General features: G+C 72.6%; 83 protein-coding genes and 1 pseudogene (1 of these 84 cut by a window edge). 46 read left to right on the top strand and 38 right to left on the bottom strand.

Annotation, left to right across the window (positions count from 1 at the left end):
* From HCK04_RS13425 to tkt, 7 genes and pseudogenes are all read right to left on the bottom strand, one after another.
* Window positions 1-758 (bottom strand): annotated as a pseudogene (locus tag HCK04_RS13425) (hypothetical protein); the annotation flags it as partial.
* 812 nt (window positions 759-1,570) lie between these two features.
* Window positions 1,571-2,350 carry a 6-phosphogluconolactonase gene (gene pgl, locus HCK04_RS13420; protein WP_142647481.1) on the bottom strand — a complete coding sequence of 260 codons (780 nt, stop codon included), beginning with the start codon at window positions 2,348-2,350 and terminating at the stop codon, window positions 1,571-1,573.
* Entirely contained in the window at window positions 2,347-3,270 is a 924-nt protein-coding gene (locus HCK04_RS13415; RefSeq protein ID WP_260617242.1) for a glucose-6-phosphate dehydrogenase assembly protein OpcA, read from the bottom strand. The genes pgl and HCK04_RS13415 overlap by 4 nt, the downstream gene beginning before the upstream one ends.
* 46 nt (window positions 3,271-3,316) lie before the next feature.
* The gene (gene zwf / locus HCK04_RS13410; RefSeq protein ID WP_205830170.1) at window positions 3,317-5,011 is read right to left on the bottom strand and encodes a glucose-6-phosphate dehydrogenase; all 1,695 of its coding nucleotides are present in this window, start codon (window positions 5,009-5,011) and stop codon (window positions 3,317-3,319) included.
* A 46-nt stretch (window positions 5,012-5,057) separates the two neighbouring features.
* A complete protein-coding gene (locus HCK04_RS13405) occupies window positions 5,058-6,683 on the bottom strand; it encodes a glucose-6-phosphate isomerase (protein WP_142647480.1) in 1,626 nt (541 codons plus the stop codon).
* Between the two features lie 7 nt (window positions 6,684-6,690).
* The gene (gene tal, locus HCK04_RS13400; RefSeq protein WP_142647479.1) at window positions 6,691-7,794 is read right to left on the bottom strand and encodes a transaldolase; all 1,104 of its coding nucleotides are present in this window, start codon (window positions 7,792-7,794) and stop codon (window positions 6,691-6,693) included.
* Between the two features lie 10 nt (window positions 7,795-7,804).
* Window positions 7,805-9,913 carry a transketolase gene (gene tkt / locus HCK04_RS13395; protein ID WP_142647518.1) on the bottom strand — a complete coding sequence of 703 codons (2,109 nt, stop codon included), beginning with the start codon at window positions 9,911-9,913 and terminating at the stop codon, window positions 7,805-7,807.
* Window positions 9,914-10,166: 253 nt separating this feature from the next.
* On the opposite strand from tkt, the gene HCK04_RS13390 reads away from it, so the two are divergent.
* From HCK04_RS13390 to HCK04_RS13380, 3 genes are all read left to right on the top strand, one after another.
* Window positions 10,167-11,111, top strand: a complete 945-nt coding sequence (locus HCK04_RS13390) for a heme o synthase (protein WP_142647517.1) — start codon at window positions 10,167-10,169, stop codon at window positions 11,109-11,111.
* A 94-nt stretch (window positions 11,112-11,205) separates the two neighbouring features.
* Entirely contained in the window at window positions 11,206-12,417 is a 1,212-nt protein-coding gene (locus HCK04_RS13385) for a sensor histidine kinase (RefSeq protein ID WP_168065894.1), read from the top strand.
* A complete protein-coding gene (locus HCK04_RS13380) occupies window positions 12,414-13,088 on the top strand; it encodes a response regulator transcription factor (protein ID WP_142647477.1) in 675 nt (224 codons plus the stop codon). Before HCK04_RS13385 ends, HCK04_RS13380 begins: the two co-directional genes overlap by 4 nt.
* Here the strand turns inward: HCK04_RS13380 and HCK04_RS13375 are convergent.
* The 3 genes from HCK04_RS13375 to HCK04_RS13365 form a co-directional block, all read right to left on the bottom strand.
* On the bottom strand, window positions 13,055-15,151 hold the full coding sequence (locus HCK04_RS13375; protein ID WP_142647476.1) for an MMPL family transporter: 2,097 nt from the start codon (window positions 15,149-15,151) through the stop codon (window positions 13,055-13,057). The genes HCK04_RS13380 and HCK04_RS13375 overlap by 34 nt on opposite strands.
* 185 nt (window positions 15,152-15,336) lie before the next feature.
* Entirely contained in the window at window positions 15,337-16,338 is a 1,002-nt protein-coding gene (locus HCK04_RS13370) for an NAD(P)-dependent alcohol dehydrogenase (protein ID WP_142647475.1), read from the bottom strand.
* A gap of 228 nt (window positions 16,339-16,566) precedes the next feature.
* On the bottom strand, window positions 16,567-17,952 hold the full coding sequence (locus tag HCK04_RS13365; protein ID WP_205830168.1) for a N,N-dimethylformamidase beta subunit family domain-containing protein: 1,386 nt from the start codon (window positions 17,950-17,952) through the stop codon (window positions 16,567-16,569).
* A 304-nt stretch (window positions 17,953-18,256) separates the two neighbouring features.
* On the opposite strand from HCK04_RS13365, the gene HCK04_RS13360 reads away from it, so the two are divergent.
* Together HCK04_RS13360 and HCK04_RS13355 are read left to right on the top strand one after the other, a co-directional pair.
* Window positions 18,257-19,786: a PrsW family intramembrane metalloprotease gene (locus HCK04_RS13360; protein WP_142647474.1), complete on the top strand. Its 1,530-nt coding sequence runs from the start codon at window positions 18,257-18,259 to the stop codon at window positions 19,784-19,786.
* Window positions 19,787-19,998: 212 nt separating this feature from the next.
* Window positions 19,999-21,084 (top strand): lytic polysaccharide monooxygenase, encoded by a 1,086-nt coding sequence (locus tag HCK04_RS13355; protein ID WP_142647473.1) that lies wholly within the window; start codon window positions 19,999-20,001, stop codon window positions 21,082-21,084.
* 460 nt (window positions 21,085-21,544) lie between these two features.
* Here the strand turns inward: HCK04_RS13355 and HCK04_RS13350 are convergent, their stop codons facing one another.
* Both HCK04_RS13350 and HCK04_RS13345 read right to left on the bottom strand, forming a co-directional pair.
* Window positions 21,545-22,243, bottom strand: a complete 699-nt coding sequence (locus tag HCK04_RS13350; protein ID WP_142647472.1) for an ElyC/SanA/YdcF family protein — start codon at window positions 22,241-22,243, stop codon at window positions 21,545-21,547.
* 3 nt (window positions 22,244-22,246) lie between these two features.
* A complete protein-coding gene (locus tag HCK04_RS13345; RefSeq protein ID WP_142647471.1) occupies window positions 22,247-23,254 on the bottom strand; it encodes a COX15/CtaA family protein in 1,008 nt (335 codons plus the stop codon).
* A 95-nt stretch (window positions 23,255-23,349) separates the two neighbouring features.
* Here HCK04_RS13345 and HCK04_RS13340 point away from each other — a divergent pair, with 95 nt between their 5' ends.
* Window positions 23,350-24,126: a GntR family transcriptional regulator gene (locus tag HCK04_RS13340; RefSeq protein ID WP_260617241.1), complete on the top strand. Its 777-nt coding sequence runs from the start codon at window positions 23,350-23,352 to the stop codon at window positions 24,124-24,126.
* A gap of 78 nt (window positions 24,127-24,204) precedes the next feature.
* Here the strand turns inward: HCK04_RS13340 and HCK04_RS13335 are convergent, their stop codons facing one another.
* From HCK04_RS13335 to HCK04_RS13325, 3 genes are all read right to left on the bottom strand, one after another.
* A complete protein-coding gene (locus HCK04_RS13335) occupies window positions 24,205-25,116 on the bottom strand; it encodes an EamA family transporter (RefSeq protein WP_142647470.1) in 912 nt (303 codons plus the stop codon).
* 168 nt (window positions 25,117-25,284) lie between these two features.
* On the bottom strand, window positions 25,285-26,001 hold the full coding sequence (locus HCK04_RS13330) for an ABC transporter permease (RefSeq protein WP_142647514.1): 717 nt from the start codon (window positions 25,999-26,001) through the stop codon (window positions 25,285-25,287).
* Window positions 26,002-26,057: 56 nt separating this feature from the next.
* Window positions 26,058-27,014, bottom strand: a complete 957-nt coding sequence (locus HCK04_RS13325) for an ABC transporter ATP-binding protein (protein ID WP_142647469.1) — start codon at window positions 27,012-27,014, stop codon at window positions 26,058-26,060.
* Window positions 27,015-27,351: 337 nt separating this feature from the next.
* On the opposite strand from HCK04_RS13325, the gene HCK04_RS13320 reads away from it, so the two are divergent.
* The 11 genes from HCK04_RS13320 (at window position 27,352) to HCK04_RS42265 (ending at window position 37,900) form a co-directional block, all read left to right on the top strand.
* Window positions 27,352-28,119, top strand: coding sequence for a MarR family transcriptional regulator (locus HCK04_RS13320; protein ID WP_142647513.1), 768 nt, complete (start codon window positions 27,352-27,354; stop codon window positions 28,117-28,119).
* A complete protein-coding gene (gene sufB / locus HCK04_RS13315) occupies window positions 28,092-29,528 on the top strand; it encodes a Fe-S cluster assembly protein SufB (RefSeq protein WP_312845737.1) in 1,437 nt (478 codons plus the stop codon). Before HCK04_RS13320 ends, sufB begins: the two co-directional genes overlap by 28 nt.
* Window positions 29,528-30,652, top strand: coding sequence for a Fe-S cluster assembly protein SufD (sufD, locus tag HCK04_RS13310; protein ID WP_142647467.1), 1,125 nt, complete (start codon window positions 29,528-29,530; stop codon window positions 30,650-30,652). Before sufB ends, sufD begins: the two co-directional genes overlap by 1 nt.
* Window positions 30,649-30,978, top strand: a complete 330-nt coding sequence (locus tag HCK04_RS13305) for a non-heme iron oxygenase ferredoxin subunit (protein ID WP_142647466.1) — start codon at window positions 30,649-30,651, stop codon at window positions 30,976-30,978. The genes sufD and HCK04_RS13305 overlap by 4 nt, the downstream gene beginning before the upstream one ends.
* A gap of 6 nt (window positions 30,979-30,984) precedes the next feature.
* A complete protein-coding gene (gene sufC, locus HCK04_RS13300) occupies window positions 30,985-31,794 on the top strand; it encodes a Fe-S cluster assembly ATPase SufC (protein ID WP_142647465.1) in 810 nt (269 codons plus the stop codon).
* A complete protein-coding gene (locus tag HCK04_RS13295) occupies window positions 31,794-33,056 on the top strand; it encodes a cysteine desulfurase (RefSeq protein WP_142647464.1) in 1,263 nt (420 codons plus the stop codon). Before sufC ends, HCK04_RS13295 begins: the two co-directional genes overlap by 1 nt.
* Before the next feature lie 3 nt (window positions 33,057-33,059).
* Entirely contained in the window at window positions 33,060-33,497 is a 438-nt protein-coding gene (sufU, locus tag HCK04_RS13290) for a Fe-S cluster assembly sulfur transfer protein SufU (RefSeq protein ID WP_139573119.1), read from the top strand.
* A gap of 100 nt (window positions 33,498-33,597) precedes the next feature.
* Window positions 33,598-33,954 carry a metal-sulfur cluster assembly factor gene (locus tag HCK04_RS13285; RefSeq protein WP_221889912.1) on the top strand — a complete coding sequence of 119 codons (357 nt, stop codon included), beginning with the start codon at window positions 33,598-33,600 and terminating at the stop codon, window positions 33,952-33,954.
* Between the two features lie 792 nt (window positions 33,955-34,746).
* Window positions 34,747-36,405, top strand: a complete 1,659-nt coding sequence (locus tag HCK04_RS13280; protein ID WP_142647512.1) for a DEAD/DEAH box helicase — start codon at window positions 34,747-34,749, stop codon at window positions 36,403-36,405.
* Window positions 36,406-36,986: 581 nt separating this feature from the next.
* Window positions 36,987-37,496: an SDR family oxidoreductase gene (locus tag HCK04_RS42270; RefSeq protein ID WP_240971355.1), complete on the top strand. Its 510-nt coding sequence runs from the start codon at window positions 36,987-36,989 to the stop codon at window positions 37,494-37,496.
* A complete protein-coding gene (locus tag HCK04_RS42265; RefSeq protein WP_346776134.1) occupies window positions 37,493-37,900 on the top strand; it encodes an alpha/beta hydrolase in 408 nt (135 codons plus the stop codon). Before HCK04_RS42270 ends, HCK04_RS42265 begins: the two co-directional genes overlap by 4 nt.
* Here the strand turns inward: HCK04_RS42265 and HCK04_RS13270 are convergent.
* From HCK04_RS13270 to HCK04_RS13260, 3 genes are all read right to left on the bottom strand, one after another.
* Window positions 37,863-38,822, bottom strand: coding sequence for a carbohydrate ABC transporter permease (locus HCK04_RS13270; protein ID WP_142647462.1), 960 nt, complete (start codon window positions 38,820-38,822; stop codon window positions 37,863-37,865). The genes HCK04_RS42265 and HCK04_RS13270 overlap by 38 nt on opposite strands.
* Window positions 38,822-39,736 (bottom strand): sugar ABC transporter permease, encoded by a 915-nt coding sequence (locus HCK04_RS13265; RefSeq protein ID WP_142647461.1) that lies wholly within the window; start codon window positions 39,734-39,736, stop codon window positions 38,822-38,824. Before HCK04_RS13265 ends, HCK04_RS13270 begins: the two co-directional genes overlap by 1 nt.
* Window positions 39,737-39,876: 140 nt before the next feature.
* Window positions 39,877-40,929, bottom strand: a complete 1,053-nt coding sequence (locus HCK04_RS13260; RefSeq protein ID WP_260617244.1) for an extracellular solute-binding protein — start codon at window positions 40,927-40,929, stop codon at window positions 39,877-39,879.
* A gap of 12 nt (window positions 40,930-40,941) precedes the next feature.
* Between HCK04_RS13260 and HCK04_RS44165 the strand changes: the two genes are divergently transcribed.
* From HCK04_RS44165 to HCK04_RS13220, 9 genes are all read left to right on the top strand, one after another.
* Entirely contained in the window at window positions 40,942-41,160 is a 219-nt protein-coding gene (locus HCK04_RS44165) for a hypothetical protein (protein ID WP_260617245.1), read from the top strand.
* A gap of 303 nt (window positions 41,161-41,463) precedes the next feature.
* Complete coding sequence (locus HCK04_RS13255; RefSeq protein WP_142647459.1) at window positions 41,464-42,429, top strand: acetylxylan esterase; 966 nt, start codon at window positions 41,464-41,466, stop codon at window positions 42,427-42,429.
* Between the two features lie 130 nt (window positions 42,430-42,559).
* On the top strand, window positions 42,560-42,823 hold the full coding sequence (locus tag HCK04_RS13250) for a phosphoribosyl-ATP diphosphatase (protein ID WP_030507281.1): 264 nt from the start codon (window positions 42,560-42,562) through the stop codon (window positions 42,821-42,823).
* 62 nt (window positions 42,824-42,885) lie between these two features.
* The gene (hisG, locus tag HCK04_RS13245) at window positions 42,886-43,731 is read left to right on the top strand and encodes an ATP phosphoribosyltransferase (protein ID WP_142647458.1); all 846 of its coding nucleotides are present in this window, start codon (window positions 42,886-42,888) and stop codon (window positions 43,729-43,731) included.
* An 87-nt stretch (window positions 43,732-43,818) separates the two neighbouring features.
* Complete coding sequence (locus HCK04_RS13240) at window positions 43,819-44,385, top strand: hypothetical protein (RefSeq protein WP_142647457.1); 567 nt, start codon at window positions 43,819-43,821, stop codon at window positions 44,383-44,385.
* Between the two features lie 122 nt (window positions 44,386-44,507).
* Window positions 44,508-45,392, top strand: a complete 885-nt coding sequence (locus tag HCK04_RS13235) for an ABC transporter ATP-binding protein (protein WP_142647456.1) — start codon at window positions 44,508-44,510, stop codon at window positions 45,390-45,392.
* Window positions 45,393-45,394: 2 nt separating this feature from the next.
* Entirely contained in the window at window positions 45,395-46,132 is a 738-nt protein-coding gene (locus HCK04_RS13230; protein WP_142647455.1) for an ABC transporter permease, read from the top strand.
* A gap of 224 nt (window positions 46,133-46,356) precedes the next feature.
* Complete coding sequence (locus HCK04_RS13225) at window positions 46,357-47,523, top strand: sensor histidine kinase (protein ID WP_142647454.1); 1,167 nt, start codon at window positions 46,357-46,359, stop codon at window positions 47,521-47,523.
* A complete protein-coding gene (locus HCK04_RS13220; protein WP_142647453.1) occupies window positions 47,520-48,125 on the top strand; it encodes a response regulator transcription factor in 606 nt (201 codons plus the stop codon). The genes HCK04_RS13225 and HCK04_RS13220 overlap by 4 nt, the downstream gene beginning before the upstream one ends.
* 155 nt (window positions 48,126-48,280) lie before the next feature.
* Here the strand turns inward: HCK04_RS13220 and HCK04_RS13215 are convergent, their stop codons facing one another.
* The gene (locus HCK04_RS13215) at window positions 48,281-49,774 is read right to left on the bottom strand and encodes an EAL domain-containing protein (RefSeq protein WP_260617240.1); all 1,494 of its coding nucleotides are present in this window, start codon (window positions 49,772-49,774) and stop codon (window positions 48,281-48,283) included.
* 117 nt (window positions 49,775-49,891) lie between these two features.
* On the opposite strand from HCK04_RS13215, the gene HCK04_RS13210 reads away from it, so the two are divergent.
* From HCK04_RS13210 to HCK04_RS13190, 5 genes are all read left to right on the top strand, one after another.
* Window positions 49,892-50,722 (top strand): acVLRF1 family peptidyl-tRNA hydrolase, encoded by an 831-nt coding sequence (locus HCK04_RS13210; protein ID WP_168065892.1) that lies wholly within the window; start codon window positions 49,892-49,894, stop codon window positions 50,720-50,722.
* Window positions 50,723-50,870: 148 nt separating this feature from the next.
* Window positions 50,871-52,469: an ABC-F family ATP-binding cassette domain-containing protein gene (locus HCK04_RS13205; protein ID WP_142647510.1), complete on the top strand. Its 1,599-nt coding sequence runs from the start codon at window positions 50,871-50,873 to the stop codon at window positions 52,467-52,469.
* 115 nt (window positions 52,470-52,584) lie between these two features.
* Window positions 52,585-52,800 carry a helix-turn-helix domain-containing protein gene (locus tag HCK04_RS13200; RefSeq protein ID WP_030507271.1) on the top strand — a complete coding sequence of 72 codons (216 nt, stop codon included), beginning with the start codon at window positions 52,585-52,587 and terminating at the stop codon, window positions 52,798-52,800.
* Window positions 52,801-53,000: 200 nt separating this feature from the next.
* Window positions 53,001-53,855 carry an enoyl-CoA hydratase/isomerase family protein gene (locus HCK04_RS13195; RefSeq protein ID WP_142647452.1) on the top strand — a complete coding sequence of 285 codons (855 nt, stop codon included), beginning with the start codon at window positions 53,001-53,003 and terminating at the stop codon, window positions 53,853-53,855.
* A 222-nt stretch (window positions 53,856-54,077) separates the two neighbouring features.
* The gene (locus tag HCK04_RS13190; protein WP_142647451.1) at window positions 54,078-55,964 is read left to right on the top strand and encodes an ABC transporter ATP-binding protein; all 1,887 of its coding nucleotides are present in this window, start codon (window positions 54,078-54,080) and stop codon (window positions 55,962-55,964) included.
* Between the two features lie 158 nt (window positions 55,965-56,122).
* Here the strand turns inward: HCK04_RS13190 and HCK04_RS13185 are convergent, their stop codons facing one another.
* A complete protein-coding gene (locus HCK04_RS13185; RefSeq protein WP_142647450.1) occupies window positions 56,123-57,001 on the bottom strand; it encodes a sulfotransferase in 879 nt (292 codons plus the stop codon).
* A 31-nt stretch (window positions 57,002-57,032) separates the two neighbouring features.
* Here HCK04_RS13185 and HCK04_RS13180 point away from each other — a divergent pair, with 31 nt between their 5' ends.
* The 3 genes from HCK04_RS13180 to HCK04_RS44160 are packed head-to-tail and all read left to right on the top strand — an operon-like array spanning window position 57,033 to window position 59,384.
* The gene (locus HCK04_RS13180; RefSeq protein ID WP_142647449.1) at window positions 57,033-57,995 is read left to right on the top strand and encodes an LD-carboxypeptidase; all 963 of its coding nucleotides are present in this window, start codon (window positions 57,033-57,035) and stop codon (window positions 57,993-57,995) included.
* A 44-nt stretch (window positions 57,996-58,039) separates the two neighbouring features.
* The gene (locus HCK04_RS13175) at window positions 58,040-58,945 is read left to right on the top strand and encodes a hypothetical protein (RefSeq protein WP_240971354.1); all 906 of its coding nucleotides are present in this window, start codon (window positions 58,040-58,042) and stop codon (window positions 58,943-58,945) included.
* A gap of 25 nt (window positions 58,946-58,970) precedes the next feature.
* Window positions 58,971-59,384, top strand: coding sequence for a GNAT family N-acetyltransferase (locus tag HCK04_RS44160; RefSeq protein ID WP_168065890.1), 414 nt, complete (start codon window positions 58,971-58,973; stop codon window positions 59,382-59,384).
* On the opposite strand, the gene HCK04_RS13165 is transcribed toward HCK04_RS44160, so the two are convergent.
* Together HCK04_RS13165 and HCK04_RS13160 are read right to left on the bottom strand one after the other, a co-directional pair.
* Window positions 59,366-61,138 carry a glycoside hydrolase family 15 protein gene (locus HCK04_RS13165; protein WP_142647447.1) on the bottom strand — a complete coding sequence of 591 codons (1,773 nt, stop codon included), beginning with the start codon at window positions 61,136-61,138 and terminating at the stop codon, window positions 59,366-59,368. The genes HCK04_RS44160 and HCK04_RS13165 overlap by 19 nt on opposite strands.
* A gap of 74 nt (window positions 61,139-61,212) precedes the next feature.
* Window positions 61,213-61,851: a hypothetical protein gene (locus HCK04_RS13160; protein ID WP_142647446.1), complete on the bottom strand. Its 639-nt coding sequence runs from the start codon at window positions 61,849-61,851 to the stop codon at window positions 61,213-61,215.
* A 64-nt stretch (window positions 61,852-61,915) separates the two neighbouring features.
* Here HCK04_RS13160 and HCK04_RS13155 point away from each other — a divergent pair, with 64 nt between their 5' ends.
* On the top strand, window positions 61,916-63,397 hold the full coding sequence (locus HCK04_RS13155; RefSeq protein WP_142647445.1) for a PLP-dependent aminotransferase family protein: 1,482 nt from the start codon (window positions 61,916-61,918) through the stop codon (window positions 63,395-63,397).
* Window positions 63,398-63,426: 29 nt separating this feature from the next.
* On the opposite strand, the gene HCK04_RS13150 is transcribed toward HCK04_RS13155, so the two are convergent.
* The gene (locus HCK04_RS13150) at window positions 63,427-64,983 is read right to left on the bottom strand and encodes an oligopeptide:H+ symporter (protein ID WP_142647444.1); all 1,557 of its coding nucleotides are present in this window, start codon (window positions 64,981-64,983) and stop codon (window positions 63,427-63,429) included.
* 179 nt (window positions 64,984-65,162) lie between these two features.
* Between HCK04_RS13150 and HCK04_RS13145 the strand changes: the two genes are divergently transcribed.
* The 4 genes from HCK04_RS13145 to HCK04_RS13130 all read left to right on the top strand — a co-directional run bounded on the left by HCK04_RS13145 (window position 65,163) and on the right by HCK04_RS13130 (window position 70,289).
* On the top strand, window positions 65,163-67,007 hold the full coding sequence (locus HCK04_RS13145; protein WP_142647443.1) for an AMP-dependent synthetase/ligase: 1,845 nt from the start codon (window positions 65,163-65,165) through the stop codon (window positions 67,005-67,007).
* 397 nt (window positions 67,008-67,404) lie between these two features.
* Entirely contained in the window at window positions 67,405-68,316 is a 912-nt protein-coding gene (locus HCK04_RS13140; protein ID WP_142647442.1) for a hypothetical protein, read from the top strand.
* A gap of 168 nt (window positions 68,317-68,484) precedes the next feature.
* Window positions 68,485-69,441, top strand: a complete 957-nt coding sequence (locus tag HCK04_RS13135) for a hypothetical protein (RefSeq protein ID WP_142647441.1) — start codon at window positions 68,485-68,487, stop codon at window positions 69,439-69,441.
* A 191-nt stretch (window positions 69,442-69,632) separates the two neighbouring features.
* Window positions 69,633-70,289, top strand: coding sequence for a response regulator transcription factor (locus HCK04_RS13130; RefSeq protein WP_142647440.1), 657 nt, complete (start codon window positions 69,633-69,635; stop codon window positions 70,287-70,289).
* On the opposite strand, the gene HCK04_RS13125 is transcribed toward HCK04_RS13130, so the two are convergent.
* From HCK04_RS13125 to HCK04_RS13085, 9 genes are all read right to left on the bottom strand, one after another.
* Window positions 70,191-72,116, bottom strand: coding sequence for an ABC transporter ATP-binding protein (locus tag HCK04_RS13125; protein ID WP_260617236.1), 1,926 nt, complete (start codon window positions 72,114-72,116; stop codon window positions 70,191-70,193). The two genes, HCK04_RS13130 and HCK04_RS13125, sit on opposite strands and share 99 nt — an antisense overlap.
* Entirely contained in the window at window positions 72,113-73,981 is a 1,869-nt protein-coding gene (locus tag HCK04_RS13120) for an ABC transporter ATP-binding protein (protein ID WP_142647439.1), read from the bottom strand. Before HCK04_RS13120 ends, HCK04_RS13125 begins: the two co-directional genes overlap by 4 nt.
* 122 nt (window positions 73,982-74,103) lie before the next feature.
* Complete coding sequence (locus tag HCK04_RS13115; RefSeq protein ID WP_240971353.1) at window positions 74,104-74,250, bottom strand: SapB/AmfS family lanthipeptide; 147 nt, start codon at window positions 74,248-74,250, stop codon at window positions 74,104-74,106.
* Window positions 74,251-74,319: 69 nt separating this feature from the next.
* Window positions 74,320-74,469 (bottom strand): SapB/AmfS family lanthipeptide, encoded by a 150-nt coding sequence (locus HCK04_RS13110; RefSeq protein ID WP_142647438.1) that lies wholly within the window; start codon window positions 74,467-74,469, stop codon window positions 74,320-74,322.
* Complete coding sequence (lanKC, locus tag HCK04_RS13105) at window positions 74,466-77,084, bottom strand: class III lanthionine synthetase LanKC (RefSeq protein ID WP_142647437.1); 2,619 nt, start codon at window positions 77,082-77,084, stop codon at window positions 74,466-74,468. The genes HCK04_RS13110 and lanKC overlap by 4 nt, the downstream gene beginning before the upstream one ends.
* Before the next feature lie 546 nt (window positions 77,085-77,630).
* Window positions 77,631-78,344, bottom strand: a complete 714-nt coding sequence (locus HCK04_RS13100; RefSeq protein WP_260617243.1) for a histidine kinase — start codon at window positions 78,342-78,344, stop codon at window positions 77,631-77,633.
* Between the two features lie 250 nt (window positions 78,345-78,594).
* The gene (locus tag HCK04_RS13095; protein ID WP_260617234.1) at window positions 78,595-79,905 is read right to left on the bottom strand and encodes an NAD(P)/FAD-dependent oxidoreductase; all 1,311 of its coding nucleotides are present in this window, start codon (window positions 79,903-79,905) and stop codon (window positions 78,595-78,597) included.
* The gene (locus tag HCK04_RS13090; RefSeq protein ID WP_260617233.1) at window positions 79,902-80,492 is read right to left on the bottom strand and encodes an isoprenylcysteine carboxylmethyltransferase family protein; all 591 of its coding nucleotides are present in this window, start codon (window positions 80,490-80,492) and stop codon (window positions 79,902-79,904) included. Before HCK04_RS13090 ends, HCK04_RS13095 begins: the two co-directional genes overlap by 4 nt.
* A 9-nt stretch (window positions 80,493-80,501) precedes the next feature.
* Window positions 80,502-81,569, bottom strand: coding sequence for a 3-oxoacyl-[acyl-carrier-protein] synthase III C-terminal domain-containing protein (locus tag HCK04_RS13085; RefSeq protein WP_142647435.1), 1,068 nt, complete (start codon window positions 81,567-81,569; stop codon window positions 80,502-80,504).
* A gap of 115 nt (window positions 81,570-81,684) precedes the next feature.
* Here HCK04_RS13085 and HCK04_RS13080 point away from each other — a divergent pair, with 115 nt between their 5' ends.
* Window positions 81,685-82,851 (top strand): UbiA family prenyltransferase, encoded by a 1,167-nt coding sequence (locus HCK04_RS13080; protein WP_312845735.1) that lies wholly within the window; start codon window positions 81,685-81,687, stop codon window positions 82,849-82,851.
* 123 nt (window positions 82,852-82,974) lie between these two features.
* Here HCK04_RS13080 and HCK04_RS13075 read toward each other — a convergent pair whose 3' ends face one another.
* The gene (locus HCK04_RS13075) at window positions 82,975-84,132 is read right to left on the bottom strand and encodes an MFS transporter (protein ID WP_260617232.1); all 1,158 of its coding nucleotides are present in this window, start codon (window positions 84,130-84,132) and stop codon (window positions 82,975-82,977) included.
* A 75-nt stretch (window positions 84,133-84,207) separates the two neighbouring features.
* Between HCK04_RS13075 and HCK04_RS13070 the strand changes: the two genes are divergently transcribed.
* Complete coding sequence (locus tag HCK04_RS13070; protein WP_142647434.1) at window positions 84,208-84,951, top strand: helix-turn-helix transcriptional regulator; 744 nt, start codon at window positions 84,208-84,210, stop codon at window positions 84,949-84,951.
* An 89-nt stretch (window positions 84,952-85,040) separates the two neighbouring features.
* Here the strand turns inward: HCK04_RS13070 and HCK04_RS13065 are convergent, their stop codons facing one another.
* Genes HCK04_RS13065 through HCK04_RS13055 form a run of 3 tightly spaced genes read right to left on the bottom strand, consistent with a single transcriptional unit; the run spans window position 85,041 to window position 86,952 of the window.
* A complete protein-coding gene (locus tag HCK04_RS13065; RefSeq protein WP_221889909.1) occupies window positions 85,041-85,652 on the bottom strand; it encodes a methyltransferase domain-containing protein in 612 nt (203 codons plus the stop codon).
* On the bottom strand, window positions 85,649-86,311 hold the full coding sequence (locus tag HCK04_RS13060) for a TIGR04282 family arsenosugar biosynthesis glycosyltransferase (protein WP_221889908.1): 663 nt from the start codon (window positions 86,309-86,311) through the stop codon (window positions 85,649-85,651). The genes HCK04_RS13065 and HCK04_RS13060 overlap by 4 nt, the downstream gene beginning before the upstream one ends.
* Window positions 86,308-86,952: a glycosyltransferase family 2 protein gene (locus HCK04_RS13055; protein WP_185948966.1), complete on the bottom strand. Its 645-nt coding sequence runs from the start codon at window positions 86,950-86,952 to the stop codon at window positions 86,308-86,310. The genes HCK04_RS13060 and HCK04_RS13055 overlap by 4 nt, the downstream gene beginning before the upstream one ends.
* Before the next feature lie 104 nt (window positions 86,953-87,056).
* On the opposite strand from HCK04_RS13055, the gene HCK04_RS13050 reads away from it, so the two are divergent.
* A complete protein-coding gene (locus tag HCK04_RS13050) occupies window positions 87,057-88,406 on the top strand; it encodes a hypothetical protein (protein WP_142647433.1) in 1,350 nt (449 codons plus the stop codon).
* Between the two features lies 1 nt (window position 88,407).
* On the opposite strand, the gene HCK04_RS13045 is transcribed toward HCK04_RS13050, so the two are convergent.
* The gene (locus tag HCK04_RS13045; RefSeq protein ID WP_142647432.1) at window positions 88,408-89,427 is read right to left on the bottom strand and encodes an NAD-dependent epimerase/dehydratase family protein; all 1,020 of its coding nucleotides are present in this window, start codon (window positions 89,425-89,427) and stop codon (window positions 88,408-88,410) included.
* Window positions 89,428-89,581: 154 nt separating this feature from the next.
* Between HCK04_RS13045 and HCK04_RS13040 the strand changes: the two genes are divergently transcribed.
* From HCK04_RS13040 to HCK04_RS13030, 3 genes are all read left to right on the top strand, one after another.
* A complete protein-coding gene (locus HCK04_RS13040) occupies window positions 89,582-90,775 on the top strand; it encodes a cellulose binding domain-containing protein (RefSeq protein WP_168065888.1) in 1,194 nt (397 codons plus the stop codon).
* Window positions 90,776-90,994: 219 nt separating this feature from the next.
* Complete coding sequence (locus HCK04_RS13035) at window positions 90,995-92,140, top strand: cellulose binding domain-containing protein (RefSeq protein ID WP_142647430.1); 1,146 nt, start codon at window positions 90,995-90,997, stop codon at window positions 92,138-92,140.
* A 99-nt stretch (window positions 92,141-92,239) separates the two neighbouring features.
* Window positions 92,240-93,583 carry a cytochrome P450 gene (locus HCK04_RS13030; RefSeq protein WP_142647429.1) on the top strand — a complete coding sequence of 448 codons (1,344 nt, stop codon included), beginning with the start codon at window positions 92,240-92,242 and terminating at the stop codon, window positions 93,581-93,583.
* On the opposite strand, the gene HCK04_RS13025 is transcribed toward HCK04_RS13030, so the two are convergent.
* Window positions 93,571-94,725 (bottom strand): RtcB family protein, encoded by a 1,155-nt coding sequence (locus tag HCK04_RS13025; protein WP_142647428.1) that lies wholly within the window; start codon window positions 94,723-94,725, stop codon window positions 93,571-93,573. The genes HCK04_RS13030 and HCK04_RS13025 overlap by 13 nt on opposite strands.
* A 117-nt stretch (window positions 94,726-94,842) precedes the next feature.
* Here HCK04_RS13025 and HCK04_RS13020 point away from each other — a divergent pair, with 117 nt between their 5' ends.
* Window positions 94,843-95,912, top strand: partial view of a phosphotransferase gene (locus HCK04_RS13020; protein WP_205830165.1) — the 5' portion only. It continues 61 nt past the right edge of the window; the window shows 1,070 of its 1,131 coding nt (coding positions 1-1,070); the start codon lies at window positions 94,843-94,845; its stop codon lies off the right edge, out of view.

The raw sequence follows: 95,912 nt of genomic DNA, 5'->3' as shown, positions 1-95,912 counted from the left end.
GTAGGGAGGCGCGGCAGTTCCGCCCCCAACGTGAGCAGGCGGCCCGCACCCCCCACCGTCATCCCCCCACTCGTGCGCAGCCAGCACCGGGTGGAGGCATGCCCATGCTGCCTGGCCTGCCCCGCACGATGCACCCGCCCCACCCGGTCGGCCAGGGCGCTGGTGATCCGGTCGCGGGCGAACAGCAACTCCTCCGCCTCGGCCAGGCACATGTCCACGTCATCGGGAAGCGGGGTCAGCGCCAGCTCTTGGGCCACCTCACGAACCGACCCCACCACCACCCACGACGACCGCACACGACGCTGGTCACGACCACGATCACGACCACCCACACCGCCGGAAGCACCCGCACCCGGGCCCGTCGCGCTAGCAGCGTCCGGGCCAGTGGTATCTGCGCCGTCGTCGGCAGCTCCACGCTCGGCGTTCGCGTCAGCGCCGTCCGTGTCAGCACCGCTCATGCCAGCGGCATTCGCACCGGTGGCAGCCCCGCTCGCGGCGTTCGCGCCGTCGTTATCTGCGCTGTCGGTATCGGTGCCTGGGACGTCCATGCCCGGGGCGTCCGCGCTTGCGGCGCGGGGCGCGTCGGCGGGCTGCCGGGGCCCAAAGTTGATGATCGGGAAGGGCGCGCGGGCGGACGAACCGTCGGACGACCACAGTGGGGAATTGGCGATCAGGCGATCCCACCAGCCGTCGCTCCAGTCGCTATCGACGTTGTTCGAACGACGAAGGTGCTCAGGATCGATGTCGGACAGATCCATCGCACTCTCCTAGCTTGATTCGAAATACTGTTTGAATTATCTCCTGGTCGTGTCACTCTTAGCAACCGGGCGACGCCTACCAGTTGGGGTTACAGGCTTGCGGCGCAAGCGGGCAGGGGAGAGCCCGACCGCGATGGGGACAGGAGCAGAGCAGGCCGGAGGCGCAGGGAGAAGCAGGGGGATGCGCAGGGAGAAGCAGGGGAGATCCCGGGCGTGATGAGGGCTGGGAGCAGAGCGCGCGGGAGACACAGGGAGAGAAGCAGGGAGAGATCAGGGGATGAGGATGGGGCACCAGCCGCAGGCCACCAGGTGCGGGCCACCAGGTGCGGGCCACCGGCCGCGGACCACCGGCTGCGGACCACCGGCCGAGGCAGAGAGCCGGCGCGTGTCTCGCCCTGGCGCAATTGCTAGATGCGGCATGGAATAGGGCCCGTGGCTCCGGCCCACGCCGGCTACGGCTCGTACCACATGATCGGGGTTTGAGGGCGGCGGCGCGGCTCGGGAGACCGAACGACCGGGAGATGGCCGTGGCCGGGGAGACGGCGCGGCGGGGAGATGGCAATGGACGGGGAGATGGCAATGGACGGGGAGATGGAACGACCGGGAGACGGCAACGGCAAGAGAGACGGAGCGGCCGGGAGATGGAACGAGCGGGATGGCTATGGCAGGAGAGACGGCGCGGCGGGGAGATGGCCGTGGCCGGGGAGACGGAACGACCGGGAGATGGCTACGGCAAGAGAGACGGTGCAGCCGGGAGATGGAAACGGCCGGGCGCGGGCATCATGCCCGCGCCCGGCCGTCCTGCCGTGAGCTCAGGGGGAGGCGATCCGCCCCAGCGATGGCGGGATCTTGTGCGCGGCGGCACGGTCGAGCAGGAACAGCGTGCGCTGCCGCCCGCGCGCGCCGGCGGCCGGCACCTGGAACGGTCCGGCGTCGGACAGCGCCATCCTGACCGCCTGGGCCTTTTCCTCGCCCGCCGCGACGACCCAGATCTCCCTGGCGGCCCGCAGGGCGGGGAACGTCAGCGACACCCGGGTGGGCGGCGGCTTGGGCGAGCCGTGCACGGCCACGACCGGCCGCTCCTCCTCGTAGACGGCCGGCTGGCCGGGGAACAGCGAGGCCACGTGGCCGTCGGGCCCCATGCCGAGGAGCAGCACGTCGAACGAGGGCACCGGCCCGTGGTCCTCCGGCCTGGCCGCCTTGGCCAGCTCGACCGCGTACGCGTCGGCGGCCTCCTCGGCGGTCATCCCCGAGTCGGGGCCGGGCATCGGGTGCACCCGGGCCGGGTCGACGTCGACGTGGTCGAGCAGGGCCTGACGCGCCCCGGTCTCGTTGCGCTCGGGGTGACCGGTCGGCAGGAACCGCTCGTCGCCCCACCAGATGTCCAGTGCCCGCCAGTCGATGGCGTCGCGCGCCGCTGTGCCCGCGAGGGCGGCCAGCGTCGCGATGCCCACGGTGCCGCCGGTCAGCACCAGGTGCGCCGAACCGCGGGCCGCCTGCGTGTCCACCAGCCGCGTGATGAGACGGGCGGCCACGGCCTGGGCCAGCAGTTCGGCGTCACGGTGGACGATGACGGTGGGAACGCCGGTCACGACCGTCCCTGCCCCTTCATCTCCGCAAGCCGGCGGATCGCGGCGGCGTAGATCTCGTCGGGGTCGAGCCGGCGCAGCTCCTCGGCGAGCAGTTCCGAGGCCGGCCTGCGGGCCAGGGCGACCCGCCGGTCGGGGTGGCCGGGCCGTGACAGAGTGGCGAGCCTGGCATCGGTCCTGCTCACCGTCAGCTCGCCGCCGCTCGCGATCGACAGCCGTACGCCCGTCAGGCCGGGGCCGCCGGACTCGGCGACCTCGATCGGCGCCTCCAGGCGGTCGCACAGCCAGGCGGCCAGCAGCGGCGCACTGGGGTTGCCCGGCGCGGCCTCCACCACACCACCGGTGACCTTCCCGACGGGCTGGTCGAAGGCGGCGGCCAGCAGGCTGCGCCACGGCGTGAGCCGGGTCCAGGCCAGGTCGGTGTCGCCGGGGACGTAGCTGGCGGCCCGCGAGGAGATCGCGGCGACCGCGTCCGGGGCCGACCTGGCGTCCAGGATCCGGCGGCTGCCGAGATGCCCGACCGGGTCCTTGGCGGGGATCTCCGGGCAGTCGCCCGGCCACCACACCACCACCGGCGTGTCGGTGAGCAGCAGCGGCGTGATCACCGAGTCGGCGTGCTCGGTCAGCTCGCCGTACAGGCGCAGCAGCACGACCTCGCCCGGCGCCGACTCGCCCACGCGGATCTCCGCGTCCAGCCGGTTGGGCTCGGCCGGGTCGCGGTTGATCACCATCAGGATGCGCGAGGGGTGCTCGCGCGCCGCCTCGGTGGCCGCGCGCAGGGCGTCGTACTGCCCCGCCTCGTCCACCACCACGACGAGGGTGAGCACCATGCCGACGGCGGGCGCGCCCATCTGGTGCCGCAGGCGGGTCAGCGTCGAAGAGATCTTCGACGCGGTCGTCTCGGTCAGGTTGAAGGTCGTCACACCGCTCTCCGCTCACTCCACCCCGGACACGGCGCGCTGACAGCGCTCACAGCCGCCTCCAGGCGCGTCCGTCCCTGGCCAGCATCGCGTCGGCCGAGGCGGGACCCCAGGAGCCGGACGCGTACCCCTCGGGCCTGCCCTGGGTGGCCCAGAACTCCTCGATCGGGTCCAGGATCTGCCAGGACAGCTCCACCTCCCGCTGGTGCGGGAACAGCGGCGGGTCGCCGATGAGCACGTCGAGCAGCAGCCGCTCGTACGCCTCGGGGGAGGACTCCATGAACGACTCGCCGTAGGCGAAGTCCATGTTGACGTCCCTGACCTCCATGGCCGTGCCCGGCACCTTGGAGCCGAAGCGCACGGTGATGCCCTCGTCCGGCTGGACACGGATGACCAGCGCGTTGTGCCCGAGGATCTCGGTGTCGTCCTTGCTGAACGGCAGGTGCGGCGCCTTCTGGAAGACGACGGCCACCTCGGTCATGCGGCGGCTGAGCCGCTTGCCCGTACGCAGGTAGAACGGCACCCCGGCCCACCGGCGGTTGGCCACCTCCAGCTTCACCGCGGCGTACGTCTCGGTGGTGGAGTCGGGGGAGATGCCCTGCTCCTCCAGGTAGCCGACGACGGGCTCGCCGCCCTGCCAGCCCCGGACGTACTGGCCGCGGGCGGTGCCGGTGGCCAGGTCGGCGGGCAGCTTGACGGCCCGCAGCACCTTCTCCTTCTCCCGGCGCAGCGCGTCGGCGTCGAAGGACGTGGGGTCCTCCATCGCGACCAGCGCGAGGAGCTGGAGCAGGTGGTTCTGGATCACGTCACGGGCCGCGCCGATGCCGTCGTAGTAGCCGGCCCGGCCGCCGATGCCGATGTCCTCGGCCATCGTGATCTGCACGTGGTCGACGTAGCCGCGGTTCCAGATCGGCTCGTACAGCGTGTTGGCGAAGCGGAGCGCCAGGATGTTCTGGACGGTCTCCTTGCCGAGGTAGTGGTCGATCCGGAAGACCGAGCTCTCGGGGAACACCGCGCTGGTGATCGCGTTGAGCTCCTGGGCGCTCTTCAGGTCGTGCCCGAACGGCTTCTCGATGACGACCCGGCGCCAGGAGCCCTCGGGGCCCCTGGCCAGGTTCGTCCGCTTGAGCTGCTCGATCACGAGCGGGAAGAACTTCGGCGGGACCGAGAGGTAGAAGGCGTAGTTGCCGCCGGTGCCCCGGGTCTCGTCGATCTCCTTCAGCATCATGGCGAGGACGTCGAAGGCGCCCTCGTCGCCGAACTCACCGGGGCAGAAGTGGATGCCCTCGCTGAGCTGTTTCCAGACCTCCTCGCGGAACGGCGTCCGCGCGTGCTCCTTGACCGCCTCGTACGTGACCTGGGCGAAGTCCTCGTGTGCCCAGTCGCGGCGGGCGAAACCGACCAGGGAGAAGCCCGGGGGCAGCAGCCCCCGGTTCCCCAGGTCGTAGATCGCCGGCAGCAGCTTGCGCTTGGCGAGGTCGCCGGTGACCCCGAACAGCACGAGCACGCACGGCCCGGCCACCCTGGGCAGGCGCCGGTCGCGCGGGTCGCGCAGCGGGTTGGCGGCCGCGGTCAGCTCGGTGGTCCCGGTCGTGGCGGCCTGAGCGGCGGCCAGAACCGCACGCTCAGCGCTCGTCAGATCGTCCGCCGCCTGCCGCACTGCCTCTGGTACTGCACCGCTGGGCGCCTCCGGGGCCTGACGGGCGTCGTCGGCGGGGGCCTGCGGCTCCTGTTGCTCCGTCATGTGTCCTCCCTGCGGACGGGCCCTTCGCCTGTAACGCATCGCATGGTCAGAGCTCCTCGGCCACGGAGAGCAGGTGCCTGACCCCGGCGACGCGGTCGGTGAGGTGCAGGCGCACGGCCGGCCTGCCCCGGGATGTCAGGGCGCCCAGGTCGCCCAGCGCCTGGGCGAGCTGCAGCCTGCCCAGCGTGTAGGGCTTGCCGGGGACCTCGATGTCGTCGGTCACCGCACCGGTGATCTGCAGGAACACGCCCGACGCCGGACCGCCCTTGTGGTACTGCCCGGTGGAGTGCAGGAAGCGCGGGCCCCAGCCGAACGTGACCGCGTGGTCGGTGCGGTAGTCGAGCAGCGCCCGCAGCGTCGCGACGTCGGCGCTCGCCCAGGTGTCGGTCATCTCCTCGAAGGACGCCTCGCCGACGACCGCCGCGTCGAACGCGGCCTCGCGGTCGAGGTACGCCATGATCGCCAGGTAGCCGCGCTCGGGGATCGCGCGCAGCAGCCAGGTGAGGACGTCGGCCAGGTTCTTCAGGTCGCCCGGCACGTCGCCGTACACCTCGACCGGGCCGTCGGTGAGCACCGGGGTGCCGGTCGGCAGCGGGCCGTCCCCTGCCTCCTGCAGGATCCGGGTGGTGTTCTCCTTCGACTCGGCGACGTTCGGCTGGTCGAACGGGTTGATCCCGAGCACCCGGCCCGCGATCGCCGTGGCGTACTCCCAGACGAGGAACTGCGCGCCCAGCGGGCCGTCGACGGTCGTGCCGCTGTCGGGCCCGATGGTGACGAGGAACTGGTCGTCCGCCTCGGCGGCCTCGGCGCCGACGACGGGCAGGATGCCCTTGCCCTCCTTGCCGGTCGACTCGGCGATGAGCTGCTCGATCCAGTCGGGCAGGCCGGTGATGTCGGACGGCGCGTCGCGCAGGATCAGCTTGTCGCGGCCCTGCAGCGCGTTCGCGCCGAGCAGCGCGCCGAGGTCCAGGCCCGGGTTGCCCTCGTCCTGGGCCAGCAGCGGCCTCACCGCGGCGGCGTCGTCGAGCAGCTTGGCCACGTCGGCGCCCGCCAGGGCGCTCGGGACCAGGCCGAACGCGGTGAGCGCGCTGTAGCGGCCGCCCACGTTCGGGTCGGCGAGCACGACCGGATATCCGGCCTCGATGGCCGTGCGCTCCAGCGGGGAGCCGGGGTCGGTGACGACCACGATCCGCTCGGCCGGGTCGATCCCCGCGTCGCGGAACGCCTGCTCGTAGATGCGCCGGTGGCTGTCGGTCTCGATCGTGCCGCCGCTCTTGCTCGCCACCACCACGATCGTGCGGTCGAGCCGGTCGGCGAGCGCGCGCCGCACCTGGTGCGGGTCGGTCGTGTCGAGGACGGTCAGCGGCACGTCCTCGGTGGCGCAGATCACCTCGGGGGCGAGGGAGGAGCCGCCCATGCCGGCGAGCACCACGTGGTCAAGGCCCTGGGAGCGGGCCCGCTCCACCAGCTCGGCGATCTCCGGCAGCAGCTCCCGGCTGGTCTCGGGCAGGTCGAGCCAGCCCAGCCGGATGGCGGCTTCGGGCTGCGCCTGCGGGCCCCAGAGGGTGGAGTCGCCGGCGGAGAGGGCCGCGGGCACGCCCTCGGCCACGAGCTTGCCCTTGACCGCTTGGACGGCGTCCGCCTCGTCGCCGAGGGTCACCTCGATTGTCATCTGTAGCTCAGGCCTTCCGCAGCTCGCCGTCGACGGTTTCGAGCAGCTCGTTCCAGGACGTCTCGAACTTCTCGACGCCCTCCTCCTCCAGCACGCGGACGACGTCGTCGTAGTCGATGCCGGCCTGCTTGAGCGAGGCCATGACGTCCCACGCCTGCTGGTAGAAGGGGCGGATCGTGTCGCCCGAGATCCGGCCGTGGTCGGCCGCGGCGTCCAGGGTCTTCTCCGGCATGGTGTTGACGACCCCGGCCGTGACGAGCTGCTCCACGTACAGGGTGTCGGGGTAGTCGGGGTTCTTCACGCCGGTGGAGGCCCACAGCGGGCGCTGCGGGTGCGCGCCGGCCGCGCGCAGCGCCTGCCAGCGCGGCGAGTTCATGATCTCCTCGTACGCGGCGTACGCCAGGCGGGCGTTGGCCACGCCGGCCTTGCCCTTCAGCCCGGCGGCCTCCGGCGTGCCGATCTTGTCGAGGCGCTTGTCGATCTCGGTGTCGACGCGGCTGACGAAGAACGACGCGACCGACTCGATCGTGGCGAGGTTGAGGCCGTTGGCCTTCGCCTTCTCCAGCCCGCTCAGCCAGGCGTCCATCACCTGGCGGTAGCGCTCCAGCGAGAAGATCAGCGTGACGTTGACGCTGATGCCCTCGGAGATGGCCTGGGTGATCGCCGGCAGGCCCTCGACGGTCGCCGGGATCTTGATGTGCACGTTGGGCCGGTCGACCAGCCACCACAGCGCGCGTGCCTCGGCGATCGTCGCCTCGGTCTTGCGGGCCAGGCGCGGGTCCACCTCGATCGACACGCGCCCGTCGACGCCGCGGGTGGCGTCGAAGACCGGCCGCAGCACGTCGGCCGCCCAGCGGATGTCGAACGTGGTGATCGCCCGCACGGCCTCCTCGACCGTCACGCCGCGGGTGGCGAGGTCGCGCAGCTGCGCGTCGTAGGCGTCGCCCTTGCTCAGCGCGGAGGCGAAGATCGTGGGGTTGGAGGTGACCCCCGTCACGTTCTTGTCGCGGATCAGGGCGGCGAGGTTGCCGGAGCGCAGCCGCTCCCGGCTGATGTCGTCGAGCCAGATGGAGACTCCGGCGTCCGTCAGCCGCTTCAGATTCTCATTCATCCTTCGTCCCTCAGTTTCCGGTCGTCTCGCCCTTGTCGGCGCCCGTCTTGGCCAGGCTGGCCTTGGCGGCGGCGACGACCCGGTCGGCGGTGAGGCCGAACTGCTCGTAAATCGTCTTGTACGGCGCGGACGCGCCGAAGTGCTCGAGCCCCAGGACCTCGCCCGCATCTCCCACGAACTCGCGCCAGCCCAAGGAGATTCCCGCCTCGACCGCGACCCGGGCCTTGACGGCGGGCGGCAGCACGGTCTGCTTGTAGGCGGAGTCCTGCTCCCGGAACCACTCCACGCACGGCATCGAGACCACGCGGGTCGGAATGCCCTGGGACTCCAGGATCGTGCGGGCCTCGACGGCGAGCTGGACCTCGCTGCCGGTGCCGATGATCACGACCTCCGGCTGGCCGTTGGAGGCGTCCTGCAGGACGTAGCCGCCCCGCGCGACGGCGTCCGGGTCCGTGCCGTCGAGGGTGGGGACGTTCTGCCGGGTCAGGGCGAGGCCCGCCGGGCGGTCGTTGTGCTCGAGGACGGCCTTCCACGCGGCCGCCGTCTCGTTGGCGTCGGCCGGGCGGACGACGTCGAGGCCGGGGATCGCGCGCAGCGCCCACAGGTGCTCGATCGGCTGGTGGGTCGGGCCGTCCTCGCCGAGACCGATCGAGTCGTGCGTCCAGACGTAGGTCACCGGCAGCTTCATCAGCGCGGCGAGCCGCACCGACGGGCGCATGTAGTCGCTGAACACCAGGAAGGTGCCGCCGTAGGGGCGGGTGCCGTTGTGCAGCGCGATGCCGTTCAGGATCGCGCCCATGCCGTGCTCGCGGATGCCGAAGTGCAGCGTGCGGCCGTACCGGTTGCCGGGGAACTCCTTGGTCTGGTACTCGTCCGGGATGAAGGACGGCTCGCCCTTCATCGTGGTGTTGTTGGACTCGGCGAGGTCGGCCGAGCCGCCCCACAGCTCCGGCAGCACCGGTGCGAGCGCGTTCAGCACCTCGCCGGACGCCTTGCGCGTGGCGACCTGCGAGCCGATCTCGAACGACGGCAGCGCCTTGTCCCAGCCCTCCGGCAGCTCGCGCTTGGAGATCCGGTCGAACAGCTCCGCCCGCTCGGGGTTGGCCTCGCGCCAGCTCTGGTAGCCCTTGTCCCACTCGGCGCGCAGGGCCCGGCCGCGCTGGACGACCTCACGAGCGTGGCCGAGCACCTCGTCGGGAACGTCGAAGCTCTTTTCGGGGTCCATGCCGAGGACGCGCTTGGTCGCGGCGACCTCGTCGGCGCCCAGGGCCGAGCCGTGGATCTTGCCGGTGTTCTGCTTGTTCGGCGCCGGCCAGCCGATGATCGTGCGGAGCTTGATGAACGTCGGCCGGTCGGTCTCGGCACGGGCCGCCTCGAGCGCGGCGTACAGCTCCTGGACGTCCTCGACGTACTCGCCCGTCTTGGTCCAGTCGACCTCCAGGACGTGCCAGCCGTACGCCTCGTAGCGCTTGGCGATGTCCTCGGACAGGGCGATCTGGGTGTCGTCCTCGATGGAGATGTGGTTGGAGTCGAAGACCACGGCCAGGTTGCCGAGCTTCTGGTGACCCGCGAGGGCGCTGACCTCGTGGCTGATGCCCTCCTCGAGGTCGCCCTCGGAGGCGAAGCACCAGATCATGTGGTCGAACGGCGAGGCGCCGGGCGCGGCGTCCGGGTCGAACAGGCCGCGCTCGCGGCGGGCCGCCATGGCCATGCCGACCGCGTTGCCGATGCCCTGGCCGAGCGGACCGGTCGTGGTCTCCACGCCGGCCGTGTGGCCGTACTCGGGGTGGCCCGGGGTGAGGCTGCCCCACTGCCGGAGCGCCTTGAGGTCGTCCAGGGTCAGGCCGTAGCCGGACAGGTAGAGCTGAATGTAGAGCGTCAGGCTCGAATGCCCGCAGGAAAGGACGAACCTGTCTCGTCCGACCCACTTGGGATCCGAGGGGTCATGACGCAGGACCCGCTGGAAAAGAAGATAGGCAGCGGGGGCGAGGCTCATCGCGGTGCCGGGGTGACCCGATCCCGCCTTCTCCACGGCGTCCATCGCCAGGGCTCGCACGACGTCGACCGCCTGCCGGTCAAGATCACTCCACTCAAGGCTTGCGCTGCTCAACTGCTCGATCCCCTCTTTGTATTCGCGCCGGTTCTGGCATTTCCCGCCCACAGGGGACCCTAACGGGTTCCTCGTAATACCGTTTGGTAGCCACCTCGGTGGCGACACCTGCGGCTTCGGCCCCGGTTCGGGGACCACCTGCGGTGGCGACTACAGTGATTGACCAAGTGCCGGCTGCCGCCCGGAGACAGGCTGCCCGGAGATCCGCCCTAATCAGAGGTTACGCGTTGACCCCGCACGTGTTGGAAGCGCCTTGACGGTCCTGACGAACAAGCAGACGGTGACCCCGCTGGGGTCCACCGCGACGGCCACGGCTCCCCGCTCCATCGGGGCGCTCGTGAAGGCCTACGTGGCGCTCACCAAGCCCCGGATCATCGAGCTGCTGCTGATCACGACCCTGCCGGTCATGTTCCTCGCGGCGCATGGCCTGCCCGACCTGTGGACCGCCACCGCCACCATGGTGTTCGGCACCCTGTCGGCGGGCAGCGCGAACGTCCTGAACTGCTACATCGACCGGGACATCGACCGGACGATGCGGCGCACCCGCAGGCGTCCGCTCGCCAAGCACGACGTGTCGCCGGCGGGCGCGCTGGTCTTCGGTGTGATTCTCGGCACTCTTTCCACGCTCGGGCTCGCCCTCACGGTCAACGGGCTGGCCGCGATGCTGTCGCTGGGCGCGATCCTGTTCTACGTCTTCGTCTACTCGCTGGTGCTCAAGCGGCGTACGTCGCAGAACATCGTGTGGGGCGGCATCGCCGGCTGCATGCCGGTGCTGATCGGCTGGGCCGGCATCACCGGCACGCTGTCGTGGGCCCCGGTCGTGCTGTTCGGCGTGGTGTTCTTCTGGACGCCGCCGCACACCTGGACGCTCGCCATGCGCTACCGCGAGGACTACGCCGCGGCCGAGGTGCCCATGCTGCCGGTGGTCGCCACCGAGCGCCGGGTCGTCCGGCAGGTCGTCGCCTACACCTGGGCCACCGTGCTGTGCTCGCTGCTGCTGTGGCCGATCGCCGGCACGTCCCTGCTCTATCCGGCCGCCGCGGCCGTGCTCGGCGCGGTCTGCCTGGTGGAGGTCTACCGCCTCCTCGGCCGCGTGAACGCCGGCAAGACCGGCGTCGACCTGCGCCCGATGCGGTTCTTCCACTGGTCGAACATCTACCTGGCGCTGCTGTTCCTCGCCGTCGCGATCGACTCCCTGATCGCCTGAGCCGTTCCCGCCCGGCCCGCCTACGCCGGGTGTGCGACCGGAATACGTCACAGCGCTGATGCCGCCGGGCGTGTCCTTACGTACGTTCGGAGTCATGGAACGGATGGCGGCGTGGCGCGCCGCACTGGTTTCGGGCGGCGCGCGGCCCGGCGGAGGTCCGTGGCGGGTGGCGCCGCTCGACGTCCTGTTCGCGGCCGTCCTCGGTGTGCTCGCCGCGCTCGGTACGGCGTCCGCGCTGAGCGAGCGCGGCCTGCGGCTCGACGCGGCGGGGTGCGCGCTGGTCGGGGTGGCGGCGGCCGGGCTCGTGGCGCGGCGGGCCTGGCCGCTCGCCGCCCTCGTGGTGACCTTCGCCGCCACGATCGCCTTCCTGGCCCGCGGTCACCCGTACGCCCCGGTGCTCGAACTGACGTCGGTGGCCGTGTACTCCGCCGCCGCCTGGCGGCCGGAACGGGTGTCCGGGGTGGCGCTGGCGGCGGTGACCGCCGCCTACCTGTCGTTCTCGTCCTGGACGGGCGCGCCGGACGCGCCGGAGATGGGCGTGCCCGCGCTGGCCGCGCTGTGGCTCGTCGCGCCGTGGACGGCGGGGGTGGCCGTGCGCGCCTACCGCCGGGTCAGGACGCGCGCCGCCGAGGCGGAGCGCCTCGGCCACGTCCAGGAGGAGCGGCTGCGGATGGCGCGGGAGGTGCACGACATCGTGGGCCACAGTCTCGCCGTGATCAACATGCAGGCGGGGGTGGCCCTGCACGTGCTGCACCGGCGCCCCGAGCGGGCCGAGCAGTCGCTGCAGGCCATGCGGGAGCTGAGCGCCCAGGCTCTGGAGGAGCTGCGGGTCGCGCTGCGGTCACCGCCGGGGACGCTGCCGGGGACGCTGCCGGGGACGGGGCTGGCCCCGGTGCCGGGGCTGGACCGGGTGCCGGAGATCGTCGAGGCGGTGCGGCGGGGCGGCCTGGCGGTGGACCTGGTCGTCGAGGGGACGCGGAGCCGGGTGCCCGCGGCGGTGGACCTGGCCGGATATCGGATCGTGCAGGAGTCGCTGACCAATGTGGTGCGGCACGCCGGCGCCTCCCGGGCGGAGGTGAGGGTGGCGTACGGACCGGAGACGGTGTCGGTGACGGTGACCGACGACGGCACCGGCGGCCTGGGGCATGACGGCGACCGTCAGGGGAGCGGGCACGGCCTGCCCGGCATGCGGGAGCGCGCGGCGTCGGTGGGCGGCACCCTGGAGGCCGGCCCGGGCCCCGGGGGCGGCTTCCGGGTCCTGGCGGTCCTGCCGCGCGATCCCCGGCCCGCAGGGGACCGGATATGACGCCCCCGGAGGCGCCCATACGACTGGCCGTCGCGGACGACCAGGCGCTGGTGCGGATGGGCGTGCGCATGCTGGTGGAGGACGAGCCGGACATCGACCTGGTCGCCGAGGCTGCGGACGGGGCCGCCGCCGTGGCCGCCGTCCGCCGGTGGCGCCCCGACGTGGTCCTGATGGACATCCGGATGCCGGTGCTCGACGGGATCGAGGCGCTCCGGCGGATCGTCGCCGAGGCACCCGCGACCCGGGTGGTCATGCTGACCTCGTTCGACCTGGACGACCACGTGTTCGACGCGCTCCGGGCAGGCGCGTCGGGCTTTCTGCTCAAGAGCGCGGAGCCGGACGAGATGCTGCGGGCGGTGCGGGTGGTGGCCGCGGGAGAGTCGCTGCTGTCGCCCGCGGTCACCCGCCGGGTGATCGCGCGGTTCGCCGGCCGGCCGGGCCCGCCCGGCGAGGCCAGAGTGCGGCTGTCGGCGCTCACCGAGCGCGAACGCGAGGTGGTGGGGTGGGTCGCCGCCGGCCTGTCCAACGACGAGATCGCGGGCCGGCTGGTGGTCAGCGCCGCCACCGTACGCACCCACGTGGGCCGGGCCATGACGAAACTGGGCGCACGGGACCGCGCCCAGCTCGTCGTGTTCGCCTACCAGGGCGGGCTGCCGATCCCCGAGGGCTGACCGAACGGGCGCGGCGCGGGCGCGGGACGGGCGGGCCACCAGGTCGCCGGGCCGATGTCGAGCGCCAGGGCGGGGACCAGGACCGTGCGCACCACGAACGCGTCCACGAGCACGCCGAGCGCGACCAGCAGACCGAGCTGGATGTTGAGGACCACCGGGGTGATGGTGAGCACCAGGAACGTCGCGGCGAGCACGACGCCGGCGCCGGTGATGACGCCCCCCGTCGCGACGAGGGCCGTGACGATGCCGTCCCGGTGCCCGCGCTCGCGGACCTCCTGCCTGGCCCGGGCCATGAGGAAGATCGTGTAGTCCACGCCCAGCGCCACCAGGAAGAGGAACCCGAGCGTGAGCACGGTCTGGTCGGTGCGGGCGAACCCGAGAGCGTGGAACAGCAGCGCGGACAGGCCGAGAGCGGCGCCGGACGAGAGCAGGGCGCAGCCGAGCAGCAGCAGGGGCGCGACGGCCGCGCGGAGCAGGACGCCGAGGACGAGGGTGACGACGCCGGTCACGAGCGGCACGATCACCGCCAGGTCGCGGTCCATCGCGGCGTCCCGGTCGAGCAGCGCCGCCGTCTGTCCCCCCACCAGTGCGTCGGGCACGGCCCGGGCGAGCCGCGCGCGCAGGCCCTCGACCGACCGCCGGGCCGGGTCGCTCGACGGAGGGTCGGCGAGCACGGCGGTGATCCGCGTCCAGCGGCCGGAAGCGGACGTCTCCGCCGGGCCGGACGCGGCGAGGCCGGGCGCCGTACGGGCCAGCCCGGCGGCCGTCGCGGCGGCCCGCGCGGGAACGTAGACGAGGACGGGCGCGGTGGCGCCGCCGGGGTAGTGAGCCCGCACGACCTCCTGCCCGGCCGCCGACTCCGGAACGCGGGTGAAGTTGTCGCCGCCGTCGAGGACGCCCACCCGCAGGAAGGCCGTGCCGCAGGCCAGCGCCGCGAGGGTGAGCCCGGCCACCGCCCAGGCACGGCGCGGCCGCCCGGAGACGAGCCGCCCCGTCCACCGCCAGATGTGCGCCGTACGGGCGCCAGGGGCCGCACGACGGGGGACGGCGGGCCAGAACACGCCCCGGCCCAGGGCCGTGAGGAGCGCGGGCAGCAGGGTGGTCATGGCCAGCAGCGCGGCCACGACGGCGATCGCCGCGAGCGGGCCGAGCCCTTTGGTGGAGTTCATGTCCGCCGCGAACAGGGCCAGCGCGGCGAGGGCCATGGTCGCGGCGGAGGCCGCCACGGACGGCGCCGTGTGTCGCAGCGCCAGAGCCATCGCCTGGTGCCGGTCGGAGTGCTCCGCCAGCTCCTCCCGGTATCGGGAGATCAGCAGGAGCGTGTAGTCGGTGCCGAGCCCGAACACCAGGACGATCATCAGCGCCGCGCCCGAGCCGTTGACCACGACGCCCGCTTCGGCGACCAGGACGGCCCCGGCCTGCGCGGCCACCACGCCCGCCGCGACGCAGGCGAGAGGGACGAGCGGCAGCACCGGGCTGCGGTAGGTGACGAGCAGGAGCAGCGCGACCACCGCCACGGTGACCAGGGTGAGCGTTCCGTCGACCCGGCCGTTGGCGTCCGCCGCGTCCGCGCGGGAGGCGGCGGGCCCGGTGGCGGCGGCGGTGAGCCCGGCGGGCAGCCCGGCCCGCATGATCTCCCGTGCCCGGGCCACGATCCGCGTCGCCTCGCCGCTCTCCATGGCGTCGCCCGGCACCGGAACCGTCAGTGTGAGCGCCGCGCCGTCCGCCGAGGGCGCCGGCCCGGTCACGTCCCCGAGGGCCCGGAGCCGGTTTCTGTCATCGAGCACCGCCGCGCGGTCGGCCGCGCCCAGGCCGCCCTGCCGCGCGTAGACGAGCACCAGGGCGCTGTCGCGGGCCGCGGGGAACTCCCGCCGGGTCAGTTCCACGGCCCGGGTCGACGGGGCCCCCGACGGCATCCAGCTGGTCTCGTCGTTGTCCTGCGCCTGCCCGATCCCCGCGGCCAGCACGCCGAGGGGGACGATCACCGCCAGCCAGACGGCGATCACCGCCCACTTGCCGACCCGCCCCGCGGGCAGACCGGCCAGACGTCGCAACGTCCCCATCTCGCACCTCTCGTCGTCTGCGAAGAGAGGTCCAACGCTGGTGCGCGGAGGGTGTCGCGGGCGTCCCCCGGGGAACGTCACGTGCGGCTACGCCGCGGCGCGTACGCCCCCCGGGCCGTCCGCCGTACGGGCCAGGGGAGTGGGTGTGGCGGCGCCGCGACGTCGCCCGGGACGTCCGCGCCGGGTCAGACGGTGATGACGACCTTGCCGAACGCCTTGCCCGAGGCGTAATGGCGGTAGGCGTCGTGGGCCTGGTCGAAGGGGAACACGCGGTCGATGACCGGGTGAAGGGCGTTGACCTCGACGGCTCGGTTCATGGCGAGGAACTGGGCGCGGCTGCCGACCGCGACGGCGCGCACGGTCGCGCCGGAGGCGAAGAGCGTGCGCGCATCGAGCGGGGGCGAGGTGGCGGAGACGAAGCCCACGCAGGCGACATGCCCGGCCATCGCGACCGCCTTGAGGGACTGTTCCAGCAGGCCGGCGACGTCGATGACGCGGTCGGCGCCCCGTCCGCCGGTGAGCTCGCGGACCCTCGCGGGCCAGTCGGGGACGGCCCGGTAGTCGATGACCTCGTCCGCGCCCAGGCCGCGCAGGCGGAGCGCCTTCTCGGGGCTGCTCGTTGTGGCGATCACCCGGGCGCCGAGCGTCTTGGCGAACTGCAGGGCGAACAGCGACACCCCGCCCGATCCCTGCGTCACCATGGTCTGGCCCGGACGCAGGCCGTCCGCGCCGGTCACGGCGTTCCAGGCGGTGACCGCGGCGCAGGGGAGCGTCGCCGCCTCCTCGTAGGACAGATGGCGGGGGACCGGCACCAACGCGTCCGCGTCGATCACGGCGCGTTCGGTGAGCATGCCGTCCAGTGAGCCCCCGCGCTGCGGCAGGTGCTCGACGCCGAAAGGGCCGTCCTGCCAGCTCGGGAAGAGGGTGGCGGTGACCCGTTCGCCGATCCGCCGGGAGTCGACCCCGGGCCCGACCGACACGATGTCGCCGGCCCCGTCGGATATCGGCACCACGTCTGGCTTCACCGGCAGGACGTAGTCGCCGTTGGCGATCATCAGTTCGCGGAAGCTCAGAGACACGGCGCGTACGGCGACGACGACCTGACCGGCGCCGGGGACCGGGTCGGGGTGGTCTCTGACCGTCAGGCCCGCGAGCCCGGCGCCGCTGTCGAGGTGGTAGCTGCGCATCGTCAGGCCCGGGCCTCGGGGGCGTGGTGGACGAATGCGTGGTTGAAACGGCCGATGACCTCGGCCGTGGTCCGTTGCGGCACTTCGGCTCCTTCGCAGTGAATAGAACGTTCGGTCTACGATTTATATCGACCAATCGATCTACTCGTCAACGGACAGGCCTGTGGCCCGGCGACGCCGTGCGCCGGGCGGGCGGGGAAGAGGTCCGTTCGTGAGGGGGCCGCGGCGTCAGGCGCGGTAGGTCTTGCGTACGTTGTCGTCGGGAGCGGGCAGGTTCTCGGCGGCGGGTCCCTCGGCGAAGCCCTTCAGCAGGTTGGTCGTCGTGGCGGTGACGAAGGCCCGTGTGCGCGCGTCGATCCCGTGCGCCCCCGGCAGGTCGCGGGTGCGCGCCATGAGCGTCTCGGCCCACCGCATGGTGCCCGAGGCGAACACCCCGGCCCCGCTCTCGGCCGTGTAGTAGGCGGCGTCGGAGAAACTGGGCCGCCCCACGCAGGTCACCGGCGAGTGGGCGAGGATCTGCAGCGGCCTCGGCGTCGGCACGTCCGTGTTCACCCGGTCGTACTCCACGCCCACGAGGTGCGGGAACGCGTCGCCGCGGCGCACACCGGTGCCCGCGAAGATCCAGTGGCGGGGCTCGTGCACCACGAACGGCGCGTCCACCGGATAGCCGTCGTAGTAGACCCCGATGAGCGACGACTCGGGATCGGCCTTCGGCGCCGCCCGGAAGTCGGTCGTCGCCAGCGCCGGGCGGGTGCGGACCAGCGGGTCGCGGTCCACCGCGGTCTTGTAGCAGACGACCGTCCTGCCGTGGTCCTCCAGCCGGACGCGGCGGTAGCAGGTGTTGGCGCCCAGGAAGGCCAGGTTGACGCCCGCGTCGCGGGCCTTGGTCACCGTGCGGCGCACCCCGGGCGTCCAGTATTCGTCGTGCCCGAGGAAGATCACCGCGGCCGCGCCGGTGAGCACGTCGTCGCCGGCCTCCAGGTCGCCGCCGGTCGTGTACGCCAGGGGCAGGCCGAGCCGTTCGGCCAGCGCCACCACCGGCCGCTCGTGGATGAGGAACTTCTCCATGCCGGTGGTGTCGTAGGGCCGGTCGAAGCTGACCGCGAGCGAGCGGCTGTCGTAGCGGCCGTCTTCGCCGTAGTAGAGGCTGTAGCCGCCCCACCGGTTGTACGCCTGCCAGGTGGGGGTGGCGTGCACCAGGACCGTACGGCCGGCCCCGGAGGCCGAGCGCACGACCAGCGGCACGTACCGCTGGTGGCCGTGCTCGGTGTCCAGGCGCAGCAGGTAGGCCCCCTCGGGCCAGCCCTCGGTGGACACGGTCAGGGAGCGCCGCCACCCGGCCCGTACGGTGCGGGTGTCGCCGACGAGCCGTCCGCGGCCCTGGTCGCGCCCCTTCAGCCAGCCGGAACGCCACACCCGGCGGGCGAGCGTGCCGCCGTACCAGCCCATCCGGTAGGCCGTCACCCGATAGCGGCCCTCGGTCGTGGAGACGTGCAGGCCGAACGACTCCCCGGGCAGCACGCTCGCGCGGTCGCCGTAGCCCTCGATCGCCTCGTCGGGGCCGCGCCTGCGCACCCGCCAGTCCGGGTCGCCGGGCAGCAGCCGTTCCGCCACCGGTTTCCTGGACGGCGACGGGGACCCTGAGGAGGGCGACGGGGAGGCGGGCGCGGAGCCTTCCCGGGGCCCGGGCGCGCATGCGGCGACCGAGCCGACGGCGGCGGCGCACGCGATGCGGAGGAAACCGCGTCGTCCGAGCCCGTCTGGTGGTGCGACATCCATGATCGCCCATTCTGCCCGGAACCGGCGCGTGCTCGGGACGGCGGCGCGCCTGCCCGATACCCGCCCCGGCACGGATTGCATGGGGATCTTTTGAGGCCCGAGGAGGACCTCGGCGGGTTTGGTCGGTTACAGTCACACAGTGGCAGGCCTCGACCCCCGCGCCGTTCTCAGGGAGCGTCCGTCCATCGGCCTCATCGTGGGTCTGGTCGTCGCCGGAATCTGCGCTCTCGTGTCGTTCTCCTTCGACATCATCAACGGTGAGCCGGTCCAGTTCTTCATCGCGCTCGGGCTCGCCGTGGCCCCCGTGCCGCTGCTGCTCGCGGGCGTGCTCGCGCTCGACCGCATGGAACCGGAACCGCGCAACAACCTGATCTTCGCGTTCGCCTGGGGCGCCGGCATCGCCGTGCTGCTCGCCGGCGTGCTCAACTCGCTCAACCTCGTCTACGTGGCCCACCAGCTCGGGGACACGACCAGCGCCCGCAACCTCGTCGCCACGTTCGGCGCCCCGCCCGTGGAGGAGACGGCCAAGGGGCTGGTCCTGCTCGGGCTGCTGTGGTTCCGGCGGCAGGAGCTGGACGGGCCCACCGACGGGATCATCTACGCCAGCATGGTCGGGCTCGGCTTCGCCATGTCGGAGAACGTCAGCTACTACCTGGCCGCGCTGGAGGAGAACGGCGCGCAGGGGCTGGCCGCCACGCTCGTGCTGCGGGCCGTGCTGTCGCCGTTCGCCCATCCGCTGTTCACCTCCCTGATCGGCATCGCAGTGGCGTACGCCGCGCAGCGCGGGGGCGCGGTGGGGATCGTCGTCATCGTCATCGGGTGGATCGGGGCCATGCTGCTGCACGGCCTCTGGAACGGCTTCGCCTCCTTCGCCGGTCTCGGCGGGCTCGCCATCGCCTATCTGCTGCTGATGATCCTGCTCGTCGTCGAGCTCATCGTGATCTTCCGGGACAGACGGCGGATCGTCGGCCTGATCCAGCACTACCTGCCGCCGTACGAGCGCAACGGGCTGATCAACCAGGCCGACATCTTCATGCTGTCGTCCCTGCGCCGGCGGCGGCAGGCCCGGGCGTGGGCCAAGGCCCACGGCGGCAGGGCCGGGGCACGGGCGATGATCGACTATCAGATCGCCTCCACCGAGCTCGGGCTGCTGCACGCCCGCGCGGCTCGGGGCGGGGTTGACGAGGAGACCTTCCGCGCCCAGCAGCGGTCGCTCGCGGATCTCATGGCGTACGCCCGGCTGTCGTTCCCGCTGCCGGAGCGCCACCAGGCGAACGCCGCGCGGGGCGTGCCCCCGCCGGGGTACGCTCCGGGCGCCCCGACCGCGAACCGGTGGCCCGGTGGCGGCCAGGCCGTGCCGCCCTGGTACGGGCCGGGGCCGCAACCGGGCGGTCCCCAGCCGGGCGGTCCTCAGCCGGGCGGGCAGCAACCGGGCGGGCAGGGGTACGGGCCTCCGCCGGGTGGGCCGCCTCCCGGATACGGGCTCCCGGGCGCTCCCGGGCAGCCGCCGGGCCCGCAAGGCCCGCCGCCGGGTCCGCAACAGGGGCCTCCGTACGGCCCGCCACAGCGTCCGCCACAGCGTCCCCCACAGGGGCCGCCACCACAGGGCCCGCCGCAGTGGCCGCAAGAGGGTGGCCCGGGCCCTGCGCCCGGCGACCCCCGGCGCTGACTCCGCGCCCGGGCGGGGCCGGGCAAGATCGGGCGCGGCTTGGCCCGGACGGCCCGCGCGTGTTTCAATCGCTGTGCGCGGTGGCCACTTGATGGGTGGGCTCCAGGAGGGCGTGCGGCGATGCCGCATGCGTTCTTCTCGTACGACAGCCCCCTGACGGCGCGACCTTCCCCGGAAGGCGTGCCCGCCCATCATGAGGAGAACCCCCAACCATGAGCACCACAGCGCAATCCCCGCGTCGGAGATCGCTGTCCCTGAGGTCCGGGCGCAAAATCGCCGTGCTCGCCGCGGTGGCGGCCGTGCTCGCCGGCCTCGTCGCGGTCCTGACGCAGACCGCGGCCGAGGCGCACGGCGCCCTCCAGGCCCCCGCGAGCCGCACGTACGCGTGTTACACCGACGGCCTCACCGGCGGCCAGATCATCCCCAAGAACCCCGCCTGCGCGGACGCCGTGGCGGCCGGCGGCACCCAGCCCCTCTACGACTGGTATGGCGTGCTCCGCTCCGACGGCGGCGGCCGCACCCGGGGCTTCATCCCCGACGGCCAGCTGTGCAGCGGCGGTTTCAGCAAGTACTCCGCCTACGACGCGCCCAGGACCGACTGGCCGACCACCACGCTGAAGGCGAACAGCATGTACGACTTCGTCTACGGCGCGTGGGTGCCGCACCCCGGCGGCTTCAAGCTCTACGTCACCAAGGACGGCTGGGACCCGACCAAGCCGCTCACCTGGGACGACATGGAGGAGCAGCCGTTCCTCACGGTCGACCCCGAGCCCGAGGTCAGCAACGGCGCCTACCGCTTCTCCGGCAGGCTGCCCGACAAGAGCGGCCGGCACATCATCTACGCGGTCTGGTATCGCTCGGACAGCCAGGAGACCTTCTACGGCTGCTCGGATGTGAACTTCCTCCGCGACGGCGCCTCGCCGAGCCCCTCGCCGAGCGCCTCGCCCACCGGGAACCCGTCGCCGAGCCCGTCGCCCTCGACCTCCCCGACGGCCGGGAACCCGGCCTGCACGGCCACGGTGAAGCTGACCAACACCTGGCCTGGCGGCTTCCAGGGCGAGGCCACGATCACGAACACCGGCACGGCACCGCTCAACGGCTGGTACATGCAGTGGCAGATGTCGAACGGCGCGACGATCACCCAGGCGTGGAACGGCACGTCCATGCAGAGCGGGCCGTTCGCGATGATCCACGCTCCGGAGTGGAACAACTCGCTGGCCCCGGGTGCATCGGCCACGGCCGGGTTCCTCGGCAGCGGGTCGGCCACGCCGGCGATCAGCGACATCAGCTGCGGCTGAGCGGGGCCTGATCGCGCCCGGCTCGACGGCCCGGTGCCGGAGTGAGTCAGCGGGAGGCGCCCGGGAAGCCGTTACGGCGGCTTCCCGGGCGTTGCGCGATGGGTGGGCGGAGGAGGATCCGCTCGTACCCGCGGTGCGATAGCCACTGTGGGTGTGGCCTCACCTCCCTCGGGGGATGGTGGGAGCGCTCCCACGTGGCCGGACCCTAACCCGCCGAGCCGTCACCGGCCAGTGGACACGCCTTCACTCGTCCTGTCCGCCCAGCTCAGCATGGCTCGCCCGATGAAAGTTTCGCCGCGGCGCCCCGCCCGCCGCCCCGCTCGTCATGCCGCCTGCCGCGCCGCCGGTCCCAACCTTTTGCATGCCGCCGCCTCGCTGTTCCTCGTGCCGATCGCCGTACCGCCCGATCTGGCGGCTGTGTGAACCGTCCGCCACTCTGCGCGCGCCGGGCGGGGTGCGCTCAGCTCGTCAGCGCGCGGTCGAGCGCGGTCTCGCGGCGGCCGAGGAACTGCGGTGAGGAGTGCAGGACCAGGCTGTCCAGCAGGGCCTTGGCGGATGCGGGGAACTCCCTGACGGCGTAGGCCACCGTCTCCACCGGCCAGTCGCGGCTGGAGTCGTCGCCGACGCCGAACGCGTCGATTCCCGCCGCGCGGCACAGCGCGACGGCCCGGGGAAGGTGGAACTCCTGGGTCACCACGACGAGGCGGGAGGCGTCGAAGATCTCCTTGGCCCGTACGCAGGAGTCCCACGTGTCGAACCCGGCGTAGTCGAGCACGATCTTCTGGGCCGGGACGCCGTGCGCGATCAGGTAGTCATGCATGACCGAGGGCTCGTCGTAGTCCTTGCGGCTGTTGTCGCCGGACAGCAGCAGGGCCCGCACCTTGCCGGTGCGGTACAGCTCGGCCGCGATGCCGAGCCGGGCGGCCAGCATCGGGCTGGGTTTGCCGTTCACGACGCCCGCGCCCAGCACGAGCGCGGCCGGCATCGCGGGCACCTCGGCGACCCAGCCTGCGCCCGGCTCCGCCGTCACCCGGTGGGCGGAGCTCGCCAGCCAGGCCCAGGTCATCGGCAGCAGCGGCAGCACGCTCAGGGCCGCCAGGGCCTGGAAGCCCCGGCGCTGTGCCGTACGCGACCAGGTCCAGGGGTGCGGGACGCGCATCCCTCAGACTCCCGCGGTGTGGAGCTCCGGCTGCCGGTGGGCGGGTGCGGGGGCGGGACCCCGGGTCCGCATGAGGAAAACGACGCGCAGCGTGCAGACCCACACGAGCGTGGCGCCCAGCACGTGCAGGAGCACCAGGGCCGCGGGGACGGCGAGGAAATACTGCACATAGCCGATCACGCCCTGGGACAGCTCCACGCCGAGCAGCACGAGCGCGGCGCGCCGGGCGCGGGCGGGGGAGCCGGAGACGTGCAGGGCGAACAGCAGGGCGAACGTCAGCCCGACGACGACGTAGGCGATGTCGGTGTGCAGCCGCACCACGTCCTGGATGTCGAAGCCGAAGCGGGAGGCCGCCTCGTCTCCGGAGTGCGGCCCGGTGCCGGTCACCACCACTCCGGCCAGCAGCAGCACGAAGGCGGCCGCGCTCAGCGCGTACGAGAGCGTGCGGATGTCCCTGTGGACCACCCGCTTGGCCGGGGCGTCGCCCTCGCCCGCCCGCGCGAACAGCACGACGGCGGCGGCGATCATGCCGATGGACAGCAGGAAGTGGACGCTGACGGTCACCGGGTTGAGCATCGTGTGGACCACGAGCCCGCCCCACAGGGCCTGGACGAGGACGCCGGCCGGCTGCACCAGCGCGAGCCGCAGCAGGACCGGACGGCCGTGTTCCCCCCTCGACAGCTGCCAGGCGGCGATCACACACGCGGCCGCGACCGCGAGCACGAGGAACGACAGCAGGCGGTTGCCGAACTCGATCGCCATGTTGATCGGCGCGTGCGAGTCGATCTTCGCCGGCACGAAGCTGTCCGGCGTGCAGCGCGGCCAGGTCGGGCAGCCGAGGCCGGAGCCGGTGACGCGGACGGCGGCGCCGGTGACGGTGATGCCGACGTTGACCACGATCGCCGCCAGGGCCCACCGCCGCATCGACTCGTTCGTGGGAAACCGCACCGAGCGATAAAGGGCGAGCAGCGAGCCGCGGATCCGGTCAGTCGTGGGATTCACGGAATTCATCGTAGGCGGCCCTGTCGGTGGTCCCTTCTCCGGCCCGCGCGCCGTCCGGCGGGTCCGCCTGGGGCCGCGCCGTCCCCGGTCCTCCCGGTCGGCCCGTGATCGTTTCCCCCGGCAGGGGCCGGTACGATCGGCCGTACGCGACCGAGGAGGGCGGTGGCCGGTCGATGGGCGGGGTGTGGAACGGACCGGCGAGTCGCGAGCGTGACGACCTCGGCGCGCCGGGCGCCGGAACACGGCAGAACCTGCGCGAGCAGGTGGCGCAGGCGCTGCGGGACGCGCTGGTGGCGGGGGAGATGCGGCCCGGTGTCGTCTACTCGGCCCCCGCGCTGGCGGCCAGGTTCGGTGTCTCGGCCACGCCGGTGCGGGAGGCGATGCTCGACCTCGCCAAGGAGGGTCTGTTCGAGGCCCTGCGCAACAAGGGCTTCCGGGTCGCCGAGGTGTCCGAGCGCGACCTCGACGAGATCATCGAGATCAGGCGGCTGATCGAGGTGCCCACGGTGGCCCGGCTCGCCGGGGAGTCCCTGGGCGAGCGGGCCGAGACGCTGCGCCCGATCGCCGAGGAGATCGTCTCGGCCGCCGGAAGGGGCGACCTGCTCGCCTATGTGGCCGCCGACCAGCGGTTCCACCTGTCGCTGCTGGCCCTGTCGGGCAACGCCCGGCTGGTCGAGACGGTCAGGGACCTGCGTGCCCGGGCCCGGCTCTACGGGCTGCGCGGGCTGCCCGACGCGCGGATGCTGGCGTCCTCGGCGCGCGAGCACCTCGACCTTCTCGACGCCGTCGTACGCGGTGACGCCGAGGCTGCCGAGCGCCTGATGAACCACCACCTGCAGCACGTGCGCGCGATCTGGTCGGCCGACCCGCCCCCGGCCTGAACGGTACGACGGCCTGAACGGTACGACGGCCTGAACGGTACGACGGCCTGAACGGTACGACGGCCTGAACGGTGCGGCTCAGCCGTCCCCGGCGCGGGTGGCGCCGATGGAGGCGATGACCACGCAGCCGATGGCCGCCCACTCGCGCACCTGGAGCACCTCGTGCAGGACGAGCAGGCCGACGAGCGCGGCTGCGGCGGGCTCCAGGCTCATCAGGATGCCGAAGACCCGCTTGGGCATCCGGCGCAGGGCCTCCAGCTCCAGCGAGTAGGGGATGAACGAGGAGAGCAGGCCCACCCCCGCGCCGAGCAGCAGAAGCTCGGGCCGCAGCAGCTCGCTCCCGCCTGAGCCGATCCCGATGGGCGCGACGACGATCGTGGACACGATCATGGCGAACGACAGCCCGCTCGCGCCGGGGAAGCGGGCGCCGGTGGCCGCGGAGAGCACGATGTAGGCGGCCCAGCACGTGCCCGCCAGCGCGGCGAAGCCGATCCCCACCCAGCTCGCGGTGCCCGCGTCCCCCCAGGGGGCGAGCAGGATCACGCCCGCGGCGGCCAGTCCCACCCACAGCAGATCGAGCCGGCGGCGGGAGGACACCACGGCCAGGGTGAGCGGGCCGATGAACTCGATGGCCACCGCGATCCCGATCGGCATCCGGGCGAGTGCCTCGTAGAACGACAGGTTCATCAGGCCGAGGCTGAGCCCGAACGCGACGCCGACGGCGAGGTCGCGCCGCGACAGCCCGCGCACCTTGGGCCGGGCGACGGCCAGCAGCATGACGGCGCTGGTGGCGATGCGCAGGAAGACCACGGCCGAAGGGGACAGCTCCGCGAAGAGGTTCTTGGCCAGCCCGGCGCCCACCTGGACCGACAGGATGCCCAGCAGCACCAGTCCCGACGGCGGTATCGCGTCCGAGGCGGCCCGCAGCGCCCTGATCGGCGACGGCCTCATGCGATACGGCTCGGCTCCCGGAAGGGACTCAGCGGTCATGCCGGCAACCCCACATAAAGGCATTGATCACAACAAACGCCCGCAATCATATGCGCAGGCTGTCAGGTCGCAGGTGAGGGCCCCGGCGTCGTCACGCCACGCGACCGGTGTCACTCAAGCAGTCCGGTGTCACTCTCCCAGCGGCCCGTGTCATTGCCGGCGCCCGTGTCATTCCCAGCGGAAGGTGCGGGCGGCGAGGGCGAGCGCGGCCACCGTCCAGCACAGCAGCACGAGGAGCGCGCCGCCGGGGAAGCCGCCGCCGGCGCTCAGGACGGTGCGCAGGCCGGAGGTGAGCGCGCTGATCGGCAGCAGCCCCAGCACGTGCTGCACCCCCGCAGGGAACCGGTCCAGCGGGAACAGCACGCCGCCGAGCCCGAGCAGCACCAGGTAGACGAGGTTGGCCCCGGCCAGGGTGGCCTCCGCCCGCAGCGTGCCGGCCATGAGCAGGCCGAGGCCGCTGAAGGCCGCCGTGCCCAGCAGGAGGAGCGGCACGGCCCACAGCGGGTCGCCGTGCGGGGACCAGCCGAGCGCCAGCGCAACCGCGGCGATCACCACGACCTGCAGCACCTCGACGGCGACGACCGCGACGGTCTTGGCCAGCAGCAGCCCGGCCCTGGACAGCGGGGTCGCGCCGAGGCGCTTGAGCACGCCGTACCTGCGTTCGAAGCCGGTGGCGATGGCCTGCCCGGTGAACGCGGTCGACATGACCGCGAGCGCGAGGATGCCGGGGGCGACGAAGTCGACGCGGGCGCCGTCGCCGACGTCCACCAGCGGGGCCGTGGAGAACCCGACGAGCAGCAGGATCGGGATGATCATCGTGAGCAGGAGCTGCTCGCCGTTGCGCAGCATGGCCCGGATCTCCGCGCCCGCCTGGGCGAGGACCATCCGGTGCAGCGGCGCGGCCCCGGGCCGCGGCGTGAGGTCCAGCGTGGCGATCGTGCTCACCGCAGCTCCCTGCCGGTCAGTTCGAGGAAGACGTCCTCCAGCGTGCGCCGCTCGATGCGCAGGTCCTCTGTGGTGACGCCCTCGGTGGCGCACCAGGCCGTGACGGTGGCGAGCAGTTGCGGGCCGACCTGCCCCTCGATGATGTAGTGCCCCGAGGGCGACTCCTTGGCGGCGCTGCCCGGCGGCAGCGCGGCCAGCAGCTCCTCCAGGTCGAGCCCGGGGCGGGCGCGGAACCTGAGCTGCCGCTCGGCGCCGGTCAGCGACTCGGGGGTGCCCGCGGCCACCACCCGGCCGTGGTCGATGACCACGATGTGGTCGGAGAGTTTCTCGGCCTCGTCCATCTGGTGGGTCGTCAGCACCACCGACACCCCGGAGGCGCGCAGCGCGGCGACCAGGTCCCAGCAGGCGTGCCGGGCCTGTGGGTCGAGACCGGCGGTCGGTTCGTCGAGGAAGACCAGCTCCGGCCGCCCGATCACCGCGGCGGCAAGCGACAGGCGCTGCTGCTGGCCGCCCGACAGCCGCCGGTACGGCGTACGCGCGTGGTCGGCCAGGCCGAGCAGATCGAGCAGGGAGCCGGGGTCGAGCGGGTGGGCGTAGAACCGGGAGACCACGCGCAGCCACTCGCCCGCGCGGGCGGCGGGAGGCACCCCTCCGCTCTGCGGCATGATCCCCAGGCGCGGCTTCAGCGCGGCGTCGGCCGGGTCCAGGCCGAGCACGCGCACGGTCCCGCCGTCCGGCCGCCGGAAGCCCTCGCAGATCTCGATCGTCGAGGTCTTGCCCGCGCCGTTCGGCCCGAGGATCGCCGTGACGGCGCCCTGCGCGCAGGTGAGGGTCAGCCCGTCGACGGCCGTGGTGCTTCCGTAGCGCTTGACCAGCCCGTCGATCTCCACCGCCGGCGCGGCGCCGCCCGTGCGGCCGGCCGTGCTCTCGAACGTGCTGTCAACCCCCGGCACTCCCACCGGCCTCCCCTCGCAGGACCGACCGCCGGGCCGGCCGGATGTGGGCGGCCCTGGTCGGTCGTCGACGGCATCGAGTCTAGGGAGCGGGGAGCGCGCTCTCGTCGGCGAGTGCCGCCATTCCAGCCCGGGCGGGTAAAGGATGCGGAAAACTCGCGTCGTCGCAGGTTAGGTAAGGCTTACCTGCGTGAGAAATTGCATCCCCGGCGACCTCTCCTTGGGTTTGTCGCCGGGGAAGGAATTACGGCACACTGATGTTGTGAAAAACGTGCAGGGGAAGCAGAACGCCGAGAAGGCCGTGGTGACGCGGCCTGTTCCGGCGTCCCCCGTGCACATGGACATCACCGCCGAGCGCGGCACCCGTGCCCGGGTGGCGCGGCTCATCCTGGAGCACGGCCCGGTGACGGCGGCGGCGCTCGGCGAGCGGCTCGGGCTTACTCCGGCCGCGGTGCGCCGCCATCTCGACGCGCTGCTGGCCGAGGGCATGATAGAGCCTCGTACGGCACGCCCGCGCGGCCAGCGGGGGCGCGGCAGGCCGGCGAAGATGTTCGCGATCACCGACGCGGGCCGCAGCGCCTTCGTCCACGCCTACGACGACCTCGCCGGCAGCGCGCTGCGCTTCCTGGCCGAGCGGCTCGGCGGCGAGGCGGTGTCGGAGTTCGCGCGGGCGCAGGTGTCCGGGCTGGTCGGCCGGCTTGAGGCGCTGATGCGCGAGGTCCCGGCCGAGCAGCGGGTCCGCGTGCTGGCCGAGGCGCTGTCGGCCGAGGGCTACGCGGCGTCGGCGTCCGCGACGGGCAAGGGCGGCGAGCAGCTGTGCCAGCACCACTGCCCGGTGGCGCACGTCGCGGCGCAGTTCCCGCAGCTGTGCGAGGCGGAGACCGAGGCGTTCGCCCGGCTGCTGGGCACGCCGGTGCAGCGCTTGGCCACGATCGCCAACGGCGACGGGGTCTGCACCACCCACGTGAGTTCACACGCGCTGGCCGCACGGCACGCGCGTTCCGATCCGGCGGCCGCCGATTCGCCGACCGCCGGTTTATCGGCCGCCGAGCTGCCGGCCGCACATCTATCGAGCACATCGACGAGCAAGGAGTCCGGAAGGTGACTGTCACCGACCGCCCGGAGCTGGAAGGCCTCGGGAATTACAAGTTCGGCTGGGCCGACACGGACGTGGCGGGGGCCACGGCCCGCCGTGGGCTGTCCGAAGAGGTCGTCCGCAACATCTCCGCGCTCAAGAACGAGCCGGAGTGGATGCTCGACCTGCGCCTCAAGGGCCTTCGGCTGTTCGAGAAGAAGCCGCTGCCGACCTGGGGCTCCGACCTCACGGGCATCGACTTCGACAACATCAAGTACTTCGTCCGCTCGACGGAGAAGCAGGCCGCGTCCTGGGACGAGCTGCCCCCGGACATCAAGAACACCTACGACAAGCTCGGCATCCCGGAGGCGGAGAAGCAGCGCCTCATCGCCGGTGTCGCCGCCCAGTACGAGTCCGAGGTCGTCTATCACAAGATCCGTGAGGACCTCGAGGAGAAGGGCGTCATCTTCGTCGACACCGACACCGGCCTGCGCGAGCACGAGGAGCTCTTCAAGGAGTACTTCGGCACGGTGATCCCGGTGGGCGACAACAAGTTCGCCGCGCTCAACACCGCCGTGTGGTCGGGCGGCTCGTTCATCTACGTGCCGCCGAACGTGAGCGTCGAGATCCCGCTGCAGGCCTACTTCCGGATCAACACCGAGAACATGGGCCAGTTCGAGCGGACCCTGATCGTCGTGGACGAGAACTCCTACGTCCACTACGTCGAGGGCTGCACCGCGCCGATCTACTCGTCCGACTCGCTCCACTCGGCGGTCGTCGAGATCGTCGTGAAGAAGGGCGCCCGCTGTCGCTACACGACCATCCAGAACTGGTCGAACAACGTCTACAACCTGGTCACCAAGCGCGCCGTGGCGTACGAGGGCGCGACCATGGAGTGGATCGACGGCAACATCGGCTCCAAGGTCACGATGAAGTACCCGGCCGTCTACCTGATGGGCGAGCACGCCAAGGGCGAGACGCTGTCGGTCGCCTTCGCCGGTGAGGGCCAGCACCAGGACGCGGGCGCCAAGATGGTGCACCTCGCGCCCAAGACGTCCTCGACGATCATCTCCAAGTCGGTGGCGCGCGGCGGTGGCCGCACCTCCTACCGGGGCCTGGTGCAGATCGAGGAGGGCGCGGCCGGCTCGGCCTCGACCGTCAAGTGCGACGCGCTGCTGGTCGACCAGATCAGCCGGTCCGACACCTACCCGTACGTGGACGTCCGCGAGGACGACGTGTCGATGGGCCACGAGGCCACGGTCTCCAAGGTGTCGGAGGACCAGCTCTTCTACCTGATGAGCCGCGGTCTCGGCGAGGACGAGGCGATGGCGATGATCGTGCGCGGCTTCGTCGAGCCGATCGCCCGTGAGCTGCCCATGGAGTACGCCCTTGAGCTCAACCGCCTGATCGAGCTGCAGATGGAAGGAGCGGTCGGCTGATGGGCCTGGAGACCAAGCCGCTGTCGACGCTGCACGAGAAGTCGTCGTACGACGTGGCCGACTTCCCGGTGCCGACGGGCCGCGAGGAGGAGTGGCGCTTCACGCCGCTGTCGCGGCTGAAGGGGCTGCACAACGGCACGGCCGCCGTCACCGGTGGCGTCGTGGTGGACGTCGAGGCCGCGCCCGAGGTGCGCGTCGAGACCGTGGGCCGCGACGACGCCCGGCTCGGCAAGGCGTACACGCCGTCCGACCGGGTCAGCGCGCAGGCCTACTCGTCGTTCGAGAAGGCCACCGTCGTCACGGTGCCGAAGATGACGGCCGCCTCCGCGCCCACCGTGATCACCCTGCGGGGGTCCGGGGCGGGCGCCGCGGCGTACGGGCACATCCTCGTGTCGGTGGAGCCGCTGGCCGAGGCCGTGCTGGTGCTCGACCACCGCGGCAGCGCCGTCTACGCCGACAACGTCGAGTTCGACGTGGCCGAGGGCGCGACGCTCAAGGTCGTCAGCCTGCAGGACTGGGACGACGACGCCGTGCACGTCTCCCACCACCACGCCAGGCTCGGCAAGGACGCGACGTTCCGCTCGTTCGTGGTCACCCTCGGCGGCGACCTCGTACGGCTGTCGCCCTCGGTGTCGTACACCGCCCCGGGCGGCGACGCCGACCTGACCGGCCTCTACTTCGTGGACGCGGGCCAGCACCTGGAGCACCGCCTGCTGGTGGACCACAGCGTGCCCAACTGCCGCAGCAACGTGACCTACAAGGGCGCGCTGCAGGGTGAGGACGCCCACGCGGTCTGGATCGGCGACGTGATCATCAGGGCCGAGGCCGAGGGCACCGACACCTACGAGCTGAACCGCAACCTCATCCTCACCGACGGCGCCCGCGCCGACTCGGTGCCGAACCTGGAGATCCTCACCGGCGAGGTCGCGGGAGCGGGCCACGCGTCCGCCTCCGGCCGCCTCGACGACGAGCACATCTTCTACCTGCAGGCCCGCGGCATCCCGTTCGACGAGGCCCGCCGCCTGGTCATCCACGGCTTCTTCGCCCAGCTGCTGGAGAAGATCGAGGTGCCGGAGATCCGCGAGCGCGTCCTGTCGGCGGTCGAGGCGGAGCTGGCCCGATGAGCGCCGACACCGCCCACTGGGAGAAGGTCTGCCAGGTCGGAGACATCCCGGACGGCGGCGTCCTCGGCCTGGAGGTCGGGGAGACGCCGGTCGCGCTGGTGCGCACCGGCGGCGAGGTCTTCGCCCTGCACGACGTGTGCTCCCACGCCGAGGTCCGCCTCAGCGAGGGCGAGGTCTACGACCACACGCTGGAGTGCTGGCTGCACGGCTCCTGCTTCGACCTGCGCACCGGCAAGCCCACCGGGCCGCCGGCGACCAGGCCCGTCAACGTCTACCGAGTCAAGATCGAAGGCGACGACGTGTACGTCTCGCTCTCGAAGGAGTAAATACAAGTGTCCACCCTTGAGATTCGTGACCTGCACGTCGCCGTGGGCGACAAGGAGATCCTGCGCGGCGTCGACCTGACGGTCCGCAGCGGCGAGACGCACGCCATCATGGGCCCGAACGGCTCGGGCAAGTCCACGCTGGCGTACGCCATCGCGGGGCACCCCAAGTACACCGTCACCTCCGGTTCCGTGCTGCTCGACGGCGAGGACCTGCTGGCGATGTCGGTGGACGAGCGCGCCCGCGCCGGCCTGTTCCTCGCCATGCAGTACCCCGTCGAGGTGCCCGGCGTCAGCGTGTCGAACTTCCTGCGCTCGGCGATCACCGCGGTCCGCGGCGAGGCGCCCAAGCTGCGCGAGTTCGCCAAGGAGCTGAAGGCGGGCATGGACGCGCTGTCCATCGACCCGGCCTTCGCCCAGCGCAACACCAACGAGGGCTTCTCCGGCGGCGAGAAGAAGCGCCACGAGATCCTCCAGCTCGAGCTGCTCAAGCCAAAGATCGCGGTGCTCGACGAGACCGACTCCGGCCTCGACGTCGACGCCCTGCGCGTCGTGTCCGAGGGCATCAACCGTTTCCGGGGTCTGGGGTCGTCCCCAGGGGAGCACAGCCGTGGCTCCGGCGACACCGGCGTGCTGCTGATCACCCACTACACCCGCATCCTGCGCTACGTGAAGCCGGACTTCGTCCACGTCTTCGCCGGCGGGCGCGTGGTGGAGGAGGGCGGACCCGAGCTCGCCGACAAGCTGGAGAACGAGGGCTACGAGGCATACGTGCGGGACGCGCGAAAGGCTGACACGACCTCGAAGGCGTCCGCCTGATGAGTGCGCCCGGCTTCGACGTGGAGAGGATCAGGAAGGACTTCCCGGTCCTCGGCCGCGAACTTCCCGGAGGCAGGTCGCTGGTCTACCTCGACTCCGGCAACTCCTCGCAGAAGCCGACTCAGGTGGTCGAGACCATGCGCGACCACCTGACCTGGCACTACGGCAACGTCGGCCGGGCGCTGCACGTGCTGGGCAGCGAGTCGACCGAGGCGTACGAGGCCGCGCGTGACAAGATCGCCGCGTTCGTCAAGGCCCCGTCGCGTGACGAGATCGTCTTCACCAAGAACGCCTCCGAGGCCCTCAACCTCGTGGCGTACGCCTTCGGCAACCCCGTCGGCGAGGACGAGCGGTTCCGGATCGGCCCCGGCGACGAGATCGTCATCTCGGAGATGGAGCACCACTCCAACATCGTGCCGTGGCAGCTGCTCGCGCAGCGGACCGGCGCGACGCTGCGCTGGTTCCCGGTGACCGACGAGGGCCGCCTCGACATCGAGGGCCTGGACGAGCTGGTCACCGAGCGCACGAAGATCGTCTCGATCACGCACCAGTCGAACGTGCTCGGCACGGTCAATTCGGTCTCGCCGATCCTGGCCCGCGCGCGCGAGGTCGGCGCGCTGATGATGCTCGACGCGTCGCAGTCGGTGCCCCACCAGCCCGTGGACGTGACCGAGCTGGGCGTCGACTTCGTCGCGTTCACCGGCCACAAGATGGTCGGGCCGTCCGGCATCGGCGTGCTGTGGGGCCGGCGCGAGCTGCTCGACGCCATGCCGCCGTTCCTCGGCGGCGGCGAGATGATCGAGGCGGTCTGGATGGACCACTCGACGTACGCGCCGGTGCCGCACAAGTTCGAGGCCGGGACGCCGCCCATCGTCGAGGCGATCGGCCTCGGCGCCGCGGTCGACTACCTGACCGCGGTCGGCATGGACGAGATCAAGGCGCACGAGAAGGCCCTGGTCGCGTACGCGCTGGAGGCGCTGCCGGAGGTTCCGGGGCTGAGGATCATCGGCCCGCGCACGCCCATCGCGCGCGGCGGCACGATCTCGTTCACCCTGGAGGGCATCCACCCGCACGACGTGGGGCAGATCCTCGACGACGTGTACGGGATCGCGGTGCGGGTAGGCCACCACTGCGCCCGGCCGTTGCATCTCAGGTTCGGAATTCCGGCGACCACGCGGGCGTCTTTCTACCTGTACAACACGACGGCCGAGATCGACGCACTGGTCCGCGGCCTCCACCACGTGCAGAAGGTGTTCGGCTGAGCCATGATCGGTGAATCCATGTACCAGGAGCTGATCCTGGAGCACTACAAGCATCCCCAGGGGCGGGGCCTGCGCGACCCGTACGACGCGGAGGTGCACCACGTCAACCCGACCTGCGGCGACGAGGTGACGCTGCGGGTGAAGGTGGCCGACGGCGGCAAGGTGCTCGACGTGTCCTATGACGGCCAGGGCTGCTCCATCAGCCAGGCCGCGGCCTCGGTGCTGCACGAGCTCGCGACCGGCTCCACGGTGGAGGAGTCGCTGTCGGTGGTCGAGGAGTTCACCCGGCTCATGCAGGGCAGGGGCCAGGTGGAGCCCGACGAGGACGTGCTGGGCGACGCGGTGGCGTTCGCCGGTGTGGCGAAGTTCCCCGCCCGCGTCAAGTGCGCGCTGCTGGCCTGGATGGCCTACAAGGACGCGCTGATGAGGAGCCAGGGATGACCGGCCGCCCCGGCCGCGTTGGGAAGTACGGCGCCGCGCCGCGGGCGCCGCGAGGTGAGGAGACGACGTGAGCAAGCCGACCGAGACCCCGACGGGCACCGTGACCGAGACGCCGACCGGCGACTACGACGGGGAGACCTCCCTCGACGACGTGCTCGAGGCGCTGAAGGACGTGGTGGACCCCGAACTGGGGATCAACGTGGTGGACCTCGGCCTCGTCTACGGCGTCAATCTCGACCCGGCCGGCGAGGGTGAGCGTCCCATCGCCACCATCGACATGACGCTGACCAGCGCCGCCTGCCCGCTGACCGACGTGATCGAGGACCAGGCCAACTCGGCGCTCGCCGACCTGGTCTCCAACGTGGTCATCAACTGGGTCTGGCTGCCGCCGTGGGGCCCCGACAAGATCACCGACGAGGGCCGCGACCAGCTTCGCATGCTCGGTTTCAACGTCTGACCGGCCCGGACCTGATCCGGTCCTGTCACCCGTGTGTCCGGGGCCGCGCGCCCCGGACACAGGCGTTCCGCCGGTCGGCTCCCACGGGGTTCAGACCCGGCGCTCGCGAAGCGGTGCCGGCGATGTGACGCGGCGGTGGGGTGCGGTGCGGTGCCGGCGATGCGACGCTCACGGTCCCGCGCTGTGCGGCCCTGTCCGGTCCGGCGCGGCGCGGTGCCGGCGATGCGACGCTCACGGTGCGGCGCTGTGCGGTGCCGCCCGGCGCGGCGCGGCGCGGTGCCCGCGAAGTGACGCGGCGGTGCGGTGGGATGCGGTGCCTGTGACGCTGTGCCCATAACGCGGCGCTCGCGGTGAGGCGCGGTGCGGCCCATGCCGCGGCGCCTGCGACACGGCGCCTGCGACACGGCGTCCTGACAGGGCGCCTCGACACGGTGCCCGTGACGCTGTTGGCCCTGACACTGCGTCGACACTGCGTCCATGACGCGGCGCGCCCCGGCCTTCGTCCGGCCGCGGAATCGCCGCCGCGGCGCGGGAATGCCGTAGAGTTGTTATTCGCTTTGCTTTGTGCGACGTGAGTGTCGGGCGTCCGTGGGATGCCGCCACCCGGCGGTCTCCACTTCTGCGGGACGCGCTCACGGCATCACCCGGGCGCGGGCCACGACATCTTCCGGCCTCCGGCGCCCCGATTGGTACGGCTCGCTTGCCGTACGTGTACCGGCTCGTCCTTTCGCAGAAGTGACGCGCCCACGTGTTCCGGCACGTTCTTTCTACGAAAGGCACGATTTCGTGACCATGCTTGACCTCGGTGAGGGCACCGAGACCCGCGCCGAGTTCGCACTGCTGGGTCTGCCCAAGCCGCTCGTGGCGGGGCTGGCCCGGCAGGGCATCACCGAGCCGTTCCCGATCCAGCGGGCGGCCATTCCCGACATCCTCGCCGGCTACGACGTCCTCGGCCGGGGCCAGACCGGCTCCGGCAAGACGCTCGCCTTCGGCCTGCCGACCCTGGCCAGGATCGCGGGGGAGAAGGCCCGCCCCGGCCACCCCCGGGCCCTCGTCCTGGTGCCCACCCGCGAACTGGCCCTGCAGGTGGCCGACACCCTCGAACCGCTCGGCCGCGGGCTGTCGCTGCGCACCCGCACGGTCGTCGGCGGCATGTCCATGGGCCGCCAGATCGACGACCTGCGCCGTGGGGTCGACGTCGTCGTCGCCACGCCCGGCCGTCTCACCGACCTCATCGAGCAGGGCGAGTGCACGCTGGACGACGTCCAGGTCACCGTGCTCGACGAGGCCGACCACATGTGCGACCTCGGGTTCCTGCCCGTGGTCAGCGCGCTGCTCGCGCGCACGCCGGCCGACGGGCAGCGCCTGCTGTTCTCCGCGACGCTCGACGGCGACGTGGACACGCTGGTCACGCGCTTCCTGACCGACCCCGTGGTCCACTCCCTCGACCCGGCCACCTCCTCGGTGGAGACGATGGAGCACCACCTGCTCCAGGTGCACCGTGATGACAAGGTGGACGTGACGGCGGAGATCGCCAACCGGGACGGCCGTACGATCCTGTTCGTCCGCACCCAGCACGGCGTGGACCGCGTCGTGAAGCAGCTCGCCCGGTCGGGCGTCCGCGCGGGCGGCCTGCACGGCGGCAAGCGGCAGAACCAGCGCACCCGCATCCTCGACGGGTTCCGCGAGGGCACGATCGGGGTGCTCGTGTGCACCGACGTCGCCGCCCGCGGCATCCACGTGGACGACGTGAGCCTCGTGCTGCACGTCGACCCGCCGGCCGATCACAAGAGCTACCTGCACCGCGGCGGCCGTACGGCCCGCGCGGGCGAGCGCGGCGTGGTGCTGACGCTGGTCCTGCCGAGCGAGCGCCGCGCCGCCGAGTCGATGACCCGCAAGGCGGGGGTGACCCCGTCCCGTCACCGCGTGACGCCGGGTGACCCGATCCTGGCCGAGATCGCCGGGGCCCGGCGGCCGAGCGGCGAGGCCGTTCCGGTGTGGGAGCCCGACGTGCGCAGGCCGCTGCGGCCCGCGCGGGACGACCGGGGGCCCGGCCGGCGGCGGCACGGCGGCGACCGTTTTCGCGGCGCCGACCGCCCGGGTGACGGGGACGGGCGGCGCAGGCGGTCCGACCAGGGCGAGCGGTCTCGCGGTCCCCGCACCGGCGATGGCTGGGCCGACGGCCGCAGCGAGTCGCGCGGCGGCCATCACCGTGGCCGTACGGGTGGACACGGCGGCCAGTCCGGGCACGCCCAGTCCGGGCACGCCCAGTCCGGCTACAGCGGTCAGGGCGCGTACGGCGGTCAGGGCGGCCAGGGCGGCCAGAGCGGTCAGGGTGGACGCGGAGGCTACGGCGGTTACGGCGGCGGCCAGGGCGGACGCGGGGGCTATGGCGGCGACGCCGGCCGTGGCGGACGCCGGGGCCGCGGTGGCCGCTTCACCGGCCGCTGAACCCTCACCACGATGCTGACCTCATCACGATGCTGACCTCATCACGATGCTGAACTGAACACCGCACCTCCACCGGGCCGTCCCTATGGGCGGCCCGGTGGCGTATGGGGGCGGTGTTGACACAAACTATGTAGACCGGTCTAGTCTTCTCCCATGATCGGAACCGGCGGAGCCGAGACCGGCCCACGGCGGGCCTTCCACGACGACCGCCCATCCCCGGACGACCGCCTATCGCCGGAAGATCGCGCGGCCCCGACAGACCGTGCAGCCTTGGACGGCGAGGCGGCCCGGGCAGGGCGTGCTGAGGTGCCGTCGCCCGGGGACCGGCACGCGCTGGTCCTGGGCGCGACCGGCTTCGTCGGACGCCACCTGGTCCTCGCGCTCGGTCATGCCGGAGTCCGTGTGAGCACGGCGAACCGGCGCCGCGCGTCCTTCGGGCGGCTCGCCCGCTGGCCGGCCGAGCACGGGCATGACGAGGCCCCGGCCGACCTCCGGGTCGATCTCACCCAGCCGTTGCTGCCGGCAGGGAGCTTGACGACGTCACCGAGGTCTACAACTGCGCCGGCGCCTACCGGTTCGGCATGCAGGCGGACGAGGCCCGCCGTGCCAACGTCGACAGCGTCCGCTCGGTCGTCGTCTTCGCGGCTCGGCTGCCGCGGCTGCGCCGCCTCGTCCACGTCTCCGGCTATCGCGTGGGCGGGCAGGACCCCCGTCCCTGGAGCGAGGAGCGGCGGCGGGAGACCTACCGGGCCCTGGGCGCGTACGAGGCGTCCAAGGTGGAGGCGGACGCCGTCTACCGGTTCGAGGCGGAGCGGCTGGGCGTTCCCTGGTCGGTCGTCAATCCGGCCAGCGTGATCGGCGACAGCGTCACGGGCGAGGCCGGCCAGTATCTCGGGCTCGCGTCGACCCTGCGCGACCTCTGGCGGGGAGGTCTCCCCGTGGTGCCGGGGAACGCGCGGACGTTCGAGCTCGGCGAGCCGGGCGCGCCCACGGTGGTGCTGCGGGCCTGCCGGTCAACGCCGACACCTGGGCGCCGGTCGTCACGGCTCTGGGCGAAGCCCGCGCGGCCGACCTGCCGTGCCTGGGGATGAGCGAGGGAGACCGCGACGACTGGCCGTCCTGGCTCGCCGCTCTCGTCACCAAGACCGGCGCGCGTCACCTCGTCGGTCACTCGATCGGTGCCGCGGCGGCGGTGGAGGCCGCGGCCGCCCATCCGGACGCGGTGGAACGGCTCACGCTGGTGGCCCCGTTCTTCCTCCAGGCGCGCTCGGCGTCCGTACCCCGGCTCCCGGCCCGCTGGTATCTCGGCCGGGTCTCCGCCCGGGCGCTGGCCGAGCGGCTCCCGCGGGGCGAGGTGACGGTGATCCCGGACGCGGGGCATCACCCCCGGCTGACGCACCCGGAGGAGGTCGCCCACGCCGTGGCGGGGGACACGCCTCCCCGGGTGCGTGAGCCGTTCAGCCCTTCAGGCCGCTCAGCACGATCCCGCGGGTGAAGTAGCGCTGGAAGGCGAGGAAGAAGGCGATCGACGGCAGGGAGGCGAGCAGGCCGCCCGCCATGATCGCCCCCTGGTTCTGCGCGCCGGTGAAATAGGAGTTCAAGCGGGCGAGCGCGACCGGGATGTTGGCCATCTCGTCGCTCTGCACGATGATCAGCGGCCAGAGGAAGTTGTTCCACTCCGCGAGCACGATGAAGATCGACATCGCGGCGAGGGCCGGGCGCAGCAGCGGCAGCACGACCTGCCACCAGATGCGCCACTCCCCGGCGCCGTCGACCCGGGCGGCCTGGATGAGCTCGTCCGGGATCGAGTGGAGGAACTGCACCAGGAAGAACAGCACGAACGCCTTGGCCAGCGCCGGGATGATGTAGCCCTGGTAGGTGTCCAGCCAGCCCAGGTTGCGCATGATGACGTAGTTGGGCACCAGGGTGGTCTGCCAGGGCACCATCATCGAGGCGACGATCAGCAGGAAGATCAGCCGCCGTCCCGGCACCCGGTGCTTGGTGATCACGTACGCCGCCAGCGAGGCGATCAGCAGCGACACGACGGTGATCGTGACAGTGATCACCAGGCTGTTGAACATGAAGCGGCCGAATCCGAAGTCCACCTGGAACCGCTGGAAGATGCCCTGCAGGTGGCCCGGGTTGACCTGGGTGGGGGAGTAGCCGGGGTCGTAGAAGTTGTTCAGCGTGGGGTGCTCGGGCACGAACGACGGCGGCTGTTTGTCGATCTCGGTCACCGGCTTGAACACCGTGATCAGCATCCAGTAGAACGGCGCGATCATGGTGAGCGACAGCAGGTAGAACGGCAGGCGCAGCAGGTGGCCGCGCCAGGTGGTGCGCGACCTCCCGGCGGGTGCCCGCCGGGGTGCGGCGGCCGGGCCGGCGACGATCGGCGTGGTCGTGGGGGCGACGGCCATCACAGCTCCTTGAGGGCGCGGCCGATGCGGAGGTTGACCATGCTGAGGGCGAAGATGATCAGGAAGAGCACCCAGGCGATGGCCGAGGCGTAGCCGAGCTTGAAGTGCGTGAAGCCCTGGTCGTAGAGGTAGGGCACGATCATCAGGCCCGAGTCGAGCACGCCGCCGATGTTGTTGGTGCCCCGGAACACGATGTAGACGGCTTCAAAGACCTGGAAGGCCCCGATGAGCCCGGTCACGACCACATACGTGGTGACCGGGCGCAGCAGCGGCAGCGTCACCCGGCGGAACTGCTGCCAGGCGCCGGCGCCGTCGATGCGGGCCGCCTCGTAGTACTCCTGCGGGATCGTGTTGAGCCCGGCGACGTACAGGACCATGCCGTAGCCCATCCCGCCCCACACCGACATGAGCACGAGGATGGGGATCGTGAGCCCGGGGGTGGCGAGCCATTCGACGGCCCTGCCGCCGAACCAGGTGACGACGGTGTTGGCCAGGCCGAAGTCACCCGGGTTGAAGATCCACTTCCAGAGCAGCATGAGCGCGATCGACGACGTCACCGAGGGCAGGAAGAAGATCGTCCGCATGATGCGGTGCGGCCAGCTCGACCCGTTGAAGGCCAGTGCGAGGCCGAGCGACAGCAGCGTGCCGATCCCGACGGACGCCACGACGTAGATGAAGGTGTTGCCGAGGGCGTGCCGGAACCGGTCGTCGTCGAACAGCAGGCGCCGGAAGTTCTCCAGCCCCTCGAACCGCGGGGCGTTCACCCCGTCGAACGTCGTGAAGCTGAGGTAGAGCGAGTTGGCCAGCGGCCAGACCAGGAAGCCGGCGAACAGGCCGAGGAACGGCAGCAGCATCAGATAGGAGGTGCCGTAGCGGCGCCACCGTTGCGGGGGCGCGGCGGCGTGGGTTGCCATGTCGTTTCTCCATCCGGGGGAAACCGTGGGCGGACCCGGGCCGGTGCGGGGTCGGGCGGCACCGGCCCGGGCGGGTGCGGAGGACGGAGGCCGCGGCCGGTGAGGGGTCAGGCGTCACCGGCGGACCACGGCCGTCGCGGCTATCCGGCGTTGCGCTCCATGACCTTGGCGGCCTCGGCCAGCGCCGTCTTCACGTCGGCCTTGCCGAGGATCGCGGCCTGGAGCTGCTTGGCGACGTCGGACGCGCTCTCGTCCCAGCCGGGACATCCGGGCGCGGCCGCGCCGGTTTTGATGATCTCCGCGAACACCGCCGCGTGCTCGGGCGTGAACGGCGAGTCGGCGATCTTGTCGGGGCGGGGCGGGATGTAGGAGACGTTGCGGGCCTTCGACTCCGCCGTCACCGCGTCGACGGCCTCGTCCGTGTAGAGGAACTTGACGAAGTCCGCCGCCTGCTGGATGTGCGTGCTGTACGACGTGACCCCGACCGCCCGGCCGCCGATGAAGGTCGTGGGCGCCGCCGGGCCGGCCGGCAGCGGGGCGATCGCCCATTTGCCCTTCATCGCGGGCTTGCTGGTGTCGATGCCGAGGGCGTTCCAGTTGCCGCCGTAAACCATCGCGATGCCCTGGTCGAGCGCGTCCGAGGTCGTCACCGTGTCGGTCGGCGCGCCGTACTTGCGGTGCAGGTCGATCCAGTACGACAGCGCCTGCTCGGCCTGCGGGGTGTCGAGCGACGGCTTGCAGTCCGGCGTGTAGAAGGCGCCGCCCGCCTGGTAGAGGAAGTTGAAGTAGCCGATCCAGTCGAGGTTGCCCCAGTCGATGCTGAACGGCGTCTTCACCCCGGACTTCTTGAGTTTCTCGATGTCGGCGGTGAGCTCCTCCCAGGTCTTGGGCGGCTCCTTGATCCCGGCCTTCTCGAACAGGTCGGTCCGGTAGTAGAGCGCCACGGTGGACATGTCGAGCGGGATGCCATAGATGGTGCCGTCGGGGGAGACGGCCGACTTCCACTGGGCGGGCTGCGCCTGGGCCTGGAGCTGCTCGATGCCGTACTTGCGCAGGTCGACCATCCCGCCGCGCAGGCCGAACTGGATGGTCCAGGTCATGCCGCCGGAGATGATGTCGGGCCCACTGCGGCTGGTCGAGGCCGCCAGCAGCTTGGCGTACGCGTCGTCCCAGGCCAGCGTCTGCACCTTGATCGTTACATCGGGGTGCGACTTCGTGTACAGGTCGGCCGCCTTCTGGAAGGCCGTGCTCTCGTCGTCGCCGCCGGTGGACCACCACGTGATGGCGGCGGGGGTGTCGCGTCGGCCTGCTCGGTCTCCGAGGTGCCGCTGGTCGCGCAGCCCGCGCCGAGGGCGGTGATCAGGGCGGCGCAGGTGGCCGCCGTCGTTCGTCGCATGGACGTCTCCGATCTCTACGGAAAGTGATCGACTGACATGTCGTGCCCCCCCGAGAGGCGGCCCGCCGCGAGGCCGTGCCTGTGCGGCGCACCGCCCACGCTTCGAATTCGTGCAGAGTCCAGCACTAAACCGGATTAGTTTCAAGAGGGTGTTTCATCCCGACGATTCGGACATCGCACCGTACGAATCATGAATCCGCAGCTCAGACGGTTGACAGGGGTTACATGGATTCCGGCGAACGACCCTTAACCGGGTCAGAAGTCTGAAACGGTGCACTTGTGTAACCTTGCGGCGTACACGAGCCAGGCCCACCACCCCACGGGAGCCCCCATGTTCGTCGACATGCCTCTTGACCAGTTGCGCGCCTACCTGCCCGAGCGCCGGGAGCCCGCCGATTTCGACGCCTTCTGGGACCGCACGCTGGCCGAGGCCCGCGCGCACGACCTGAACGCCGTCTTCGAGCCGTACGAGGCCGACCTCGCGCTGCTCGACGTGGCCGACGTGACGTTCGCGGGATTCGGCGGGCACCCGATCAAGGGATGGTTCATCGCTCCCGCGGGCGCGTCGGGCCCGCTGCCGTGCGTGGTGGAGTACATCGGGTACGGCGGCGGCCGCGGCCGGCCGCACGACTGGCTGCTGTGGCCGGCCGCCGGATACGCGACCTTCGTGATGGACACGCGCGGCCAGGGCGGCACCTGGCGCTCGGGCGACACGCCCGACCCGGTGGGCGGCAACGGGGCGCAGATCCCCGGCAAGCTCACCCAGGGCGTGTTCGACCGCGACGACTACTACTACCGGCGGCTCTACACCGACGTCGTACGCGCGGTCGAGGCGGCCAGGTCGCACCCCCTGGTGGACGCCGGGCGGGTCGTGGTGACCGGCGGCAGCCAGGGCGGCGGCATGGCGCTGGCCGCCGCCGCGCTCGTGCCCGGCCTCGCCTACGCGTTCGTCAACGTGCCGTTCATGTGCGACATCCGGCGCGCCGTCGAGATCACCGACGAGGAGCCGTACGCCGAGCTGGGCCGGTTCTGCGGGATCCACCGGACGCGGGTCGAGGACATCTTCGCGACCCTCGACTACTTCGACGGCCTGCACTTCGCCGCGCGGGCCACCACGCCCGCCCGGTTCTCCGTCGCCCTGCGCGACGGCGTCACCCCGGCGTCGACGGTGTTCGCGGCCTACAACCACTACGCCGGGCCCAAGGACATCACGGTCTGGCCGTTCAACGGCCACGAGGGCGGCGAGTCGCAGCAGGCGCTCGACCAGCTCAGGCTGGCCAGGAAGATCCTCGGCTGAGCCCGATGCCGTAGCCGTCCGGGCGACAGGATCGATCTCGCAGGGTGGACGCGGGGCGCGGCGGCCCCGCCCCCGCGACTACCCTGGGGCCGATACCCTGAAGGCGCACGCCCACGACGCGAGAGAGACCATGAAGACCTTCGAAGAGCTGTACGCCGAGCTGGCAGAGAAGGCGCGCACCCGGCCCGCGGGGTCGGGCACCGTGGCCGCCCTGGACGCCGGCGTCCATGCCATCGGCAAGAAGGTCGTCGAAGAGGCCGCGGAGAGCTGGATGGCGGCCGAGCACGAGTCGGCGGACCGGGCGGCCGAGGAGATCTCACAGCTGCTCTACCACGTGCAGGTCCTGATGCTGGCGCGCGGAATCGGGCTCGACGAGGTCTACAAGCATCTGTAGCCGCCACGGCGGCCCCGGATCAGACCATCGACCTCGTTTCCGCTCGAAAGGATCTCCCACTCATGCTGCGCATCGCCGTACCGAACAAGGGCGCGCTCTCCGAGGCCGCCCAGACCATGCTGAAGGAGGCCGGCTACCGCCAGCGCAGGGACAGCAAGGAGCTCGTGGTCGTCGACTCCGAGAACTCCTGCGAGCTGTTCTTCCTCCGTCCGCGCGACATCGCCGTCTACGTCGGCGAGGGCACCCTCGACGCCGGCATCACCGGGCGCGACATGCTGTTCGACTCCGGCGCCCCCGCCGAGGAGGTCATGCCGCTCGGGTTCGGCGGGTCGACGTTCCGCTTCGCCGCCACGCCGGGCGCCTACTCCGGCGTGGCCGACCTGTCCGGTCTGCGCATCGCCACCTCGTACGCCGGACTGCTCGGCAAACACCTCGCCGACCAGGGCGTGGACGCCCGGGTCATCAAGCTCGACGGCGCGGTCGAGACGGCGATCAGGCTCGGTGTCGCCGACGCGGTCGCCGACGTGGTGGAGACCGGCACGACGCTGCGCAACGTCGGCCTCGAGGTGTTCGGCGAGCCGATCGCGCACTCCGAGGCCATCTTGATCAAGCGGGCCGGGGCCCCCGAGTCCAACGGCTTCCAGCAGCTCATCCGGCGCCTGCAGGGCGTGATCGTGGCCCGCGACTTCGTGATGATCGACTACGACATCCGGGCCGAGCGCATCGACGAGGCCATCGCGATCACCCCGGGCATGGAGGGGCCGACCGTCTCCCCGCTCCACCGCGAGGGCTGGGTGGCCGTACGGGCGATGGTCCCGCGCAAGGGCCACCAGCAGGTGATGGACCAGCTCTGGGACATCGGAGCCAAGGCGATCCTGGTCACCGCGATCTTCGCCTGCCGCCTCTGAACCCTGCCGCCTCTGAACCCTGCCGCCTCCGATCCAGGCGGTTCCGAGGCGCTGTCGCCGTGGCGCGCCCTGTGTCAAGATCACGTCATGATGCGATTATCACGTCTGCTGGTGCCGTTGATCTGCGCGCTCACCCTCGCGGCGGGTGCGCCCGCCGTCGCGGCGGAGCGCTCGGCGACCAGCGCGGGGACGTCGGACGTCCCCGCGACGCAACTCGACGCGATCCGCAGGCTCGACTTCATGGTCGGGCACTGGGCCGGCTCGGGATGGGTCGACACCGCCTCCGGACGGCAGGAGTTCCTCCAGACGGAGAAGGTGGCCTACAAGGCGGGCGGCCAGGTGCTCACGGTGGAGGGCCAGGGGCGGGACAAGGCCGACCCGCGCAGGATCGTGGACACCGCGCTCGCGGTCGTCAGCTACAGCGACGAGACCGGACAGTATCGGTGGGAGGCGTTCTCCCAGGGACACATCACCGAGTCCGTGCCCGTGGTCGGCGACCGCTTCTTCCAGTGGAGCCTCCAGACCGGTGGGCCCACCATCCGCTACACCCTGCGCTTCACCGGCAGGACCTGGCACGAGGTCGGTGAGTACACCCTCGACGGCGGCGCCACCTGGCGGCAGAACTTCCAGATGGACCTGAGACGAGTGGCCTGACGCCCCCTGTGTTCTCCTCCCTCCCCTTTCGTGCGGGGGAGGGAGGCGGGTGACAAATGTCATCGCGAAGGCCGGAGACGCGGCACTGATGATCGCACCCGCCTGATCCCTACCGTGAAGGCATGAACGCAATCGCCTTCACCGACGTCACCAAGAGATACGGGGACGTGCTCGCGGTCGACGGCCTCGACCTGGAGATCCCGGCCGGAGCCACGGTCGCCCTCCTCGGGCCGAACGGGGCCGGGAAGTCCACCTCGATCAACATGCTGCTGGGCCTGTTGCGGCCCAGCTCCGGCGAGATCCGGGTCTTCGGCGTGCCGCCGGAGACGGCGGTCGCCGACGGGGAGATCGGCGCGATGCTCCAGGAGGGCACGCTGATCCCCGAGCTGACCGTGGCCGAGACCGTGGACTTCGTCCGGCGGCTCTACCCCCGTCCGCTGCCGCTGGAGGAGATCCTCCGGCTCGCCGACCTCACCGAGCTCGCCCGGCGGCGGGCCGACCGGCTGTCCGGCGGCCAGACCCAGCGGGTGCGGTTCGCGCTGGCCATCGCGGGCGGCCCGAGGCTGCTGCTGCTGGACGAGCCCACTGCGGCCATGGACGTCGAGTCGCGCCGCACGTTCTGGGACAACATGCGGGCGTACGCCGCCGGGGGCCGGACGATCCTGTTCGCCACCCACTACCTGGAAGAGGCCGACGAGAACGCCGACCGGGTCGTCGTGATCGCCCGCGGCCGGGTCGTCGCCGACGGCAGCGCCGCCGAGATCAAGGCCGGGGTCGCCGGTCAGGCGGTGAGCTTCCTGCTGGGCGACCAGCCGGTGGCCGGGCTCGAAGCCCTGCCCGGGACGACCGGCGTGGAGCTCCAGAGCGGCCGGGTCACGCTGCGGACCACCGATCTCGACGCCACCGTCGACGCCCTCTATCGCAAGACCACCCTCGACATCCGCGACCTCCAGCTCCACGGGGCCGACCTGGAGGACGCCTTCCTCGCCCTCACCAAGGAGGCCTGATCATGCGGCACTACATCAAGGTCGAGATGCTGCGGATGATGCGCAACAAGCGCTACATCATCTTCGTGGTCGCCTTCCCCGTCGGGTTCTACCTCCTCTATTCCAACCTCTGGGGAGCGGAGACCGATCAGTCGACCGGACTGCGCGGCAGCGTCCTGCTGATGATCTCGATGGCCGCGTACGGCGCGCTGGCCTCGGCCATCATGTCGACGGCCGTGCCCTGGTCGCAGGAGCGGCACAGCGGCTGGCTGCGGCAGCTCCAGATCACTCCGCTGCCGGGCCGGGCGATCATCCTGACGAAGCTGATCTCCTCGATGCTGCTCGTGCTGCCGGCGCTGCTGCTGGTCGGCCTGGCCGCGGTGCTCACCCAGGACGTCTCGCTGCCGCCGGGGCAGTGGGTCGGGCTGATCCTGGCGATGTGGATCGGCACGATCCCGTTCGCGGCGCTGGGCCTGACGATCGGATCCCTGCTGCCCCCCGACACCGCGCAGCCCGTCGCGATGATCGGCATGTTCGCCCTCGCCCTGCTCGGCGGGCTCTGGTTCCCCGAGAGCCTGATGCCCGCGGTCATGAAGAGCATCGCCCACGTGACCCCGTCGTACGACTACGCGAGCATCGGATGGCAGATCGCGGCGGGCGAGGCCCCGCACGCGGCCGACGCGGCCGGCATCCTCGCCTGGGGGGTGGCCTTGGTGGCGCTGGCGATATTCGCCTACCGTCGTGCCACGGTGCGCGCCTGAAAGCAGTGCCACGGTGCGCGCCTGAAAGCAGTGCCACGGTGCGCGCCTGAAAAGCAGTGCCACGGTGCGCGTCTGATCGAAGCAGCGCCACGGCGCGCGCTTGATCGAAGCAGCGCCACGGCGCGCGCCTGGCAGGAAAGTGCGCCTGACAGGAACGGTGCGCGCCTCGCAGGAACGGCGGGGAAGTGCGCGCCCGACTCCACCATGGTTCGGAGGGACAGCGGATGAGCCGGCTGGCCAACGTGTTCACCTTCGGCGGGATCGACGAGCGTCCCTCCCGCCTGCGGCGACTGATGGGCATGTCGCTCGGTCTGATCTACCTCTTCTACCCGGTGTCCGAGGTGGCCGACGGCACGGTGAGCGGCGCGCGGGCGGTCTGGTGGATGGGCGCGCTCGCGGTCTTCGTGGCCGTCTACCTGTCGGTCGTGCTGGGACCGCGCGATTTCGACCATCAACCCCGGTGGATGTTTCCCATGCTCGGCGTCGCGACGGTGATGGCGGTCGTCTTCCCGTTGATCTTCCGGAGCCCTTCCTGGCTGACCCTGCCGATCTACATGGTGGTCGTCTTCGCGATGGGCCTGCCGCCCACTCGCGCCCTGCTGGGGATCGCGGCCATGGCCGGGCTCGTCGTCGTGGAGGGCAAGATCATCGGTGCCGACGACGGCACGGTGTGGGCGCTCGTGCTGCAGATCATCACGCTCGGCGTGCTGTTCGTGAGCGTCCGCAACACCCGCGTCCTCGTCGTCCAGCTCCGACAGGCGCAGAGCGAGGTCGCCAGGCTGGCCGCCACGGAGGAGCGGCTGCGGATCGCCCGCGACCTGCACGACCTGCTGGGACACAGCCTCTCGCTCATCGTCCTCAAGAGCGAGCTGGCCCGCCGCCTGGGTGAGCAGGGCTCGCCGAAGGCCCCCGGGGAGGTGGCGGACATCGAGTCGGTGGCGCGGCAGGCGCTGGCCCAGGTGCGCGAGGCCGTCAGCGGATATCGCCGGCGCCGCCTGTCGGAGGAGATCGACGGCGCCAGGTCCTCGCTGGGCGTCACCGGCGTCGCCCTCACGGTGCGCACCCGCGGCACCCCGCTGCCCGAAGACCTCGACGGCCTGTTCGCCTGGGCCGTACGCGAGGCCACCACCAACGTCGTACGGCATTCCCGGGCCACCCGCTGCGAGATCGACGTGTCGTACGACGTGGAGGGCGCGGTGCTGGAGATCGCCGACAACGGCGGCGGCGCGTACGAACCGGGCAACGGCCTCACGGGGCTCGGCGAGCGGGTGCGCGCGGCGGGCGGGAGCCTGGAGGTCGAAGGCGGCAAGCGGGAGTTCAGGGTGCGGATCGCGGTTCCGCCGCCCCTGGACCGCACGCCGGAGATGATCGCGGATAGGTTGGGCCAGTGATCAGGGTCGTGCTGGCGGAGGACCAGAGCATGGTGCGGGGAGCGCTCGCCTCCTTGCTCGGCCTGGAGCCCGACATCGAGGTGGTCGGAGAGGCTGCGGACGGCGAGGAGGTGATCGCCGTCGCCGAGGCGACCAGGCCGGACATCGCGCTGCTCGACATCGAGATGCCCGGCAGGGACGGGATCTCCGCCGCCGAGCAGCTGCGCCGCCGGGTCCCCGGATGCCGGGTGGTGATCCTCACGACTTTCGGCAGGCCCGGCTACCTGCGCCGCGCGATGGAGGCCGGGGCGGTGGCCTTCCTGGTGAAGGACAGCCCCGCGAGCGAACTGGCCGCCGCGATCAGGCGGGTGCTGCGGGGCGAGCGCGTGATCGATCCGGGGCTGGCCGCCGCCGCGCTCAGCGCCGGGCCGAACCCCCTGTCGCCGCGCGAGCGCGACGTGCTGTCCGCCGCCGCGGACGGCTCGACGATCAACGACATCGCGCTGCGGCTGCACCTGTCGGAGGGCACGGTGCGCAACTACCTGTCGGCGGCCATCCAGAAGACCGGCGCGCGCAACCGGATCGAGGCCGTCCAGAAGGCCCAGGCGCAGGGCTGGCTCTGACCACGGCGGGCCGCACCCCGCGGCTCGGGCCGGTGCGAGCGGTGACACGGCGCTTTCGGCCGGGCCCGGCGCACGCGGTCACGCCGCCGTAGGGGGCCGGCGGAAAGGGCCGGACGCGCCCTCGACGCTGCTCGTGCGGCCGATCGCGTGCGGGCTCAGCGGGCCTGCTGTTCCTGGAGGTCGGCGGCGTGCCGCAGCAGGTCGCCGACCCGCACCACGCCCAGGCACCTGCCGACCTCGTCGACCACCACCAGGTCGTCGTACACGCGGGCGTTGTCCCGGCCAGCCACCTGCATGGCCGCGATCACCGGGGTCGTCTTCGCCACGATCTTGGCCGCGTCCGCCAGGCGGCCGGCCGGCTTCTTCGCGTGCAGCGCGTGGCCGTACGCCCCGGCCATGAAGAGCAGGAAGCGGCTGCGGTCGATGCTGCCCAGCGGGCGCTCGTATTCGTCCACCAGGATCACGCTGGTGATCGAGGGCTCGGCGCTCAGCACGGCGACCACCTCCTCGGCCGTCGACTCGGCCGGCAGTGTCACCGCGGGAAGCAGGAGCTCCTGCACCCGAGGGCCGAGCGACGCGGTGGCGGGGGCCGCCTCCGGCACCGGCAGCGGCACGTGGACGCGGTTGAACCCGTGGGAGGGCCGCCAGCCGGACGGCGCGAGCAGGGGACCCTGCGCGAGCCGGATCCCCCAGCCGCGCACCGCCGCCAGTTGCGTCTCGTCCCGCAGGCCCGGGGCGAGCACGTGCGCGCCGACGCCGCGCGCGAGCCGGACCAGCGACTCCGCGAGCGCGCCGTGCCGGGGATCGCGCGGCCCGCGTGCCACCACGCCGGGAGACAGCGCGATCATGTACGGCGAGGCGTCGGCGAGCAGGTCGAGCGGCAGCGGGGCGGTGCCGATCCCGCCGAACGCGATGAGGTAGCCCACCGCGCGCAGTCCGTCGATCCCGGACAGCAGGGCGGTGCGCTGCACATATGCGGTGTCGCCCTCGATCACGAGGATGACCTCGCGGGGACGCCGGTTGGACACGCGCATCGCCTCGTGCAGCGGCGCGTGGCCGGCCGAACCACCGGCCACGGCGGCGGCGGAGATCGGCAGGACCAGCGGCAGCAGGGCCTCCTCGCGGGCGGCGGCCAGCAGGCCGTTCACCGTGGTCCCCATGCCCGGGCCTGCGGCGGACGCGTCCTCGGTGACCACCTCGACGGCGACGGCGCCACCGGTGTCGAGATCGACCACGGGAAGGAAGAACGGGGAGGCAGGGCCGGGGACGCCGGAAGCGGAGGGCGCGTACGCGCGCTGGTCGTACGGCTCGGCGGGGGCTGGTGTGTACCTGCGCCTCATGGTCGCCGGGTCGTGTTCCCACACGATGTCGGCCGGGCCGTGCTCCAGCCCCATGTTCGCCGGGCCGTACTCCCGCACAGTGCCGGCCGGGCTGGGCTCGCGCACGATGTTCGCCGGGTCGTGGCCGCGCACGATGTTCGCCGGGCCGGGCTCCCAACCAGTGGCCGTAGAGGCGTCCATCACGGTGTCCGCCGGGGAACGTTCCCGTCCGTCGCCGGGAGGGAACGGGGTCGCCGGGGCCGCGCCGGGCGCCGGGACACGTTGCGGGGTCGCGGCGAGCGGCGCCGCCGATGAGACGGGGAGCGACACGATTGAATTGTGGGACAGAAATCGCCCGGCGATGCCGATTGCGGGACGAAGTTCACCGACATTTCCCCGTCAGTTGGGCGGAACCCTACACAGGGTGCACGGCTAGGCTGATCAGCCATGACGGCAGGGCCCGCCACGGGAGGCGGCAGATGGATCTCGGTCGCCCCCGAGCGGCTCGCCGGATGGATCGCGCGCTTCGCCGAGCGGCACGGCCCGATCGAGGCCGTCGTCCTGCCTGACGTGGTCCGCATCGACGCCGCCGACGGCGCGGTCGCCGAGTGTCAGGTGCCGTTCCCGCCGCTGCGCCCCTCTCGCGTGGGCGACCGCCACGGCGCGGGCAGCAGCGACCGCGGGGGCCAGAGCGACGGCGGGCCCGAGGAGGACGGCGACGGGGGCGACGGCGACGGGGGCGACGGCGACGCAGGCGATGGCGACCGTGGGGGCGACGGCGGGCACGGACGCGAGGGCGGGGGCGACGACGGGTTCCGGCTTCCCCCGGCCGCGGCGGCGCTGGTGTCCCACGTGTGCCGGGAACGGACCGTCGGCGTGCTGCTGGCCCGGCTCGGCGGGCACGCCGCAGGCGTCTTCATCGGCGCCCGCCTCGTCACGGGCAAGGTCGGCTCGCGTCAGGTCCACGGGCGCAGCGCGGCGGGCGGGTGGTCGCAGCAGCGCTTCGCCCGGCGCAGGGACAAGCAGTCGTCCGAAGCGCTGCGGGCCGCCGCCGACGTGGCCGCCCGGGTGCTGCTGCCGAGGCTCGACGACCTGGAGGCAGTCGTGCTCGGCGGAGACCGGCGCTCGATCGACGAGATCAGGCGCGACCGCCGTCTCGCACCGCTGTTCGCCCTGGAGTCCGGCCCCTTCCTCACCGTGCCCGACCCCCGGATGCCGGTTCTGGAGGGTGCCCCCGCGCTGTTCCGCGCCGTACGGATCCGCCTGCTCGACCCCTGACGGCCGCGCGACGAAGGGGCGCGGGCGGGGTTTCGGCGCAGGCGATGGTGGACGGGGCGGCACTACACTTGAGCCCATGCGCACTCCCGATTGATCGCTCCCGGTGCCGATCCCCGACCTCATCACCTACGGGAGTGTCCCCTTAATCATGATCATCGCAACCGATATCGAACTTCGCGCCGGCTCGCGCCTGCTCATCGAGGGCGCCTCGTTCCGGGTGAACCCGGGCGACAAGATCGGCCTGGTCGGCCGCAACGGCGCCGGCAAGACCACGCTCACCAAGGTCCTGGCGGGGGAGGGGCTGCCCGCCGCGGGCACGGTCACGATCTCCGGCAGCGTCGGCTATCTGCCGCAGGACCCCCGCACCGGCGACCTGAGCGTGCTGGCGCGCGACCGGATCCTGTCGGCCCGCGGCCTCGACGACGTGCTCCGCGAGCTGCGCGAGGCCGAGGCCGGGATGGCGGCCGACGACCAGCGCGTGCGCGACCGCGCGGTGCGCGCCTACGGCCGCCTGGAGGACCGCCTGCACGTTCTCGGCGGCTACGCGGCGGAGTCCGAGGCGGCCTCGATCGCGTCGAGCCTCGGGCTGCCCGACCGTGTCCTCGGCCAGCCGCTGGAGACCCTGTCCGGTGGTCAGCGACGGCGGGTGGAGCTGGCCCGGATTCTGTTCTCCGGAGCGGAGACTCTCCTGCTTGACGAGCCGACAAACCACCTCGATGCGGACTCGATCGGCTGGCTTCGTGATTTTTTGCGCTCGCACCAGGGCGGCTTGGTGATCATCAGCCATGACGTAAACCTTCTTGATGCGACGGTAAATCGGGTGCTCCATCTCGACGCGAACCGCTGCGTGATCGACACCTACAACGTCGGCTGGAAGGCCTATCTCGCCCAGCGGGAGACCGACGAGAAACGGCGAAAGCGCGAGCGGGCCAATGCCGAGCGGCAGGCGTCCGCGCTGCTTTCCCAGGCCGACCGCATGCGGGCGAAGGCCACCAAGGCCAAGGCGGCCCAGGACATGGAGCGGCGCGCCAGGCGGCTGCTGTCCGGCGTCGAGGGCGAGCGGCGCTCCGACCGCGTAGCCAAGCTCCGCTTCCCCGACCCCGCGCCCTGCGGGAAGACCCCCCTGACGGCCCGCGGCCTGTCCAAGTCGTACGGCTCGCTGGAGGTGTTCACCGACGTCGACGCCGCGGTCGACCGGGGCTCGCGGATCGTCATCCTGGGCCTGAACGGCGCGGGCAAGACCACCCTGCTGCGGCTGTTCGCAGGCATCGAGAAGCCCGACACCGGCGAGGTCGTGCCGGGCCACGGGCTCAAGCTCGGCTACTACGCTCAGGAGCACGAGACGCTCGATCCCGAGCGCACGGTCCTGGAGAACATGCGGTCCGCGGGGCCCGACCTGGCCGACGTCGACCTGCGCAAGGTGCTGGGGTCGTTCCTGTTCACCGGCGACGACGTGGACAAGCCCGCCGGGGTCCTGTCGGGCGGCGAGAAGACCCGTCTCGCCCTTGCGACGCTGGTGCTGTCGAGCGCCAACGTGCTGCTGCTCGACGAGCCCACCAACAACCTCGATCCGGCCTCCCGCGACCAGGTGCTGTCGGCCCTCGGCTCCTACACCGGCGCGATTGTGCTGGTCACGCACGACGAGGGCGCGGTCGAGGCGCTGAAGCCGGATAGGGTGATTCTGTTGCCAGACGGAGTAGAAGACGCATGGAGCGACGAATTTTCCGATCTTGTGGCGCTTGCCTGATCTTAATTTGAGCGGGTAGGGATCTTTTCCCGCGGAGTAGGTAGCCGATCCCGCCGAAATGACTGATCATGGGCTGAAGTAACGCTGCGGAAGTCTGGCACTACAGGAGGTACTCGTGGCCGAGACTCTGAAGAAGGGCACCCGGGTGACCGGGGCCGACCGGGAAAAGCTGGCCGCTGATCTTAAGAAGCGCTATTCCGCGGGTGAGAGCATCCGCGCTCTGGCTGCTTCCACCGGCCGGTCGTACGGGTTCATCCACCGCATCCTCAGCGAGTCCGGGGTGACTCTGCGCGGACGCGGCGGCGCGACCCGGGGCAAGTCCAAGCGCTAGAGATCCACCTCAAGACGCGCGACCGCAGCCGCTCGTTCCTGCTGGAGGAGCGGTCGCGTCCGACTCGCCAGAACGATATTCGGTAAGCTCGGGCGCGACCGCGGGATGAACAGGAGGGCGGACGCCCGGCACGGACGGTGCGCCGCACCGGACCGGCCGTGCGAGGCGACGTCGCTCCGCACCGGACGCAGGAGCAGGGCATGGCGGAAGCGGCAATGGGGGGGAATCTGGAGCACGCCCTTGGGACGGGCGAAGGCTCCGATGTGTCGACGATCTCGGCGGCCGCGCCGGCCGAGGTCGGACTGCGCTTCGAGGTGGACGGCGAGATCGCGACCGTCACTTTGGACCGGCCGGACAAGCGCAACGCGCAGACGTTCGCGACATGGTCGGCCCTGGCCCGGATAGGGGAGACCCTTCCGGAGCAGGTGAGAGTGGTCGTGGTCAGAGGCGAGGGGCCGTCCTTCTCAGCCGGAATCGACCTGCGCATGTTCACACCCGAGGGGGTTCCCGGGCAGGAATCGTTCGCGAGCGCCGCGGTGCTCGGCGACTCCGAGTTCGAGCAGCTGATCGCGGAGGCACAGAAGGGTTTTCTGTGGCTGCGCAGGCCGGAGATCGTGTCGATCGCGGCCGTGCAGGGGCATGCGATCGGGGCGGGTTTCCAGCTCGCACTCGCGTGCGACCTGCGTGTCGTCACGGACGACGTGAAGTTCTGCATGAAGGAGCCCGCGCTGGGGCTGGTTCCCGACCTGACCGGGACCAAGCCCCTGGCCGACATCGTGGGGGTGCCGCGGGCCATCGAGATGTGCCTGACCGCGCGCACCGTGGGGGCCGCCGAGGCCGTACGGCTCGGCCTGGCCGAGATCGCGGTGCCCACGTCCGAGCTGGCCCAGGCCGTACAGGACCTGGCCGCCGCCCTGCTGGCGACCGACCGCGCCGCCGCGACCGCCACCAAGAGGCTGCTGCAGGCCGCGCCGGGACGCACGCTGGAGGAGCAGGCCGCCGCCGAGCGGATCGAGCAGGTGGCGCGCATCCGGGCACTGTTCGGAAGGAACTGAAGGACGCTGCTCGGGCCGAGTCGAAGGCCGCTGCTCGGGGCGGACCGCGCGGCACTGCTCGGGGCAGGCCGAAGGATGCGGTCCGAAGCGGGCTGCGCGCATCTGTTCGAAACGAACTAGGGTCTGTGTCCGGGGCGAACCGGTACGTGCTGTTCGCTTCGAGCTGACGGGGGAATCGGGGGTATCCTCCCGCCGCTGCAGGGCTGGGAGGATGTACGGCATATGGCGATGATGAACGGCGGCTACGGCCTACAGGTTATGCGCTCGTTACGGCGAGATAACTCCGTGACGAAGGAGCGGATCGCGCCGGGAACCGTCCGGCGCATCGCCGGTTACGCCCGGCCGTTCCGCGCCCAGATCGCCGGGTTCCTCGCACTGGTCGTGGTCGACGCGGTCATCGTGGTCGCCAACCCGCTGCTGATGAAGGCGATCATCGATCACGGCATCACTCCGAAGCGGGTCGACGTCGTGGTGTGGCTCGCCGTGGCGATCGGGGGGCTCGCGGTCCTGGACGCCGGGCTCGGCCTGGTGCAGCGGTGGTATTCCGCGCGCATCGGCGAGGGCCTGATCTACAACCTGCGCACCGAGGTCTTCGACCACGTGCAGCGCATGCCGGTCGCGTTCTTCATGCGCGCCCAGACCGGCGCGCTGGTCTCCCGGCTGAACACCGACGTCATCGGGGCGCAGCGGGCCCTCACCAGCACGCTGTCGTCGGTGGTGTCGAACGTCATCAGCCTGGTCATGGTGCTCGGCACCATGCTCGTGCTGTCGTGGCAGGTCACGCTGGTCGCGCTGGTCCTGCTGCCGATCTTCATCTTCCCGGCCAAGTGGGTCGGCCGCCGGATGTCCGCGCTGACCCGCGAGCAGATGCAGCTCGACGCCGAGATGAGCTCGGTGATGACCGAGCGGTTCAACGTGGCCGGGGCCATGGTCGCGAAGCTGTACGGCAGGCCGGACGACGAGGCGGCCCACTTCGCCGAGCGCGCGGGCCGGGTCCGCGACGTGGGCGTGACCGTCGCCATGTACGGCGCGGTGTTCCGCATCGCGCTCGGCCTGGTCGCCGCGCTGGCGACCGCGCTCGTCTACGGTCTCGGGGGCGCGCTGGCGATCGGCGGGGCGTTCGCGCTCGGCACCCTGGTCGCCCAGTCGTCCCTGCTCATGCGCCTGTACGGCCCGCTGACCAGCCTGTCGAACGTCCACGTGGACGTGATGACCGCCCTGGTGAGCTTCGACCGTGTCTTCGAGGTGCTCGACCTGAAGCCGATGGTCGCCGAGAAGCCGGACGCGCGGCCGATCCCCGAGGGGCCGGTCACGATCGAGTTCGACGATGTCCGCTTCCGCTACCCGTCCGCTTCCGATGTCTCGCTGGCGTCGCTGGAGTCGGTGGCCCGCCCGGACACCGGGCCCTCGCAGGAGGTGCTCAAGGGCGTGTCGTTCACCGCGCACCCCGGCGAGCTGGTGGCCCTCGTCGGGCACTCGGGCGCGGGCAAGACGACCATCACCTCGCTTGTGTCCCGGCTGTACGACGTGGACGAGGGGGCCGTGCGGATCAACGGCGTGGATGTCCGCGACGCCACCCTCGACAGCATCAGGGACACGGTGGGCGTGGTCATGCAGGACGCTCACCTGTTCCACGACACGATCGGCAACAACCTCCGCTACGCCCGGCCGGAGGCGACCGACGAGGAGATCTGGGACGCCCTGCGTGCGGCCCAGATCGCCGACCTGGTCAAGAACCTGCCGGAGGAGCTGGAGACGGTCGTCGGCGACCGCGGCTACCGGCTCTCGGGCGGGGAGAAGCAGCGCATCGCCCTGGCCCGGCTGCTGCTGAAGGCGCCGCGGGTGGTGGTGCTGGACGAGGCGACCGCCCATCTCGACTCGGAGTCCGAGGCGGCGGTGCAGCAGGCGCTGAAGACCGCGCTGCACGGCAGGACGTCTCTGGTGATCGCCCACCGGCTGTCGACGATCCGCGAGGCCGACACGATCCTCGTGATCGAGGACGGCCGGGTCGTCGAGCGCGGCCGGCACGAGGAGCTGCTGGAGCGGGGCGGCGCCTACGCCGAGCTCTACCGCACCCAGTTCACCGCCTCCGGCCAGAGCGCATCCTGAGGCCAGGCCCTGCGACGGCCTGGAGACGGCGGCCGGGGGATGACGGCCCGGAGACGACAGCCGGAAAACGGCGGCCTGGGGGATGACGGCCTGGAGATGACGGCGGGGAGACGACCGGTCATGCCGGCCGCCCACCGACGGGCTGCTCGCTCGCCGGCTCAGCGGTAGCCGAGGCGGGCGAGCTCCTCCCTGGCCACCTTCTCCACCAGCTCGGCGTCGTCCGCCGACAGCCGCCTGCGCCAGCTTCCCGGCCGGGGGATCGTCGCGCCGTACAGCGCGATCGTGGAGATCTTGGCCTCCAGGAAGGACGACACCGCCTCGATCGCGTCTCCCGGCGAGGCCACCATGTCCTCGTACCGCAGGGTGAGCAGGTGCTCGGCGGGCAGGTCGTGGCGCAGCGCGGCGCTCAGCCGTACGGCGCTGCGCCAGCGCAGGGCGCACTTGCCCGCGGGTGGCATCGCGGCCCAGCGCCCCCGGTGCTCGGCCGAGCGCACGCCGAGGAACGGATTGGGAAACTCGGCGTCCTCGCTCAGCATGTGGGGCTTGACCCAGGTCATGCAGGCGGGGTCGGCGAGCATGTCGGCGACGACGTCACGGCCGTCGCGGATGATCTGGATGAGCCGGGCGTCGGGGAACGCCTGCAGCAGCACCGGCGCGCTGTAGAGCAGGTCGGGGCTGGCGTCGCCGAACCGGGACAGCGAGCCCGGCCCGACGCAGGGCCCGGCGCCGACGATGCCGCCCGCCTCCCGGCAGGAGGCCGTGCACTCCGCGCACGCCGACGGGACCACCTGCCACGCTTCGGCGAGCACGTCGCGCAGCACCTGCGGGGCGCCGCCGCTGCGGGCGATCGACGGCCTCCTGGCGAAGGCGTAGACGACCCGGGCCACCGGGCCCCTGCCCATGGTCACGTGGAAGCCGGGCGAGCGCTTGAGGGCACGGCCCAGCAGGTCCGCGCCGGAGTGCGGAGCCGCGACAACGAACACCGGACGGCGGACCTTGACACCGTTGACCACGAGGATGTGCGTCGGAGGTCGCATAGATACCGCTAAGTCTGACACCCTTTGAAGGGTGAGCGAGCGCTTCCCGGGCGGGGCGGGCGGTGACGCCTCGATAACGGTCCCGAGACCGCCGCGGCGGCTGCGGCCCGGTGACACCGTCGCGCTGGTCGCGCCCTCGGGTCCCGTCGATCCCGAACGGCTCGAACGCGGCACCGACGTCCTGACCGGGCTCGGTCTGCGGGTCGTGCACGGGGCGTCGATCCTCGCGCGGGAGGGCTACCTGGCCGGGCCGGACGCCGCGCGGGCGGCCGACCTCCAGGACGCGTGGTGCGATCCCGGGGTGGCGGCGGTCATCTGCGCCAGGGGCGGCTACGGCGCCACCCGGCTGCTCGGGCTGCTCGACTGGGACGCGATGGCGGCGGCCGGGCCGAAGATCCTGCTCGGGTCGAGCGACATCACCGCGCTCCACCGGGCCTTCGCCGACCGGCTCGGCCTGGCGACGCTGTTCGGGCCGATGCCGGCGACCGCGCTGATCGGCGACCCGGAGGGGCCCGAGCCGGCCAGCCTCGCCTACTTGCGGGAGGCGCTGTTCGAGGGCGGCACGCCCGCGCCGATCACGGGCGACCGGGTGATCGTGCCGGGCCGGGCCGAGGGCAGGCTCACGGGAGGTAACCTCGCTCTGCTGGCCGCCCTGTGCGGCACGCCGTACGCGATGCGCGCGCGGGGGCGCGTCGTGCTGCTGGAGGACGTCACCGAGGAGCCGTACCGGATCGACCGCATGGTGACGCAACTACTGCAGGCCGGGTGTCTCGACGGCGCGGCGGGAATCGTGCTGGGATCGTGGGTGGAGTGTGGCGACCCCCTTCCCATGCTGGCCGAACGCCTGGCCCCGCTTGGTGTGCCGGTGCTCGCGGGACTGACTGTGGGCCATGGCACACCACAGATGAGTGTGTGGTTGGAGTCGAATGTGGCTATTGTGACCGAATCGTATTCTCTCTCGGGCATGTTCCGCGACTCGGACGCGGCAACCTGAGACCCGCCCCGGAGGCATCCGGGCGGTGGTGAAGGGATGGTGCGTTGGGACTCTTGCGGCGACTGCTCAGCCGGACACGGCCGGACCATCCCGCCCCGAGAGCCGTCGAGGACGTCGATCTCGACTCCCTGCTGGCCCTGGTCGCCGAGACCATGGGCTATACCTGCACGTTCGCGGCCGACGGGGCGTCGCTGACGCTGACCTCGCCCGAGCGTGAGCGGACGGTGAACCTCGTCGGCCTGCGCCGCGAGGCCGGTCGCCGTGCCCGCGAGGACTGGCCCATGCTGGTCTCCGAGCACCTCGCGCACGCCGTGTCGGGCGAGCCGTTCGACGCCTGCAACCTCACGCCCATCAGGCCGCTGCTGCGCACGCGCGTCCACGCCGCCGACGACCCGGCCTTCCCCGACCCCTCCCGGATCATCGGCCGCCACCTCAGCGCCGACCTGATCGAGGTGCTGACCATCGGCGCCCGTCCGGTGCGGCCGGAGGAGGCGTTCTGCTGGCCCATCCCGCCGGCCGAGGCGCTCGACGTGGCCGTCGGCAACGCCCTGACCGACGAGCGGCCCACCGTGTCGCGGCTCGACCTCGCCGGCACCGAGGTGTCGCTGCTGACCGCGCCCAGCGCCGCGGCCCACCTGCGCCGCCTGACGGCGTACATGGACGTGCCCGAGGACGGCATGCTCGCCGTGCTGCCGCACCGGGGCATGGTGGCCGTGCATCCCGTGGCCGGCATCGGGGTCGTCCGCGCGATCGAGCGCCTGCGCATCTTCGCCCACCGCGAGCACGCCGGCCGGGCCGACGGGCTGAGCCCCCACGTGTACTGGTGGCGCCGGGGCAAGCTGACCCGCATCCAGGCCGACCTCATCAGCCACGACGGGCAGACCCGGCTGGTCGTCGCGCCGCCGCCGGAGTTCGCCCGGCTCCTCGCCCGCATCGCCGGACGGCAGTAGCCGCGCCGGATATCGCCTGCGCGCGGTGGGCGACGCCGACGTCCCGCGACGCGCCGCCGCGCACCGGGCGGCGTTCCACCCGTCGCGGGTGACCGAGGAGAGCTACCACGCGGTCCGGCGGGCCTGGCCCTATCGGCCGGACCTGGACTGGATCGCCGAGGCGCCGGACGGGAGCGCCGCGGCGTTCTGCCTGGTCTGGCTGGACGAGGCCAACCGGGCCGCCCGCATCGAGCCGGCCGGCACCGCGCCGGGCCACCGCCGGCGCGGCCTCGCACGGGCCGCCTGCCTGGCCGCGCTGGACGCGGCGCGGCGGGCGGGCGCGCGGCAGGCGGTGGTGAGCCCGCGTGGTGACGACGCCTATCCGGTGCCCGTGCGGCTGTATCGGTCGCTCGGGTTCCGGGAGTGCGCCCGGAGCCTCGCCTACCGCCGCTCGGTGTAGCGGGTCAGCGCCCGTGCCGTACGGATCAGATGGATGTGGCTGAAGGCCTGGGGGAAGTTGCCGAGCTGGCGGCCGGTCTTGGGGTCGTATTCCTCGGCGAGGAGGCCGACGTCGTTGGTGAGGGCGATGAGGCGCTGGAAGAGCTCGACGGCGTCGTCGTGGCGGCCGATCATGGCGCGGGCTTCGGCGAGCCAGAAGCTGCAGGCGAGGAAGGCGCCTTCGCCGCCGGGGAGGCCGTCGACGGGGTTGTCTTCGGCGAGGGGATAGCGCAGGACGAAGCCGTCGGTCATGAGCTCGCGTTCGATGGCCTCGACGGTGCCGATGACGCGGGGGTCGTCGGGGGGCAGGAAGCCGACGATGGGGATCTGCAGGAGTGCGGCGTCGAGCTCGCGTGAGCCGTAGGACTGGGTGAAGGTGTTGCGCTCGGGGTCGTAGCCCTTGTCGCAGACCTCGGCGTGGATGCGGTCGCGCATGGCGCGCCAGCGCTCCACGTCGCCGCGCCGGCCCAGCTCCTCGATGACGCGGACCATGCGGTCGGCCGCGACCCAGGCCATGACCTTGGAGTGGACGAAGTGGCGGCGGGGTCCGCGCACCTCCCACAGTCCCTCGTCGGGCTGGTCCCAGTTGTGCTCGAAGAACTCCATGACCTTGGTGACCAGGGCCCACGCGTGGTTGTCCGGCGGCATGCCCTGCTTGCGCGCCTGATAGAGGGCGTCGACGACCTCCCCGTAGATGTCGAGCTGGAGCTGGGTCGCCGCGCCGTTGCCGATCCGCACGGGCGTGGAGTTCTCGTAGCCGGACAGCCAGTCGAGCGTCATCTCCGGCAGGCGGCGTTCGCCGGCCACGCCGTACAGGACCTGGACGTCCTCGGGACGGCCGGCGATGGCGCGCAGCAGCCAGGAACGCCAGGCGGCGGCCTCCTCGACGTATCCGGCGCCGGTCAGCGCGTCGAGCGTCATGGAGGCGTCGCGCAGCCAGCAGAAGCGGTAGTCCCAGTTGCGCACCCCGCCCAGGTGCTCCGGCAGTGACGTGGTCGGGGCGGCGACGATGCCGCCGGTCGGGCTGTAGGTCAGCGCCTTGAGCGTGATCAGCGAGCGGACCACGGCGTCGCGCCAGGGGCCCTGGTAACCGCAGCGGGAGACCCACTCCTGCCACATGAGCCTGGTCTCGGCGAGCTGCTCCATCGGGTCGATCCGCTCCGGCTCCGGCTCGTGGGAGGGATGCCAGGTGAACACGAACGGCACCCGCTCGCCGGCGGCGACCGTGAACCTCGCCTGGTGCCGGTAGTCGCCGCCGTGCAGCGGGACTCCGGAGTGGATCCAGACCGAGTCGGGGCCGCCGATGGCGTGCAGGTGCCCGTTGCTGCGGCGCACCCAGGGGACGATGCGGCCGTAGTCGAAGCGGATGCGGATCTCGGTCGTCATCTCCACGGTGCCCGACAGGCCCTCCACGATCCGTACGAGATCGGGGTTGGCGTGCCGGGGCGGCATGAAGTCGATCACCTTGGCCGCGCCCGTGGGCGTCTCCCAGACGGTCTCCAGGATGAGCGTGTCCTCGACGTACGCGCGGCGGGTGGCCTGCTCCTGTCCCGCGGCGGCCAGCCGCCAGAAGCCGTTGGACTCGTCGCCGAGCAGCCGGGTGAAACAGGAGGGGGAGTCGAACCGTGGCAGGCACAGCCAGTCGATCGAGCCGTCCCGGCCGACGAGGGCGGCCGACTGCATGTCGCCAACGAGGGCGTAATCCTCGATCCGCATGCCCGTCACGCTACCGGGCGCGGGCCGTCCGCTCATCCGCGAGCCGCGGCCGTCACGGGCCCGCGCTGGCCGCGTCAGGACGGCTTCGTGCCAGGTGGCCGGGCGGTGTCCCCGGCGGGGGCCCACAGCTTCATGAAAACCTGCGTCACCGGGCCGATCGTGACCGCGAACACCACCGTGCCGACCCCGACGGTGCCGCCGAGCAGCCAGCCGATGGCGAGCACGCTGATCTCGACGATCGTGCGGGCCAGCCGGATCGACAGGCCGAGCCGGTTGAGGCCCGTCATCAGGCCGTCGCGCGGCCCCGGGCCGAAGCCCGCGTGGATGTAGAGCCCGGAGGCGGCGGCGATGGCGACGACGCCGCCCAGCAGGAAGGCCCACTGTACCGGCCAGGCCGCGGGCGCGGGCACCAACGCCATCACCCCGTCGGCGCTGGTGCCGACCACCAGGACGTTGCTGATCGTGCCGAGACCGGGCCGCTGCTTGAGGGGGATCCACAGCAGCAGCACCAGCGCGCCCACCAGGTTGATCCACAGGCCGATCGACCACCCGGTGCGCACCGACAGGCCCTGGTGGAAGACCTCCCAGGGGTCGAGGCCCAGGCCGGACCTGACGAGCAGGGCGATCCCGGCGCCGTACAGCGCCAGGCCGGCATAGAGGCGGATGAGCCGCAGCGGGAGCGAACGGGGGCGGGGGAGGGACAGTTCGGTCATAGTCGGCCTATCGTGCAGGCTGGTGGGGTTGCGAGGAAAGGGCCAATCAGAGAAATTGGCCTGCATGGATCGGTACCTCAGCGCTCTGCAGCTCGCCCGGCTCGTGCTCGGCACCACAGGAGAAGCCGCGGGAAGGGGCGCGGGAGCGAGGGCGGGGAAGGGCGCGGGAGACGCGCAGGAGACCCGGCCCTACTACCGGGCGCTCGCGGACGCCGTACGCGGCCTGGTCCTCGACGGGAGGCTCGCCGTTGGGGTGCGCCTGCCGGCCGAGCGGCACCTGGCCGAGGCCCTCGGCGTCAGCCGCACCACCGTGACCGCGGCGTACGATCGGCTGCGCGAGCAGGGCTACCTGGAGAGCAGGCAGGGATCCGGCAGCCGGGCGACCCTGCCCGACGCGGGCGCGCTCGGCACCGACAACCCGTGGCTGGCGTCCGACGACGACGGGCTGCTGCCGCTGCACGCGGCCGCGCCCCCGGCGAGCGCCCTGCTCGGCGAGGCCATCGAGGAGGCGGGCCGGGCCTACCACCGGTACGCGCTGGGCATGGGCTACCACCCGGCCGGGCTCGCACCGCTCCGCGAGGCGATCGCCCGCAGGTACGGCGAGCGTGGCGTGCCCACCCGGCCCGAGCAGATCCTCGTCACGGCCGGGGCCCAGCAGGCCATCCACCTGCTGATGGCGGCGTTCGCCGAGAGGGGCGACCCGGTGCTGGTCGAGTCGCCGACCTATCCGCACGCGATCGACGCGGCACGGATGCGGGGAGCCCGCCTGGTGCCGGTCGGCGTGCAGGAGGACGGCTGGCACCTCGATCTTGTGACCTGTGCGATGCGGCAGACGGCGGCCCGGCTGGCCTACGTCATCCCCGACTTCCAGAACCCGACCGGCCACCTGATGGCCGACGCCGCCCGCGCCGAGCTGGTGGAGGCGGCACGACGGCACGGCGTGACGCTGATCGCCGACGAGAGCTGGGCCGAGATCGTGCTGGACGAGACGGCGCGTGCGGCGCCGCTGGCCGCGTTCGACACCGACGGCCGGGTGATCAGCGTGGGCTCGGCCTCCAAGCTCTGGTGGGGCGGCCTGCGGGTCGGCTGGATCCGGGCGAGCGCCGCGACCGTCCGCCGCCTGGCCGTGCTGCGGGCCGCCGTGGACATCGCGGGCGCGGTCTTCGAGCAGCTCGTCGTCGCGTGCCTGTTCGAGCGGATCGAGGAGGCGCGCGCCGAGCGCCGCCGTGGGCTCGGCGCGTCGTGTGCGGCGCTCGCCGCGGTGCTGCGGGAGGAGCTGCCCGGCTGGGCGTTCACCACGCCGCGCGGCGGCGGCTCGCTGTGGGTGCGGCTCGACGGGCCGGTGGCGAGCTCGGTCGCCGAGGCCGCCGCCGCCCGTGGCGTACGGCTGGCTCCGGGGCCGTGGTTCGGCGTGGACGGGACGCTGGAGCGCTACCTGCGGCTGCCGTTCACCCAGCCGCCGGCGGTGATGGAGGAGGCGGTGCGCCGCATCGCCCGCGACCCCGCCCGCTATCGCCCGCGCGAGCCGCTCATGCCGGCCCTGTGACCCTCAGCCCGGCACGGGCGGTGTGGGCGTCAGCTCGGCGTGGGCGTTTGCTCGGTGTGGGCGTTTGCTCGGTGTGGGCGTTTGCTCGGTGTGGGCACGGGCGGCACGTGGTGCTCGGCCATCAGCATGCGGAGCCTGCGGACGAACAGCAGCATGACGAGCCCCGCCGCGATCGCGGCGAGCGCGAGGGTGAGGTAGTACATCGGCATCGGCACGACCTTGGTCAGCCGGTAGGCCTGGCCGCCGACGGAGTCGCCGAGGGCCATGGAGAGGAACCACAGGCCCATGAGCTGGTTCTCGAACGCCCGGGGGGCGAGCTTGTTGGTGACCGACAGCCCGGCCGGGCTGAGGAACAGCTCGCCGACGGTCTGGATGAGGTAGACCGACAGCAGCCACATGACCGAGACCTTCACCCCGCCGGTGGCGATGCCGGACGCGACCGACATGACGACGAAGCTCACCCCGACGAGCACCAGGCCGACCGCGAACTTGAGCGGCGTGCTGATCCGGGTGCCCGCCTTGAGGAACATCTCCGCGAAGAGGGGGGCGACGAGGATGATCACCAGCGAGTTGATGTTGCCCACCCAGCCCGGCGGGATCGTGAAGCCGAGCACGTCCAGGTCGGTGTCGTTCTTGGCGAACAGCAGCAGGGCGCTGCCGGCCTGGTCGTAGACGAGCCAGAAGATCGCGGCGGCCAGGAACAGCCACACGTACGCGAACAGGCCCTTCCGCTCCTCCGCGGTGACCTCGCGCGAGGAGAACAGGAAGACGAAGTACGCGACCGGCACGGCCGCCGTGACGACCGTGAGCACGAGGGCGAACCGGTCCACGGTGAGCGTGCCGCTGAGCGCCCACAGGGTCAGCGCGCCCGCGCCGGCGGCGAGCGCGACGCTGGCCACGACCTTGAAGCGGCGCTCCTCGTCCGGTGTCATGCGGTGGTCCGGCTCCTCGCCGGCGCCGCGGAGCGTGGCCCGGCCCCGGACGTACTGCGCCAGGCCGAAGGCCATGCCGAGGGCGGCCGCGCCGAAGGCGAGGTGCCAGCGGTCGCCCGTCTGCAGCCAGGGCACGACCATGATGCCGATGAAGGCGCCCAGGTTGATGCCCATGTAGAAGATCGTGTAGCCGGAGTCGCGCCGGGCGTCGTCCTCGTGCCGGTAGAGCTCGCCCACCAGCGCCGACATGTTCGGCTTGAGCAGCCCGCTGCCCAGCGCGATCAGCACGAGGCCGAGCCAGACGAACCCGCCGCCCATGGGCATCGCCATGCTGACGTGGCCGCCCATGATGACCAGGGCGCCGCACAGCACGGTCCTGCGGGCTCCGAGCAGCCGGTCGCCGAGCCAGCCGCCCGCGATGGCGAGGAGGTAGACCGAGGCGATGTAGACGCCGTAGATGCCGACGGCGGTCGTCTCCGGCAGGCCCATGCCGCCGCGCGTGACGGGCGCGGTCAGGAACAGCACGAGGATGGCGCGCATGCCGTAGTAGCTGAACCGCTCCCACATCTCGGTGCCGAACAGCGTGGCCAGCCCCCGCGGATGGCCGAAGAACGTCCGCTCGACGGTCGGCGGACCCGATCTACCGGATGCCATGTGAACCCCCGATCACACTCCGTCTTGTGTACCTTACCTGCCTTTATGTGCTATTTGTCCGATTGTGAGGGCCGCGTATAGCACAGGCCGTCGCTCTACTCCTCGCCGGGGTCTTGTCCACGGTGATCCCGTGTGGTGCGATGCATGCCACGCGTGCGGAATACCCGTTGGGAGGCGCGATGTCCGGCGTACTTGAGGAGCGGGCCGCGATCGAGCAGGAGATCGCCGGCAGGACGGTATGCGAGCAGCTCAGGTGGGCCGCGCAGGAGCATCCGGACGCGCCCGCCTACTCCGATCCCACCGGCGACGGCTGGACGACCCTGACCTACGCCGAGGCGCGCGAAAGGGTGCTGCGGATCGCCGCCGGCTACACCGCGCTGGGCCTGCGGCCGGGCGACTCCGTCGCGCTGATGCTGGTCAACCGCAGCGAGCACGTGCTCGCCGACCTCGGGGCCGTCCACGCGGGCGGCGTCCCCTGCTCGATCTACGCGACCTTCGCCCCCGAGCAGGTCGCGTACGTCGCCCGCGACGTCGGGGCGCGGATCGCGGTGCTCGGCGGCCCGGCCGACCTGGCCCGCTGGGAGCCGGTGCTCGGCGAGCTGCCCGCGCTCACGAAGATCATCCTGTTGGAGGGCGCCGCCCCCGAGGGCGACGAGCGCTTCCTGAGCTGGGAGGCGTTCCTGGAGCTCGGCGCCGATGCACTGGCCGCCGACCCGGCCGCGGTGGACGCCCGCTGGCAGGCGGTGACCCCGGAGGACACGCTGACCGTCCTCTACACCTCGGGGACGACCGGCAACCCCAAGGGCGTCCCGCTGACGCACACGAACGTGCTGTTCGAGCTCGTCGCGACCCAGCGCATGATCGACCTGCCCATGCGCAGCACGCAGATCTCCTACCTCACCTACGCCCACATCGCCGAGCGGGTGCTGAGCCTCTATCTGCCGCTGGTCAAGGTCAACCACGTCCACTTCTGCACGGACCTGGCCAACCTCGGCGCCACGCTCGGCCAGGTGCACCCGGTGCTGTTCTTCGGCGTCCCCCGCGTCTGGGAGAAGATGATGGCCCGGCTGCAGGCCCTGCTCGCCACCCAGCCGCCCGAGCAGCAGGAGAACGTGCGGGCCGCGATGGCCGCCGGGCTCGCGTACGTCGAGGGGCAGCAGCACGGCCACACGGTCACGCCCGAGGTGCGCGAGGCGTACGAGCAGGCCGACGCGGCGCTGCTGTCGATCGTCCGCAGCCTGATCGGGCTCGACCAGGCCCGCTGGTGCGCGACCGCCGCCGCGCCGATGCCGGAAGAGGTGCAGCGGTTCTTCGCCGGCCTCGGCCTCAAGGTCATCGACGTGTACGGCATGACCGAGACGACCGGAGCCTTCACCGGCAACACGCCCGAGGTCTTCAAACTCGGCACGGTGGGCCGGGCCGAGCCGGGCGTGGAGGTGCGGATCGCCGAGGACGGCGAGATCCTCACCCGCAGCCCGCTCAACACCCGGGGCTACCTCGGCCTGCCGGAGGCGACCGCCGAGCTCCTCGACGACGACGGCTGGCTGCACACCGGCGACGTGGGGTCGATCGACGAGGACGGCTTCGTCCGCATCGTCGACCGGAAGAAGGAGCTGTTCATCACCTCCGGCGGGGAGAACGTCTCCCCGGCCGCCATCGAGGGCCACCTGAAGGAGCACCCGCTCATCGGCCAGGCCCTCGCGTACGGCGACCGCAGGCCCTATCCCGTGGCGATCCTCACCCTGGACGGCGAGGTGGCCCCCGAGTGGGCGCGGGCGCGGGGCATCGCCTTCGACTCCCTGGCCGACCTGGCCGCGCATCCGGACGTGCTCAAGGAGATCGAGGCGGCGGTCGAGGCGGCCAACCGCAAGCTCGCCCGGGTGCAGCAGGTCAAGCGGTGGCGGCTGCTGCCCGTCGAGTGGACGGCCGAGACCGCGGAGCTCACCCCCAGCCTCAAGCTCAAGCGCCGGGTCGTCCACGCCCGGTACGCCGAGGTGATCGAGGAGCTGTACACGACCGGCTGACCACGCGGCGGGCTCCCGCCGGGCCGGATCCGCGCGACACCGCGGCCATGCGGGGCCGAGCCCGCACAGCGCCGGGGCCTCGCCGTGCGGGATCGTCACCGGGCCGGACCTGTACGGCGCGGAGGTCGCGGTGCCGATCGCCGGCGCACCAGAGTCTCGCCGGGCCGGATGCAGCGTGCCGGATGGGCCGTGCCGGTCTTCGGGGCCGGTCTTCCGGGCCGATCTTCCGGGCCGATCTTCCGGGCCGATCTTCCGGGCCGGTCTCCGGGGCCGGTCTCCGGGCAGGCTGACCGTGCCGGTTTTTCACCGTGCCGGTTTTTCACCGGGCCGATTTTTTACCGGGCCGGGAGTGTGTCGGGGGCGGGACGGCCCGCGGGCGTGCGTACGGTCACGGGGCATGATGAGACCTCTGCTCGCGACGCTGGTCCTTTCGACCGCGACGACGGCGGCGGCCGCCGCGCCGGCCCCCGCCTCCGGCGACCTGGCCATCCGCTCGATCGTGGTGCGCCCGTCCGACCCCGTGGTCGGCCCGAGCGGGTCGGTGCGGCTGGTCGTCGACGTGGTCGCACGCGGCGCGGACCGCGTCTCCGTCGTCCTGGAGCCTGGCCGCGCCCCCGCGGATGGCGACGAGCCGGGTGAGGAGCCCGAGCCGGACGTCACGCCCTCGCCGCCGTCAGGCGACGCCGTTCCGGTGCCGTCCGCCTCCCCGGACCCGATGGTCCCCCCGGGCGGCGCCGTGCCCGGTGCCGTGCCGGTCGGTGTGCCCGCAGGCGTGCCCCTGCCGGGCCTGGGCGCGCTGGCGTCCGCCGTGGTGCCCAGGATGACGGGCGCGTCGCGCGACGGCCGGCCGGTCCGGCGGATGTCGTCCGGGGAGTGGGAGACCTGGCGGTTCCTCCCCGACAAGGCCCTGTCGCGGTGGTATCCGCACGGCCCTTGGACGGTCACCGCGACCGCGGTGAACGCGCGGGGCGAACGGGCCGTGGCCCACGCGGGCTTCAACCTGCGCAGGGAGACCCAGATCGAGGGGCTCAAGGTGGCCCGTGAGGGGAACAGCGTGCGCGTCACCGGGACGCTGCTGCGGGTGGGCCCCGGCGGGAAGGTGGACTACCGGCCCTTCGCCGGGCAGCGGGTCACGATCCGGTTCCGCCCCGAAGGGTCGTCCCGCTGGAAGACCGTCGGGGAGGCGGTCACCCGCGAGGACGGCTGGTTCAACGCGAAGGTCCGTGCGGACGGCGAGGGCTCCTGGCGTGCCGAGTACGCGGGCACACCCCGGTACGCCGCCGAGACCAGCGCACAACGAGAGGCGTGACCAGCCTCACGTATCACAAAAAGTATAAAGAAGACGTAAGGGACGTTATGATTTTGTAATCACTTTTCCGAAGATGTGCGGCAACTTTTCTCTCTCTTTTGACGTCTATGACAGGTGGCGTACCCCAAACCGGGGGTGCGTTCCTGAACGGGGAGAGGAATGACCCTCATGGTGAAACGAGCTGCTACCACCCTGGTAGCGGTCGCCATGGGCGCCACGGCGCTCGCGACTGCGCCCGCGTACGCGGACACTGTCGCGCCCACGTCGACGCCCACGCCGAGCCCCTCCGCTGGGCACACCTTCAACAAGCCGCACAAGCCGGACTCCCACCAGCCCGACTTCCACAAGCCGTACAAGCCCGACCCGCGCATCCTGTCGGTCGACGTCAGCCCGAACGTGGTCGTGGTGAGCAAGGGCCGGTCCGCCCAGGTCACCGCCCGGGTCACGACCAAGGACGTCCAGAGCGTGGACATCGACCTGTGGGGTCCCGGGGTCGGTCACGGCGGCCACGGCGGCAACCACTGGTTCGGCAAGCAGAAGAGCGGTCACAACGGTCCGAAGCTCGACCACACCTCGCGGACGTGGAGCTTCGACTGGAACGACCGCGCCGGCACCTACAAGGTGCACGTCGTGGCCGTCGGCCTCGACGGCAAGAAGTACACCACCGACCGCAGCTTCACGGTGAAGCGCAAGGTGTCGCACGCGCCGCGCCCGACGGGTCCGAAGGCGACCCGCATCGCCGGCTTCGACGCCACGCCCGAGCCGGTCCGCAAGGGCCGCTCGCTCACCCTCAAGGGCACGCTGCAGGTCGCGCAGTGCTGGGGTGACTGGTACTACGGGTGGAACGACTTCACCGGCCGCCGTGGCGGCGCCCGCTTCTGCTCCGACAGCAACAACTACTGGAACAGCTGGCACTGGCTGGGCTCGCAGACCGTGAAGGTCTACTTCCAGCCCTCCGGCTCCCACAAGTGGCAGTACGTCAACTCCGTCAAGACCGCCGGTGACGGCGACTTCGCCACCAAGGTCCGGGCCTTCCGCTCCGGCACCTGGGCGGTGCGGTTCGACGGCGGCCACGGGCTCAAGGGTTCCCAGGCGACCGACTACGTGAAGGTCGTGCGCCACTAGAAACCCCGACCGCGACGCCCGGTTCCCCGTGAAGGGGGCCGGGCGTCGGTTGTTCTCTGACGCGCTTCCTGATTAAAGGTGACAGTTCGGGTAGAGAGGTCCCGGCGTGCGCGCGGAACCCTCATAGTGAGTGGGGCGCCGCGGTCACCAACGGCGAGCGTCCGCTCGCATCGCGTGTAGGGGGGTCTGGTTTGATCCGACTGATGCTCGCCGAGGACATGCACCTCATCCGCAAGGCGCTGGTCGCTCTGCTGTCGAGCGAGGACGACCTCGAGGTGGTGGCCGAGGCGGACAAGGGCGAGGACATCGTCAGGCTCGGCTGCCTGCGGCGCCCCGACGTCGCGGTGCTCGACATCGGGATGCCCGGTGTCGACGGCATCACCGCGGCGGCCGAACTGCACCGCCGGTTGCCCTCCTGCAAGACCGTCGTCCTCACCGGGCTCGGGACGCCCATGGCGCTGCGCAAGGCGCTGGACGCCGGCGTGCGCGGCTTCGTCGTGAAGGACGCCTCGCCGGGCCACCTCGTGGACTGCATCCGCCGCGTGTCGAAGGGGGAACGGGTCATCGACCCCGAGCTCGCGGTGGCCGCGCTCGACGCCGACAGCAACCCGCTGACCGCCCGCGAGCTCGACGTCCTGGAGAGCGCGGCCGGCGGCGCCACCGTGGGAGAGATCGCCGACCGCCTGTCGCTGTCGCGGGGCACGGTCCGCAACTACCTGTCCCGCATCATCACCAAGGTCGGCGCCCGCTCACGCGTCGAGGCGATCCAGATCGCCTCCGAGTGCGGCTGGCTGTGGCCCGCGCCCGGCCGGGATCTCGGCATCCTGCGCTACCGCCCCCGCCGGTAGCCTCCCCGGGCCCTCCCAGTGGCCCACCAGGCCGGCGTACAGCGGGGATGAGGCCACCATCTCCTCGTGCGTGCCGAGCCGGACGCGCGTGCCGTCCATGACGAGCACCCGCCGGGCCCGCAGGGCCGAGGAGATCCGGTGCGCCACGACGATCACCGTTCCCGGCCGCGCCGCGAAGGCCGCCTCCGCCCGCGCCTCCGCCGCCGGATCGAGATGACAGGTCGCCTCGTCGAGCACGACCAGACGGGCGGGGGACAGGTAGGTCCTCGCCAGCGCGACGAGCTGCCGTTCGCCCGCGGACAGCTCGGCCGGGTCGAGCGGGCCGCCTCCGGTGCGCCGCGCGAGCTCCGTCAGCCCGAACGCCGCCACCGCCTCGTCCACCCGATCGGGAGGCGTGCCCGGCGCGAGGTACGTCAGGTTCTCCGCCAGGGTGCCGGGGAAGACGTACGCCTCCTGGGGGATCAGCGCGCGGGCGGCCGGACTGACCTGTGTGGCCGGGACACCTCCGACGAGGACCTCGCCGTCGTCCGGGGTCAGCAGGCCGGCGACGAGCGCGGCCAGCGTGGACTTGCCGATGCCGCTCGGGCCGACGACGGCCAGGTGGTCGCCCTCGGGCACGTCGAGGTCCAGCCCGTCGATCACCGGCTCGGGGGACTTGTGCCCCGGTTCGCCGTAGGCGAAGCGCACGCCGCGCAGCTCCAGCCGGACCCCGCCGGGCTCCCGGTCGCCGTGCGGCACGGGCGGGCCGGGCGCGTGCAGGATTCGCTCCAGTGTGACGGCCAGGCGGATCCCGCTCACCCCGAGGCCCTGGACCAGGCCGCCGAGCGCGGGGGAGAGCGACTGCATCACGTAGGTCAGCGCGCCGAGGATCACCCCTCCGGTCACCCCCTGGCGCACCAGCCAGGGCGCGCCCGCCAGCAGGAGCACCACCGGCAGCCACCCGCCCACCGCCAGCGACAGCGTCCGCGACGCCGTCACCCGGGCCAGCGCCCGTGCGGCCCCCGCCTGCCGGGAGATCTCCCGCCCGACGCTCGCCGCGACGCGCGCCTCGCCGCCGCAGGCGGTCACGTCCCGCAGGCCGCCCGCCATCGCGGCCACCGCGGCGGCCGTACGCTCGTCGGCGACGATGAACTCGCGCTGACGCCGGGCCAGGGCGGGCAGGGAGACGAGGAACAGGCCGAGCCCCAGGGCCACCGGAGCCAGCACCAGCGGCACGACCTCGGCGGCCAGGGTCGTCAGCCCCACCGCCACCCCGGCCAGCGTGAACACGAAGGTCCTGACCACCGTGATGATCGCGCCGAAGGCGTCCCTGGCCAGCTCGACCTGGTGGTTCATCCGGGCGACGGCCGCGCTGTCGCCGCCCCGCCCGGCCCGCAGCGCCCCGGTCACCACGCGTTCCAGCAGGTCATCGCGGAACGGCTCGACGATCCCCGCGATGAGCAGCAGCACCTGCCGGGCCGCCAGCGCGGCCACCCCCCACGCGGCGGCGAGCACGCCCAGCCAGATCAGGCCGGTGCCGGGCCGCCCCGCGGCGAAGCCGTCGTCCACGGCCCGCGCGATCGCATACCCGCCGGTCAGCGCGGGCAGGGTCTCCGCCACCGACCAGCAGGCCAGCCACACCAGCCGGGAGGGCGCGCGCAACAGCGCCCGCGTGAGCACCCGCCGCGCCTCCGCGCCATCGAGGGCGCCGCCCGCCTCGTTGTGGGTGGCTGGTGCGGCAGGTCCGGTGGGTCCGGTGGGTGTGGTCCGTGCGGCAGGGGCAGCGGGGGCCGGGGCGTGGGTGTCGTGACGCCGCGCGTCGGCCCCGCCGGGTGCGCGGCGCTTCACGAGGCGTCCTCGGCGCGGAAGACCGCGCGGTAGCCGGGGTCGTGCCACAGTCGCTCGTGCGTGCCGGTCGCGCGGACCCGTCCGTCCTCCAGCCACACGACCTGGTCGGCCTGGGCCGCCGTCGTCACGCGATGGGCCACCACCAGCCGGGTGCGGCCGGACAGGCTCCCGGTGAGCGCCCGCCCGACCTGCCGCTCGGTCACCGTGTCGAGGCTCGACATGGCGTCGTCCAGGATCAGCAGCCGGCCGGCCTGGGCGAACGCGCGGGCCAGGCCGATCCGCTGGACCTCGCCCCCGGACATCGGCGCCTCGGCGACCGGGGTGGCGTACCCGTGCGGCAGCCGCCGGATGAAGACGTCGGCGCAGGCGGCGACGGCGGCCGCCCGCGCCGCGTCCTCGGCGCACGCCGTGTCCCTGCTGCGCGTCGCGTTCTCGGTGCGCGCCTTGTCCCTGCTGCGCGCCGTACTGTGCGCGGTGCCGTCCCCCGGGGGGAGGCCGAAGGCGACGGCCTCGGCCAGCGTCTCGCCGAACAGCGCGGGCCGCTCGAACGCGTATCCGACGGCGCGGCGCAGCGGCTCGCGGCCGATCTCGCGCAGGGGCACGCCGTCGAGCAGGACCGCGCCGCGTTCGGGATCGACGAGCCGGCCCGCGACGGCGGCCAGCGACGACTTGCCCGAGCCCGAGCGGCCCACCACCGCCGTGCACGTGCCGCCCGGCACGACCAGGCTGACACCGCTCAGCAGCCGTGTGCCGTCGGCCCGTACGGTCACGTCACGCAGTTCCAGCGTGCCCGGGCCCGGCGGCAGCGGCCGGTCCCCGTACGCCGGGGGCGGCACGGCGAACAGCTCCTCCAGGCGCTGGGCGGCCGACCGGGCGCGGGCGATGCGTGCCGCGTAGCCGAGCGCCGACCCCAGACCCGCCCCGAGCACGACGTAGCGCGCGGCGGCGAGCAGTTCCCCGACGGTGAGGCCGCCTGCCGACAGGCGCAGCCCGCCGGCGGCGAGCACGGCGATCTCCAGAAGCGGGACGACGACGGCGGCCTGGACACCGGCCCGCGCCTGCAGCCGCCACAGCGCCAGGCCGTGGGCGCGCAGGCGGGGGAGCGGGGCGAGCACACGCGCCGCCTCCCGGTCCTCGGTTCCGGCGGCGGTGATGGTGCGGGCCCCGGCGAGCGCGCCCACCAGCATGCCCGCGATCTCTCCCTGGGCCTGCTGGTAGCCGCCGGAGGCCGCCGTGGTCCTGCGCATGAACGCGCGGAGCACGGCGACGATCAGGAGCAGGCCGGCCACCAGCGTGACGGCGAGCCACGGGTCGATCAGCGCGAGGGCGACGACGCTGCCGGCCGCGGGAACGACGAGCGTGGCCGCGGTGACCACCGCCTCGGGGGTCCGCCCGGCCTCCTCCACGTTCACCCCGGCGCGGGTGACGATCTCGCCCGGCGCGAGGTGCCGGGTCATGCCGGCGCCGACGGACAGGGTGTGAGCCACCACCCGGGAGCGCAGCCACCGGGCGGCCCGCGCCCCGCTCACCCCGGCCGCGAGCACGCCCAGCGCGTCGCACGCGACGACCAGCGCGATCAGCAGCACGGCGGTCGCGAGCGGGCCGGTGAGCCCGAACGCGGCCTCACCCCCCGCTCCCGCCCCCACGCCGGCCCCCGCTCCCGATCCCGCCCCGGTCTCCGCTCCTGGCCCCGCCCCCGTTCGCGACTGGATCCGTACCACGACGTCGACGGCGCGGCCGAGCGCCGCCGGGAGCAGCAGGTCGGCCGCCGCGCCCAGCAGCGCCGTCGCCGCGAGCACGGCGAGCCACGGGCCGCCGCGCCGTACGGCCCGCGCGATCAGCAGGTCCGCCGGACGAGAGCTCACCGGATCCTCCAAAGGGGTGAAAGGCCGGACAGGACGGGAGGGGCTCCCGCGGCCGACCGGCCGGGGCCGTAAACGCGGAAGCCTGGGCGGCCGCGACGACCGCCCAGGACTCCCTCAGCGTGTTACCAGCCGCAGAGCAGGCTGAGGCTGCTGTTCTCGTGCGGGGTGCAGGCCAGGAGGCTCAGGTTGCTGCCGCCGCCGCCGTGGCCACCGCCGTGGCCGCCGGGGATCTCGAGGTTCTGCAGGTCGAGAAGCGCCATCTGGAACATCTCCTTGTATGGGTTTCGTCAGCCGGGGATGGGGCTGACGTTCGTGTTCACCGGAAGGTCGTCAGCGTGTTACCAGCCGCAGAGCAGGCTGAGGCTGCTGTTCTCGTGCGGGGTGCAGGCCAGGAGGCTCAGGTTGCTGCCGCCGCCGCCGTGGCCACCGCCGTAACCGCCGGGGGCCTCGAGGGTCTGCAGGTCGAGGAGCGCCATTGCGCGTTTCACCTCCTTTCGAGGCTGGTCGGGACGTTCGACCCGGCGGCGGTGCGCAGGGGCCCCTGCGCCCGGGACCGTCCGGGGGGTTCGAGGAACGGGAGATGGACCGGCTCGTCGTGCAGCGCGGTGCCGAGCGCGAGCAGCACGCCGGCGCTCCCGGTGGCGAGATCCATGGACAGCCGGAGCAACTGGGCTCCGGGGAAGGCCAGCCCGCCCTGGTAGGGAAGCTCGTGCCAGGCCAGCCGGGCGATCTGCGCCGCGGCGGCCTCGGGGTCGGGGCGCGAGCCGGACGACAGGCAGGCGATCATGCCGGCCCGGCCCGCGAACAGCCCCGGCTGGATGTAGTAGGGCAGTGTCGTGACCGGCCGGATGGCGGCCAGCGACTCGGCGAAGGTCTCGTCGTGCCGGTGGGCGAGGTAGCGGTCCAGCACCACGCCGATGCCGGCCGACCCCTCGTCGAGGTAGGGGTTGGTCCGCCAGCCCTGCTGCACCTGAAGCTGACCGTCCTCGCGGCCGACGCACCGGCGCAGGTCCTGCCGCAGCGCGGTGGCCGCGAGGTCGAGCAGGCCGGGGTCGCCGGTGCGCTCGTAGGCGTGCAGGAACATCAGGGCAGGCCCCGACGAGCCGTACATCAGCCCCGCGTGCGGGTGCTTGCCGCCGCTGATCTCGGGCACGTCGTCCGGGCCGCCGAGCCGGTCGGCCACCAGCGCCACGACGCGCGCGGCCCGCTCGCGCAACTCCGGCTCGCCGGTCGCGTCGTGCAGGTGCATCAGGGTGAGGCCGATGCCGGACAGGCCGCGGTAGAGACTCAGGTCCAGCCGTTGTTCCCCCGGCTCTCGTGCGCACCGTTCCGCCACGTCGAGCGCGTCCTCGCGGCGGCCGAGCGCCTCCAGCGCGTACGCCACCCCGTGCAGCCCGTTGTAGAAGCCGGGCCCGATGCCGGGTTCGGCGGCCTGCCTGAGCAGCCACTCCTCGTGCTCGGGGAAGCGTCCCGCCCCGGTCGCCGCGAGCGCGTACAGGACGCCCGCCGCGCCGTTGGCGAGGCTCACCCCACCGCCGGGCTCGAACTGGACGATGTCGCCGGGGAACAGGCGGTCGTCGCGTTCCGGCGTCGCCGAGGCGAGGATCGCCTTCGCCAGCGCCTCCCGCAGGGCGGGCCAGCCCTGGGTGAGCCGGGCCCGCCGGGGGAGCCGGCTCGGCTCCGGCGCGGGCGGATCCTGCCCGAGGATCGTCCGTACGGCCCCCTCGATCAGCGCGGGCGGCACCGGGAACGTCTCGACGATCAGCCGGCCGAGCTGGGCGGCCTTGGGCCGGTGGAGCTGCAGCAGCATGGTGGTCATCGGGGCGAACACGCCCAGGTGCAGGCAGGCCAGCGCGTACTCGTCGGCTGCGACGCCGGCCAGCTCGCGCGGCGGCACGAAGCCGGGATTGGCGAGCGTCGGTCGCCTGCGCTCCTCGACGGGGGAGGAGACCTCGAAGTCGATCAGGACCACGCGGTCGCCGTCCACCAGGACGTTGAAGGGGTGCAGGTCGCCGAACACCACGCCGCGCTCGTGCAGCGCCGAGACCGCCGCCCGCACCTTGGCGAGCATCCCGATGGCCCACCCGGCGTAGTCCGCGTCCATGACGGGGGTGCGGTCGGCGCGCGTGAGGGGGTGCTTCTGGGCGATGAGCTGGCTGAGCGAGGTGCCGTCGACGTACTCCTGCACCAGGAAGTGGTGCTCGCCGACGGTGAAGTAATCGCGCAGCGCCGGGACGACGTCGAGGCCGGCCAGGCGCTCCATGATCGCGGCCTCGTGCCGCAGGCGGGTGACGGCGTCGCGTCCCTCGACGTCCAGCCCGGCGTGCGGGCGGGCCTCCTTGAGCACCACCTTCTCGCCGGTGCGCCTGTAGTGCCCCAGGTAGACGCCGCCGCCGTTGGAGAAGTGCAGCACGCCGTCCACCGCGTACGGCACGCCTTCGAGCGTCACCGCGTTGCGCGCGGCCAGGTGGGGTTCGAGGAACACGGGCAGGGTCACCCAGGAGGGCAGGGCGAACGCGGGACCACGCACGTCGGGGACGAGGTCGCCGTCGGCGTTCTCGATCGCGAGGACCCGCTCGCCGTTCTCGTCGAGGCAGTGGCGCTCGGCGAACCCGCCGTAGCGGACGAACAGCGGTCCTTCGCCGTAACGCAGGTCGCTGAGGATGTACGGGCCCTCGACGCCGTCGAGGATCTCGGCGAGCTCCTTGAGCGTCAGCTCAAGCTGGGCCTCGTCCACCGGATAGATGGTGACGAGCTTGCCGCTCGACCCGCGGAAGGCGTACTTGGAGTTCTGCATCGCCATCACGCGCCGGCCGCGCAGGAACTTGAAAGCCAGTCCGCGGGGGACGCAGTAGTCCCAGGCCGCCGCGATCACCCGCTCCGCCTCCGGCACGGAGGAGGAGATGTGGATCTTCCAGCCCTGCGTGGGCAGGGTGGCGCCGGCCGGCGCGTAGTGGAGCCAGGTCCCGCTCGCGGCGTGCGCCCATCCCTCGGGAGCGGGCCGCGCGGCGATGGCGAAGTCGGGATGCTCCTCGCGCTTGGTGTCGAGGGTGTCGTAGAACAAGGGATCTGCGAGGCAGTAAATCTCGTACTTACTAATCACCAGATGTCCCCTCAGGCCGGTCACGTCAAAGAATTCCGGAAATAAAGAGAAGGGCCAAGTTACGCCCGTCAACTGCGCCATGTGAAATCTGCACATAACAACCGTGACGCCGTCATGGGTCGGTGGTGATGCTTTTCATTGCGGTCATCAAGGGGCCTAATGGACTATTCGGTCAAGGGGCTGGTCAAACGCACTGACCGAGGTCTGCGGCGGGTCGGCGAAGGGATAAAGGGCCTGGGCCCAGAAGTCCACGACGCGCATGCGCGCTGCCTGCACGTGGAGGGTTCGGACAGGCAGGCCCGAGCGTCGGCATGCGGAGACCTGTGCCTCGCTACGCGGACGCCCGCGCGTTGTTATGCGGGACCCGTGCGTCGCCGGGTGGAGGCCCGGGCGTGCTTATGCGGAGGCGCGCCTGGCTATGCGGAGGGCCCGCGCGTCGACATGCGGAGACCTGTGCGCTGCTATGCGGAGCGGTGCGTCGCCGTGGGGAGGCCGGCGCGTCGTGCTTTCGGATCCGGGCCGCCCGGCCGGTGAGCGCGGCCTGTGTCAGCGGCGGTCCCCGCCCCTGCAGGGGATCTCGGCGATGAGGCGGAACCAGCCGTCCGGGTCGAGGACCGTTCCCACGACGCCGTCGAGCTCCGCCGCTCTGGTGCGGAGGTTGTCCAGTCCGCTGCCGTCGCCGGGCGGCGTGGAGGGATCGACGCCGTTGTTGGAGACGGTGAGCGTCGCCATGCCGCCCCGCACGACGATCTCGATCGTGCACAGGGTCGCCCTGCTGTGACGCAGGACGTTGGTCACCGCCTCCCGCACCATGATCGCGAACACCGCGCTGATCTCGTCGCCCAGCTCCGCCTCGGTGGCCTCGACGCTGCAGCCGGCGCCGTACGCCCTGAGCACGGCCCGCGCGTTGGCCAGTTCCGAGGCGAGCGAGACGTCACGGAAGGAGCGGGTCACGTTGCGGATGTCGGCGGACGCCTGGCGGATCGACTGCACCACGTCGGCCAGGGCCGGTCGCAGGGGGCTGTCGTCATCCGCGAGGCGATAGGCGAGCTCGCTGCGCAGGGTGGCCAGCCACAGGCGGCTGCTCACGAGGTCGTGCACGTCACGGCCGAACTGCTCGCGGGCTTCGGCCGCCGCCTGCCGCGCGGCCTCGGCCTGCGTGGCGCGCAGCCGGCGCAGGCGCATCGCGAGGACCACCAGCGCGGCGATCGGGAGCGTACCGAGCAGAGCCAGCAGGGTGAGCAGGACGACGTTCTGCACGTGGGGCAAGTGACGACCCTCCAGTCATCCTTGCCGTAACATCGGCCTCGCCATTCGGTACATACACCAGATCTTTGCATACCGGTCACGAAATATGGCTACTTTGTCAATGTCGAAGTAGGTTCTATTGCCGTCGCGTATAGGGCTTTCCGGTGGTGCCCTAAAAACGGGCCTTCACGAATTGTGAATCCGGCTGTAACAATTCTGGAGCCGTGCCCGTTTTGGAGGGAAGGTGTGGAAAGCGTGGCGCTCAGGCGAGCGCCCGTACCGCCGCCCCGAACACCACGGGCAGGCGCCGCGCGGCGGGCACGATCATCCGGGCCGCGGGAGGATGCCGCCTGGCCCCCACCAGAGCGGCCGTCAGCAGACGGGAACGCCACGACAGGCGCCGCCAGGCGGCCTCGTACTCCTCGGGGCGCCCCGCCCGCAGGCATGAGACCAGCGCGTGGGCCGACAGCAGCGCGAGCGAGATCCCCTCACCGGTGAGCGCGTCGACGTAGCCCGCGGCGTCGCCGACGAGCAGCACCCGCCCGGCCACCCGCCGCCGCACCCGCTGGCGCAGCGGACCGGCCCCGCGCACGGGGGTGGCGGGAGGGCCGTCCAGCCGGGCGAGCAGGCCGGGGAACCGCGCCAGGTGCTCGTCGTAGGTCCGCCGTTCGCTGCTGAGCACGGCCACGCCGATCAGGTCGTCGCCCACCGGGGTGACGTACGCCTCGCCGCCGGGCGCCCAGTGCACCTCCACGAAGTCCGTCCACGGCGCGACCCGGTAGTGACGGCGCAGGCCGTATCTGCGGGGGCCGCCGGACGGCAGGCCGAGCCCGAGCCGCGTCCTGATCGGCGAGTGCAGCCCGTCGGCCGCGACCAGCCACCGCGCGCTCAGTTCCCGGACGCCTGCTTCCCGGCCGTACGGTTCCCGCGTACGCGGTTCCTGAACACGCGGTTCCCTGCCGGACGGTTCTCCGGCACGGAACTCCAGACCCGACGTGCCGCGTGACTCCGGGCCGTATGGTCCCCGGCCACGCAGTTCGGGCCGGTGCAGTTCCGGGCCGTGCAGCTCGGACCCGTGCAATTCAGGCCACCGCGGCTTCGGGTCACCCAAGTCTGCAGCACGCGGTTCTGGAGCACGCAGTTCCGGGGCACACAGCTCCAGATCGCACAGGTCCGGGCCGCCTGTCACGCGGGCGCGTACGCCCTCATCAGCGGCGTGCACCGCGTCCACCCGGCCCGGCACGAGGCGGACGCCGAGGTCCCGGGCGCGGAGGGCGAGCGCCTCGTGCAGGGCCGTGCGGCGCACGCCCAGCCCGTGGCCGTCCCGGAACTCCGCCTGCACCCGGTGGGGCCCGTCCACGTAGCGGATGCCGCGGAACGGCCTGCCGTCCGGCATCTCCACCCCGAGGTCCGCCAGCGCGGCGGCGCCGGTAGGCATCAGGCCCTCCCCGCACGCCTTGTCGACCGGGCCGGTCCGCGGTTCGACGACGACCGTCTCCATTCCGGCCAGCGCCGCGTGGATGGCCGTGGCCAGCCCGGCGGGCCCGCCGCCGGCGACCAGCAGGTCGATCACGCCGCGGTCCCCGCCCCTGCGCCGGGTGCGGCCGAGCCGGTGGCCGCGGTGGCGAGGGCGGTGTTCTCACAGCGCAGGCGTACGGCCATGAGCGGCACGTTGAGCAGGGTGAAGGCCAGCGCCGTCAGCCAGGCGGAGTGCACGAGCGGCAGCGCCGCGCCCTCCACCGCCACCGCGACGTAGTTGGGGTGGCGCAGCCACCCGAACCGGTACGGCCCGCGCCGTACGAGCGGCAGACCGGGCACGACGATGACCTGCGTGTTCCACTGGGGGCCGAGCGTGGTGACGCACCACCACCGCAGCCCCTGCGCGGCCAGGACCAGCACGAACATCGGCCAGCCCAGACCGGGGACGAACGGCCGGTCCGCCAGCCACACCTCCAGCAGGCATCCGGCCAGCAGACCGGTGTGCAGGGCGACCATCCAGGGATAGTGGCCCCTGCCGTACACCACGCCGCCCCGGCCGAGGCTCCAGCGGGCGTTGCGGCGGGCGACGACCAGCTCGGCGAGGCGCTCAACCGCGACGAGCGCGATGAGCAGCACATACCAGGGCGACACGGGCCAGGACGACACGGGCCAGGACGACACGGCTTCTCCCTACCAGCGCAGCAGGACGAGTTCGGAGCAGAACCCCGGGCCCATCGCCAGCAGCATGCCCGGCGTGCCCGGCGGCGGGGGCCGCAGCGCGAGGGTGTCGCGCAGCACGTGCAGCACCGAGGACGACGACAGGTTCCCGTTGGTGGCCAGCGAACGCCAGGTGAGGTCGAGCGCGCCGTCCGGGAGCGCGAGCGTCTCCGCGACGGCCTCCAGCACCTTGGGGCCGCCGGGATGGCAGACCCAGGCGGTGATGTCGTCCGCGGTGAGGCCGTGGTCGGCGAGGAACCCGTGCACGTCGTCGCCCAGATAGGTGCGGACCACGTCGGGCACCCCGGCGTCCAGCACGACGCGGAAGCCGGTGTCGCGGACGTCCCAGCCCATCACGCGTTCCGAGCCGGGATAAAGGTGGCTGCGCGTGCCCACCACCGTCGGGCCGGCCGCATCCGCCGGTAACGGCTCGCGCTCGTCCCCGTACGCGACCACGGCGGCGGCGCCGTCTCCGAACAGGGCGCCTGCCACGAGGTTGGCGGTGGAGGTGTCGTCGCGCTGCAAGGTGAGGGAGCACAGCTCGACCGAGAGCAGCACGGCCACGTGGCCGGGCCAGCCGCGCAGGTAGTCGTGCAGCCGGGCGATTCCGGCCGCTCCCGCCACGCACCCGAGGCCGAACACCGGCACCCGCTTCACGTCCGGGCGGAGCCCGATCCGGTTGGCCAGCCTGGCGTCCAGCGACGGCGCGGCGACGCCGGTGACCGACGTGCACATGATCATGTCGACGTCCGCCGGGGTGAGCCCGGCCGCGTCCAGCGCCCCCGTTATGGCCTGCGCGCCCAGGTCGAGCGCGGCCTCGATGAACAGGTCGTTGGCCGCGCCGAAGCCGTCGAGCTTGCCGTACTGGTCGAGCGGCAGCACCAGGTTGCGGTGCTCCACCCGGGCGCCGGCGTGCAGCCGGTCGAGAAGCCGGCGATCGGCGCCAGGCGGAAGGCAGACCCGCGCGAGCGCGTCCGCGATCTCCGCCTGCGAGTGGCGATGCGGGGGAACGACACCGTGGACGGCCGCGATCCGCGTCATCTCACATCCTCGTGCAGGCGAAAACCGTGACAATTCCCTCTTGCCCGTTGGGGGCCCCGGCATACATTTCGGTGCGGATCGTGATCTGTCGTAGATGCCCCGTTACGCTCAAAACGTGACCGGTTCAGGGGAACTGCCCGAGGACGCGGCGGCCGGCAGCGGCGCGGGCGCCGCCGTGCCGGTCCAGGACGCGCGTCGCGCGGCCTCCTCCTCGGCGGGCATCGAGAGCGTCGCGGGCATCGAGAGCGTCGAGGGCGCTGAGGGTGTCGAGGGCATGGAGGGCATCCGGGGCGAGGCGGCTGCCGAGGGCCAAGGGGCCGCCGGGGATCCCAAGGTGACCGGAACTGCCGCGATGACCAGGGACGCCAGGACGAACAGGGCGGCGGGGGTGGCGTCTACCGCGGCCGGGTCAGCGGGAGTGGCCGCAGTGGCGCGTATGGTGGCCGGGCTGGCCAGGGCGTGTCACCCGGGTCCGACAGCGGCGGTGACGACGCTGGTCACGGCGCTCGTGGCGGTCGCCGGATGGGGGCCGGCCGGGACGGTGCTGACCGCTCTCGCCGTGCTGACCGGTCAGCTGTCCGTGGGCTGGTGCAACGACGCCGTGGACGCCGCCAGGGACGCCGGGGCAGGCAGGACGTCCAAGCCGATCGTGGCGGGTCTGGTGTCCGCGCGCACGGTGCGCGTCGCGGCGTTCGCCGCACTGGTGGCCTGCGTGCCGCTCTCGCTGACCTGTGGTGTGGTGGCCGGGGTGACGCACCTGGTCGCCGTCGCCGCGGCCTGGGCCTACAACCTGTGGCTCAAGGGCACGGCGGCCTCGTGGGTGCCGTACGCGGCGGGGTTCGGCGCGGTGCCGGTGTTCGTGACGACCGGAACGCCCGGCCACGCCCCGCCGGTCTCACCGCCGGTCTCATCCCCGGCGTGGTGGGCCGTACTCGCCGCGGCGCTGCTCGGCTGCGCGGCGCACCTCGCGAACGTGCTGCCCGACATCGAGACGGACGTCGCGACGGGGGTGCGGGGCTGGCCGCAGCGTCTCGGCCCCGCCCGAGCGCGGCGTGTCCTGCCGCTGCCGTTGCTGGCCGCGTCGGCGCTGCTGGTGGTCGCGCCTCCGGGACCGGCAGGCCCGGCCCGATGGCTCGCGTTCGCCGGAGTGGCCGCGTGCGCCGCGGCCGGTCTGCTGCTCGCCCGGCGCGTGGCCGCGGCGCCCTTCGCCGCCGCGATCGGTGCGGCCGGGATCGACGTCCTGCTGCTCGCCGCCACGCCGGGCGTCGTCAGCGGAGGCTGAGGCTGAGGCTCAGGCAAGGCGGCCGGGTGTCCCCCTGGGATCGCGGGCGGGCGTAACCGCGACGACCCCGAGCAGGGACACCTAGAGCAGGGACACCTACTAGAGCAGGGACACCTGAAGGAATCACTTGCGGGGGAGGAACAGTCCCAGTGCCACGGCCGCGATCGGCACCAGACAGAGGACGGTGAAGACGCCCTGCGGGCCGTACGCCTCCGCCGTGACGCCGAGCACCGGCGCGGCGAGCCCGCCGACGCTCACGCCGAGCCCGAGCGTGACACCGGCGGCGGTGCCCGGCCGGTTGGGCAGGTAGTCCTGGCCCAGCTTCACCAGCACGGCGAACGGGATGTTGACCGCGATGCCCGCGAGCACGGCGAACAGCATCGGCAGGCAGGGCCCCGGCAGCAGGCGCAGCCCGGCGAGCGCGGGTATGGCGAGCAGGCCGCCGATCTGCACGGTTCGCACGAGTCCCATCCGGTCGGCGAGGCGTCCCCCGAGGAGGGTGCCCGCGACCCCGCCGACCAGGAAGCAGGCCAGGGCCGCGCCCGCGAGGCCGCGTCCGGCGTCGAGATGCCTGATCCAGAACAGCTCGATGAAGGTGAGCACGCCGAAGAACGTCACCGACCTGACGACCTCGATGCCGGTGAGGACCATGAACGGCGCCCACCTGTCGGTGCCCGCGCGCGTGCCCGCCGCGCCCGCCCGGGCCGGGGGCCGGTTCCGGAGCAGCGCGAACGCGACGAGCAGGGCCGGTGGGATGAACAGGACCGTGGCGCCGACGCCCATCGCGATGAGGACGGGCGTGGCCAGCACGGGCGCGAGGAAGAAGCCGACGCTCCCGCCCGCCGCGAAGACGCTCATCGCCGTCGCGCTGTCTCCCGCCGTCTCTCTGGCCCCCTTGCCCGCCGCCGGGTGGAACATGGCCACGCCGAGCCCGGACAGCAGCACGAGGGCCCAGACCACGGGGTAGGGCTCCACCAGCCCGGACAGGCCGAGGCCGAGCCCGGCCAGCGCGACACCGGCGGCGGCGAGCCAGCCCAGGCGGAATCGGTCGACGGCCAGGCCGATGAACGGCTGCGGAATCGAACTGCCCAGGGCCGCGGCCATCGTCAGCCCGGAGGCCGCCACGTAGCCGTAGTGCCGGTCGAGCACGAAGTAGGGCAGGCAGGCCGGCACGAGTCCCTGGTAGAGGTCGTCGACGGCGTGCGCCGTAGCCCACAGCCACATGCGCCGCCACGCGGACGCCGCCCGCGCCGCCGGCGCCTGAACGGATGTCTGTGTCACTGATCGTCTCCTTGAGAGGCTCCGTCGAGCATCCCGGACGACCCTGGCGGCGAACTAGCGATATTCTGCCGAGTCATGTCGGCAACCCGCCATCCCTCCGGCGGCGGCGCGTCCCGCGTGCCGCTGGCCCACCGTCAGCGCATCGACTGGCACGACCACGCCTCCCACCAGATCATCCATCCGCATCGCGGGGTGTTGCGGATCTCGACGCCGATCGGCGACTGGGTGGTGCCACCGCATCGGGGCGTGTGGATCCCGGCGGGAGTGGCGCACGCGCACGAGGCGTACGGGCCGACCGAGATGCGGGCGCTGCTCTTCGGCCCGACGGTCAACCCGCTGCGGCTGGACCGGCCCACGGTCATGGCGATCACGCCTCTGCTGCGGGAGGTCGTGGTCGCCCTGACCGGCGACGACGAGCCGACGCCGGGTCAGCGGGCCAACCTCGAACGCGTGCTGCTCGACCAGCTCCGCGAGGTCGAGGCGCTGCCGCTGTGCCTGCCGACGCCGTCCGATCCCCGGCTGCGCGACGTGGCCGCGATCCTGGAGGCCGATCCGGCGGACGGCCGTACGCTCGCCGAGCTGGGCGCGGTGGTGGGCGCGTCGGAACGCACGCTCAGCAGGCTGTTCCGCGCGGAGACCGGCATGAGCTTCCCGCAGTGGCGCACCCAGCTTCGGCTGCATCACGCGCTCATCCTGCTGGCCGGCGGCCGGTCGGTGACCTCGACGGCCGCCGCGTGCGGTTACAGCGGCCCCAGCGCGTTCATCCAGTCGTTCAAGCACGCCTTCGGCACGACCCCGCACGCGTACGTGCGCGCGTGAGGCGGCCGGTCACGGCCGGGCGAGCACCACGTAGCCGCCCTCCAGGAACACCACCCGGTAGCCGCCTCGGCCGTGGAGGGGCGCGGAGCTCAGCCCAGGACCGAGAACCAGCGGCCGGCCTCGGTCCACACCTCCACGGGGCGGAAGCCGGTGCGTGCGGCGAGCGGCCCGATGTCCGACACGCTGACCCGCGCCCAGGCGAACCACCCGGTGACCCTGCCCTCCCGCCGCAGCCGCACCCGTTCCGTACGGGTCGCGGCGCCGGGCGGGTCGAGCTCGGCGACGACCTCGCCGCCGGGACGCAGCAGCTCGCGGGCCCGGCGCAGCAGGGCGTCGGGGTCGCCGCCGATGCCGATGTTGCCGTCGGCCAGCAGCACGGTGCCCCAGCGGCCCGCTCCGGGCACGTGGCCGAACACGTCGCGGCAGAGGGCACGCCCGCCGGCCAGGCGGGTGAGCCGTACGGCCCGGGGGGTGACGTCGATGCCGAGCGCCTGCACGCCGCGCCTCGTCAGCGCCACGGTCAGCCGCCCCGGTCCCGAGCCCACGTCGAGCGTGGGGTCGGCGCAGCGGGCGAGCATGGCCTCGTCCCCTTCGGCGTCGTGGAGCCAGCGCCACGCCTCCAGCGGCCAGGTGCCGCCGTCGGCCGACTCGACCTCGACTCGCGCGCCGTCCAGCGACTCGGCGTAGAGCGGGCCGATCACGCGGGGACGTCCGCGCCGAGGGCGGCCAGCGTCGCCGCGAACCGCGAGGAGGGGATCCGCGCGGCCACCGCGTGCGCGTCCGCGGCGGTGTCCACGTCGGTCAGCTCGGGCAGCAGAGCGGTCCGCACGCCCGCGGCGCGGATCCGCTCCATCAGCAGCGCGCCCGTGTCGGGCCGGGACATCGGCAGCCCGTCCAGCAGGGCGGGATCGGGCGTGCGCTGCCCGAGCAGCCAGAACCCGCCGTCGGAGGCCGGGCCGACCACGACGTCGTGCCCGTCCAGCAGCCGCACCGCCTCGCTCAGCAGCGCGGGGGTGACTTGCGGCGTGTCCATGCCGATCAGCACGACCGGCACGGGAAGGGCCGTCCACGCGTCGGCGAAGGCGGCGGTCAGCCGTTCGGCCAGGTCGCCGCCCCGCTGCGCGACCACGTCGCACCCTGCGGGCAGCCAGGGCCCCGGCTCGCCGAGCAGGGCCAGCACCCGGCGCGCGGCGGGGGTGGCGGCGACGGCCGACAGGGTGTCGCGCAGTGCCGCCTCCGCGAGCGCGGCGGCCTCTTGAGCCGTGTACGGCGGCGTGAGCCGGGTCTTCACTGCCCCCGGCACGGGCGACTTGGCGATCACGACGAGCTGCGCCGCGGCCCCGCCCGTGGCCGGCGTCACGCCGCCCGCCACATGTCGCGCACCGTACGCACGGTGCCGCGGACCGTCCCCGTCACCTTCGAGTGGCCCACCCGCGGCAGGTAGTCGACGTCGACCTCGCCGATGCGCCAGCCCGCCTCGCTCGCCCGCAGCACCATCTCCAGCGGGTAGCCGAACCGCCGGTCCCGCAGGCCCAGGTCCAGCAGCGCCGTACGGCGGGCGGCGCGCATCGGGCCGAGGTCGTGCAGGGGCGCGCCGGTGCGGCGGCGCAGCCGCCAGGCGAGCACCTGGTTGCCCAGCCGGGCGTGCGCGGGCCAGGCCGACGCGGTGACGGGCCTGCGGCGGCCCAGCACCAGGTCGGAGTCGCCGCGCACCACATCCTCCGCGACGTACGGAAGCTGCCGGGGATCCAGGGAGGCGTCGGCGTCCATGAAACACACGACGGGGGCGGTCGCCGCCTCCAGGCCCGCGTGGCAGGCGGCGCCGAAGCCCGGCCTGGGCTCGCTCACCACGAGCGCGCCGTGCCGGGCGGCGACCTCGGCCGACCCGTCGGTGGATCCGTTGTCCACCACGATGGGCCGGTAGCCGTCCGGCATGCGGCCGAGCACCCAGGGCAGCGCCGCCGCCTCGTCGAGGCAGGGAAGCACCACATCGATCTGCATGCCGCAGAAGCTAGAGCCCAGGGGGCCGCCGAGTTCTTACGAAGTGACTACGGGGCTGCCCAGAGGGTCCGGACGGCGGCCACGGTGCGCCTACGGTGGCGGTCGTGACGGCACGACAGGGGGCGCCGGCGGAGCGGCAGGGCTCGCCGGCGGGCGGACGGGCTGCGCCGGCGGCGCGGTGGAGGGCGCTCACGGCCCGGCAGCGGGCGCTGGTGGTCTGGGCGGCGCTGGTGGTGGGCGCGTTCGCGGTAGGCGGGCTGCTGCACGCCCGCGGGGTGCTGCGCATCGACCACCTGCCGCCGCTGCACGCGCTGGCGCGCCTGCCCACGCCCGCGCTGCTTCCTGCCGTGGTCTTCGCCGCGGTCGCGGTCCCCGTGCTGCCCCGGCTGACCGCGAACCCGCCGATGCGCGCGGCGCCGGCCGCGGCCTTCGCCGCGTCGCTCGCGTGGACGGTGCTGCTGGCGGTGTCGGGGGACGGGCTGGCGTGGCCGTTCACCCACCCGCAGGAGTACCTGGCCGGGCTCGGGGCCGTGGGCGACGATCCCCTCGGCTGGCTCGCCGGGTTCACCCGGGATCTGCCTGCCTATCCCACGCACGTACGAGGTCATCCGCCGCTGCCGGTGCTGGTGCTGTGGGCGCTGGCGGCCATCGGGCTGCCCGGGCCGTTCTGGGCCGCCCTCCTCGTGGTCGTGACGGGGTGCTCTGCCACGGTCGCGATCGGCCTGACCGTGTGGCGCGTCGCGGGGGAGGACGCGGCCCGGCGCGTGCTGCCCCACCTCGCCCTGTGCCCGGCGGCGGTGTGGATCGCGACGACCATGGACGCGTTCTTCGCGGGCGTGGGGGCGTGGGGGACGGCGCTGCTGGTGCTCGGCGCGCGGAGCCGGGCGGGCCGGGTGGTGCTCGGCCTCGGCGCGGGGCTGGCGCTGGGCGCGCTGCCCTACCTCAGCTACGGCATGGTGCCGTTCCTGCTCGTCCCCCTCGTCGCGGCGCTCGTGGTGGGGGTGCCGCGTTCGACCGTGGCCGCCTGCCTGGCGGGGATGGCCGCGGTGAGCGCGCTGTTCGCCGCCGGGGGGTTCTGGTGGCCGGCCGGTGTGCTCGCCACCCACGCCGAGTGGGCGGCCGATCCCGGCGCAGAACGGCCCTACCTGTACTTCCTGGTCGCCAACCTGGCCGTGCTCGCCCTGGTGACCGGCCCGGCCACCGCCGCCGGCCTCGTGGCCCAGGGACGTGCCCGCGACCGGATCCTGCCGATGGCGGCCCTGGTCGCGGTGCTCGCCCTCGACGTCAGCGGCGTCACCAGGGGCGAGGTGGAGCGGATCTGGCTGCCGTACGCCCTGTGGGTCGCCGCGGCGGCCGGACGCACCGGAACCGGCCGGGAGGGCGACCGCCGCCTGCTCGTGGTGCAGGCGGTGGTGGGCCTGCTGCTGCAGGGCTTCGTGAAATCTCCCTGGTGACTCAGCCGGCCGTCCCGAGAGGGGCGTGGGCGAACTCCCGCATGCCGTCGGCGAAGCGGATCCGCGCCCGGAAGCCGAGGTCGGCGGCGGCGCGGTCCGGGGAGGCCACGATGTGCCGGACGTCGCCCAGCCGGTAGCGGCCGGTGACCTCCGGCGCGGGTCCGCCCCGGGCCACGCTGAGCGCCTCGGCCAGGTCGCCGATCGTGTGGGGCTCGCCGCTGGCCACGTTGTACGCGCGGAGCCGGCCGGGCGGGGCGGCCTCCAGCGTGTCCAGCGCGGCGAGGTTGGCCGCCGCGACGTCGCCGACGTGGACGAAGTCCCTGCGCTGGCCGCCGTCCTCGAACACCAGCGGCGCCCGCCCCGCCTCCAGCGCGGACCGGAAGATCGCGGCCACCCCGGAGTAGGGAGTGTCGCGAGGCATCCCCGGGCCGTACACGTTGTGGTAGCGCAGGGCGACCGCCACGCCGCCGGTCTCACGGGCCCAGTTGGCCGCCAGGTGCTCCTGGGCGAGCTTGCTCGTGGCGTACGCGTTGCGCGGATCGGGCGCGACGTCCTCGTCCACGGTTCCCGGCGACAGGGGGCGCCCGCAGCGCGGGCACACCGGCTCGAACCGCCCCTCGGCCAGGTCCTTCTCGGCCCGGGGGCCGGGCCGCACCCGGCCGTGTTCGGCGCAGTCGTAGACGCCCTCGCCGTAGATGACCATCGATGACGCCAGGACCAGCCGGGAGACCCCGTGCCGCGCCATCGCGGCGAGCAGCACCGCGGTCCCGAGGGCGTTGACCGACACGTACGCCGGCAGGTCGGACACGTCGACGCCCAGGCCGACCTTGGCCGCCTGGTGCACCACGGCGTCGGCTCCGGCGACCGCGCGGGCGACGGCGTCCTCATCCCGCACGTCGCCCACCGTGACGTCCTCGCCGCCGCGCAGGTCGAATCCTCGCACCTCATGCCCGGCGTCGCGCAGCAACCCGGCGACGCCGCTCCCGATGAAACCGGCCGCGCCGGTGACCACGATCTTCATCTCGCCACGGTATCGGCGCCCTGCCCAGGTGAAAGTTTCACAATCCTTACGGAACGACCGGCGGGGACGCGGCCGGTCCTTTGACCGGTTCCCTCGGCCGACCGATCATCCGGGCTACATCGTTGGCGGACTTCGTCTCCGGAAGGTGGGAGCTGTGCCCAGACTGTCATGGCCTGCCGGATGGGTTGCGGCGGGCGCCGTCGCCGCCGCGCTGCTGGCGGCCAACATCACCGCGCCGCCCGTGCTCGCGGGCAGTGTGGCCCAGATGCACGCCGTCCGCATGCTGACCACGGTCTCGCCGTCGCCCTCGGCCTCGCCGGGAGCGGACGTGAGGCCGCCGACGGGGCCGGGGGACCTGCGGGCGTGCCCGCCGCCCCCGCCGCCGAGCGGGAGCTTCCAGGGTTCGGTCGGCCTGTGCTGGACGGCGTCCACCGACAACACCGGGGTCGCCGAATACAGGGTGTACATGCTCACGGCGAACGGTTTCGTCCTGGTGGCCTCCACCTTCCAGACGACGGCCGTCGTCACCGGGCTGGGCGGCGACCGGACCTACGCGTTCTACGTCGTCGCCAGGGACGCCGCCGGCAACGTGAGCCCGCCGAGCGCGCTGGTCAGCGCCCCGGCACTGGGCGCGGGACCGACGCCGACCCCCGCCCCGACCGACACCACGCAGCCGACCAAGCCGACGGGGCTGCAGGGCGACTGCGTGCCCGACTTCAACGGGACGTCGCTGTGCTGGACGGGGTCCACCGACGACGTCGGGGTCACCGGCTACGACGTCTACCGGCGCACCGACACCGGCTGGGCGCGGGTGGCCAGAGACCTGCCCGCCACGGCTCGGTCCTTCACCGAGGCCGGCTACAGCAACGTCCCGGGTCAGCAGTACATGTACTTCTCGCCCGGTCGCTCGTACGTCTACGTTGTCGTGGCCAAGGACGCCGCCGGCAACGTCAGCGAGCCGTCCGACCTGGTGACCTCCACGGTGCCGAGCGACTACCCCACCCACTCGGCCTCCCCGACCCCCGCGGCGACGTGCCGGGTCGAATACGACTCCTGGACGTGGCCCGGCGGCTTCGGAGCCAATGTGAAGATCACCAACATCGGTTCCGCCGACATCGACGGGTGGGAGCTGCGCTTCGCCTTCCCCGAGCAGGGACAACAGCTCACCAGCGGCTATTCGGCGACCTGGTCCCAGTCGGGCAGGGACGTCACGGCCGTGAACGCGGACTGGAACGCGACGATCAAGCCCGGTGCGTCCGTGCACATCGGGTTCAACGGCACCCACACCGGCGCCAACCCCGATCCCCGGAGCTTCACCCTCAACCTCCGCACCTGCGTGGTGAGCTGATCCCCGCCGCCGTACGGCCCGCCTCCGTGTGGGGCGGGCCGTGGTGAGAGGGCCCGGTGGCCGGCCGTTGTGCTCGCCACCCGGGCCGCTCGGCTGAAATTTTCACGGTTCTTGCGGAACGACCGGCGGGGACGCGGCCGGTCCTTTGACCGGTTCCCTCGGCCGACCGATCATCCGGGCTACATCGTTGGCGGACTTCGTCTCCGGAAGGTGGGAGCTGTGCCCAGACTGTCATGGCCTGCCGGATGGGTTGCGGCGGGCGCCGTCGCCGCCGCGCTGCTGGCGGCCAACATCACCGCGCCGCCCGTGCTCGCGGGCAGTGTGGCCCAGATGCACGCCGTCCGCATGCTGACCACGGTCTCGCCGTCGCCCTCGGCCTCGCCGGGAGCGGACGTGAGGCCGCCGACGGGGCCGGGGGACCTGCGGGCGTGCCCGCCGCCCCCGCCGCCGAGCGGGAGCTTCCAGGGTTCGGTCGGCCTGTGCTGGACCGCGTCCTCCGACGCCACCGGGGTCACCGAATATGAGGTGTTCCTCCTCACCGCCGACGGTTTCGTCTCGGTGGCCTCCACCTCCCGTACGACGGCCGTCGTCACCGGGCTGGGCGGCGGGGACCGGACCTACACGTTCTACGTCGTCGCCAAGGACGCCGCGGGCAACGTGAGCCCGCCCAGCGCGCTGGTCAGCGCCCCGGCGCTCGGCGCGGGACCGACGCCGACCCCCGCCCCTGACGACACCACGCCGCCGACCAGGCCTGCCGGACTGCGGCCCAACTGCATTCCCGACTTCAAGGGGACCTCGCTGTGCTGGACGGGGTCCACCGACGACGTCCGGGTCGTCGGCTATGACGTCTACCGGCGCACCGCCACCGGCTGGACGCGGGTGGGCACGTCCATCGGCACGTACTTCACCGAGGGCAACCTCGTCACCGGCCAGTCGTACTCCTACTTCGTCGCGGCCAAGGACGCCGCCGGCAACGTCAGCCCGCCGTCCGACGTGGTGATCGCCACGGCGTCCGGCGGCTATCCCACCTACACGCCGCCGCCGGTCAACTGCAAGATCGAATACACGGCGTGGTCGTGGAGCGGCGGCTTCTCGGCAAGCGTGACGATCATCAACCTGGGCCAGACGCCGATCGACAACTGGACGCTGCGCTTCGTCCTCCCGGACGCCGGGCAGAAGGTCACCAGCGGCTGGTCGGCCACCTGGTCCCAGTCCGGAAAGGACGTCACCGCCGTGGCCATGCCGTGGAACTCGGTGATCCAGGGCGGCGGGTCCCTGCAGATCGGGTTCAACGGCAGCCACACCGGTGCCAACCCCGATCCCACCGGCTTCCGGCTGAACGGCGGCACCTGTATCCAAGGCTGACCGCCGTCCATCCTGCCCCGCCCGTCCTGCCCCGCCCGTCCGCTCCGGCCGGGCGGGCGGTGTCCGTTTCCGGCGGACAGGCGGGGGCAGTCAGGACGTATGCCGCTGCTCGACACCACGCTGCTCCTGCTGCTCGAGGGCTACGCCTGGCTGCCGGCCCGTTGGCGGGAGGCCCAGGGAGTGATCGCCCAGGGAAAGATGGGCCACGGAGAGAGTGCCCAGACAGAGATGGGCCAGGCAGCGATGGCCCGCACCCGGCTGATGGGCCGGGACGCCGTCGTGCTGCGCGGGCCGGACGCCGTCAGGTTCTTCTACGACGACAACCACGTCCAGCGGGCACCCGCGCTGCCCGAGCCGATCAAGAGCACGTTGTTCGGCCACGGCGCGGTGCACACGCTCGACCAGGCCGCGCACAGGGCGCGCAAGGGCATGTTCATGTCCCTGATGACGCCGGAAAGCGTCGCCTCCCTGGTGGGCGAGGCCACCGCGGCGTGGTACGCGGCGGTGGCGACGTGGCACGGCAGGGGAGACGTCGTGCTCTTCGACGAGGCCGCCCGCGTCCTCACCCGGGGTGCGTGCCGGTGGGCGGGCATCCCGCTCGCCGAGGAGGAAACCGGGCCCCTCGCCGGCGACCTCGTCGCGCTGGTCGACGGCTTCGGGTCACCGGGCCCGCGGCACTGGCGGGCCCGCGCCGCCCGAAAGCGCCGCGAGGCGTGGCTGGCGGGACTGGTCGGGGAGGTGCGCCGCGGCGCCCTGCGGGTGCCGGACACCTCGGCGCTCGCCGTGGTCGCCCGCCACCTGGAGCCCGACGGGGAGCGGCTCGCACCCCGGATCGCCGCGGTCGAGCTGCTCAACCTGGTGCGTCCCACGGTCGCGGTGAGCTGGTTCGTCACGTTCGCCGCGCACGCGCTGCACCACTGGCAGGTCACCCGGGTCCGCCTGACCGAGGACACCGACGGCACGTACGCCGAGGCGTTCGCCCATGAGGTGCGGCGCTTCTACCCGTTCGCGCCGTTCGTGGCGGGAACGGCCGTCAAGGACCTCACCTGGAAGGGCGAGCAGATCCTGGCCGACTGGCTCGTGCTGCTCGACATCTGGGGCCAGAACCACGATCCGGCGCTCTGGCCGCACCCGTATACCTTCGACCCGCAGCGCTTCATCGGCCGAGGGATCGGCCCGTACGACCTGATCCCGCAGGGCGGGGGCGACCCGGTGACCGGCCACCGGTGCCCGGGAGAGCCGGTCGCCGTGGGCTTGCTGAAGGCCCTCGCTCCTCGACTGGCGAAGCTGGACTACACCGTGCCGGAGCAGGACCTCACCATCTCGCCCTACCGGATCCCTGCCCGGGTGGCGAGCGGCTTCGTCCTGCGGCCGGCCGGGGCGGCCGCGCCCCCCGAGACGGCGGGGGCGAAACGGCCGCGCCCGGCGGTTCATCCCTTGTAGTTGAACACCTGGCGCAGCGTGTGCCGGACCTCCACGAGGTCCTTCTGGTCCGCCATCACCTGGTCGATCGGCTTGTACGCCTCCGGGTGCTCGTCGACCAGCGCGGCGGCACGGTCGGCGTTCCAGGTCCGCCCGCGCATCGCCTCCTTGAGCGACGCCGCCGACAGCTCGCGCTTCGCCCGGCTCCGCGACATCCTGCGCCCCGCGCCGTGCGAGCAGGAGTTGTACGACAGCGGGTTGCCCCGCCCGCGCACGATGTAGGAGCGGGTGCCCATCGAGCCCGGGATCACGCCCTCGTCCCCGGTGTCCGCCTTGATCGCGCCCTTGCGGGTGATCCACAGCTCCTTGCCGTCATGGACCTCCAGCTGCGTGAAGTTGTGGTGGCAGTTGATCGTGCGGACCCGGGCGCCGGAGCCGACGACGCGGAACAGCGCATCGCTCAGCACCTTGTCCATCCGCGCCCGCGACGCCATCGCGTAGCGCTGCGCCCACAGCATGTCCTCGATGTACGCGGTGAACTCCGGGGTGCCCTGGGTGAAGTAGGCGAGGTCGTAGTCCTCCATCCCGATCCCGAGGCTGCGCATGAGCCGCTTCGCGCCGTTGATGTGCGCGGTGGCGAGCTGGTTGCCGATCCCGCGCGAGCCGGAGTGCAGCACGGTCCACACCCGGTCGCGCTCGTCGAGGCAGACCTCTACGAAGTGGTTGCCCGAGCCGAGGGTCCCGAACTGGCAGGCCACGGTGTTCTCCTGCTTGGGCGTCAGGCCGGTGTGCGGCCGGCCGAGGTCGCCGAGCGCCCGGTCCACCGCCCGGTCGTCGTGCCCCTTGCCCACTCCCGCCGGGATGCGCCGCTCCACCAGCCGCATCAGCGGGTCGAGCGAGTCGGGCAGGTCGGCGGCCGTGAGCGTGGTCTCGGTCGCGACCATGCCGCAGCCGATGTCCACGCCGACGGCGGACGGGATGATCGCGCCCTCCGTCGGGATGACGGAGCCGACCGTCGCCCCGATCCCGACGTGTGCGTCGGGCATGAGCGCGACATGATCGGGCACGAACGGCAGGCGCGCCGCCCGGGCGGCCTGGTCGATCGTCCCGTCGTCGATCTCGCTCGCCCAGGACAGCACCTTCGGGGCGATGTGCTTCGGCATGGTTGGAACTCCTTCTTGGGTCGAGATCCACTGTGCCGGGCACCGGCGGGAATCCCAACCGAATATCGAGGCGAAAGTCGTTTGCCGCCCTACCCGCCCGTCGCCCATCATGCCGGGATGAGCGACGATTCCCGGGACCGCGCCGGCCTGGACGAGGAGCAGCGGCGTCGCCGTACCGGTGACGGCCCGCCCCCGCCCGCCGGCGGCGTACGACTGCCGTGGACCGCGGTGCCCGCGCACCTGCGGCTGGCCGTCGAGCGGCACCTCGGAGATCACGTGGCCGAGGCCGTCACCCAGCCCGGCAGGTTCTCCCCGGGCGTGGCGGCCCGCCTGCGGCTCGCCGGTGGGGGCAGGGCCTTCGTCAAGGCGGTCGGGCCCGAGCCGAACCCGATCAGCCCCGGCATCCACCGAGCGGAGGCCCGGGTGGCCGCCGCGCTGCCGGCCACGGCGCCCGCGCCCCGGCTGCTCGCCTCCTTCGACGAGGACGGCTGGGTGGTCCTGCTGTTCGAGGACGTCGAGGGCCGCACCCCCGCCCAGCCCTGGACGGCGGCGGAGCTCGGCCTCGTGCTCGGCGCGGTGGCCGATCTGGCCGAGACGCTCACCCCCGCGCCCGTGGCCGTGCCGTCGGCCGGCGAGCGGCTCGCGGAGGAATACCAGGGATGGCGGCGCCTGGCTGCCGGCTCGGGCAGCCTCGGCTCTGCCGGCCTCGGCGCGGACGGCCCGGGCTCGGGTGGCCCGGGCTCGCGCGGCCTGGGTTCGGGCGGCCTGGGTTCGGGCGGGCCGGGCTCCCTGCGTCCCGGCGAGGACGGATCCGACGTGGCGTGGGCCCGGCGGCATCTGGACCGGCTGGCGGAGCTGGAGGCGGGCTGGGACCGGGCGGTGGAGGGCGACACGATGGCCCACGCCGACCTCCGGGCCGACAACCTGCTGCTCACCGCCGACGGGCGCGTCTACGTGGTGGACTGGCCCTGGGCGTGCCTGGCGGCCCCGTGGTTCGACCTCCTCGGGATGCTCCCGAGCGTGGCCATGCAGGGCGGGCCGCCGCCGGCCGAGGTCTTCGACGGCCACCCGGTCGCGGCGAAGGCGGACCCCGACGCGGTCACCGCGGTTCTCGCCGCCCAGACCGGCTACTTCCTGCAGAGGGGAAGCCTTCCCCCGCCGCCGGGCCTGCCCACGCTCCGCGCGTT

The organism is Microbispora sp. CL1-1 (assembly GCF_012034195.1).
Classification (GTDB): Bacteria; Actinomycetota; Actinomycetes; order Streptosporangiales; family Streptosporangiaceae; genus Microbispora.
Note: the sequence above shows the minus strand (reverse complement) of the source record. Positions and strands in the feature narration are given on the sequence as shown.

Excerpts from the sequence above, each read along its gene's own strand:
- HCK04_RS13230 (WP_142647455.1), top strand. The coding sequence starts at position 45,395 with ATGCGGCACTACATCAAGGTCGAGATGCTGCGGATGATGCGCAACAAG.
- HCK04_RS13070 (WP_142647434.1), top strand. The coding sequence starts at position 84,208 with ATGTCGGCAACCCGCCATCCCTCCGGCGGCGGCGCGTCCCGCGTGCCG.
- HCK04_RS13185 (WP_142647450.1), bottom strand. The coding sequence starts at position 57,001 with ATGCGACCTCCGACGCACATCCTCGTGGTCAACGGTGTCAAGGTCCGC.
- HCK04_RS13320 (WP_142647513.1), top strand. The coding sequence starts at position 27,352 with ATGGACATCACCGCCGAGCGCGGCACCCGTGCCCGGGTGGCGCGGCTC.
- HCK04_RS42265 (WP_346776134.1), top strand. The coding sequence starts at position 37,493 with ATGAGCGAGGGAGACCGCGACGACTGGCCGTCCTGGCTCGCCGCTCTC.
- HCK04_RS13405 (WP_142647480.1), bottom strand. The coding sequence starts at position 6,683 with ATGACAATCGAGGTGACCCTCGGCGACGAGGCGGACGCCGTCCAAGCG.
- HCK04_RS13155 (WP_142647445.1), top strand. The coding sequence starts at position 61,916 with ATGGATCGGTACCTCAGCGCTCTGCAGCTCGCCCGGCTCGTGCTCGGC.
- HCK04_RS13250 (WP_030507281.1), top strand. The coding sequence starts at position 42,560 with ATGAAGACCTTCGAAGAGCTGTACGCCGAGCTGGCAGAGAAGGCGCGC.
- HCK04_RS13160 (WP_142647446.1), bottom strand. The coding sequence starts at position 61,851 with ATGACCGAACTGTCCCTCCCCCGCCCCCGTTCGCTCCCGCTGCGGCTC.
- HCK04_RS13030 (WP_142647429.1), top strand. The coding sequence starts at position 92,240 with ATGCCGCTGCTCGACACCACGCTGCTCCTGCTGCTCGAGGGCTACGCC.
- HCK04_RS13350 (WP_142647472.1), bottom strand. The coding sequence starts at position 22,243 with ATGCGCGTCCCGCACCCCTGGACCTGGTCGCGTACGGCACAGCGCCGG.
- zwf (WP_205830170.1), bottom strand. The coding sequence starts at position 5,011 with ATGACGGAGCAACAGGAGCCGCAGGCCCCCGCCGACGACGCCCGTCAG.
- hisG (WP_142647458.1), top strand. The coding sequence starts at position 42,886 with ATGCTGCGCATCGCCGTACCGAACAAGGGCGCGCTCTCCGAGGCCGCC.
- HCK04_RS13295 (WP_142647464.1), top strand. The coding sequence starts at position 31,794 with ATGAGTGCGCCCGGCTTCGACGTGGAGAGGATCAGGAAGGACTTCCCG.
- HCK04_RS13375 (WP_142647476.1), bottom strand. The coding sequence starts at position 15,151 with ATGGGGACGTTGCGACGTCTGGCCGGTCTGCCCGCGGGGCGGGTCGGC.
- HCK04_RS13355 (WP_142647473.1), top strand. The coding sequence starts at position 19,999 with ATGAGCACCACAGCGCAATCCCCGCGTCGGAGATCGCTGTCCCTGAGG.
- HCK04_RS13380 (WP_142647477.1), top strand. The coding sequence starts at position 12,414 with ATGACGCCCCCGGAGGCGCCCATACGACTGGCCGTCGCGGACGACCAG.
- HCK04_RS13085 (WP_142647435.1), bottom strand. The coding sequence starts at position 81,569 with ATGACGCGGATCGCGGCCGTCCACGGTGTCGTTCCCCCGCATCGCCAC.
- HCK04_RS13370 (WP_142647475.1), bottom strand. The coding sequence starts at position 16,338 with ATGCGCAGCTACCACCTCGACAGCGGCGCCGGGCTCGCGGGCCTGACG.
- HCK04_RS13195 (WP_142647452.1), top strand. The coding sequence starts at position 53,001 with ATGGCGGAAGCGGCAATGGGGGGGAATCTGGAGCACGCCCTTGGGACG.
- HCK04_RS13045 (WP_142647432.1), bottom strand. The coding sequence starts at position 89,427 with ATGAAGATCGTGGTCACCGGCGCGGCCGGTTTCATCGGGAGCGGCGTC.
- HCK04_RS13165 (WP_142647447.1), bottom strand. The coding sequence starts at position 61,138 with ATGCGGATCGAGGATTACGCCCTCGTTGGCGACATGCAGTCGGCCGCC.
- HCK04_RS13345 (WP_142647471.1), bottom strand. The coding sequence starts at position 23,254 with ATGAATTCCGTGAATCCCACGACTGACCGGATCCGCGGCTCGCTGCTC.
- HCK04_RS13145 (WP_142647443.1), top strand. The coding sequence starts at position 65,163 with ATGTCCGGCGTACTTGAGGAGCGGGCCGCGATCGAGCAGGAGATCGCC.
- HCK04_RS13330 (WP_142647514.1), bottom strand. The coding sequence starts at position 26,001 with ATGGTCCTCGCCCAGGCGGGCGCGGAGATCCGGGCCATGCTGCGCAAC.
- HCK04_RS13335 (WP_142647470.1), bottom strand. The coding sequence starts at position 25,116 with ATGACCGCTGAGTCCCTTCCGGGAGCCGAGCCGTATCGCATGAGGCCG.
- HCK04_RS13265 (WP_142647461.1), bottom strand. The coding sequence starts at position 39,736 with ATGGCAACCCACGCCGCCGCGCCCCCGCAACGGTGGCGCCGCTACGGC.
- HCK04_RS42270 (WP_240971355.1), top strand. The coding sequence starts at position 36,987 with ATGCAGGCGGACGAGGCCCGCCGTGCCAACGTCGACAGCGTCCGCTCG.
- HCK04_RS13280 (WP_142647512.1), top strand. The coding sequence starts at position 34,747 with ATGCTTGACCTCGGTGAGGGCACCGAGACCCGCGCCGAGTTCGCACTG.
- HCK04_RS13240 (WP_142647457.1), top strand. The coding sequence starts at position 43,819 with ATGATGCGATTATCACGTCTGCTGGTGCCGTTGATCTGCGCGCTCACC.
- tal (WP_142647479.1), bottom strand. The coding sequence starts at position 7,794 with ATGAATGAGAATCTGAAGCGGCTGACGGACGCCGGAGTCTCCATCTGG.
- HCK04_RS13025 (WP_142647428.1), bottom strand. The coding sequence starts at position 94,725 with ATGCCGAAGCACATCGCCCCGAAGGTGCTGTCCTGGGCGAGCGAGATC.
- HCK04_RS13225 (WP_142647454.1), top strand. The coding sequence starts at position 46,357 with ATGAGCCGGCTGGCCAACGTGTTCACCTTCGGCGGGATCGACGAGCGT.
- HCK04_RS13255 (WP_142647459.1), top strand. The coding sequence starts at position 41,464 with ATGTTCGTCGACATGCCTCTTGACCAGTTGCGCGCCTACCTGCCCGAG.
- HCK04_RS13135 (WP_142647441.1), top strand. The coding sequence starts at position 68,485 with ATGGTGAAACGAGCTGCTACCACCCTGGTAGCGGTCGCCATGGGCGCC.
- HCK04_RS13210 (WP_168065892.1), top strand. The coding sequence starts at position 49,892 with ATGACGGCAGGGCCCGCCACGGGAGGCGGCAGATGGATCTCGGTCGCC.
- HCK04_RS13385 (WP_168065894.1), top strand. The coding sequence starts at position 11,206 with ATGGAACGGATGGCGGCGTGGCGCGCCGCACTGGTTTCGGGCGGCGCG.
- HCK04_RS13190 (WP_142647451.1), top strand. The coding sequence starts at position 54,078 with ATGGCGATGATGAACGGCGGCTACGGCCTACAGGTTATGCGCTCGTTA.
- sufD (WP_142647467.1), top strand. The coding sequence starts at position 29,528 with ATGGGCCTGGAGACCAAGCCGCTGTCGACGCTGCACGAGAAGTCGTCG.
- HCK04_RS13270 (WP_142647462.1), bottom strand. The coding sequence starts at position 38,822 with ATGGCCGTCGCCCCCACGACCACGCCGATCGTCGCCGGCCCGGCCGCC.
- HCK04_RS13305 (WP_142647466.1), top strand. The coding sequence starts at position 30,649 with ATGAGCGCCGACACCGCCCACTGGGAGAAGGTCTGCCAGGTCGGAGAC.
- sufU (WP_139573119.1), top strand. The coding sequence starts at position 33,060 with ATGATCGGTGAATCCATGTACCAGGAGCTGATCCTGGAGCACTACAAG.
- HCK04_RS13205 (WP_142647510.1), top strand. The coding sequence starts at position 50,871 with ATGATCATCGCAACCGATATCGAACTTCGCGCCGGCTCGCGCCTGCTC.
- HCK04_RS13140 (WP_142647442.1), top strand. The coding sequence starts at position 67,405 with ATGATGAGACCTCTGCTCGCGACGCTGGTCCTTTCGACCGCGACGACG.
- HCK04_RS13235 (WP_142647456.1), top strand. The coding sequence starts at position 44,508 with ATGAACGCAATCGCCTTCACCGACGTCACCAAGAGATACGGGGACGTG.
- HCK04_RS13055 (WP_185948966.1), bottom strand. The coding sequence starts at position 86,952 with ATGCAGATCGATGTGGTGCTTCCCTGCCTCGACGAGGCGGCGGCGCTG.
- HCK04_RS13115 (WP_240971353.1), bottom strand. The coding sequence starts at position 74,250 with ATGTTCCAGATGGCGCTTCTCGACCTGCAGAACCTCGAGATCCCCGGC.
- HCK04_RS13150 (WP_142647444.1), bottom strand. The coding sequence starts at position 64,983 with ATGGCATCCGGTAGATCGGGTCCGCCGACCGTCGAGCGGACGTTCTTC.